This window comes from Salipiger pallidus (genome assembly GCF_014643635.1).
Classification (GTDB): domain Bacteria; phylum Pseudomonadota; class Alphaproteobacteria; order Rhodobacterales; family Rhodobacteraceae; genus Salipiger; species Salipiger pallidus.
The window spans coordinates 561,429-672,061 of sequence record NZ_BMJV01000001.1 but is presented as its reverse complement, the minus strand read 5'-3'; the positions used below and the strand labels follow the sequence as shown (position 1 = coordinate 672,061).

The window sequence follows — 110,633 nt, the reverse complement described above, 5'->3', positions numbered from 1 at the left end:
GACGAGCGCGGTGATGTCGGCAAAGCTGGTGCCGGCACGGGCCAGCTGTGCAGATCCGGCCTTGATCTCGTGATCGCTGATGGCAATCATCTCTTTAATCTCAGCGGCCGAGCTGGATGATTTCTGAGCCAGGGCGTGCACCTCTGCGGCGACCACGGCAAAGCCCTTGCCGGCCTCGCCTGCACGCGCGGCCTCCACTCCGGCATTGAGAGCCAGAAGGTTGGTCTGGAAGGCGATCTGTTCGATCATGTCCGTCACTCTCGAAATGCCAGACGATGATGCGACGATCCGATTCATCCCGGTGATGGCCTCGTCGAGTATGCCGCTCACCAAGCGAATCATTTCGGCCATCTTGGCGGTTTCCGAGCGCGATTCGCGCGCGGCGCCAGCCACCGAGTCCACGGAGGCGGAGAGCTGTTCCAGCGCGGCCGCGCTTCTTTCGAGCGTATTGGCCTGCTCCTCCGTGCGAGCCGACAGATCCTGGGCCGCGTGAGAAATGCTCGCCACTTCGTGGCTGATTGCCTCTGCGCGGCGTCTGACTTCGGACTGCAGCAGGGTTTGTTGGTCGATCAGGGCACGGGTGTTCTCGGCCTGCCGGCGATGGATGTCGGCATCTTTCGTGGCCTTGGCCGACATGTCCGCATTTTGCTCAAGCAGGGAGCGAAACGTCTCGCAGGCCTTCGCGATGGCGCCGATCTCGGTGTCAGAGACATGATGGTCTAGTTTGACGGAGACGTCACCTTTGGCAAGACGTGTGACGGCGTCCGAGATTGCGGTGGCCGGGCGTACGGCGGATATCTCAACCGTCCGCCGCACAAAGAGCGCGAGGCAGAGCAGGGCGACAACGACACCGACAGAGACCAGGAGCGTCATCCGCGCGCCCTGGGCCAACGTGTTCGTGAGGACATGCGCCTCTTGGGCACGGTCGCGGAGAATGCCTAGATCCAGGACCCTCAGAGCAGAGAGGGCAGCGGTATCATCCCATGCCTGCACATCGTCCATGGTCTCGCGGTTCGTGCCTGGGCGGTCCACGTCCCAGGCGCTGGTTGCCGCTGCATCGATGGCAACGAGCAGCTCTGACAGGCTGTCGATTGCTGCGGATTCCTCGGTGGTCAGCGTGTTGGCTTGATAGCGTTCGAGGATGCCTGCGGCGGTGGACAGCTGTTCCCGAAGCGTCTTGAAATCTTCTGACTGCTTACGGATCATGTAATCGAGTGCGCTGTCTATCACACCGCCAATACCCAACGTGCGGCGCAGTTCGATCATCAACAATAGCTTCTGCGTGCTGCCGCGTTCGCCGATCGGGCCGACAACCCGGTCCAGTGCCGCAAGGAGCGGGGCTGGGTCGGTGGCAATGTTCGCGTCGATATCTTCGGGCGGCGTTCGCGCGGCGTGCATGCGCTTGGCACGGGTGGCCATTTTTACGTATGCCTTGATTGAGGTTTCGATGGTGTCGAGGGCCTCTGCGTCGTCTTTCCCCGGCAACTCTGCCCGAAGCTTGTCGAGGATGGTGACAATCGCGCTTTGCCGCCGTTCCAGGCTATCAAGTGTGCTGCGCCCCCCACGCAAGACGTAGGTCTTGAAGTCGTGTATGAAGCCGCCGTAGCCCAGCTCTGCCAGCAATGCGCCCTGCAATTGCAGAACGGGATCGCTGGTCAATCGGTACTGCGCCCATGCTTTCTGGCCCTCGAGGGTGCGTGCATAGCTCAGGGCGGCGAGGCCCGTGAACGCAGTGGCAAGCGCAATGATGACCAGAAGGATCATCCGAGACATCCGCCGGAGAGGGAGCGGCGCGACGGATGAGGGTTTTAGGCGCCGGAGGAGGCTGTCAAGCGGATTCGGTTGCCGGGCAGATGCCGCAGCTTTTCCACGCACCGTATACTCTGGCGAAACGTCGTTTCCTCGCGCGGTCATTAAGCGCCTCCGCATTGGTTATGCGGTACGCTATGGCAGAGCCAGATTAATGACGCCCTAATCCCGGAAGGGCATCCCTGCGAAATTCATCTATAAACCTTGGGGTAAATGGTACCGCCTTCCCGGTTCGAACGGGAGACCTCTTGATCCACAATCTATCCAGATGGGTTCTCTCCTAGGCTCATCCGACGTCACCTAGCTCGCGAATTCTCCAATATTTGTTGACCTTACTTTCTTAATTGGCAACGTTGCGCATCATCTGGCGGCATCTGAATTCACTGCCTTTGTTACCCCAGATGTTACCCGGGAGACCCTTTGATCATGGCGCGAGCTCTCACAACCAAGACTGTCGAAGCCCTGAGGCCAGATCCTGAGCGGCGTCGAGAGATACCCGATCCGGCACTCTCGGGCCTTTATGTCGTGGTACAACCAAGCGGCGCCAAGAGCTGGGCACTGCGGTATCGCTTCGCAGGTAGGCCGCGGAAACTAACTCTCGGTCGATGGCCTATTCTAGGGCTGGCCGCGGCGCGCGCAGCTGCAACTGAGGCGCTGGAGGAGCTGGAGGCGGGAAGGGACCCTAGCGCGGCAAAGCAAGCGGCAAAGGCGAAGACCCTCGAAGCACAGCTCTCAGACCGCGATAAGGTTAAGACGCTCTTTCGGCTCTACAGTGATCGCTACCTTGCGAACCTCAAGTCTGGCGCTACCCCACGGCGTGAGCTTGAGCGGCATGTGGTCAGCCGATGGGGGGATCGTGACATTCATGACATCGCCAAGCGCGACGTGATCGACCTTCTGGACGAGATCGCAGACACCGGACGTGTTGTGAGTGCCAACCGTCTCCGGACTTATCTGAGCGGGTTCATGAACTGGTGCGTGGCTCGCGATGTGATCGACCTTTCGCCGGTCACGGGCGTCAAGGCGATTGCGAAGGAGATTAGCCGTGATCGCGTTCTCAGCGACGATGAAATTCGATGGCTGTGGCAAGCCTGTGACGACATCGGGCAACCGTGGGGGCCGCTCGCCAAGATCTTGCTGCTCACCGGGCAGAGGCTTCGCGAGGTGGCCGAGATGACGAACACAGAGATCTCGGGCGACGCGTGGCACCTACCGGCCAGCCGCACCAAGAATGGCAAGGCTCACGGGGTCCCGATCTCGTCGGAGGTCCACGGCGTTCTGGCGAGCGTCGCGCGGGTCCCAAGTGCGCCAGGCTACCTGTTCACCACGACCGGGACGAGTCCTGTTTCGGGCTACACGAAGGGTCACGCCCGCCTCATTGAGCGGATGGCCGCGATCGCGACCGGGGAGGCAGGCGAACCTTTCGAAATCCCCCGATGGACGTTTCACGATCTGCGGCGCACGGCGGCGACCGGAATGGCGAGGCTTGGCGTTCCGGTGCGGGTCACTGAGGCTGTGCTGAATCATACGTCCGGCACAGGTGGGGGCCTCGTTGGGATCTATCAGAGACACGACTACGGCGAAGAGAAGCGGCGGGCGCTGGAGGCCTGGGCGCGGTTCGTGCTGGATCTGGTGGAGAGCAAGGCGGCGTCCAATGTCGTGCATATCGGAGCACGCCAATGATCCCAGATTTCAGAGATGATCCCGATTACCCTGCCTTCATGGATGCAGTCTGTCGGAACGACATGGACGCTATCGAAGTGCTGGTTGCAAAGCATAGGCAGTCCGCAGAAATCGCGGCTCGGGAGGGCGACTATGAGGAGCTGAAAACGCTCCTGTTGCGCAATAAACCTCTGAACGATGGTGAGCGCGGCTTCCTCGTCGAACTCCTTGAAGGCGGGATGAAGCCTTCGAAGGGCAGACCACCAGCCATAGAGATAACAAAACTGATTGCTGTGGAATTCTACTGGCTCACGAACGTCGACGAGATGACGCGTCAGCAAGCTCTAGGATACCTAGAAGAGCGCGTGGGTCGCAAAGAGCGAACCATCGAGGAACGCTTGAACCGTGCAAAATTCCTCGAAAGCATCAGGTATAGATTGAGCGGCTACGATCTACTGAAAGGCCGTGCGAGCGCGACTGTTCTGGCACATTTTCGGGCGCAAGATCGTGCGGAATTTGACAAACATTTCAGATGACTGCGGGAAAATGAACTGAAATACCCGCAGTAAAGTCCTTTGGACAGATACGCGCATCTGTGACCAATAGATGAGCCACGTTCTAAATCATAGGAGACGTGGCTGATGAACCTGAATGAACCTCATACGCTCTCGATATCGGACGCTGTCCAGCGCATGTTTCGCGATCCGGTCGACCCGCACAAGCTGATGTCGACGGCGAAAGTTACCAAACTTCTAGACGTCTCGGCGTCCTCGATCGACCGGTGGTTGGCTGATCCCGAGATGAAATTCCCGAAGCCGATTGTTCTTTCCCGGAACCGCTATTGGCGAGAAGTTGAAATCAGGACCTGGATCGATGAACGCGCCCAACAGCGACTGAGGGGAGAGTAATGCTTCCTTCTGATCAAAAAGATGCGCTGGGGCGGATCGATGTCCGCCTCAAGCTCGTCGAAGCAGCCCTTGAACGAGCATTTCGGGACGGTGGAGCCGCGGCGTTTGCCGCGGACCTCCGCTTCTCGGGACTGGTCGAAATCACGATCGACGGCTGGCCTCTTGAGGAAATGGGCGAGCGCTTAGCGCGGCAGCTGATGCTTGAGCTGCGGACATTCCGCAATGCACTGGACCGTGCCGCAGTCGAACTCGAGGATGTGGAGGAGAGCTGATGGGGCGGGACAAGAAAAACGAGAAGAGGCGCGAGCACTTCGCTCAGCTCAAGCGCCACATCATGCAAGAGCCCGCATGGCGTGCCCTGCGTCCTGTGGCTCAAGCGCTCTACCCGTGGCTCTTGTTGGAGTGGCATGGCGGTAATGCAAACAACAACGGTGATATCCAGCTCTCGACCCGGCAAGCGGCGGATTGTCTGGGCGTTAACCGCAACACGGCAGCCGGCGCTTTTCATGATCTACAGGCGAAGGGTTTTATCGTTGTGACCAAACCCGCCCAACTCGGGAGCTCCGGTAATGCCAAGTCCCCGAGCTTCGAGCTGACAGAGATCGCATTGCCTACCGCCACCAGCGGCAGACGTCTTTACAAGAACTGGACACAGGGCGCGGACTTCCCGGTCAAAGGGACCAGCTCGAATAATCCGAGAGGTCGGAATGGGAAAGAAAAACCCCGTCATGAAAATCGGGACAGGAACGTCCTAAATTTCGTGACGTCGAACGGTAGGACGTCATGAAATTTAGGACAGCCTGTCACAAATACTGTGCCGTTTTGCGCCTTTTGCAGCCATCGGACGTCCTAAGAATCGTGACATCCTTAATCTACCATATACCCCAGCCCGAATTTGGGACGGAAAACGCGGCGCAGACGTACCGAAATGCGCGGTCGGTCATCGACGGACAAGAGACCGTCCCGATCGAGCGTAGCCGTATGTGGGCGGTGCAATGAGAGAGAGACCACCCCTCGACCGCTGGCGTTTCGATGCGATCACCACCGGCCCTGAAAAGATCTGGGGGCTCGCTGCAATCGCAGGCGCTCTCGGAGTGAGCACCGACAAAGCACGACGTCTGGCTAAGCTCCACGACTGTCCGATCTATCGACCTGATGGTGTGAGCTACTTCGCGCTTCGGTCTGAACTGAACCATTGGCTCCGGAGGAAGTGAAGATGAACGACCTGCACGAAATCCAGGTGACTCAAATGCGCTTGATTCACAGCAAGCCGAACGCCTCAAGGAGAAGGGTCCTCGCTGCATTTGATATGACCTATGCTGGCCTCCGGATCTTCGGCGCAACACTGCTCCAAGATGAGGATGGAGTCGTCTCTGCACATGGCCCCCGAGGAAAAGGGCCCAGTGGCTCTCTTTGTTGCGCAGTGCTGCAAGATGACGCGCTGAAGACGAGGGTGAGGGACGAGGCGGCTCGTGTGTACGAGGGCTTCACAGGGCGGCAGCTTGTGACAGACGTGGAGGCATGAGCGTAGTGGTGTTTTCAGCCCGCCAGCCTGAGAAGAAGGGGTGGCTCTTCGTGGGCGAAATGGTGGACGAAGACGGCTAGATCATCATCATGCATGACGGACGCAGTTACCGCTTTGCACTGGATGCGGCGCGGGAACTCGAAGCTGACGGCGCGGGCGCGGTGATCGATCGGGTGCAGCGCTAGATTGAAAACTGGTAGCAGAGTTCGTAACTTGGAGCCTCTTCGATGAGGTGATCCTAATGAATAGCGATATTCCAACCTACAAAGTAGCGGCCAACCGCTTCAACGGAAGCCCACTCGGAATTTTCGAATGCCGATGTGGCGCAAGGCACAAGCATGGTTTGCCGTCTGAGCTCAACCAGCCAGAGCATCGTGTTGCTCACTGCACAGACAGAAAAATCCATCCTAATGGCTACTACATCCTTTGGCTCGGCGAAGAGGACAGCGTGGCTCCTTACAAAAAGCGGTAGCTACTTCCGGGGGGTGGTCCTGAACTTTGGGGCCGCCCTGGGGACCGGCGCGGGGAGCAACGCGCGATATTTGCCCGAAACTGGATTTTCGCGACACCTGAAAACCCCGGAAAACCTTGCTTTAGCCTGATCTGGCACCCTGCACACGGCGCGGCACCAGTGCGAATCTGGGCGCATGAAGCTGTTCAGACGCAAACCGCCGGTCGAAGAGAAGTCGCTCGCTGAGCCGAGCGATGATCTCTATTCCCTCTTCGGGCTGGTGCCCTCTTCCGCCACCGGAACGCCCGTCACGGCAGAGGTGGCGCTGCGGGTGCCTGCGGTGGGGTCCGCGATCCGCGTTATCTCCGAGGCTGTCGCAACGCTCGACATCGGCGTGAAGCGCATTCAGGCGGACGGCACCGAGATCGCCACGCCGGACCACCCCGTTTTGCCCCTCTTGCGCGATCAAGCGAACGACTGGACAGACGCGTTTTCGTTCATTCGTGATCTGGTGATCGACGCGCTGTCCGATGACCGGGGCGGCATGGCCTACGTCAACCGGGTGGGGGATGGCCGTGTTGCCGAGATCATCCGCTACCGCCAGGGCATGATCGACGTGCAGTTCGACACGGTGACGGGCGAGCCGCGCTACAAGATCAATGGTCGCGCGGTGCCTGCCTCGGACGTCGTCCACCTTCGCAGCCCCTTCGGACGTGCGCCGCTGTCTCTGGCGCGGGAGGCCATCGGGGTAGCCATGGCGCTGGACAGGCACGCGGCCAAGCTGTTTGGGCGTGGTGCCCGTCCTTCCGGTGCCCTGAGCTTCCCCAAGGGCATGGGTGAGGAGAGCGTGAAGAAGGCCCGCGCCGCGTGGCGGGCGACCCACGAGGGCGAGGACGCCTCCGGGCAGACGGCTATCCTGTTCGACGGTGCAGAATTCACGCCCTTCACCTTCAGCTCGACCGACAGCCAGTTCCTCGAAAACCGGAAGTTCCAGATCCTTGAGGTTGCCCGCGCGTTTCGGGTGCCACCTCCGATGCTCTACGACCTTGAGCGGGCGACGTGGAGCAACGGCGAGCAGCAGGGCCGGGAATTTTTGAGCTACACATTGGAAGCGTGGTTGCGGGCGGTGGAGGGCGCACTGCGCCGCGCCCTGTTCACCCCGGAAGAGCGGGCCACCCATGCCATCCGCTTCGACCGTGACGACCTGACCCGCGCTGACCTTTCGACCCGCTCGACCGTCATCAACTCGCTGGTGGCCTCGCGCGTCATCAACCCGAACGAGGGCCGCGCTTGGCTGGGCCTGACCCCCTACGCGGGCGGCGATGAGTTCGCAAACCCCAACATCACCACGCCCGACGCGCGCAATTCTGCGTCCGTCGATGGCGAAGAGGGTGCCCTCAATGTTGAGGAGACCCCGGATGAGGAAAACCCCGATGCAGCTTAACGACATCCGCGCATTCTCTGCCGATCAGGACCGGGGCGTCTGGTTCGAGCTTCTCGACCCGGTGACGCATCAGGCCACGGGCATCCGCCTCAAGGTCGCGGGACCGGACAGCGAGGTGCAGAACCGCGCCCGCCTGCGCCTCTCCGACGACCTGTCCGATGTGGCCGATGCAGAAGGCAAGGTATCGGCGGAAGCGCGCGAACGTGCCCGCCTCGACAGCCTCGCGTCCTGCGTCCTCGCCTGGGAGATCAACGAGGACGGCCAGCCGGTGCCCTTCAGCCATGCCAACATCGTGCGCCTGCTCAAGTCCGCGACATGGGTGCAGGCGCAGATCGACGCCTTTGCGTCCGACCGCGCGGCGTTCCGGAGGGCTGGCTGATGGAGCGCGTCTATCTCGAAACCAAGATCGCCGCCTTCGATGATGGCACGGTTGAGGGTCTGGCGTGGAAGTATGCCGAGGCCGACCGCATCGGGGACATGATCACCAAGGGCGCATTCACGGGGGCGTCGTTCCCGCTGCCGATGCTCTTCGGCCACGACCAGAACGACCCGGTGGGTTCCTGGACCATCGGGCAGGACCGCGACGAGGGCCTGTATCTCAAGGGGCGGCTGCTGGTGGATGACGTAACGCGGGCGCGTGAGGTGCGCGCACTGGTGCGCTCCGGGGCCGTGCGCGGCATTTCCATCGGCTTCCGCACGAAGAAGGCGGCACCTCGCCCGCGCGGTGGCCGGACGGTCTCCGAGCTTGAGCTTCTGGAAGCGAGCCTCGTGACGATCCCGATGCACCCCGGCGCGCGGGTGACTTCAGCCAAGACAGCGGTGCAGGCCCTCAGCCTCGCCGAACAATTGCAACGCGCTGCGGCGCAGCTCGCACGAAAGGATTCCTGATGCGACCCATGAGCAAGACCGAACTGCTTGGCAGCGCGGCCATCACCCTGAAAGACGGCGGCGAAGATGACCCGGCGGACATCGTCACCAAGGCCATCGGCGATCTGACCAAGACCGTCGAAGAGCGGCTGGCCGATATCGAGAAGAAGTCTGATCCGGCCCCCTACATCTCCCGCCTGGACAAGCTCGAGGCCCGGATGAACCGCGCGCCGGGCGATGCCGGTGATGACAAAGATCCGGGTGTCGAAACCAAGGCCTTCATTTCCTACCTGCAAGGCCGCGAGTTCGACCGGAAGGCGCTGACCACGACCGACGACACCACCGTCCACATCCTCGCGCCCGAGGACATGCAGTCGGATTTCATCCGCAATCTGGTGGAGTTCTCGCCGCTGCGCCAACTGGCCGAGGTGCGCTCGACCACATCGGCCGGCGTGATCCTTCCCAAGCGTACCGGCGTGACCAACGCGGTCTGGGTGGATGAGACCCAGACCCGCACCGGCAGCGAGCCCGCATTCGGGCAGGCGAAGATCGCGATCAAGGAAATCGCCACCTACGTCGATATCTCGCTCCAGCTTGCCGAGGACAGCGCCAACGTGCTGAGCGAAGTGAACATGGCGCTGGCAGAGGACTTCGGCCAGAAAGAGGCGCTGGCCTTCGTGGAAGGCGACGGCGTTCTCGAGCCTTCGGGCATCATGCAGGATGCGGACATCGGCTCGTTCGAGGCCGCTGCCGCCACGCTGAACCCGGACGAGCTGATTGCCATGGTCTATTCGCTGCCCGCGACCTACCGGAACTCCGGTAGCTGGGTGATGAACGGCACCACGCTTGGCATCATCCGCACCCTCAAGGATGGTGATGGCCGCTACCTTTGGCAGCCCTCCTATCAGGCAGGTCAGCCCGAGACGATCCTTGGCCGCCCCGTGGTCGAAGCCGTCGATATGCCGGACATCGCCGCCGGGGCCGAGCCGATCATCTTCGGCGACTTCAAGCGCGGCTACCGGATCTATGACCGCCTCGCGCTGTCGATCCTGACGGACCCGTACACCGTGCGCACCAACGGCCTGATCCGCTACCACGCCCGCCGCCGCGTCGGCGCCGGTGTGGTGCGCTCCGAGGCCTTCCGCAAGCTCGAGATGGCCGCGAGTTGATGCCGTCGCGTGGGCCTCGCCTTTGCGGTTGCGGACGCCGGGTTGCCCCCGGTGCCCGCTGCCCGTGCGAGGTCAAGCGCAAGGCAGAGCGCGACAAGCGCCACGATGCCAAGCGCGGCAACAGCAGTCAGCGCGGCTATGGCGGCACATGGGAGCGTACGGCCAAGGCCTTCCTCGCAATGCGGGAACACCGTGTGTGCAGCTGGCCCGGCTGCACGGAGCAGGCCCGGCACGTCGATCACATCATCCCGCACCGGGGCGATCCTGCCCTGCGGGATGACCCGAAGAACTGGCAGGGCCTCTGCGCCCATCACCACAACAGCGCCAAGCAACGTCTGGAGCGGCGCATCTACAAGAGGAACTGACACATGACACTCTACGCAACGGCGGGTGCCAAGCTCTACATCGGCAGCGCCATCACCCTGACCGGCGACGACCTGACCGAGGCCGATTTCACCGGGGAAACCTGGGTGGAGATCAAGCAGCCTGAATCCCTCGGGTCCATCGGTGACACCGCGCAGGAACTCCCCTTCGACGATATCGGCGTGGGACGCACCAAGCGGCTTAAAGGCCAGCGCAGCGCAGGCACCATGGAAGTGGTCTGCGGCATCGACTATGCGGACCCCGGCCAAGTGGCTCTGCACGCGGCTGAGAAGGCTGATGATGACTTTGCTTTCCGGCTGGTCTTCGATGACGCCCCGAGCGGCGGCACCCCGTCTGAGCGCCTGTTCGCTGCCATGGTGGGCGGTGCTTCGGAACAGTTCGACACGGCCAACAACGTGATGAAGCTGAATGCCAGCCTCTGGGTGAATTCCAACGTGGTCCGCGTTGACGCCGCCGGGGCCTAACGTATGGCCGTCGCGACCCTCGACAATCTGAAGGATCAGCTCGCGTTCACCGACGACATCGGGGACGCGGACGATGGCCTTTTGCAACGGAAGCTCGACGCCGCGCAGAACCATGTTGAGCGGCTGCTGGGGTTCCGCATCGAGGCCACCTTCGGGGGCGAGGGGCAAGACGAGGTGCCGCCGGCACTGGTGGAGGCTGTGCTTCAGCTTGCAGCCCACTGGTACGACAACCGCGAGGCCGGTGCCGAGGCGGTGCGCGAGCTTCCCTTCGGGGTGCGCGAGATCGTCACCGAATACCGGGAGTTCACGTTCTGATGGCGGATGATGGCGGCCTCAAGAGCTTCCGCAGCCGGATGCGGGCGATGGTGAAGGCGGGCAAGGATTCCGCCTCGCCTGCGCTGCTACAGGGCGGGTACGAGGTGGCCGATGCCATGGAAGCGCTCGCGCCCGAGGAAGATGGCGACCTCAAGGGGTCCATTGCTGTCACCCCGGCGGGGCAGATGACGCCGCCCTATTCGCAGCCCGGCGGCTCGCATGTCGTGCCCGAGAACCAGGTAGCGATCACGGCGGGCAACAGCGACGTGCGCTATCCGCACCTTCAGGAATACGGCACCCGGCACCACGCCGCGCAGCCGTTCTTCTGGCCGGGCTTCCGCCTCGCTCGCAAGAAGGCCGAGAACCGCATCAAGCGCCAGATCGCCAAAGCTATCCGGGAGGCCCGCTGATGTCCGCAGACCTTGCCGTGCAGATCGCCATCCGTTCGCGCCTCGTGGCAACCGCTGCCGTGACCGACCTTGTGCCGACCACCGCCATCCTCGACCGCAACGCCACGCCTGCGCCGCGCCCGTCCATCGTGATCGGTGATGCCCAGGTGGTGGACGAAGGCACCAGCATCGCGCGGACCCGCGAAAGGATCTTCCACACGATCCATGTCTGGAAAACCGAGCCCTCGCGCGAAGGCGTCAAGCGCATCATGTCCGCGATCCGGGCGGCAATCCGGGCCGAACGCCTCGACCTCGGGGCCGGGTATCATTGCGTGGACTGGCGCATCAGCAGCACGCGGGCGCTTTCCGATCCCGATGGGGAAACCTCGCACGGCATCATGGTCATCGACGTGCTGGCCGAAGAGGTGACGGCATGAGAGCGGGGCGCATGGTGCATGTGATCGAGGTGCAGCAGGCCACGACCACGATCAACGACGCGGGCACGCCCGTGGATAGCTGGGAAAAGCTCTTCACGCTGCGGGCCGAACTGGTGGAGCAAAGCACGGAAGAGTTCCTGCGCGGGGCCGGGGATACGCAGGTCACGGCGCTGGCTTTCCGGACCCGCTACCTTGCGGGCGTGACCACCAAGCACCGGGTGAGCTTCGATGGCGAGGCCTACGATATCGAGGAAATCACCAGCATCGGACGCCGCCGGGGGCTGGAACTGCGCTGCAAGGCGGTGTCGCCATGAGGGGTACGAAACCGCAGATGCAGGCCGATCCCGACGCGCTGAGCGATCTGGCCGCGCCCGTCTGGCTTTCCGGGCATGCACGGGCTGAATGGGAGCGGGTCATGCCGATCCTGACCGAACGCCGCATCCTGACCGATGCGGACCTCGGGCAGCTGGAGAACTACTGCATCGCCATCGGCACCGTGCGCGACATGGAAGCGCATCTCCAGGAACACGGGCACATCCTCACCGACCTTGAGGGCGGCATGAAGCGCAATCCGGCGGTGGGCATCCAGTCCGACGCCATGACCCGCGCCCGCCTGCTGGCCGCTGAGCTGGGGCTGACCCCGGTTTCTCGGTCACGGCCCGCAATCCGCAATGATGACCCGGAGGATGGTGATGACCCGCTCAACCTATCCTGACTGGATATACGATGGCTCCGAGATCCCGGACCCTCAAGGGTTTGGCGAACGGGCGGTCAAGTTCCTCCGGATGCTGCGCCACCCGAAGTCCGGGAAGGCCTTCCAGCTCGACCCTTGGCAGGAACGCATTGTGCGCCGCATCTACGGGCCACGCCATGAGGACGGCAGCCGCATCGTGAAGACGGTGGTAATCCTCGTGCCGCGCGGGAATCGCAAGACCTCGCTGTCCGCCGCTCTGGAAGCGCTTCACACCATCGGGCCGGAAGCGGTGCCGGGCGGGGAGGTCATCACATCGGCCTCGGATCGCAAGCAGGCGCGCATCGCTTATGAGGAACTGCGGGGGCTGATGGGGGCGCATCCCAAGATCGCGCCGCACGTCCGGTTTCTCGACTACCGCAACCGCATCACCTATCCTAGGCTCCGCAGCTTTTGCGAGGCGATCAGCGCCGATGCCGGAACCCAGCACGGGCGCACGCCGGTCTTTGTCCTGGCAGACGAACTTCATGCCTGGAAGAAGCGCGAGCTTTGGGACGTGCTGCGCTCCGGGTTGGTGAAGACACGCGGCTCATTGCTGGTGGTGGCGACCACCGCCGGGCGCGGGCAGGAAAACATCGCCTGGGATATCGTGGACGATGCCCGCAAGGTGGCGCGGGGGGAAGTGGATGACCCGTCCATCCTTCCGGTGCTCTTCGAGGCCGACCGGGATTGCGACTGGCAGAATGAGGAGGTCTGGTTCCGGGTAAACCCCGGCCTGCGCCACGGCTACCCGGATATTGAGGGTTTGCGCCAGCTTGCGCGGGAAGGCTCGCGCCGCATCGGGGACCGGGAAGCGTTCCGCCAGCTGAACCTCAACATATGGCTGGACCACGCCACCGATCCCTTCGTGGACATGCACATCTATGACGATGGCGCGGGGCCGGTCGATCTGGAAGACCTCGAAGCCCGCCAAGCGCCGTGCTGGCTCGGGGTGGACCTGTCTTCGAACTCGGACCTGACCGTCATTGTGGCGTGCTGGCGTGACGGGGAGGACGGCTTCCAGGTGGTGCCGTTCTTCTTCTGCCCATCCGACAACCTGCGGGCGCGGGAAGACCTGAGCGGGGTGCCCTATACCACATGGGCCGATGACGGGCTGATTACCGCGACCGAGGGCAACGTGGTGGACTTCCGGGCAGTGGAGGACGGGGTGCGCGAGCTTTGCGCCCGCTTCAACGTGCAGGAAATCGCCTTCGACCCACACCTTGCCCGGAACATGCTGAACGACCTGCTGGAGGATGGTTTCCCGGCGGTGGAGTTCCGGCAGGGCTGGGTGACGATGGCCCCGGCGGTAAAGGAGCTGGAGCGCGCAATTATCGGGCGACGGTTCCGGCACGGCGGCCACCCGGTGCTGCGCTGGAACTTCGCCAACATCGAGGTGAAGACCGACAGCTCCGGGAACCGCTCATTCCACAAGGGCAAGAGCAAGGACAAGATCGACGGCGCGGTTGCGTCTGCCATGGCCGTGGCTCGCTGCGCCGCAGACGAGGGCGCAATGACCACATCGGCGGACTGGTTCACCGATGACATGTGGACGGCATAGGAGGCCGCAGGATGGACGAAGAACGCCTTATCGTGGCGCTGGAAGCCCGCATCCGGGATTTCGAGAAGAACATGCTCAAGGCCGAGCAACGCGGTACGCAGTCTTACAACCGGCTGCGTACCGGATCGCGTACCGCCACCACGGCGATGGAGGCGGACATGCTCCGGTCCACGAGCCGCATCAACCAGGCGCTCGCGACCACAAGCACCCGCATCGGGGCGTTCGGCAAGGCGTTCGTGGCGGGGGCAGTGGTGGCCGGTATCGGGGCGATCACCACCGGGGCAACGCAGGCCGTGCGCGCCTTGTCCGAGATCCAGCAGCAGGCAGACCGGGCTGGCCTGAGCGTGACCGCGTTCCAGGAACTCAAGTTCGTGTCCGAGCAAAGCCGCATCGACGTGGATGCGATGGTCGATGGCCTGAAAGAGCTTCAGCTTCGGGCCGACGAGTTCATCGTGACCGGCAAGGGCTCCGGGGAAGAGGCGTTCCGCAGGCTCGGGTATAGCGCTGAAGACCTCAAGCGGCGGCTGGAAGAGCCGGAAGAACTGTTCCTCGACCTGATCGACCGCATGGAAGACCTCGACCGCGCGGCGCAGATCCGCGTTGCCGACGAGGTGTTCGGCGGCACGGGTGGGGAGCGCTTCGTTGAACTGCTGCGGCAGGGGGACGATGGCATCCGCCAGATGATGGACCGGGCGCACGAGCTGGGCCTTGTGATCGAAGAGGACACCATTGCCAAGGCGGCGGAACTCGACCGCAAGTTCGGGGAGATCACGGGGCGCATCTCGACGCTCGCCAAGACCATCGTGGTGGATCTGGCCGGGGCGCTGGATGAGGCGCTGACGATCGACGTTGACGACATCTTCGGATCTGCCGAACGCGCGATCGCGATGATGGGCGAGAAGGCCTATCGCGATGCCATGGAGGGGAAGAGCAAGGCGACCGAAGAGGAAGCCGAGGAGCAGATGGACACCCTCCGGATGCTCCGCGATGAGTATGCCCGCCTTGGGGACGAGGCCGTGCGCTTGTTCCCGTCTCTGGATCAGACCATCATTTCCCTGAGCGCCCTGGGCTATTCGGACGCCGCAGACACCTTGCGGGCCGTGCGCGACCAGATGGCCGAACTGGATGACGGCCTGAAGGATGGCACGATCAGCGCTGAGGACTTCGACAGCGGCATGCAGGACGCGATCACCAGCGCCAACGACGCGCTGGCGCAGATCGACGCGATTGACGGGGCGACCTTCTCGAATGTGATCGCTCAGCTGGGCGGCCTCGCGCGGGCGCTCATTGAAACCGCCACCCGCGCCACGCAGCTCCGCAACAGCCTTCCGGGCAATGAGGTTGGGACCACCCCGGCACCCGAGGGGGAGGTTGATTTCCAGCTGCCCCCGACTGAGACCGCGCCCCGGTCTTCGGTGCGCCCGCAGATGCCTGGGGTGAACTTCAGCTTCGGCAGGCCTGAGCCTTCGGCCGGCGGCGGTGGTGGTGGGTCTTCCGGCGGTGGTGGGGGTGGCCGTGCCCGTGCCGAGGTGGATGATTTCCGCCGCGAGGTGGAGCGCACCCGCGAAGAGATCGCACGGCTTGAAGCCGAAGCCGTTGCCCTGGCGGCGGTGGCCGAGACGGGGTTCGAGTATGGCGATGCCGTGGACTACGCCCGCAAGAAGGCCGAACTGCTGTACGAGGCGCAGGCAGCGGGCAAGGAACTCACCCCCGAGATGCGGGCCGAGATCGACCAGCTGGCGCAGGCCTATGCTAAGGCCGGGCAGGCGGCGGACGATGCTGCCGACAAGATGGACAAGGTGCGCGAGAACACCGAGCGCGGGGCGCAAAGCATGTCGGACCTGTTCATGTCCGTCCTCGATGGCTCGAGTTCCGCCGAGCAGGCTTTGTGGAGCCTCGTGCAGCAGCTCATTCAGGTGCAGATCGAGGCGGCGTTCCTCGACCTCGCGAAATCCGGCGGCACGGTCGGGAGCATCTTTGAAGCGATAGGCAGCGCCCTATCCGGCAAGCGGGCAGAGGGCGGGCCGGTGAAGGTGGGCGAGCCCTACCTGGTCAACGAGCGCACCGCGAATTCGGAGATCTTCGTGCCTTCGCAATCTGGCGCGATCCTCAACGTGCCGCAGGCGCAGGCCGCCTTGCGCGAGGCCGTGCTGGGCGGGCGGGGTAAGAGGGGCGGCACGCCGTTGCCGCGGTCTTTGCGCAAGATGGCCGCAGCGTCTTCCGAGCCGGTGATGCCGCGCATCGAGGGCGCGCGGGCGAATGGCGGCTCTGTCATGTCCGGTAAATCTTACCTGACCAATGAGCGCACCAGCCGCGCCGAGGTCTTCACCTCTTCGCAGTCTGGCGCAATCCTGAACGTGCCGCAGGCGCAAGCCGCGCTCCGGGGTGCGTCCGCCGGTCAATCCAAGATCGAGGTGGCCGCGCCCGTGGTGAACATCCCGGTGAATGTCGCCCCGCTTCCAGGCGAAACCGCAGAAGTCACCCGCCAGCCCAATGGCACCATGGATATCCGCATGATCCGCAAGGTTCTGCGCGACGAACTCTCCAGTGGCAGCATGGACGGCGCAATGCGTCGTCGCTACGGCGGCCGCCCTCTCCCGAAAGGATCCTGACATGCCAGCATGGCCCACCAACGTACCATTTTTCACCGAGGCCTCCGGCTTCACCCGCAGTGGCCCGCAGGGGGCTGTGATCCGCACCCAGATGAGCAAAGGCCCGGCCAAGGTCCGGCGGCGCACATCTGCAGTGGTACAGAACGTGCGCGGCGTGACACCGCCCCTGACCCGCAACCAAGTGAGCGCCTTCGAGGCGTTCTTCGCGCAAGAGATCGGGATGGGCGCTCTGTCCTTCACTGCCGTGGTGCCGGACACCCAGAAGGAAGAGAGCCTGCGCTTCGTGGGCAGCTACGAGATCCGGGCTTTGTCGTCCAACCGCTTCGAAGTGTCGGGAACCTTGGAGATCCTGCCATGAGGCTCCAACGCCAGCTTGTTGGGGCGCTGGAAAGGCATCTCGACGGCGGGCGCTCTGTCCCGCCCGAGGGTGGCGGGACGCTCTGGCGGGCCTTCGGTGATCTGTCTCGCGCCCGATCCTGCGGGCCGGTGGGGCCGAACCCGATCAGCTTTCCCGAGATCGAAGCCTATTGCCGCCTGATGCGACTGCCACTTGAGCCGCACCACGTCGAAGCCATCAGGGCCATGGACGCGATGTGGATCGACCGGGCCTATGCCAAGAGCGCTGTGCCGGCAGGAACGAAGACCTTGCCGCAGCGGTCGGAACACGCGCTGACCCCGGCCATGTTCGATCTGTCGATGGGATGAAATAGCTTGGGAAGACCGAGGCCCCGCTTTGCTTGTAATCGCTGTAGCGGGGCCGCCATGTGTGGTCTTGAGGCTCAACGTGCGTGTGTCACACGCGAGCTAACTCTGTTGACATGGCTGTGCATACGCGAAAAGTCAATGATTGGTAGCGCGGCGGCCCCTCGCATCTTGCGATATTTTTAAAGGTTAAGCGCGGCCCGAACACATGCTTGAACTTTCTCAAAGTCATGCGTGGAGAGGAACTTCTCTAGATATGTTCGCCTTCCGGTTTGTCGGTCTCTGGACAGGCGGAACAGATCAACACGTTCAAAGGAAACCGTGGCGATCATATCCGCCTTAACCCAGCATTCCGGCATGGGAAAACCCGGAAGCCCCCCGACATGAACCTTGCAGTGATAGTTCATCTGGGGGGCAGGGGCGCTCGTGCTGAGAGGTACGATAGTGAGCAGGCCTTTTCGGAATCTTGGTCGCTGGCACAGAACGACAGCGGGCCGAATTTTGACCATCTCCGGAGGCTGGAAGCCTCCCTTGGTGTAATCGCAACGAACTACAGCGCCTTGGCCGGGATGAAATTTTATCGCCATGAAACGTTGCATAGATCAACTGCTGCAGTGGATGCCACCCTACAACTCAGCACTGTGAGGTTTATCAGGTTGCATTGATCTCGCTGGGGGCAGGTCTCCCGTCGAGATGCACTGACCTGATGTGACCTGACCTTGGCTGGAAATAGGGGGTGATTGTTCAGGTCCGGCCCGCCACGTCAGAGGTGTGAACGTGGCAGGAAATAAGGGGCTATGTTCAGTTGGACACACAGTCCAACTGAAGCGCCGCCAATGAGAAGGGCGGCGTTGTATGGGCATAAGATCGTTGTTCAAACGTTATTAAAATATGGATTTCCTGGCTCTATCCATGAGAGCGGTCCATATGTGGCGATCACGTTGTAAAGCTCTTTTGTCTCTTCAGTCGTCAAACCAGGGTAGTTTTCGTGAGGTGCCAAGCAGACATTTGGGGCCGCCTGAACGCTGTCTCGCTTCATGAGCGCGTTCCATGCTTTGTCTGGGGAGCAGAAGCGAGCCTCAGTTTGCTGATAGACTGCGTCGAGCGTAACCTTCTTTTCAGAGGAAAGCGTCACAGTGAAATGGTCTTGAATAGTCATAAAATATCTTCCTTTGAATGCTAGAAGCCTGCGGCTTTTGCCGCGGGCGGGAGTTGGCTTGTGAGAGCGGTTCAGGTCGTGCGACCGCCCTCACTAATATAAGCCTACTTTTTGGGGGGCGTTTTCACACCCAGCGCCCAACTTTTTCAAAATTACAGCCCTGAGGTGAATTTAGGCAACATTAGGGTGCGGCACATAAAACCCGTTCCCGGACTCTCAGCTACTTCAGGAAGAGTGACCCTCCCCCAAGGTACCCATCGTCGCCAGTGCAGGCAAACCAGATCGGGCGCACCCATCCATCGGCTGACTTTCTTTCCTCAAACGTCAGCTGGACCTGTCCAAAGCTGTGCTGGCCTTGCTTTGCTGTCGCCCATGTGCAAGATTTTGCGGTGAACAGCCTGATGGAGCCGTTGGCGTTTTCGAGACTGACATTATCGCCGGGCAGCGTAACTGCTGTGTCCTGAATGACCCAGAAGGGTTGCTCCTCGCCTTCGATTTGCAGTGCAATTTGTCTCCATGTGATACCACTACTCACATGGATTTCCCGCGTATGAAAATGTGGTCTGACGAAACTCCATCAGCCACGCCACGCAAAGGCGAAGTGCGGGGCTGCCATCATTGAGGTTTGGCTTGTCTGTGGCGCGGCCGTAATGTGGGACGCCGCCCCGATATCGCTATAAGCGTTTAGGGGATCTTGACCTTATCCGATAACCTGCCTGCAGTCGTGTAAGGGATTTGCCCATGTCTGAACGTATCCGAGCCACTGCAAAAATACGTTTCCTGACTGAAGGAATGCCGCCTAGCACGCTGTCGCTACTCGTGCTGGCTCTCGACCTGCTCGAGCTCAATCAGCACAGCGTGTACAAGAGCATTCAGGACCTCTCGAATATGCCAGCGGCTCCCGGCACCGGTGTGAAGGTGCCGGATGATGAGACGCTCCAGAAGATGCTCCGCTGTATTCCGGCTGAGGAACGGGAGCCTTGGCTGCATGCGATGGCTGATCTTGTGGTCGATGACGACGGTGCGCGCTTCGACCGGCTCATAGAACTGATGCAGGTGCGGGTGGCTAACTGAAGCTGGTCCGGCTTCGACCCGACCTACGACCGCCGCTTAGACATCATCTGGCCCACATCGCCGATAACTACTGATCCCCGGCCTATTCGCGACGAGATCAAAACGTCGATTCGGTAACCTCACGAGCACTTAGACCGAGCGAACCGAGTTGCCATACGGCTTAGGAAGCGGAGTGAAAACGTTACCCGAGCGTTACCCCGATCTCTGAACAGGTTCCAAAATATACAGAAGATTTGGCTAAGCCATTGTTTTAATGGTACCGCCTTCCCGGTTCGAACGGGAGACCTCTTGATCCACAATCAAGCGCTCTAACCTACTGAGCTAAGGCGGCACGTTGCGGGGGAGATAGCGCCCACCCGAACCGAATGCAAGCGGAAATCCGGTAGTTTTTCGATGCGATCCGGCATCACTGCAGGGCCGGGGCAGGCAGGGGCTTGGCCAACCTGATGCTTGCCGTATGTGGGGCGGGTTGCAATGAGTAGTCGCGCGCACTACTTGCCTTGCCGACCAGCGGTAGCGTGAAGAAGGCAGGACAATGGGAATCAATACCGAACGTGACGTCGAGGCGAACCTGCAGATCGGACCCACCGATCACGGGATGATCCGGCTGTTCGTCACCGCAGGCGATCTGGAGATCCCGATGGATTTCGACCCGGAGGAAGCCGAGGAAATCGCCGAGGAGCTTCGTGCCGCCATCGCCGTGGCACGCAAGAACGCCAAGCGCTGAGATCCGGGCCGTGCTCAAATTCCGTCGTATGGAATTTGCCCTCTAGCCGCGACCATCAAGACAAGATCCGGGATCGCGCAGCCCTTGCAGCCTGCGGGCCGCATGCTGCGCGAATTTCCGGATCAGCACATTGCGCCGCGCCCCGGCAAGCTTTGTCTCGGGCGCCATGCGCAGGATTTCAGCATCATAGCCGTCGGCGATGATAAGCCCGGTCCCTTCGGGCAGCAAATCCGTGGGAAACTGCTCATCCACCGCCCAGAAATAGCGGTCGCACCAATCGAGATAGCCCTGCCACTTGCCATCTGACATGAAATCGGCGCGGCTGCTCTTGCATTCGACCACCCAGATCTCGCCCTTGGGGCCGAGCGCCATCACGTCGACGCGCTTGCCCCGTTCAGGCACGAATTCCTCGATCACCGCGAAGCCATGGCCTGCGGCGAGGTGGCGGCATACTCCCCGCGCTATGAGTTGGCCGGGCATGAGGGGCGGCGGAACAATGGGATCGGACAGGCTGTTCATACGCCCATCATATGAACAATGCGTGAACATATGCAACCTTGAGGCCGGTAACCCTTCCTTGAGCGCGCCTAGCGCCTATTTCCTCCTGAATGCATGGTGGGAGAGCATTGATGAGTGAAGACACCGGACCGAACCACGCGAAGGCCCGCGGTGTGCGCCATGCGCGCGAGCTACAGGATCATCTGGGCTGGCTCGAAACCTTCTCGGGCACGGCCCTCGGGGTGCTGTCGGTGGCCTCGGGGATCTACACGTACCTCGGGGTGTCGGGGCTGCTCGAGGACAATGGCTCCATGTCCGTCTTTGCCGCCATCGCCTATTCCGTCGCGGTATCGGTGGGAATTTTCGTGTTCTGGTCCTACCTCATGCGGCTCTTTCCGGCGGTCCGCACGACGCGGGCCCGCATCGGGCTTCTGGGGGCCATGGGCGTGGGGTCGCTGGCCATCGTCGCGATGTCGTCCTGGCTGAACGCCGCCGCCCTCGCAGGCTCGGCGGCAGTCGAGCAGCACCTGGCCACCACCGTTCAGCAATACCAAGGCTCGCTCGAGCGCACGCACGAAATTGCCCTGTCTGCACAATCGCTTGAGCGGGATGTGGCGCGGGTGCGGCAGAGCTTTGAAGATCTATCGGAGCAGGAGGCGCAGGGCACACTGTCGGGGCTTGCGGGACGCGGTGCCGTGTTCCGGGTGCTGCGCCAGAAATCCGCCGAACTCGAAGGGCTCGAACAGCAGATTGCCCAGCAGACCCCTCTGGTGCAGGGCGCGTTCGAGCAGGGCAACGCCATCTTGTCGCGCATGCGCGCCCTCACGGTCGAGCCTGGCCCGGTCGAGCCGCGCTCGGTCGAGTTCTCGGAGGCCGCGGTGCAGCTGCAGGGGCTCATCGCCCAGATGCGCCAGCTGTCCGTGGCTCCGCTGGTGGAACGGGCGGCGCAGGATCTGTCGGCGTCTGTGGTGCTGCCGGAACTCGATGGCAGCACCGAAGAGATCCGCGGCAACCAGACCGCCACGATCAGCTCGGTTCTCGAGGTGCTTGCAAGCCGCGCCGCTACGCTGGAGCAGGCCGCAAGAGACGTCAGCAACATGATCCCGGCACAGGAGGTAACCTACACGCCAGTGTCCTCGGCGGACGCGGTTATCCTCTATGCCCGCAACTTCGTGCCGTCCTGGGCGGGGGCCATCGCCATCGACCTCCTGCCGGCGGTGCTGGTGTTCATTCTCGCCGTCACGCAGGCGGCGATCCGCGAGGGGCGCGATGGCACTTCGGTCGAGGATACCATGACGCTTGCCGAGCTGCGCGGCGCGGTCGCGGCGCTCAGGGACGTGGAAACCGACATGGCCCGGATGCCGCAGAAGCCCGTCGAGCCTGAGCCGGCCGAGCCCGGACCAGCCGAATTGTCCGGCCCACCGGCTCCGGGCCCGGTCAGGGACGCACATGAGCCGTCGGTGACGCCGATCAAGGGCACCTCGGGCTGATGCGCGGTCTCACCGTCCCGCGGGTGCTGACTGGCATTCTCGCCCTGCAGATCGGCATCGGCGGAATGCTGGTCTGGGGAGACATGCGCGGACGCCTGAGCCTGCCGGGGTTCGGCCCGACGGCTCCGCGTTTGTCGGAACCCGTGCGTCCCGGGGACCAGCGCCGGGTCTACAACCCCGATTATGAACGCCCGCCCCTGAACCCGCTGCGCGACCCCGGCGAAATGCCCGAACGGCTCGCCCTGACCGAGGCCGGTGAGCCGGGGCTCTGGCGGTTGGAGGGGGCCATCGCGTCTGGTGACGCAGAGCGTATCATTGACCAGCTGGCCGAGCAGGCCCCTGAGGTCGCCACGCTGATCCTGCAAAGCCCCGGCGGTTCTGTCAGCGACGCGCTCGCGCTTGGCCGCCACTTGCGCGAGCAGGGGATCGGCACGCGGATGCTCAGCGGCGAAGTGTGCTATTCCGCCTGTCCCTACCTCTTTGCCGGGGGGGAGAGCCGCGAGATTGAAGAGGGTGCCTCGATCGGGGTGCACCAGCATTACTTCGGGCAGAACACCTATCTTCCGGCCTTCGTCGCGGTGGAGGACATCCAGCGGGGGCAGGGCGAAGTGATGGTCTACCTCGACGAGATGGGAATCGATCCGCTGGTGATGCAGCACGCGCTGACCACGCCATCGGACGAGATCTACGTGCTGCTGCCCGAGGAGCTGGACCGCTACGGCTTTGCCACCGAAGGCGAGACGGACGCTGAGGCGGCAGGCTGACCTGCCGCTCTGCTGCATTTTGTCAGAAAGATGAAACCGGGGGATTGTCGCCGGGGCGGCGCGGGCCTACATGCGGATCAGGCGGGTTTCTGCGCTTCCCGTGACACGGTTGCATTCCGGTGGCCTTAAGCAATTCCGAGGGAGTTGGCTCTGTCCGGGCCCTGGTCCGGTTACCTGACGCCCACCTGTATATACAGGTCCTCGGGAATGAGATAACCACACGGTTGCCGCGGTTCCCGCCACTTTATTTCCCTGAACATACAAGTGCTTGAATGGCGAAGCTCGCCTTCTCTCAGCCCCTGCGGCGCGGCGACAGCACATCACGGCGGGCGTCAATCGCGGGCGCCGTCACGCGGATGGGCTGCAGGGCCCGCGTCCGTCTGCCGCCCGACGGCGGTGTGTCGTCTTCGGCCATGCGCATGATTGTGATGCCGAATTGCACCCCGGCAAACACCAGCCCGTTGAACAGCCACAGAAGGCCGCCCGCCATCAGTCCGACCGACGATCCGGTGATGAGATAGCGCAGGTTTGCCACGTCTGCCCAGAGCAGGGCGCTCACGAACACGGCCGACAGGCCAAAGCCTACGAGGCATTGCTGGATGTAGAGGCGGATCAGGCGCGGCATGTGCAGGCTCCTTGGCAACTTCTCACATGATCGGCGCTGAAGAGGATATGCGCAAGTCTTATCGTCCGGGCAGTGCGGGGCCGCGTGATCCCGAACTTGTGAAAATTACAAAACCGTTCGGTTTTTAAATCCCTCTTGCATTGTGAAACCGAACGGTTTTAAAAAACTCCAAAATTCGCCGACGGAGGCTGGCCCTTCAAGCGTGCCATACCGGAAAGCCATCTGTTCCGAAGTCGTCCTGAGAGGTTCCATGCCCCGATTTGCCATCGCCCGCCTGGCCAGAGCGGGCCTGATGACTGCTGCTACGGTTGCCATGCTGTCCTGGGGAGGAGAGGGCAAGACTCAGGGGATGCGGGGCGGAGGCCCCACCGAGGTTGGAGTGGTCACGCTGGAATCGGCCCAGGTGCCATTCAGCCAGACCGTCCCGGGGCGGGCCGTCGCCTTTCAGGAGGTGGATATCCGTCCCCGCGTCGGCGGCATGATCTCCGAGGTGGTCTATGAGTACGGGCGCCCGGTCAGCGCCGGGGACGTGCTGTTTCGCATCGAGGACGACACCTATCGCGCCCAGCTGAGCGCGGCACAGGCCGCCGTGGACCTCGCCGAGGCGTCGGTGGCCACCTCGCAAAGCACCATCACCCGCTACGAGCGCCTTCTGGGCACCGGCATCACCGAAGACGAGATGGCCAGCGCCCGGGTTTCGCTGAAACAGGCCGAGGCTGACCTCAGTTCAGCGCAAGCCAATCTCGAGGTGGCCCGGCTCGACCTCGACCGGACCGAGATCCGCAGCCCCATCGACGGCTTCCCCTCGGTGCCCACGGTGTCTGTCGGCACGCTGGTGACCGAGGCGCAGACCGACGCGCTGGCCACGGTCACGCGGCTTGATCCGATCTACGTGGACGTGGTCGAAAGCAGCCGCCGTATCGGCGAGATCCGCAACCGCTTCGACAGCGGATCGCTCACCCGGGGCGACCGGCTGGGCCTTAATCTGCAACTGGAAACCGGGGAGACCCATTCTGGCGAGGGCAGCGTCGTCAGCCCCAGCGCCAGTGTCTCCACCACCACCGGCTCCTCTGAGCTGCGCCTGCAGTTCGACAACCCCGAGCGCCGCATCATGCCCGGCCAGTACCTGAGGGTCGAGATGACGCTAGGGACCACTCAGGCTGTGCTGGTGCCGCAGGGTGCGACCTCGCGTTCCTCCGCCGGTGAGCTGACCGCCTTCGTCGCGGTGAATGGTGCGGCCCATGAACGGGTGCTGACCGAGGATGGTTCCTACCGCAATGACTGGGTGGTGACGGACGGCGTCGAGGACGGCGAGTTGCTTATCGTGGACGGCCTGAGCAACCTTCAGGACGGTGCCGAGGTAAGCACCGTGCCGGTGACCATCTCGGATGATGGGGTGGTCAGCGATGTGGCGCAGGACGGCGCAGACGCCGGTTCAGCCGATAACGCGACCGCCTCCGATGACGGCAATGGGGTAACCTCCGGTGATGGTGCCACCGAGACTGACACCACCACCGACGGCGACGAAGGCTGAAATCATGGGTAGCTTCTTCATCCGTCGCCCGGTCTTTGCCTGGGTGCTAGCCCTGATGGCCGTTCTCGCGGGCATCTGGTCCTATGTATCGTTGCCCGTGGCGCAATATCCCGACATCGCGCCCACGACGGTGCGCGTCTCGGCCAGCTACGGCGGGGCCACCGCTTCAGCCGTGGAAAACTCGGTGACGCGGGTCATCGAGGACAACATGACCGGCCTCGACGGCATGCTCTACATGACTGCGCAAAGCTCCGAAGGGCGCGGCTCGGTGTCGTTGGTGTTCGACGACAGTGTTGATCCGGTGGACGCCCAGAACGAGGTGCAGACGAAGGTCAGCCAGGTTGCAAGCCAGCTGCCCTCAGTGGTTCAGAGCCGGGGGGTAACGGTCACGCGGTCCACGTCGTCGATCCTTATGGTTGGCGCGCTGGTGTCCACCGACGGCGCGCAGAGCACGCTGCAGCTGGGTGATATCCTGTCGGAAACCGTTGAGGGGCCGATCCAGCGCACCGAGGGTGTCGGCAGCATCAACGTCTTCGGCTCGGGCTACGCCATGCGTGTCTGGCTCGACCCGATCGCGCTGGCCCGCTACCAGCTGACCGCCTCGGATGTGGTGACGGCGGTGCAGAACCAGAACACCACCGTCTCGGTCGGCTCGCTCGGGGATCAGCCCACGGTGCAGGGCCAGCAGTTCACTGCCACGGTGACGGCGCAAAGCCAGCTGACCTCTGTTCGCGAGTTTGAACAGATCCTGCTGCGCAGCGATGAAGGCGGCGGGGTGGTGCGCCTTGCAGACGTGGCGGATGTGGAGATCGGGCAGGAAAGCTACGGCTCGGATTCGCGCTTTGATGGGCTCAACGCCGCGGGCTTCGGGGTCAATCTGGCCACCGGCGCCAACGCCGTCGACACCGCCGCCGCCGTTCGCGACACCATGGCCGGGCTCGAGAACGCGCTGCCCGAAGGGGTGGAGTTCCGTGTCGCCTACGACACCTCTCCCTTCGTCGAGCTGTCCATCGAGCAGGTCTACCACACGCTGATCGAGGCGGTGATCCTGGTGACGCTGGTGCTCGTCATCTTTCTGCAAAGCTGGCGTGCGACCCTGATCCCGCTCATCGCTGTTCCGGTGGTGCTCGCGGGGACATTTGCCGTGCTCTACGTGACCGGGTATTCGATCAACACGCTGACCATGTTCGCCATGGTGCTCGCCATCGGCCTGCTGGTCGATGACGCCATCGTCGTGGTCGAGAACATCGAGCGCATCATGGACGAAGAAAAGCTGTCGCCCCTCGCAGCCACGAAGAAAAGCATGAACGAGATCACCTCGGCTCTGCTTGGCATCAACGTGGTGCTGGCGGCGGTGTTCCTGCCCATGGCTTTCTTCGGCGGCTCTACCGGGGTCATCTACCGGCAGTTCTCGATCACCATGGTCGCGGCGATGGCGCTGTCCTTCATCTTTGCGATAATCCTGTCGCCGCCCATGGGGGCGCGCCTGCTGAAGCCCTCGCACGGCGAGCCGAGCTTTGCCCCGGCGCGCTGGTTCAACCACGGCATGGATCGCTGCGTTGCGGGCTACACCTCGGGCGTGAGGGCCAGCCTGCGGGCCCCGGTTCTGGTGCTCGTGGTGCTTGGCGGCGTGCTCGGCGGCGCGTGGTTCGTCTACGAGCGGCTCGAAAACTCGTTCATTCCCACCGAGGATCAGGGCGTGCTGATGACCATGGTGCAGCTGACCGAAGGCTCCACCAGCCAGCAGACCCTCCAGACCGTGCAGGAGGTCGAAGATTACTTGCTGAACGAAGAGGGCGCGACGGTCGAATCCACGTTCGCCGCGCTTGGCTTCGGCTTTGGCGGGTCAGGGCAGAACAACGCCATGGTGTTCGTCAAACTGCGCGATTTCGAGGCGCGTGAGGGCAACGAGGATCTGAGCGCCGCCAGTCTCGCGCAGCGGGCCAACATGCGATTCATGTCGCACCGGGCCGGGCGGGTGATGTTCATGCAGCCTCCGTCTATCCCCGGCATGGGCAACACCGGCGGCTTTTCCATGTATCTCATCGACCAGGCGGGCAACGGGCCCGAAGCGCTGCGCGCCGCCGCGGACGAGCTGGTGGCAAGCGCTTCGGGCAACGAGATGCTGACCAACGTGGATGCGCGCGGGACGGACGAGGAAAGCGCCCTGCGCATCGACATCGATCAGGCCAAGGCGGAGAGCTTCGGCGTCAGCCTGCCGAGCGTCAACGGCCTGCTGTCGACGATCTTCGGCGGCACGGACGTGAACGACTTCATCCTCGGCAATTCGCTGCGCCCGGTCATCGTGCAGGCGGCTGCGGAATACAGAATGCAGCCCGAACATATCCTCGACTGGTACGCGGTGAACACCGATGGCGAGATGGTGCCCTTCGACGCCTTCATGACCACTCAATGGGAACCTGTGTCGCCGACGCTGCAACGCTACGGCGGGACCGCGGCGCTCGAGGTATCGGGCTCGCCGGCGAACGGCATCAGCTCCGGCGCGGCCATGGAGGAGATGGAGCGCCTCGTGGCAGCCATGGATGGCGGTTACGGCACCGCCTGGACCGGCATCAGCTTCCAGGAACGGCAGTCGGGCAGTCAGGCGCCGATGCTCTACGCAATCTCGGCGCTGGTGATCTTTCTCGCGCTGGCCGCGCTATATGAAAGCTGGGCGATCCCGTTCTCGGTGATGCTTGCCGTGCCCGTGGGGGTGCTGGGCGCGATGCTTGCGGCGTGGCTTTTCAGTCAGTCCAACGATGTTTATTTCAAGGTCGGCATGCTCACGACGATTGGCCTTGCGGCACGCAATGCGATCCTTATCGTGGAGTTTGCCGAAAGCCTTCGTGCGAAGGGTATGGGCATCGCGGAGGCGGCCACCGAGGCTGCGCGGCTCCGCCTGCGGCCGATTCTGATGACCGCGTTGTCCTTCATCCTCGGCGTGCTGCCCCTTGCCACGGCCAGCGGGGCGGGCGCTAGCGCGCAAAATGCAATCGGCACAGGAGTCATCGGCGGGATGATCGCGTCGACCTTCATCGGCATCTTCATGGTGCCGGCCTTCTACGTGCTCATCATGCGGCTCGTCCGCCGAACAGATATAAAACCATCGAGGCAATGACAGTGAAACCGCTTCTTCTTCTTTCGACGGCACTGGTGCTTGCAGCCTGCACCGTGGGGCCAAATTATTCGGCACCGTCCGCGACGCTTGCCACCAGTTTCGCCGACGGCGGTCCCGCCCCGATCGGCGAGGCGTCGCAGCAATACTGGTGGCGCGCCTACAACGACGCGATCCTGAACGACCTGGTGCAGCAAGGGCTTGATCAGAACCTCGACATCAAGACCGCGATCGCCCGGGTGAAACAGGCCCAGGCGGCCGCCCGCGCCACCGGGCTTCCGGCACAGATCTCGGGCGGGGTCGGCGGCTCGCGCACGTATTCCGGTGCCGAGGGCGTCGAAGGCACCTTCTCGGACAGCGCCAGCTTCAGCCCGAACTATGTGTTCGATCTCTTCGGTGGGGAGCGCCGGTCGCGCGAAAGCGCGCTGGCCTCGCTGGAATCCGCGGAACTGAGCGTGGGCGAGGCACGGCTGGGCTTCCTGTCGTCGCTGGTGTCCACCTACATCGATCTGCGCTATTTCCAGAACGCCCTTGCGATCACCCGCCAGACCCTTGGCACCCGCCGCGAGACCCTGAGCCTCGTCCAGAGCCAGCGCGAAGCCGGGGCGGCCACAGCGCTTGATGAAGCGCAGGCGCAAGCCGCGCTGGACGAGGCGCTGGCGTCGCTGCCGTCGCTCGAAAGCGGCTTTGCGGCGTCGTCCTATGCCATCGCGACCCTGCTTGCGGTGCCGGCGCAGCAGATCGAGACGCGGCTTCAACGCGGAGCGGCACAGCCCGCTGCCCGTGGCGGCAGCGCGTCTGCCGGCATCCCGGCGGACCTGTTGCGCAACCGTCCCGACGTGCGTGCGGCCGAACGTGACTTTGCCGCTGCCGTGGCGGACGTGGGGGTTGCCGAGGCCGAGCTCTATCCGTCGCTGAGCCTTGGCGGCACGGTGACAGCGGCCAATGCCACCCGCAGCTGGACCTTCGGACCGCAGGTGTCGATCCCGGTGCTGTCGCAGCCGCTGCTGCGCGCCAACCGAGATGCCAAGGTGGCCGCTGCCGAGGCGGCCGAGCTCGAATGGCGCTCGAGCGTGCTGTCGGCAGTTGAGGAGGTGCAGGCGGCTCAGACCGAGTACATCCGCACCCAGCGCGCCGTTGCCGCCTACCGTCGCAGCGTGTCGAGCTACGAGCGCGTCGTGTCCCTGTCGCGCGAGACCTACAACGGCGGCACCACCACGCTGCTCGACCTGCTGGACGTTCAGCGTTCGCTTGCCGGGTCGCGCCTGACGCTGGCGTCCAACCTGCGCGACCTTGCCGCAAGCTGGGCGACGCTGCAGGTCGCTGCCGGCAAGGGGTGGGCACTGCCAGCCGCCACCGTCACCGTGGCCGAGGTCAACTGACCTCGGGACCACCGATCCAGAACGGGTCAGGGAAGGCCGGAGCGGATGACCGCTCCGGCTTTTTTGTTTGGGCCTGCTTCGTTGTGCCTTTCGGTTTTGGGGCACGTCCCTTTTGAGCCCGCCCGGTTGGAGCCTGCTCTTTATGCGCTTGCACACGTTGGGGCAGTCGTCGCCGATGCCATCCCCTACAGACCGTTTCTGGCGCGTCGTGCCGTTGCGGCGTCAGGCCACCCGGACGCTGTTGTCTGTGGGCCGGTTCTCGCGCCGCCAGCGCGGGGCAGGGGTGTCGCTGCCGTCCACCGACAGGCTCAGTTCGGCACCGTCATGACGCGCGCTCAGCCGCAGGCTGCTGCCGGGTTCTGACGGGACTGGCCGATCGAGCAGGAACGCCGTGCGCCCCCAGTGGCCCCCGTTGCCCGCCCCGTTCGAGACGATGATACCGGGCGCCAGCTGCATCTCGAAGAACACCAGCACCGCGTGGATCATGCCATGGGCCGAGCAGGGCAGATCCAGCATGGTGCTGGCGGCGCCGAGCTTGGGGCGCACGAAATCGAAGGAAAACAGCTCGGTCGCCTCGCCCACGGGGGACAGGCCGCAGGCCTCGATGTCGTTGGGGGTAAGCTGCGCCACCTTGGCGAAATGGTGGAACGCCCCGAGATCAAAGCCCTCGGCCTCGCGCGGGCGCCAAAGCTCGAGGATGCGGTCGCTTTCCACCGCCTGCGCCATCAGCCGCCCGCTTTCGGGGATCGCCCGTGCCTCGGGTTTGGCAAGCTTGACCATGGCATGCAGCAGTGTCGCCAGCGCGCCTTCGCCCAGCATCATGGTATCGACAATCTCCGACACCACCACGTCGGCGGGTTCGGGCAGGTCGACACCTACCTCCAGCTGGTGCGAGGGCTTGGAGATCACCGTAATGCGGTCCGACAGCCCGTTGGCGGCAATCACGCGCTTGGCGGTTTCGGCAATCAGGGGCTGCTGTTCGCAGGTGTAGACGTGTTTCGCGCCCGCGCGCGCCGACAGCATCGCCGTGAGCCCCGCACCGCAGCCGATATCGAGCACGACGTCCCCGGGTTTTACCTTGGCGGCGATGGCCTCGGCGTAAGCGCGGTTGCGGTCGGTGTCTGCCATCATCGGGAAATGCCAGCGGGGCACGAACATCTGGTGCAGCCGTTCGAGCAGGATGCGCGCGCGGTGATGCTGGGGATCGAGGTCAAGCGCCTCGGTCAGCAGCTCGGCCGTGCGCAGCCCGCCGTCGGTCAGCGGCTGGGCGATCGCCTTTTCGACGAGGCGATCCGCCTGTGTGATCGTAACGGGCGCTGCCTCCGCCTGTGCATGAAGTTCTGCCATGAAGATATGTCCTCTTTCTAAGGAAAGCCGTGAGAGGACTGGTAGCGGGCGTTGCTCTAAGATGAGGTAAACGCCCGAGGCGCCGGGAAGCGAAAAAGCATAGAAAGGGGCGGCAACGAAAAAGGCGACCCGAAGGCCGCCTTGCAGATCATCGCGTCCGAAGCGCTCAGAAGGAGTCGGGCCGCGCCTCGCGGGCCATGTGGTCCAGCACAGCGCTGACGAACTTGGCCTCGCGCCCCTCGGGGAAGAAGGCACCGGCCACGTCGGTGTATTCCTTGATGATGACCCGGAACGGTGTTTCGCTGTCCACCAGCTCTGCCCCGGCGGCGCGGAACAGGGCGCGCAGGGTGGGGTCGATGCGGGCGATGGGCCACTTGGCCACCAGCGCCCGGTCGGTCATCTGGTCGATCTTGGCCTGCCAGTTCACTGCCGACGAGGTCACCGAAGAGAACAGCGCGATGTCACCGTCCAGCATTTCCACACCATCGTCGATCTCGGCGCCGAAACGGTGGTCGATGAACTCGTTCTGCACCCGCTCCACCGCCGCGTTGGCCGCTTCCATCTGGTACAGCGCCTGCACGGCGTAGAGCCGCGAGGCGGATTTCATCTTGCGCTTCTGGTTGCCGGAAAGCTCGGAAGGGGTGGCGGGGGTGGTCATGCGATGTCGTTTCCTGTCGAGTCACCCGCGACCTTGTACTCGTCACGGGAGGGGACGAATCCCACTCCCTTGCGGGAAGAGCCCCACCTACGGGCGAGCGCGAGCAGATGCAAGGCCGCAGCGGCAGCACCGCCCCCCTTGTTCTGGCCATCCGCTTCGGCGCGGACGGCTGCCTGATCGTAGGTTTCGACTGTAAGGATACCGTTACCGATGCACAGGCCCTGCAGCCCCAGCAGGGTCAGCCCGCGCGAGCTGTCGTTGCAGACGGTGTCGTAATGGGTGGTTTCGCCCCGGATCACGCAGCCAAGCGCCACGTAGGCGTCGAAGCTGGACATGCGCTCGGCGATGCCGATGGCGGTGGGCACCTCGAGCGCACCGGGCACCTCGATGACCTCGTGGAAGCCGCCCACGGCCTCGATCTCGGCCACGGCGCCCTTCACCAGCTGCTCGGCGATCTGCTTGTAGTAGGGCGCGACCACGATCAGCACCTTCACGGGCGCGTCGAACTCGGGGCGGGGCAGGGTGTAGTGTTCTTCGTTCGATGCCATGTCAGGCCGCTCCGATCTTGCGGGTGCCGGTGATCTCGAGCCCGTAGGCATCAAGCCCGACCACCTTGGGGGTGGGCGAATTGGTCAGCAGCTCGAGCCGCGAGAGGCCGAGCGACGACAGGATCTGCGCGCCAAGCCCGTACTGGCGCAGGGTGCGGGGCGCATCGCCCTCGTCCGGGGTAAGCTTCATCGCGGTGTCGCGCAGCAGGACCACGACGCCGCGTCCTTCGTCTGCCACGGCCTTCATCGCGGCGCGGAATTCGTCCGAGCGTCCCGCGTGGCCGGTGCCCACGATGTCGAGCATCGGGTCGAGCACGTGCATCCGCACCAGCACCGGCGCGTCCCCGGACAGATCGCCCTTGGACAGCACGATATGTTCGTCCCCGTGGGTGGTGTCGGAGTAGATCTTCATGTCCCATTCGCCGCCGAACTCGGACGTGACACGCTCCTCGCGTTCGACTTTCACGAGGTTGTCGTGGCGGCGGCGGTAGCTGATGAGATCCGAGATCGTGCCGATCTTCAGCCCGTGCTTCTGGGCAAAGCCCACCAGCTCCGGCAGGCGGGCCATGGAGCCGTCGTCGTTCATGATCTCGCAGATCACGCCCGCCGAATTCAGCCCCGCAAGGCGCGAGATGTCCACGGCGGCCTCGGTGTGTCCGGCGCGCACCAGCACGCCGCCGTTGCGGGCGCGCAGGGGGAAGACGTGGCCGGGCGTGGCGATGTCGGCAGCCCCCTTGGAGGCATCCACCGCCACGGCGATGGTGCGCGCACGGTCGGCGGCGGAAATGCCGGTGGTGACCCCCTCGCGCGCCTCGATGGAGGTGGTGAAGGCGGTTTCGTGGCGCGAGCTGTTGTTGGTCGACATGAGCTCGAGCCCCAGCGCATCGCAGCGCTCGGCGGACATGGACAGGCAGATCAGCCCGCGCCCGTAGGTGGCCATGAAGTTGATGACGTCGGGGGTGGCCCATTGCGCCGGGATCACCAGATCGCCCTCGTTCTCGCGGTCCTCGTGATCGACGAGGATGAACATGCGCCCGTTGCGCGCGTCCTCGAGGATTTCCTCGACAGGCGAGATCGCCGCCTTCCAGTCGGCCTCGACCGGGCCGGGGTTCTCGTAATCCGCCTTCTCGTAATCCGCCATGACGACACCTTCTGCTTGCTACATGCCAGATAAGAGATGCAGCGCTTTTTGGCTAGGGCGCAATTGCCGCAAGGGCGCCGAGGCCGAGGCCGTATGCCCTGGCCTGCGCAGGCCGGGGCAGGGGTCTCAGCGTTGCGAGAATTGCCATTCGGGACTGATCCATGGCTCGCGGTTGTCGGGTGCCAGCGGCGTGCGGCCAAGGATATGGTCGGCGGTCTTCTCGCCCACCATGATCGACGGCGCATTGAGGTTACCGTTGGTGATGCGTGGGAAGATCGAACTGTCCGCCAGCCGCAGCCCATTGACGCCGATGACCCGCGCCTCGGGGTCGACCACCGCCATGGGATCATCGCGCCGGCCCATGCGGGCGGTGCCGCAGGGGTGGTAGGCGCTCTCCACGTGTTCGCGGATGAAGCCGTTCAGCTCGTCGTCGGTCTGGCACTCGGCGCCGGGCTGGATTTCCTTGCGATAGTACGGCTTGAACGCATGCTGGCCGAAAATCTCGCGGGTGAGGCGGATGCAGGTCCGGAAATCGGCCCAGTCCTTTTCGTGGCTCATGTAGTTGAAGAAGATCCGCGGCGCGTCTTTCGGGTCGGCAGAGCGCAGCGTCACTTCCCCCCGCGAGGGCGAGCGCATGGGCCCCACGTGAGCCTGGAAGCCGTGGCCCTCGGCGGCGACCTGACCGTCGTAGCGCACGGCGATGGGCAGGAAATGATACTGGATGTCCGGGTAATCCACCCCAGCCGCGGACCGGATGAACGCCGAGCTTTCGAATTGGTTCGAGGCGCCCGGGCCGGTCTTGGTGAACAGCCAGCGGGCGCCCACGTAGGCCTTGCCCAGAAGGTTCCAGTACTTGAACAGGCTCACCGGCTGGCTTGCCGCCGCCTGGATGTAAAGCTCCAGATGGTCCTGTAGATTCTGGCCGACGCCGCTACGGTCGGCGACCACGTCGATGCCGTGCTCGGCCAAATGCTTGGCTGGACCTATTCCTGACAGCATCAGAAGCTTTGGCGAATTGAGCGAGGACGCGGCAAGGATCACCTCGGCCTCGGCGCGGATCACCTCGATCTTGCCGCCGCGTTCGATCTCGACCCCCACGGCGCGGCCGTTCTCGATCACCACCTTGCGGGCAAGGGCGCGAATCAAATCGCAGTTCTCGCGCTGGAGGGCAGGGCGCAGGTAGGCCTTTGCGGCTGAGAAGCGCTCGCCCTTCCAGACGGTCATGTCGAAGGGGCCGAAGCCCTCCTGCTGCTCGCCGTTGTAATCGCCGGTGACCGGGTAACCCGCCTGCCGGCCCGCCTCGACGAAAGCCTGGGTCAGCGGGTTGTCACGCTTGCCACGGGTGACGTGCAGGGGCCCGTCGGTGCCGCGCCACGCCGGATCGCCGCCATGGCCGCCATCGTGCCAGTTCTCCATGCGCCGGTAATAGGGCGCGACGTCCGCATAGCCCCAGCCATCGGCCCCCTGATCGCGCCAGTGGTCGAAATCACGTGCATGACCGCGCACGTAGATCATCCCGTTGATCGAGGACGACCCGCCGATAACCTTGCCGCGCGGCACGGCGAGGGTGCGCCCGCCAAGATGCGGCTCGGGCTCGGTGCTGTAGCCCCAGTCGTAGCGCTTCATGTTCATCGGGTAGCTGAGCGCGCCGGGCATCTGGATCAGCGGCCCCGCGTCGGAACCGCCATGTTCGATGACCAGCACCCGCTTGCCGGCCTCGGCAAGCCGGTACGCCATGGCGCATCCGGCAGAGCCTGCTCCGACGATGATGTACTCGGCCTGCATCAGAACGCCGCCTCGCAGTCGCCCATGCGGACATAGACGGATTTCAACTGGCTCCAGTGGTCAATCGCTGCCTTGGAGTTTTCGCGGCCCACGCCGGACGCCTTGACGCCGCCGAAGGGCGCCTCGACCGGCGCGTCGTTGTAGGAGTTGATGAAGCACGATCCGGCGTGGAACTGCGCCACCACCCGGTGCGCGCGGGAGATGTCACGGGTGAAGACCCCGGCGGCGAGTCCGTATTCCGTGGCATTGGCGCGGGCGATGGCCTCTTCCTCGGTGTCGAAGTCGAGCACCGACAGGACCGGGCCGAAGATCTCTTCACGGGCGATGGTCATGTCGTCGGTGACATCGGCAAAGACCGTCGGCTCCAGCCAGAAGCCATCCCGCTCGATGCGGTTTCCGCCGGCGACAAGGCGCGCGCCCTCGTCCTTGCCCTTGGCAATATAGCCTTGCACGATCTCCATCTGGCGCTGACTGACCATGGGGCCGAAGTTCGTTGCTTCGTCCAAAGGATCGCCCATCACCGCGCCCTTGAGCCGTTCCGCCAGACGGGCAAGGAACGCCTCCTTGATGCCCTTCTGCACGAAGACGCGGGTGCCGTTCGAACAGACCTGCCCCGAGGAATAGAAGTTGGCGTTGATTGCACCGCTGACCGCGCTGTCGAGATCCGCATCGTCGAAGATCACCAGCGGCGACTTGCCCCCAAGCTCCATGGTGACGTGCTTCATCTGGCTGGCCGCCGAGGCATATACCTTGCGCCCGGTGGGCACCGAGCCGGTGAGCGACACCTTGGCCACACGCGGGTCCGACACCAGCGCGCCGCCAACTTCGCCCATGCCCTGCACAACATTGAACAGGCCCGCGGGCGCGCCTGCCTCGGTCAGGATCTCGGCGACCTTGAGCGCCGACAGGGGCGTGGTTTCGGACGGCTTGAACACCATGGCGTTGCCGCAGGCCAGAGCGGGCGCGGCCTTCCAGCAGGCAATCTGGGTGGGGTAGTTCCACGCGCCGATGCCGACGCAGACGCCCAGCGGCTCGCGCACGGTATAGACCCAGTCCTCGCCCAGCGGGATATGCTCGCCCGTGAGGCCGTTCGCGATGCCGCCGAAATACTCGAGCGCGTCCGAACCGGAGGTGGCATCGGCCACAAGCGTTTCCTGCAGCGGCTTGCCAGTGTCATAGGTTTCCAGAACTGACAGCGCGTGGTTGCGCTCGCGCATGATCTGGGCGGCGCGGGTCAGCACCCGGCCCCGTTCGCGCGGCGACGTGGCGGCCCATTGTGCCTGTGCCCGCTCGGCGGCAGCGATGGCCGCTTCAATCACCTTCGGGGTGGCGGCGTGCACGGTGGCGATACGCTCGCCGGTGGCGGGGTAGATGACGGCGATCTCGTCACCGGCGGTATCCTCAAGATACTCGCCGTTCACGTAGTGGCTTGCGGTCGGCTGCGTTGCGTACTGCATCTGTCCTGTCCTTATTCGCCGCGCGGGAAGCGGGCGTTTTCCTCGACCACGTTCAGGTCCATGTGGTTGCGCATGAAGCGGTCCGAGGCTTTCTGCAGAGGCTGGTAATCCCACGGGTAATAGTGGCCGTTGCGCAGCGCCTCGTAGACGACCCAGCGCTTGGCCTGGGACTTGCGCACATCGGCATCAAAGCGCGCCAGATCCCAGCGTTCCGTGGCCAGCGCATCGAACTGCGCCAGCGTCTCGGCGTAGGCGGGATCTTCGGCGAGGTTGGTCATCTCGTGCGGGTCGGCGTCGAGGTCGAACAATTGGTCGGGATCGAGCGCGCAGCGGTTGAACTTCCACTTGTCCATCCGCAGCGACACCAGCGGCGCATAGGACGCCTCGGCGGCGTATTCCATTGCCACCGGGCCGCGCGCCTCGCCTGCCGCCACGGGCAGCAGTGTCTCGCCAGCGGTCCAGGGCATCACCTCGTCCATGCTGACACCCGCGATGTCGCAAAGCGTGGGGCACACATCGATGTTGCTGACCGGCGTTTCCACCAGCCCCGGTGTCACCCCCGGTGCGCAGAGCATCATCGGCACGCGGGCTGAGCCTTCGTAGAAGCTCATCTTGAACCACAGGCCGCGCTCGCCCAGCATGTCGCCGTGGTCGGACACGAAGAGGATTGCCGCCTCCTGCCGCGTGTCCTCGAGGATGTCGAGGAATTCGCCCACCTTCTCGTCGAGATACGAGATGTTGGCGAAGTAGGCGCGACGCGACCGGCGGATGTTGTCTTCGGTGATGTCGAAGCTGCGCCAGTCGTTGGCGTCAAAGATGCGCTTGGAGTGGTTGTCCTGCTCCTCGTAGGGCAGGGCAGGGACCTCTGGAAGCAGGTGCTCGCAATCCTCGTACATGTCCCAGAACTTCTTGCGCGCCACATAGGGGTCATGCGGGTGGGTGAAGCTGACCGTGAGGCACCACGGGCGGTCGTCCTTGGCGCGGGCAAGGTCATAGAGCTTGGCGCGGGCCATATGTGCGACCTCGTCATCATACTCCATCTGGTTGGAAATCTCGGCGACACCGGCTCCGGTGACCGAGCCCATGTTGTGATACCACCAGTCAATGCGTTCGCCCGGTTTGCGATAGTCCGGGGTCCAGCCGAAATCGGCGGGGTAGATGTCGGTGGTCAGGCGTTCCTCGAACCCGTGCATCTGGTCGGGGCCGACGAAATGCATCTTGCCGCTGAGGCAGGTGTGATAGCCTGCGCGGCGCAGGTGGTGCGCGTAGGTGGGCAGATCCGACGGGAACTCGGCGGCATTGTCATAGACGCCGGTGACCGACGGCAGCTCGCCCGACATGAAGCTTGCGCGGCCGGGTGCACAAAGCGGCGAGGCGGTGTAACAGTTGCGGAACCGGGCGGATTTCGCCGCCAGCCGCTTCATGTTGGGGGCGTGCAGCCAGTCGGCGGGACCGTCGGGAAACAGGGTCCCGTTGAGCTGGTCGACCATGATGACGAGGATATTGGGGCGAGATGTCATGCGAGTGCCTTCAGTTCGTTGTCGAGCGCGGCCATCACGTGGGCCGAGGCCGAGGCTTCGGGTTCATCGGAAGGGAAATGCGCGTAGCGCAGGTAAAGCCCGTCGATCAGCGCCGCGATGCGCCGGGCGATGGGGTCCGCCGCCTCTCCGGCGAGCGGGCGCAGGTTGTGCACGAGGTTCGAATGCAGCCGCCCGTGATAGACGGTAAGCAGGCGCTGCGCTTCGCTCGACCGGTGGGCGAGAACGTAGAAGTTCAGCCACGCCGCGATCACGTCAGAGCGGAAGTTCGCCTCGGAGAAACCGCCTCGGATGATCGATTCGAGTCGTTCGCGCGGGCCGGAACAGCCCCTCAGCGCCGCCCGAACGTCCAATCCGTAGGCGGTCAGGATGTGGCGCATGGCGGCCAGGAACAGGCGGTCCTTGTCGCCGAAGTAGTGAAAGGCCAGCGCCGGCGAAACCCCTGCACGCTTTGCGATCTTTCCAACCGTCACGTCGAGGGAACCCGTGTGACCGATCTCGCTGATCGTGGCATCAATCAGCTGGCGTCTGCGCTGGATCTGGGCCGACATTGGCAGGATTCCCCGAGAAAGTGGTTGCAATACGAAAGTAATCAGGCATTGTTTGACTGGTCAATCAATAAACGCAAACGAACGTACAGGGGAATATCCATGAAACTTGCACATGCCGTTTCGATCATCGCGCTGACCGCTGCCGGTGCCGCGAGTGCAGATTGCGACACGGTCGTCATGTCCGACGTGGGCTGGACCGACATCACCACCACCACCGCCACCGCCAAGCACGTCCTCGAGGGACTGGGCTACGAGGTGGATGTGAAGGTGCTGTCCGTTCCGGTGACCTTCGCCTCGCTGGAAAGCGACGACGTCGACGTGTTCCTCGGCAACTGGATGCCCGCCCAATCCGGCGCCATCGGTCCCTACCTTGAATCGGGTGAGATCGAGAGCGTGAATACCAACCTCGAAGGCACCAAGTACACGCTCGCCGTGCCGACCTACCTTTATGAGAAGGGCCTTCAAAGCTACGCCGACATCCACAAGTTCGCCGACGAACTTGACGAGAAGATCTACGGCATCGAGCCGGGCAACGAGGGCAACGCCTACCTCGTGAGCCTCACCGAGGAGAACAAGTTCGACCTCGAAGGCTTCGACGTGGTGGAAAGCTCCGAGCAGGGCATGCTGGCGCAGGTGCAGCGCTTCTACGAGGACGAGGAAGCGGTTGTCTTCCTCGGCTGGGAGCCGCACCCCATGAACGCCACCTTCGACCTGAGCTACCTGCCGGGCGGAGAGGATTTCTTCGGCGGTGAAGGCATCGTCGATACCGTGACCCGCGCCGGTTACGTCGAAGAGTGCCCGAACGTGGGCAAGCTGCTGCAGAACATGGACTTCTCGCTCGAGATGGAGAACCTCATCATGGGGCAGATCCTGACCGACGGCGCCGACCCGGCGGATGCCACCGAGGCATGGCTGCAGGAGAACCCGGAGGTTCTCGACGCCTGGCTCGAGGGTGTGACCACCATCGACGGTGGGGATGCCATGGCCGCGGTCAAGGAAAAGCTCGGACTGTAAGAGACCATCTCGGGGTCGGCATCAGCCGGCCCCGCTTCGCTTCGGCCTCGCGGCGTTGCCGGGCCAAAGCCGCCGTGACGGGCCATTGCTCTCCAGCGTGACACCGAAAAAGAACAACAGCAAAATGGGGGACCGGGCGCCTTGGACTGGCTGACCGATCACAAGATACCCGTGGGCCGGGCGGCGAGTGCCGTCTTCGACTGGGTCCGCGATGCAGGGGAGATCGTTCTCGATTTCATCTCTGATCACAAGATACCCGTGGGCCGGGCGGCGAGTGCCGTCTTCGACTGGGTCCGTGATCACGGGGAGGTCGTTCTCGATATCATCTCCGATTTCATGGATGCGATGATCGACGCGATCCTGTGGGTCCTGCAGGAGCCATATCCGCTCATCGTCATCGTCGCCTTCGTGGCGATCACATGGATCCTGCAGCGCAACTGGAAGGTCTGTGCCTTCGTTGCCGCCGGGTTCCTGTTCATCCTCAACCAGGATTACTGGGAAGAGACCACCGAAAGCCTGACGCTGGTGCTGTCGGCCTGTCTTGTGTGCATGGCCATCGGGGTGCCCATCGGCATCTTCGCCGCGCACCGCCCCAAGGTCTACACCTGGCTGCGTCCGGTGCTTGACCTGATGCAGACGCTGCCCACCTTCGTCTACCTGATCCCGGCGATCGTGTTCTTCGGCATCGGCATGGTGCCGGGCCTCATCGCCACGGTGATCTTCGTGCTGCCCGCGCCGATCCGCCTGACCTACCTGGGCGTGTCGTCGACCCCGAAGGCGCTGCTCGAGGCGGCCACCGCCTTTGGCGCGACCCCGTGGCAGACCCTCTACAAGGTCGAACTGCCCTACGCGGTGCCGCAGATCATGGCTGGCCTCAACCAGACCATCATGCTGTCGCTCTCCATGGTCGTCGTCGCTGCCCTTGTGGGAGCGAACGGCCTTGGTGTGCCGGTGGTGCGGGCGCTCAACCAGGTGAACACGGCGCTGGGCTTTGAGTCGGGTTTCGTCATCGTGGTGGTCGCCATCATGCTTGACCGCATCCTCAACGTCGGAGGACGCAAATGACCACCGCAGTCAACATCGACAACGTGTCCATCGTCTTTGGCTCGGACCCCAAGCGCGCCCTTCCGCTGATGGACAAGGGTATGGAACGGGCTGAGATCCAGTCGCAGACCGACCAGATCCTTGGCGTGCACAACTGCAATCTCACCGTCAAGCAAGGGCATATCCACGTGCTCATGGGGCTGTCGGGATCCGGCAAGTCGACGCTGCTGCGGGCGGTCAACGGGCTCAACCCCGTGGTGCGCGGCAAAGTCGAGGTGAATGACGGCAAGGGTATGGTGGATGTCACCCACTGCGATGCCGCCACGCTGCGCCGGGTGCGCATGCAGAGCGTCGCCATGGTGTTCCAGCAGTTCGGCCTGCTGCCGTGGCGCACGGTGCGCGAGAACGTCGGCCTTGGTCTCGAGCTTGCGGGCATGAAGAGTGCCGAGGCAAAGGACCGCGTGGACAACCAGCTTGAGCTCGTGGGCCTCGGGGATTGGGGCGATGCCCGCGTCAGTGCTCTGTCGGGCGGCATGCAACAGCGTGTGGGTCTTGCCCGCGCCTTTGCCACCGAAGCGCCGATCCTGCTCATGGACGAGCCGTTCTCGGCCCTCGATCCACTGATCCGTACCAAGCTTCAGGACGAGCTTCTGGAGCTGCAGGAGCGGCTCAAGCGCACCATCCTCTTCGTGAGCCACGATCTTGATGAGGCGTTCAAGCTGGGCAACGAGATTTCCATCATGGAAGGGGGCCGCATCGTCCAGAGTGGCGCCCCGCAGGATATCTTCACCGACCCGCGCAACGACTACGTGGCCGAATTCGTGCAGCACATGAACCCGCTTGGGGTGCTGCGCGTGCGCGACCTCATGCAGCCGGTGGCCGGTACGCCGACGCAGACGGTGGCTGCCGACACGCTGGTACGCGACGTCTTCGCGACGCTGATCGCCTCCGATGCGCCGGTGGGCGTCACCGACGGCGGTCAGTTGATCGGCCAGCTTGGGAAGAACGACGTTCTGAGGGGGCTTGCGCCGCAGCACTAGGGCCTAGTCGAAGATATCCTCGACCGCATCCCACAGACCCTTGGCCAGCTTCTGGCCGAGGGTTTTCTTTTTCTTGCGCTTTTTCTGCTTCTTAGGCTTCGGCGGTCTGGCCTGCGGTGCTTCCGGGTGCGGATGCGGCCTCAGGGGCTTCGCGTCCGGCGTTCGGCGCAGGTTCTTCATCACGTGCAGCGGTGCGCCGCAGCTGGCGCATTGCAGCTCGTGACGCCCCGGCCCGAGGACAAGCGCCGCGCGGGTGCCGCAATAGCAGCAGGTGGCAATCGTGGTGTTCGGCATGAGCGGTAGATGGCCTTCCCGCGGCGAGGCCGCAAGAGCAGAGGCGGTCAGCGCGGCCGCGGATATGGCCAAGGGCGGGGCAGGGGCCGGGCCTCAGGGCTTGGCGGCGTAAAGCGCCACGGCGGCGGCGTTCGACACGTTGAGCGAGCCGAAACCGCCCGCGAAGTCGATGCGCACCAGCCGGTCCACCGTTTCCTTGGTCTTTTGCCGCAAGCCGGGCCCTTCGGCCCCCAGCACCAGCGCCACGGGGCGGTCTCGCAGGCCCTCCACGGCCTCCTCGATGGTGGCGTCCGCCTCGCCGTCGAGGCCAAGCACGAGGTATCCCATGGTCTGCAGGGCCCGGATGGTGTCCGCAAGATTGCGCTCGCGCAGGTAGGGCTGGCGCTCCAGCGCGCCGCTGGCGGTCTTGGCCAACGCGCCGGTTTCAGGGGCGGAATGGTGCAGCGTGCCGATCACCGCATTTGCGCCGAACACCTCGGCCGAGCGCAGGATGGCACCGACGTTGTGCGGGTCGGTCACCCGGTCAAGCAGTACCAGTCGGGCAGGGCGATCGTCCCCGCCGATGGCCACGTCCTCGAGCCGCCCCCAGTTCAGCGGCTTCACTTCGAGCGCGGCGCCCTGGTGCACCGACTGCGGGTCGAGCGGAGCCGAGAACTTGCGCGGGTCCTGCACCTCGGGCGTGATCCCGGCGGCCTCGATAGCATCGGCCAGCTTGGTTTGGGCATTGAGTGTCACCAACAGGCGCAGCTTTTCCCGGGCGGGGTTGAGCAGCGCATCGCGCACCGCGTGCAGGCCGAACAGCCAGACGGTTTCCGCCGCCGCGGCCTTTTTGGCCTGTTCCTTTTCCACCACCCATTTCGGTTTCTTAACCATGCTCACGGCCCCTTCATCTGCGCCTTCGCTCCCTTGCAGGAACGAATGCACATCGCAAGGGATTTTCCTGTTGACGCCCCCCGGAGCCTTCTTTAGAGAGCGCCACACACCGCCGGTGACAACGGGACGGAGCGGCCGATACGGCAGCGACACTCCAGAAGCGCAGGCGGGACACTTTGTCAGGAACACGGGGTAACCCGCTGAAACTGACAGGAAAGTGGGCGACAGGCCGCAAGGTGTGGCAGGGGACTGTAACTCCCTCGCGGAGACGCACGCTTGGTTCGATTCCAAGGTCGCCCACCACTTTCCTCTCCTCCCAGACAGACAATTTGCCGCGTGCCCTCCGGAGAGGTGGATGCCGCCGATCACGCCGTTCGCCAGCAGGTCAGTACTGGTGAGCGACACCGCCGGCGCTGTGAACGACTCGTCACCTTAATGGCTGTTGAATGCGATGATCGGGCGAAGCTCGTGCTCAAAGAGCGCTCCGCAGGGCTTGTGCACGGACATACCGCCCGCAGCTTACGGAGGTCGCGGCGCCGGACCTGCTGCGCTTTTTGCCAAAGGGATGACGCGGCATCCGATCCCCATGAGGCCATCGAACGCCGTGCTTGGCGCATTTGCAATCCAAAGCTGCAGGGGAACCTGCAGGTCGGATCACTCTGCTGTCTGTACCTGCATTTCCTGCCGCAGATCGCCGCTCGCGCGGTCGAAGATCAGGATGCGGTCGTCATTGGTCACCACCGCGTACCAGTCGGAGCCTTGGGTGTAGGCGCTGGCCGTCGCGCCAGAGGGCAGGGTGATCACCTCTGGCAAAGGGGCGCGGGCATTGCGGAACTGGATGACAATCACCGCGAGGATCGTTAGAAGCCCGGCGATCATCACCGCCGTGAGCACCGTGACCAGCACCCGCAGGAATCGCAGGTTCGCCGGTTCCGGCGTGGCCTCGGGTTCTGGAGTTTGGGACATGGAACAGCCTCTGCGCATCGTCATCGCGGAAAATCCGCCTGCGCGCCTTGATAAGGCGCTCGCCCGCGATGTGCCAGAGGCTGCCTCCCTCTCGCGCACGCGTCTCGCAAAGCTCATTGCGGAAGGCGCGGTCATGCGTGGCGGCGAGGCGCTCACCGATCCCAAGGGCAAGGTCGAGGAAGGTGACGAGATCGACATCATGGTCCCCGTCGCCGAGGAAAGCCATATCGGCCCCGAGGACATCCCCCTCAGCATCGTCTACGAGGATGACGACCTCGTGGTGGTGGACAAACCGGCAGGCATGGTGGTGCATCCCGCGCCCGGTTCGCCCTCGGGGACACTGGTGAATGCGCTGCTGCATCATTTCGGCGGCAAGTTGTCGGGTGTGGGGGGCGTTGCGCGCCCCGGCATCGTGCACCGCATCGACAAGGACACCTCGGGGCTGCTGGTAGTGGCCAAATCCGACCGCGCCCACCACGGGCTTGCGGCGCAGTTCGAGGCGCATTCGGCCAACCGCTCCTATCTTGCGGTGGTCTATGGCGTTCCCGATCAGGCGGATCCGCGGCTCATGGGCACCCGCGGCGTGTCGGTCGAGCCGGGCAACGTGCTGCACATCCAGTCCGGCCTTGCCCGTCACCGCACTGACCGCCAGCGGCAGGCAGTGTATTTCGACGGTCACGGCAAGCACGCCATCACCAGGGCGCATGTACTTGAAAGCTTTGGGGCCCCGCCTTCCATGGCGCTGGTGCAATGCCGGCTCGAGACCGGGCGCACCCACCAGATCCGTGTGCACATGGCTCATGCCGGGCACGGGCTCGTGGGCGATCCGGTCTATGGCGGGAAGCGCAAGGCACCCGTGAAGGCCATCGGCGAGGCCGCCGCCGCAGAGGTCACCGGATTCGCCCGTCAGGCGCTGCACGCCGCCGAGCTTGGCTTCGAGCATCCCGCCACCGGAGAACACCTGTCCTTCGAGGCGCCTTTACCGCAGGACATGGTTTTCCTGCTCGCGGCGCTGCGCGGCGAATGATCCTGCATTGTGTGCACTGATGCGCAGACGGGTGGCCGTCTGCGCAGTTTTCACGCCCCACGCACATAGGTTACAAACCTTCCCAAGGTCGTGAGAACGTCACTTTGTCGGATCGGACCGACGGGGTTTCGCGTTATCATCGTAACAACTTCAAGACCGTGCCCCGGCCGATCCGAGGCACGAAACCCTTGAAAAAGGTCCACGGGCTTCCCAAATGGGATGTTAAGCCCAATAACATTGGAGGAACAGGGCACGTGAGCAACTACGCCAATCTCCCGGCGCCGTCCCCGGAAGCGGGGATGAGCCGCTATCTCTCCGAAATCCGCAAGTTCCCGCTGCTGGAGCCGGAAGAAGAGTACATGCTGGCCAAGCGCTGGGTCGAGGATCAGGATTCGGAGGCCGCCCACAAGATGGTCACCAGCCACCTGCGCCTCGCGGCCAAGATCGCCATGGGCTACCGGGGCTACGGTTTGCCGCAGGCCGAGGTCATCTCGGAGGCCAACGTCGGCCTCATGCAGGCGGTCAAGCGTTTCGATCCTGAAAAGGGCTTCCGCCTGGCCACCTATGCCATGTGGTGGATCCGTGCTTCGATCCAGGAATACATCCTGAGGTCTTGGAGCCTCGTGAAGCTTGGCACGACGTCGGCGCAGAAGAAGCTGTTCTTCAACCTGCGCAAGGCCAAGAACCGCATCGGCGCGCTCGAAGAGGGTGATCTGCGTCCCGAGAACGTCAAGCGGATCGCCAACGACCTTGGCGTGACCGAGGCGGAGGTGGTCTCGATGAACCGCCGCATGTCCGGCGGTGATGCGTCGCTGAACGCGACCGTGGGCTCCGAGGACGAGAGCTCCATGCAGTGGCAGGACTGGCTCGAGGACGAGGACGCCGATCAGGCCACCGACTACGCGGAGCGCAACGAACTTGATGCCCGTCGCGCGTTGCTGGTGCAGGCGATGGACGTGCTCAACGAACGCGAGCGCGACATTTTGCAAGAGCGCCGCCTTGCAGAGCAGGCCGTGACCCTCGAGGAGCTGTCGGGTCGCTACGAGGTGAGCCGCGAGCGTATTCGCCAGATCGAAGTCCGCGCCTTCGAAAAGCTGCAAAAGCGCATGCGTGAGCTGGCTGGCCAGCAGGGTATGCTGACGCAGGCCTGATCAGGCCCCCAATGTTCGTATTGATTACAGCGCCTCTCCCTCAGCGGGAGGGGCGTTTTTCATGTCGAGACCATGCGAAGGCCACCGCTTGCATGCGCGTGTCCGGGCGCTACCGTCTTGAACAATAAACATGGGAGACGACACATGACAGGGCATCTGACGGGCCATCTTCGCTGGGGTATCCTCGGGGCGGCAAATTTCGCCCGCAAGACCATGGGCCCCGCCATCCACGCCGCCAGCGGGTGCAGCCTATCGGCCATCGCCACCTCCAACCCCGACAAGGCCGCGCCTTTCGTGGCGTTTGCGCCGGGGCTTCGGGTCTATGACAGCTACGATGCGCTGCTGGCGGATCCCGAGATTGACGCGATCTACATCCCGCTACCCAACGCCATGCACGTGGACTGGTCGCAAAAGGCCGCCGAAGCGGGCAAGCATGTGCTTTGCGAGAAGCCCATCGGCATGAACGTGGCCGAGATCGACCGCCTGATCGACACCCGTGACCGCACCGGCAAGCTCATCGCCGAGGCGTGGATGATCGTCCATCACCCCCAGTTCGCCAAGGCGCGCGCCCTGCTGCAGGGGGGCGCTATCGGCGATCTTGTCCGCGTGTCGTCCAGCCACAGCTTCTTCAACGACGATCTCGAAAACATCCGCAACAGGCCCGACACCGGCGGCGGTGCCACCGGGGATATCGGCGTCTATGCTTTCGGCTCCGTCCGGCTGCTGACCGGGCAGGACCCCGAGAAAATCCTTCACGCCAGTTCGGACATGGTCAACGGCATCGACGCGACCACCCACGTCATGGCGCGCTTCCCGGGCTTTGTTTACTCGGGACACATCTCCATGCGCGCCGCCCCGTGGCAGGAGATCGTGCTGCATGGCACCGATGGTGTCATCCGCATGCCGGTGCCCTACAACGCACAGTCGTTCGGGCAGGCCGAGGTCGAACTGCACCGCCCCGGCTGGCACATCGAGACGTGGCGCTTCCCGATCCAGAACCACTACGTCCTGCAGGTCGAGGCCTTCAACCGCGCGGTGCTCGAAGGGGCGGGCTGGCCGCTTCCGCTCGAGATGTCGCGCAGCGTTCAGGGCTTTGTGGACATGATCCGCGACGCTGCGGCGCAAGGCTGACCGCGCATCCCGGAAGGCGTTCAAACTCTTTTCTTTTTTCTGCGGCTCGCTTAGGCTTTGCTGCAACGCATCATCCCGGGGAGGGCGAACCATGGCAGACCCGAAGAAACCACTGCTCATCAAGCGCTACGCGAGCCGCCGTCTCTACAACACCGAGACATCCGATTACGTCACGCTTGAGGACATCGCAGGGCTGATCCGCGAAGGCCGTGACGTGCAGATCGTGGACCTGAAATCCGGCGACGACCTGACCCGGCAATACCTGCTCCAGATCGTGGCCGAACACGAAAGCCGCGGCGAAAGCGTGCTGCCGATCAACGTTCTGACCGACCTCGTGCGCAGCTACACCACCACGGCGACCTCGGCGGTGCCACAGTTCCTTGCGGCCAGTTTCGAGATGTTCCGCGACAGCCAGGCCAAGTGGGCCGAGGGCATGGGCTCGAACCCGATGATGCCCAAGATTCCCGGACTCGAGGCAATGAAAGCCCAGCAAGAGGCTTTTCTGAAGGCGATGACTGGCGGCATGGGGGCAGCTGGCGGCATGCCCGGCATGGGCAGCCAGTGGTCCGGTCCGTCCCCCGAGGGCGAAGGGGAAGAGGACCTCGACAGCATCAAGAAGCAGCTGGCGGAACTTCAGTCGAAGCTTTCGAAGATGGAGAAGTGATCCGGGCCTGATCTGGCTTTGGGGCGGCCGAGGCCAAGCCGATTGTCGTGCCACTGACAGCCCGGTCAAGGTGGTGTAGGGCCTTGGAGGGCCTTATCCGGAGCGACTTAGGGGACCGGGAATGGACTGCCTCGAGCCTGACCCGCGCTGGTCCGATGAAGGAACGCAAGTCAGACCGGCCCTTGTCATGCGACCGATCCGGACCCTTTGGTCCAAATGAAAAAGGCGCGCCGTCTGGCGCGCCTTTTGGCGTTTCTGGTCGGGGCGTCAGGCGTAGGCGCGCAGCGCGCTGTCTGCCATCACCGCATCGGCAGCCTCGATCAGCGCATCGGCGACGCCGGCGCAATCCTCGAGGCTCAGCCGAGCGGGCAGGCGGGTGTCGCAAGCCCGTTCCAGCATGGCGCGGGTGTTCGGCAGATCCGGCATCTCCGGCAGGAATTCCCAGTTCCAGTAGGCGCGGGCATTGTCGGTGGACAGCCCGAAGACCTGCACCTTCACACCGAGGCCTGCCGCGGTCTCGGCAAAGCGCTTCATTTGCTCGCGGTCCATGCCGCACAGGTTGAACTGCAACGAATCCGGCGCGCGCTCTTCAAGCGCAAGCTTCTCCGGCACTTCGATCCATGGGCTGCGGACAATGCGCGCGGCAACGAAATCGTGGTTGCGCCGGCCATCCGCGACCCGCTTGGCCACATGCGGCAACTGCGGCCGGATCACGGCCGCGGACAGGTTCGACATACGCAGGTTGTAAAGTGGCAGCTTGTTCTGCCAGCGCGCAAAGGCCGCGTCGAGATCGGCCCCGTTGTCGCCGGGGATCATGTGCTTTTTCCAGTTGTGCTCGTAAGCGCCGGACAGGATCACCGCCTGCGCCACGATGTCGGCGTCATCGGTGATGAGGATGCCGCCTTCACCCGCGTTGACCATCTTGTAGCTCTGGAAGCTGAAACAGCCGATGCGCCCGATTGTGCCGATATTGCGTCCGTCCCAGACAGTGCCCAGCGAATGTGCCGCATCCTCGATCACCGGCACGCCAGCGGCATCGCACAGCGCCATGATCGCGTCCATGTCCGAGGTATGCCCGCGCATGTGGCTGACGATGACCGCGCTCACGCCGGGCAGCTTCGCCTCGAAATCGACGATGTCGATGCGGTAATCGTCGCCGACCTCGCACAGCACCGGGATGCAGTCCGCATGCACAATCGACGACGGCACCGCGGCAAAGGTGAAACCGGGGATCATTACACGCGCATCGCGGGGCAGGCCGAGCGCTTTCAGCGACAGGAACAGTGCGGCAGAGCAGCTCGACACGGCCAGCGCGTATTTGCTGCCCATCATCTGCGCGAACTCGCGTTCCAGCAGGGCGACAGGCGCGTCCTGAGGCGCGGTGTAGCGGAAAAGGTCGCCTGATTGCAGCAGGCGGTCGATCTCGGCGCGGGCCTGCTCGGGTATGGGATCCGCGTCGTGCATGTTCGGCAGAGTGCTCATATTTCGATTTCCCGAATATCCATTTCAGGAAAGCTTAAACAACGGGACTGTGACAGCCAAGTGAAAACGGCCCCCGCAAGGGGGCCGAGAGGGCGCAAGGCGTTGCACGATTGCGTCAGGTGCCGAAGGGGCGGGCGCTAGAGACCGATGCGATCGCGCAGCGCGAACCAGGTCATCGCCAGTGTCAGCAGCGGCGTGCGCAAGGCCGGTCCACCGGGGAAGGGCGGGGTGGGCAGGGCGGCCATGGCATCGAACCCCTCCGACTGGCCGCGCACCGTCTCGGCCAGCAGCCGTCCGGCATGGACGGCAGTGCCGACCCCGTGGCCCGAATAGCCCGAGGCGCTGATGACGTTCTCGCCCAGCCGGGCAAGATGGGGCAGGCGCTTCATGGTGATCGCCAGTGTGCCGCCCCAGGCGTAATCCAGCCGCACGTCCCGCAGGCTCGGGAAGATCTCGAGCATTGGTGCGCGCACCTTGGCCTTGAGGTCGCGCGGGAAGCGGTAGCCGTAGCTTTCGCCGCCGCCGAACAGCAGCCGACCATCGTGGCTCAGGCGGAAGTAGTTCACCACATGACGCGAATCCGCCACGGCGATATCCTTGCGAAGCACCTCCCCGGTACGCTCCCCGAGCGGCTCGGTGGCCGCGATGAAGTTGTTGATCGGCATGACGCGCCGCGCCACCTGGGGCTGCAACGGGCCAAGATAGCCGTTGGCCGCCAGCACGAGATGCCCCGCCCGCACGATCCCTTCGCCGGTCCGCACCACCACCTCGGCACCGTCCTCGATGCCGGTCACGTGGGACCGCTCGCAGATCCGCGCCCCCGCAGCCTCGGCGGCGCGCGCAAGACCCTGCGCCAGCCGCAGGGGATGCAGATGCGCCGAGCCCCAGTCAATCACTCCGCCGCAGTAATCGTCCGATGGGCAGACCTCGCGGAATCCCTCGGCGTCCAGCGCCTCGATCTCGTAGCCATAGCGGTCCTGCATGTGGGCGGCATACTCGTGCAGGTGTGCCACTTCCGCGGGACGCGATCCACACCATGCCACGCCGGGCTTCAAGTGGCAGTCGATGCCATGACGGGCCACGAGGTCGCGCACGAGATCCTTGGCCTCTTCCCCCAGAACCCAGTACTTGCGCGCATCCTCGGCCCCCAGCATCTCCTCGAGCGACAGCTGGTCCACGCGTTGCCCGCTTCCGAGCTGCCCGCCATTGCGCCCCGAGGCGCCAAAACCCACCCGGTGCGCCTCGAGTAGGACCACGGATAGCCCGGCCTCGGCCATGTGCAGCGCCGCCGAGAGGCCGGTGTAACCGCCCCCCACGATGCACACATCTGCCCGGACATCACCCCGCAGCGCCTTAAACGAGGGCAACTCCATCCCTGTCGCGGCGTACCAGCTTTCGGGGTATTCGCCCTTGCGGTCATTGGAAAACAGCAGATCCACGCGCCCGCCCTTCTTCTTCTCTTTCAAAATACGCCGGGGGGGGCCGAAGGCGGGGGAGTTGCCAGCGAGGCGCCATCGGTCCGAGCCCGCTGGCGACGCCCCCCTCCGCCCCACCGCGCGGATCAGACGTTGAGCAGCAGGTGCTCGCGCTCCCACGGGCTGATGACCGACAGGAATTCCTCGTACTCGGCCCGCTTCACGATGGAATAGACCCGCGCGAACTCCGGACCCAGCACCTCGTGCAGCGCCGTGGCCTCGTCGAAGATGTCCAGCGCGGACCCGAGTACGCGGGGAATGTCCCCTTCGCCCTCGTAGGCATCGCCGCGAAATTGCTTCGAAGGCCTGCGCTCTTCCATGAGGCCAAGATAGCCGCAGGCCAGGGACGCCGCGATCCCGAGATAGGGATTGCAATCCATCCCAGCGAGCCGGTTCTCGACCCGCCGCGAACCTGGTCCCGACAGCGGAATGCGGATGCCCGTGGTGCGGTTGTCCCGTCCCCATTCAAGATTGATCGGCGCCGCGTGGTCGCGCACGTACCGGCGGTAGGAGTTGACGTATGGTGCCATCACCGCCACCGCCGCGGGCAAATGCGCCTGCAGGCCCCCGATGAAGTGGAAGAACGCATCCGTCTCGCCGCCCTGAGGGCCGGAGAAGATGTTCTTGCCGGTTTCCATGTCCATCACCGAATGATGGATGTGCATGGCCGATCCCGGCTCGTTGGCGATGGGCTTTGCCATGAAGGTGGCAAAGCAGTCGTGCCGCAGCGCCGCCTCACGGATCAGCCGCTTGAAGTAGAACACCTCGTCCGCCAGCTTCACCGGATCACCATGCAGCAGGTTGATCTCGAGCTGACCGGCCCCGCCTTCCTGGGTGATGCCGTCGATCTCGAAGCCCTGCGCTTCGGCGAAATCGTAGATGTCATCGATGACCGGCCCGAACTCGTCCACGGCGGTCATGGAATAGGCCTGCCGCGCGGCGGCGGGGCGGCCAGACCGGCCGATCATCGGCTCGATTTCCTTGGCCGGGTCGAGGTTGCGCGCGACGATGAAAAACTCCATCTCCGGCGCCACGATCGGCTGCCAGCCCTGGTCCTTGTAAAGCTTGCACACCCGCTTGAGCACGTTGCGGGGGGCGTATTCGATGGGCTCGCCCTTGCGGTCAAAGGCATCGTGGATCACCTGCAGCGTCCAGTCCGCCGTCCATGGCGCGGCGCTGGCGGTGTCCATGTCCGGGCGCAGGATCATGTCCCGCTCGATAAAGCCCTCGTCGCCGGCGGCCTCGCCCCATTCGCCGGTGATGGTCTGGTAGAAAATCGAATCCGGCAGGTGAAAATAATCCTGCCGCGCGAATTTTGATGCGGGCACCGCCTTGCCGCGGGCCACGCCCGGCAGGTCGGCGACGACGCATTCCACCTCGTCGAGGCGGCGCCCCTCGAGGTAGGCGGCGGCAGCGGGCGGCAGGTTCGAGATGAGTTCCTTCATGCGATGCGACCCTCCTTGAAGAAACGCGCAAATTGCGCCCCGATCTCGGCACTGTCGAGCGGCTGCTCGAGCATCCCGGACGCCCGCTCCACCAGCGGTGGTGGCACCGCGCCGGAGCGGTGGCGGATCAGCTGCTCCACATAGTCGGCCATGAACTCGGGGTGGGGCTGCACCGTGTAGGCGTGTCCCGGGTAGAGGATCGCGGCATTTTCGCAGACCTCGGACGAAGCGATGCGTTCGGCCCCGGGGGGCAGCTCCGTCACCTGGTCCTGGTGCCAGGCGTTCACCATCTTGATCCCGTCGGGGTAGCTGTAGGCGGTCGGTCCAACCACCCAGCCCTTGTCGGATTTCTCGACTTTGCCCCCCAGCGCCTGAGCGATGATCTGATGGCCGAAGCACACCCCGATCAGCGGCTTGCCGGCGGCATGTATGGCACGGACCAGATCCTCGAGGGGGGCAATCCACGGGTGATCCTCGTAGGCGCCGTGGCGCGAGCCGGTGATAAGCCAGCCGTCGGCATCCTCCGGGCCGGTCGGGAAATCACCGTTAACCACCTTCCAGGTTTCGAACTCGAAGCCGTTTCCTCCCAGCAGGCGATGGAACTGGGTGTCGTAATCGCCCACGGTGTTGAGGATCTCTTCCGGGACAAGGCCCGGCTGCAGGATGCCGATTTTCATGATGTACCAATTGTCGTGACAGGGCCGAGGGTAGTGCTGCCGCCCTTGGGCGGCAACCTCACTCAGACCGTGTCGAGATAGATTTCCGCCTGTTCTGCCGGGGACAGCTCGGCCATGTAATGCTGCTCCTGCCGCTTGGTGGCGCAAAGGTTGCGGATCAGTCCCTGCGGCAGGATGCGCGGCATGATTGGGCTGTTCTCGAAGGCACTCAGCGCCGCCTCCCAGGTGCCGGGGATCAGCGGCAGATCCTGCGCGTAGGCGTTGCCGGTGATGGGCGCGGGCGGCTCTGCCTCGTCCTCGAGCCCGATCAGCGCAGCGCCCAGCAGCGTGGCCAGAAGCAGGTAGGGGTTCACGTCGCCCCCAGCGACCCGGTGTTCGATCCGCCGCGCCTTTGGGCTGCCGCCGGGAATACGGATCGCCGAGGTGCGGTTTTCGTAAGCCCATGAGATGCCGCAGGGCGCGTGCTGCTCAGGCACCAGCCGGTCATAGCTGTTGAGGTGGGGCGCAAAGATCAACGTGCTGTCATGCATCGCGCCCATGAGCCCCGCCACCGCGTGGCGCAGGGCCGGGGTGCCCTTGGGGCCACCATCGTCAAAGATGTTGTTCCCGTCGGAATCCAGCACCGAGAAATGCACGTGCATGCCCGATCCGGCATAATCCTCGTAAGGCTTGGCCATGAAGCTGGCCGCAAATCCGTGCCGCCGCGCCAGCCCGCGCACCAGCATCTTGAACAGCCAGGCGTCGTCCGCGACATGCAGCGCATCGGCCTGGTGCATCAGGTTGATCTCGAACTGTCCAAGGCCCGCCTCGGAGATCGCCTGATCGGCGGGAATGTCCATGTCTTCGCAGGCATCGTAGAGGTCAGTGAAGAAAATGTCGAAGGCATCGAGCGCCCGGATCGACATGACCTCTGCCGCCTTGCGCCGTTTTTGCGACCGGGGCGACAGCGGAACCTGGATCGACTTGCCGCTGTCGTCGATCAGGAAGAATTCCAGCTCGATCGCCACCATGGGCGTCAGGCCGCGGGCCTTGTAGCGTTTGAGAACCTGCGCCAGCGCATGGCGCGGGTCGCCCTCGAAGGGGCGGCCATCCTCGTGGTACATCCAGATCGGCAGCAGGGCGGTGGGCGCCTCGAGCCACGGCATGGGAACAAAGCCGCGCTCGGTCGGACGCAATACGCCGTCACGGTCGCCACTTTCAAAGACGAGAGGACTGTCGTCGATGTCCTCGCCCCAGATGTCGAGGTTCAGGACAGAGAGGGGAAAGCGCGTGCCTTCCTCGACCACCTTGTCGGCGAAACGGGTGGGAACGCGCTTGCCGCGCGGTTGGCCGTTGAGGTCGGAGGCCGCAATCCGGATGGTGCGGACCTGCGGGTTCTTGCGCAGCCAGCTCTTGGGGTCGTGCATATGTCACCGGTAGGGAATTTGATCAAATTGAGGGTAACGCCGCCATTCCGGTGTGGCAAGGAAAGCTTTTACAAAGATGCCGTCTCGCCCGGACCCTGCAATGAGAGAATGAAAAAACCGTGCAGACGCCTTAGCGGATGATCTGCGGCCGGATGCGCAGCCTCGCCCTCCGCGCCTGCGGCAGATGCCGGTTGAGCCGCCGGTTGACGAGCCCGAAAAGGCCGATCACCGCCAGTGTCAGCAGGATGAAATATCCCGCGAGGATCGGGTAGGGGATGAACGGGTTGAAGGTTTTGTCGGCGAAATAGCTCGCGTAATAGAGCGCGTCCCCCCTCTGTTGCCATGCAGGAAAGCCCGAGAAGAACACCAGCGTGGTTGCGTGGAACAGGAAGATTGCCTCGTTGGTATAGGCGGGCCATGCCAGACGCAGCATGGTCGGCCAGACGATCTTGCGAAACCGCGTCCATCCGCTGAAACCGTAGGCATCTGCGGCCTCGGTATCGCCCTTGGGGATCGACAGCAGTGCTCCGTAGAAGATCTCTCCACTATAGGCGGCGGTATTGAGGAACAGCACGATCAGCGCCCCAAGCCAGGCCGAGGTGAACGGATCGAAGACCGGCGAGACCGATTTCAGCGACAAAAAGAGGAAGTAGGCAAAGAAGAACTGGATGAACAGCGGCGATCCCCGGAACACGAAGATCACCCATTCGGCGGGCTTGCGCAGTGCCGGATTGCGCGATGCCTTGCCAAGGGCCAGCACCGTGGCAAGGAAGAACCCCGATGCCAGCGCGACAATGCCGAAATAGATGTTCCAGATCATTCCCGAGCCGATCAGCACCACCTGCGTGCAGATGGAGAAATCGTCCCGCGGCAACAGCCGCTCGCCGATGCCGATGGACCGCAGCCCGTAATCGGCCAGAACCTCCCAGCAGCTCATGCCTGCCCCCCGAAGGCGCCCGGGCCCTTCTTCTCTTTGAAAATACGCAAAACGGCGCGGCGCAGACATCGTGACGACATCGAAGAAACGGGCATAGCCATCAAGCCGCCTTCCTCTGCGCTTCGCCGCCCGCCGTGGCCTGCCCACGGGTCAGCCGCGACATGATCCGCCCCAGCACAACCTCCGACAGTTTGGTGAAGCAAAGGTAGAACACCAGAAGCGCACCGAAATACCACACCCGCCAGTCGCCGTGGGGATAGTCGGTGAACCGCGCGGTCTTGGACCCGCCAAGCTCGCGCGCCCAGTAGACGATGTCCTCGATCCCCAGCAGGAACAGCAGTGGCGTCGCCTTGATCAGCACCATCCACAGATTCGACAGGCCGGGCAGGGCATAGACCCACATCTGCGGCACGAGGATGCGCCAGAAGGTCTGGCGGTGGGTCATGCCGTAGGCTTCGGCGGTCTCCAGCTGGGCACGCGGCACCGCCCGCATGGCACCGTAAAGCACGTTGGCGGCGAAGGCACCGAAGACGATCGAGAAGGTCAGAACCGCGAGCGAGAAGCCGTAGACCTCGTGCCAGATCTGCGGGGCTGTGGACAGCGGCAGCTTGGCCTCGGGGCAGACGACGAAATCATTGCCCTGCCAGATGCTGCCCTCCCAGCCCGGGCATTTCACTTCGTGTCGCAACCATTCAAAGAACTGGTCGAGCGCGATCACGAAGAACAGGAAGAAGGCAATGTCGGGCACGCCGCGCACGATGGCGATATAGGTACGGCCCAGCCAAGACAGCGGCGCGATACGCGAACGGGCCGCCGAGGCTCCGCCAAAGCCGAAGGCCAGCGCCACGGGGGCGGTGATGGCCAACAGCAACAGGACCGTGCCCACCGACCAGTAGATCGACAGGTGCTTGCCCGTGGTGAGATAGCAGGAAAGCCAGCTCAGCCCTTCGAGCGTCGAGGGATCGGTGCAATGTTGGAACATGGAGCAGTGCGCGGATCCGGCGGCAGCCAAAAGCCTCAGCAGGCTTTTGCGAATTCCTTCTCAAAGGAATTTGGCCGCCGCCGGACGGGACCGGATCAGAAGGTCGCGCCGATCTCCCATTTCTCAAGCAGCTCGTTGAGCGAGCCGTCGTCCTTCATGGACTGGATCGCCGCGTCGAAGGTGTCCTTCAGCTCGGTGTCGCTCTGGCGCAGGCCAAGGCCGATGCCGCGCCCGATCAACACGTCGTCACCGAAGAAGACGATATCCGCGCCCTCTGCCACGAAGGGCTCGAGGAAGGCCTTGTCCGCCAGCACCGCGTCGGCTTCACCGCTGCGCACCGCCGCGATGGTCTCGTCGGGGGTGGCGAATTCCACCAGCGTCGCGCCGCTTTCGGCGACCCAGGAGGCCTGGATGGTGTTGGCTTGCGCCGCGATCACGCCGCCCTCGAGGTCCGGCTCCATGCCGTCCAGCGCCACGAAGGCCGACGGGTCGGGCTGGGTGTAGTTCTGGGTGAAGGCGATGACTTCCTCGCGCTCGTCGGTGATCGACATGCCGGCCATGATGGTGTCGTAGTTGCCCGACACGAGGTTGGGGATGATCGAATCCCAGTCGTTGGTGACCCATTCGCAGGTCAGCTCGGCGCGGGTGCACAGCTCGTCGCCAAGCTCGCGCTCGAACCCGTCCACCTCGCCGGAATCATTGAGGAAGTTGTACGGAGGGTAGGCGCCTTCGGTGCCCATGCGCACCACGTCCTGCGCCAAGGCGCCGCCCGTGCCGAGGGCGAGTGCGATGGTGCCGAGAATGAGGGTTTTCATTGGTCTTGCTCCCTTGGTTGGTCTTGTGCGCCCCGCTTCAGGCGTGGGTCGTCGATTTCAGGAACCCCTGCAGGCGTTCCGACTTGGGCGCGCCGAACAGTGTCGCGGGCGGCCCTTCTTCCTCGATGAGGCCCTTGTGCAGGAACACCACGTGATCGCTGACGTCATGGGCCATCTTCATGTCATGGGTGACGATAATCATGGTGCGGCCTTCTTCGGCCAGCGACTTGATCACCTTCACCACTTCCTGTTCCAGTTCGGGATCGAGCGCCGAGGTCGGCTCGTCGAAGAGCAGCGCCTCGGGTTCCATGCACAGACCGCGGGCAATCGCGGCGCGCTGTTGCTGGCCGCCTGACAGCTGCGCCGGGTAGGCATCGCACTTGTCGCCGATGCCCACCTTGGCAAGGTAGCCGCGTGCGGCCTCCTCGACCTCGGCGCGGGGGCGGCCCAGCACGGTCAGCGGCGCCTCCATCACGTTCTGCAGGATCGTCATATGGGCCCAGAGATTGAACTGCTGAAACACCATCGACAGGTTGGTGCGCATGCGCAGAACCTGTTTCGCATCGGCGGGGCGGCGGGCATGGCCCTCGCCCTTCCATCGGACGGGCTCGCCCTTGAACAGGATCTCGCCCTGCTGGCTGTCCTCGAGCAGGTTGCAGCATCGAAGCAGAGTCGACTTGCCCGATCCGGACGATCCGATGAGTGACACCACGTCACCGCGCCTGGCAGTGACATCCACGCCCCTGAGAACCTCGAGGCTGCCATAGGCCTTGTGCAGATTGCGGATCTCGATGACGGGCGTTGTGTCAGCCAAGCGGTACCTCGTGTTGATCGGTCAGTCAGTGTTGCCCCGAAGATGGACGCGGATGGCCGTGATTGGCAATGCTCAAAATGCCGTCAACGCCGGGGTTTGCGCCGCGTCATGCAGCAGATGCCCAATGCCGCGCCGCCGGTCGGGGCGCGGCACAGCGCTCAGAGCGCCTTTTCCGCCCGCTGCCGGGCAAGGGCCGAATCCACGTCGCTCACCCCAAGCAGGTTGGCCACGAGGCGCAGCAGCGCGTCTTCCTCGGCCTCGCGCACGCCGTCGGCAAGCACCACCTGCCACAGCGCCTCGATCACACCGATGCGGTGATCGTAATCCACCGCGTCCTTGATGGCGCGGGTAAAGCGCACGGTGTCCGGGGCCTCGCCCTCGAGCGCCTCGGCATCCTCGCGCAGGCGACCGGCCTCGAGAGGCGACATGCCGTAGCGCGCCGCGACGATGCGGTCGATTCGTGCGCGCTCTTTGGCGTCATAGGTTTCGTCGGAACGCGCGACCCTCACCAGCAGCGCGGTCAGCGCCAGCCGGGCATCGGTGTCGGGCAGGGGGGCGGGGCCTGGCTCAACGAGCCTTCGGAGGAAATCTGCGAACATGGGAAACGATATAGCCCGGTCCGACGCCTGCGCAAAGCGCGCTCTCGCCGGCGTGAGCAAACCGCATCATGCTGGCGGGTCGACGGGTCAGTCCTCTTCGCGTTCCAGCGCTTCGGCGGCACGGTCTGCGGCGGCATCCGCATCTTCGGGGCTGACCCCGAGATGGCCTTCGATCAGCTCAAGAAGCTCGTCTTCGCGCTCGTCGCTGAGGCCGTCGGCAAGGACCACGCGCCACAGTGCCTCGACCGCCAGCAGGCGGTGCTCGTAGTCGACACCGTCGCGGATGCGCTCTGCCATGGTCTCGATGGACGGTGTGGCAAAGGCCAGGCGTTCGCATTCGGCGCGCATCTTGGCGGCTGCGAGGGGCTTCAGCCCGTAGGCTGCCGCAAGGATGCGGTCGATCTGCTCGATCTCCTCGAAGAGATAGGCGCTGTCGACGATGGCAACCTCGACCAGAAGTGCCCCCAGGGCATGGGCGGCGTCCAGCTCGGGGAGCGGTGTGGCGGGGGCTTGCTTGGCGTGGAAGAACTGCTTGAGGCGCTCGAACATGGGCGTGTCTCCTGTATTGCCGCGCCAGTGTGGCAGGGCGGGACCAAACACAACAGGAAAAGCGGGGTCAGCCTGCCTGTCGGGCCGAGGCGAGGTCCTCGGGACACACCCCGAGGACGGTCTGCGCCATGAGGTCCACATGGGGGCGTAGCAGATCGGGCTGTGGCGTCTGTGCCTCGACCGCCTCAAGCAGGCTCAGGGCCATGGCCTGCCGCTGGGCGGGGTCGATGACCTCGTGCAGCAGTTCGGCGAACCACGGGCCGGGCGGGGCGGCGGCCTCCACCCGTTCGCAGGCCTCGCGCATCTCGGCGGCCTCGGCAGTGGTCAGATCATAGCGCCGCGCCAGCACCGCCTCGAGGGGCACGATTCCGCCGATGATCTCGGGGAAGTCACTACGCTGCGCGCGTAAAAGCAGCGCCCCCAGTGCAAGCGGGGTGTCGCCGGGATCGAACGGCGCGGTGCGCGGCGCGCCCAGCCAGAACCTCAGGTTGCGGCCCAAGGCGCCTGTTCCGTAACGGGCCGCCGCAGCGGTGAAAATGGCGTGCCGGGCGCCGCGGGTGCATGGGGCATCGGGGTGTCTTTCATCCGGTGGTGGGGGCAGTCTGGTGCAGGATGTCATCAAGAGCAATCCCGCCGGGGTCGGTGGTGGTGATGGTGACGGCACGGATCGGCACATTGCTCTGCCATCCCAGCGAGATCGTGCCGGTCTGCGCGGCGCGGTCCTCGGAGGCGATCATCCGCCCTTCGCCGTCCCAGAAGCACAGGTGCAGCCCGCCGCGCGGACGGCCCGGGGAGACATGGTCGGAATACAGCCGCAGCGCCAGACGCCACTGCCCGCTATCGAAAAGCAACACAACAGCGCCATCGCCCATGCCCTCGGGAAGGCCGCCCACCGCCCGGGCGCCGCCGTCCTCGCCGCCGAGGGGACCGATGGGCACCAGAGCGTTCGAGCCAAAGCCGGTGTGCCACGTCAGGGCCAAATTGGCGCCGCTCGGCCCGGGCCGCACTGCGAGCGGCATCTCCGGCGCGCCGTTCAGCACATCGAAACGGCCCTCGGGAGTGACCCGTTCGGCAAGGTCCTGCCCGGCAAGACGTTTGCCGATGGTCACCCCGTCAAAGCGCAGATCGCCCTCGACCTGCCCATCCGCGCGGGCGGGGCCGGGCATCTCCTCGAAGGTGACGGCGCGATGGGGATCGGTCTCGACCGCCTCGAAGGAAATCTCGGTGAGCCCATCGGCGCTGAGTGGCCCGGCCGGCAGGGCAGCCAGCAGCAGCGCGGCCAGAACGCCCCGGCCAGGACCGCGCCTGGAAAAGGCCGCGCGGACGTATGGCTGGGCGTCGGCTTCGGCGGTGGGCCTCATCGTCGGGCGCTCCTAGGTGGGGTGGGCCGGCACGATGTCTGGCAGGGTGCCGGGCGGGTCTGGCATTGGTGGTCGAGGGTGGTAGACATGGCCACCGCAGGGCGAACTTCCGGATCGGCCCATCGGTTCCTCTGACGTGCTCCGCGCCGCGTCACCGGCCGCCGCAAGGCGGATGACCGGCTGAGTGCCAGCGTAAGACAGAGTGCCGGCAGCAAGCACGGCAGCAGGAGCGGGGCAGGATGGACCATGCTCCGAACGATACACAAGCCCCGGCAAAAGGCTCAGGCTTTTTTCAACCTCGCGAAGAGTGCATCCAGCCGCGCCGCTTCGTCTTCGAGGCCCCAGGGCGCGTTGACCACGAACATGCCGCTGCCGACCATGCGATGCCCCTGCCGGATCGGAGGAAAGCGCAGTTCGTGACGGAAGCCGTCCTCGAAGGCCTCGGCCAGCGCACGCAGCATGGGAGCGTGCAGGTTCGATGTCAGGATCGGGTACCACAGTGCCAGCACGCCCACGTTCCACTTCTTCGCGACACTGGCAAAGAAGCGGGGGATACGCTCGTAATCCTGTTTCACCTCGTAGGAGGGATCGACCAGCATCAGCCCGCGGCGCGGTTCGGGGGGGCACAGGCTTTGGGCCATTTCAAAGCCATCCTGCCGGTTCACCCGTACGTTCGGCGCATGCAGGTTGCGCCGCAGCGAGGCATGTTCCTGCGGATGCAGTTCCGCAAGGTGCAGCCGGTCGCCCGGGCGCAGCAGGGTCGAGGCGATGATTGGCGAGCCGGGATAGGCGTTGTCTCCGTGCGCCGCGCGGATCCGTCCAAGCGCGTCGAGGTAAGGATGATCCGCCCCCAGCTCCTTCAGCAGGGCGGGGGCCATCACCTCGATGCCGCCTGCGGCCTCGCCGGTACGCCGGGCTTCGTCGCTGGCAAGGTCGTAAAGCCCGCGCCCGGCGTGGGTTTCGATGTAGCTCAGCGGTTTGTCCTTGCGGGTGAGGTAGCCCAGCATCGCCGCCAGCAGGACGTGTTTTTGTACGTCCGCGAGGTTCCCGGCGTGGTAGAGATGTTGATAAGACAGCATGTGTGGCCCGTAACTCGCTGAGATCGCCTGCGCTGATCGCACCCTTTCGGTCTCGTTTCAATGTGCGCGTCGCAGTGTGTTCCTGTCCAGCCTCGCCTTTCGCACGCGGGTCTCTTCAATACGCCACGCGCGTGGGGGATGCGGTGTCTTGATGCAGTCGGATCGTGGTCTTGCCGCTGCATTGCGCGATGGAGCGATGCCTTGCGCTTCCCCGCAAGCATGGCGTTGCCCAAGTCGGCGTGCTGCGGAATTGGTTGCCTCCGGTGTGGGTCCGGCTGCGGCGCCCAAAGACTCCTCTCGGATCCACGGCTGGGACCCACGGCTTGCAGATGTGCTGATCGTTCACGCGTCGAACCGCCCACACGCAACGCGGTTGACGAGCGCAGGGGGGGCTCAGTTTGATGATCGGTGTAGGACGGCGGTCTGCCCCCCCTGGTCCCTGACGTCTCAGGTCACCGTTGGCGCTGGGGCCGGTCGGGCAAGGCGTTGGCCCATCGCTGATGTTCTGCTCGCTTTCGGCCTTTACCTCTGGCCGGTGAAGGAGGAGCAAAGCCCGGACGGGGTCGCGCCTTTGCAGGAATGCAATGCCTGATTCACGCCGAAGGTGTCAGAAACTTCAACTGATTTCGTTGATTTGATGTGATGCTTTGGTACCCTCGATTGTGTGGCCGTCCTACGCTACCTTCCTGATCACGTTGCGATGCCTGATCAGTTTCGCCGCGAAGCTCGACGGGGCTTTGCGGCGTTCTGTTTGCGGCCCTGCAAGGTCAGTTCTTACGACCGCTTTGAACCGTCGGCTCCGCGGCCCCGCCCGCTCTTACCGTAATTCCGAGCCCCGGACTGGCGGGCGGAGATGCCACACCTCCTCGCAAGTCCGGCCTGTGCCTGCAAAATCCGGGTCGCCAGTGGAAGGTTCACGGCGTCTCTTGCTAGCCTGTGTTTTGAGGGTCCAGCCCGATGGCCCGGACATCCTCCACCGCAAAATCGATCAGCGCGCGCACCTTGCGTGGTAGGGTGCGTCCCGCCAGCCAGACGGCGCTGAGCATGTGGGACGGTGTGTCGTAGTCCGAAAGCAGCGGCACCAGACGACCTGTGCCAATGTCATCGCCCAGCACAAAGACCGGGCAGAAGGCGATGCCATTGCCGGCAAGCGCCAGATCCCGCGCCACCTGCGCCGAGTTCACCATGAAGCGCGTGCGCACCTCGATGGTCTGCACCGCGCCACCGCGGCCAAAGCTCCAGGCGGCAGGATCATTGCGGTTGGTATCGACGATGCAGGCGTGTTGCGCCAATTCCTCGGGGCGTTCCGGCGCTGGATGCTGCGCCAGATAATCGGGGCTGGCCACGAGGACCGACCGGATTTCACCCAGTTTGCGCCGTTTGAGCGCGCTGGGGGGCGTGTCGCCCACCCGGAAGGCAAGGTCGATGCCCGCCTCGGCAAGGTCGATGTAGGCGTCGCTGAGCCTCAGGTCGATGACCAGCCGCTCATGCGGAGCGGCAAAGCGGGCGAGCATGTCCTTGACGTATTTCTCGCCGAAGGTCACCGGGGCGGACACCCGCAGGCTGCCTGAGAAGCCCCTGCCATCCTCGGTGACATTCGCCAGCATGGCGTCGAGATCGTCCAAGAGTGCTGGCGCCCGGGCCAGCAGCGTCTCGCCGGGCGCGGTGAGGCCGACCTTGCGCGTGGTGCGCTGCAACAGCCGCGCGCCCAGCCGTTCTTCAAGCTCGGCCACATACTTCGAGGTCAGCCGGTTCGACAGCCCCAGCCGTGCGGCGGCCCCGGTGAAGGAGCCGGTCTCGGCAGTGGCGACAAAGGCGCGCAGACCATCGATCAGGTCCATCGCCGCACCTCAATTAAGAACGTTACGTGGAAAGTCATTCCATACCCTCGCCATTTCATTCCAACACGGCAAGCGTCATCTTCCGTCCATCGCAACCGGCCCTGCAGCGGGCCACCGGCACCGCCAATGATGAGGAAAGGGCGCATGATGAGTATCGCACAACAGTTGCAAAAGCTTAAGGACAGGCTCGCCAGCTCCGACCGGATGCCCGTTGCCTTCCTTGGCCACGGCAGCCCGATGAACGCCATCGAGGACAACGATTATTCCCGCAGCTGGGCGCGGCTCGGCCAGTCCCTGCCGCAGCCGCAGGCGATCCTCGTGGTGTCGGCGCACTGGATGACCAAGGGCTCGACACTGGTAAACGTCACGGCGCGTCCCGAGACGATCCACGATTTTCACGGCTTCCCGCAGGAACTTTTCGCCCAGCAATACCCGGCCCTCGGTGCCCCCGACATCGCTGCCGAGGTGGTGAGCATCCTTGCCAGCCACCACGCGGAAGGGGACGACACATGGGGCCTCGATCATGGCGCGTGGTCGGTACTGAAGTTCCTCTACCCTGATGCGAACGTGCCCGTGTTCCAGCTGTCCATCGACATGAAGGCGGACATGCCCGAGCATATCAAGATCGGCCGTGCCCTGCGCAGCCTGCGTGATCGCGGCGTGCTGATCCTCGGGTCAGGCAACGTGGTGCACAACCTGCGTGCCCTGCGCTGGGGCGGCGGGCCCGCCCATGCCTGGGCAGAGGAGTTCGATGCGCTCTTTGCCGAGCGGCTCGGGGCCGGTGACCTCGATACGCTCGCCGACCGCGGCAAGCTGGGGCGGCTGCTGACCGAGGCGCACCCGTCACTCGACCACTACCTGCCAGCGCTGACCGTCGCGGGGGCAGCGGACGACAAGGACCAGCTGATGTTCATGAACAGCTCTATCGACCTCGGGTCGGTGTCGATGCGCAGCTTCATCTATTACTGACAGATCGTGGCCACCGCCGCAGGAAAGGAGAACCGTGATGCTCGTTGACGGGAAATGGACCGCAGATTGGCAACCGGTGCAGAAGGCTGACGCCATGGGCCGCTTTGTGCGGCAGGTGTCGGGCTTTCGCAACTGGATCACCCCCGACGGCTCTGCCGGGCCAACCGGCGAGGGAGGGTTCAAGGCCGAGGCCGGGCGCTACAGGCTGTATGTGGCCTACATCTGCCCATGGGCGTCGCGCACGCTGATGGCCCGCGCCCTGAAGGGCCTTCAGGACATCATCCCCGTGACCGTGGTGAACCCGGTGCTGGGCGACGAGGGCTGGAGTTTTGGCGGTTATCCCGGCGCGGACGAAGACCCGCTGCACGGCGCGCGCTTCATGCACGAGCTTTACACCCGCGCCGACCCTCACGTGTCGGGCCGCGCCACGGTGCCGGTGCTGTGGGACGAGCAGCGCGATGTCATGGTCAGCAATGAAAGCGCCGATATCCTGCGCATGGTTGACACCGCTTTCGAGGGGCTGGTGCCGTCGGATCTACGCCTCTACCCCGAGGCGCTCGGCCCCGAGATCGACGCGCTCAATGCCGAGATTTACGACCTGCTCAACAACGGCGTCTACAAGGCCGGCTTCGCCTCGAGCCAGGAGGCCTATGACGAGGCGGTGGATGGCGTGTTTGACATGCTCGACCGGCTCGAGGACCGGCTGGATGGGGGCTATCTCTTCGGCGATGCGCTGACCGAAACCGATATCCGCACCTTCGTGACCCTTATCCGCTTTGATGCGGCCTACCACGGGATCTTCAAGTGCAACCGGCGCCAGCTGATCGCCTACCCGAAGCTGTCGTCCTACATGGAGCGCATCCTCGCACTGCCGGGCGTCCGGGGAACGGTGAACATGGATCACATCACCCGCGGGTACTATTCGATCAAGGCGCTGAACCCCGGCGGTATCCGCCCCGAGGGGCCGGCGCATATCGCGGCACTGCTGGGCTGATGACCCCCCGCCGGGCGGCACCCCTACAGGGGCCGGCCGTTACGATCCGCCATCGGGCACCACATAGGTACAGCGCCGTCCGCCCGCGACGATACGCTCGTCACGCTCAATCCGCACATCGGGACTGATGGCATGATGGAACACTGCCTTCTCGGTCCGGCAGACTCTCTGGCGCAAAGTGGGGGCAGCGCGGTTCGGGCAGTGGTTCTCCACCAGCCGCAAGACGCCATCCGCGTCTTTCTCGACACCGGCCATGTAGCCTTCGGCGCTGCGCAGCTTCGCCAGCTTATCGAGACGGGCATGGGGTAGTGTCGCTGCCGGCCATGGCCGCGCGGTACCGGGGCAGCGTCGCGATCACCCGGTCGAGCGCCTCGCTGCCGAGCACGTCAGAGATGCTGTGCAGAGTGTCCACGGTCAGTGCGGCACGGGTGTCAGGAAACCGCGACTGGCCCTTCTCCGGGGGGGGTGCCAGTAGGTCACGGGCGGGCCCCGTCAGGCGCTGCTTCACTCCTCCTCCACCAGAGCCTCCTCAAGCAGGCACAGCAGCTTCTGGCGTGCTGCCCCGCCGGTGAGGCCCTGCTTGCCTTTGGCCGAGGCAGGGGAACCGTGCATTTTCAGCGTCATCAGGACCCGTTGCAATGGCGTCGACTTGCTGACCATCGAAGAAGGCACCGCGCTGCTGGGGCTCGATGTGTGGGAACACAGCTACGAGGTCGATTTCCGCAACTGCCGCCCGGATCAAGGGGCCAGTTTTCTCGACTACTTTCCCGACTACGAGTTCGCCGAAGCCAACCTTGGCTGAACCGCGTGGTCTGGCCCTGCTGCATGCGCGTCGGGGCCGGGTGGCCCAAAACGACAACCGGCGGCGTGCAAGGGCCGGCGCTGGCCGGAAACACAGGACCTCGGCGACACCGAAAACGGCACCGCCTGCAAGTACATGGATTGCGTGGAGGGCCTGCCAAGCGGGCTGCTTCCAGCAGGGCGATACCTGCGGGTGATCCATCCCAAATAAGACGTCGACTGCGCTGCCTGCGAGCTTAAGTGCCCGATCACTGTTGGGGCCGAGGCCGCGGCGAGCAATGCTTCCTCGGGTCGGTTCTCCCACGTGACGCTGGCCGAAGGACAGGGCAAGGTGGCCAATGCCTTTGCGGTCCGGCTGGCGAGAAAGACCGCTTTGCCGGCGGGAGCTGGACGGAATAGACCCTATGGGCGGCCGGAATTGCCCGGCACTGTCGCAGCATGGACTGCGAGGTCTTGCGCGCCGTCGAGGCCGCTGGCCATGTGCTTTTCGTCGGACAAGTGTGTGCATTGGCCGCCAGCAAGGCCGGGTGCCGTTTATCGGGTATGTCCGGCGTGGTCATGCGGTCCAGCGGCCCAAGGCGTCAGGCGTGCCTGCATCGGCTTCCGGCAAAGGAACGGCAGAGTGATAACATCCCGTCCCTGACGCCGCCTCTTGGTAATGCGGCTGGCCGCGTTCTTCGTGCATGGCGATACGCTACACATCTTCGCGACAGCTGGGTCTATCCGAACTGGTTCCATTGCCTCACCGGTCTCACGGGCTGGGCTGCGGCGGTGCTGATCGCGCGAAAGCGCAGCCGGGTGATTGGCAGTCTTCTCGGGGCATCGGTGATGACGGCCGCCGCGGTCTTCGTCCTGTGCACGGTGAATAAACCCGCCGGTCATCGGTCTGGGCGCCGGGCTGGTGGCTAGGACTGGCCCGGTGTCTGAGCCTGGCCCCACCTCGTCTTTGCGGCGACCATGCGCGGCGCAGGCGGGGCCGGCATGTGATCGCGCCGGTCCGGATGGGTCGGTTGGCGCGTTCGTGAGGGGCGCTGTCCCCGTCTCCTGCGGAGACTCCCCCGGGGAAATGTCTGGCAAGAGGATGCCCGGGGCGGCGGCTCAGGCGGTGGCGGTCTGCGGCAGCACGAAGGGGGTGCCCGGAGGCGGCGCGCTGCCCACGCGCAGGGTGCAGCCGTAGGCTTTCCCTAGGGTGTCCGAGGTCATGACATCGGCAGTGGTGCCGCTGGCAAGAGGGCGGCCACCGGCCATGAGCGTTACGCTGTCTGCGAACATCGCCGTTAGATTGAGGTCGTGCATCACGGCGACCACGCCACCCCCCGCATCGGCGAAGTCGCGGGCGATCTGCATGACCTGCAGCTGGTGCGCGATGTCGAGGGCCGAGACCGGCTCATCCAGCAGCAGCCAGCGGGGGCTGTCAGGGCCGACCGGGCTGCCCACCTGCGCCAGAACACGGGCCAGGTGGGCGCGTTGCTGCTGCCCGCCCGAGAGGGTGTTCACCGGACGCTCCGCGTGATGGGCGAGGCCGGTGCGCGCCAGGGCGCGCAGGGCAGCGCCTTCCGCTGGCGCGCGGGCGTGCGACAGGCCGATCTCGACGAGTTCCAGCGTGGTGAAGGGGAAGGCCAGCTGAGACGCCTGAGGCAGCACGCCGCGCCGGGCGGCGAGCTGCCACGGTTCCAGGGTGGAGATATCTTCGCCGTTCAGGGTGACTCGGCCACCGTGGGGCAGATCGCCCGAAAGACAGCGCAGCAGGCTGGTCTTGCCCGATCCGTTGGGGCCGCAGATGGCCGTGACCTCGCCGGGGGCAGCATCGAAGCAGGTGTCGTGCAGCACCGTGTTGTGCCCGAGAGTGAGGGTGATGTTGCGGGCGCTCAGCATGCGTCGGCTCCATGGCGTTTGAGCAGGATCCAGAGGAACACCGGTGCGCCCAGCACCGCGGTGACGATGCCGATGGGCAGTTCTGACGGAGAGACGATGCTGCGCGCCACCATGTCCGCCGCCACCAGCAGCGTCGCCCCCAGCAGACCGGCGTTGATCAGCAGCGCCCGGTGATCCGGCCCCGAGGCAAGGCGGAGCAGGTGCGGCACAACGATGCCTATAAAGCCGATGCCCCCAGACACCGCCACCGCCGCCCCTGTGGCCCCGGCGACGCACAGGATGGCACGGCGCTTGGCGCTCTGGACCGGAATGCCGATATGGGCCGCCGTTGCCTCGCCCAGCGACAGCGCGTTGAGGGCGCGCCCGAGGGTGCTTGCGGCGGCGAGCGCCACGAAGATGATCGGCGCAGAGGCGGCAAGGCGGCTCCAGCTGGCCCCCGAGAGCGAGCCGAGACCCCAGAAGGTGAGATCCCGCAGTTGGTTGTCGTCGGCGAGGTAGACCATCACCCCCGACAGTGCCCCGGTAAGCGCCCCGAGCGCGATGCCCGCCAGCAGCATGGTCGACACCGACGTGCGCCCCTGCCGCGTGGCGATGCGGTAGAGCGCCCAGGTGCTCGCCAATGCCCCGGCGAAGGCGGCAAGCGCCACAAGGTGCGGCCCCGCCAGCACCGCGAGCCCGGCGGGCAGGGCGCCGCCCAGCACGATGGCCGAGATCGCCCCGAGCCCCGCCCCTGCGCTGACCCCGACGATGCCAGGATCGGCCAGCGGGTTGCGGAACAGCCCCTGCATCAGCGCGCCCGAGACCGCCAGTGCCGCCCCCACCAGAAGCCCCATCGCCAGCCGCGGCAGGCGGATGTCGAGCAGCACCACCGCCTCGGTCCGCTCCAGCGGCAGGCCGCGTGCTAGCCGCCAAAGCGCTGCCAGCGGGTCGACGCCGGTGGCCCCGGCACCAAGGCTCAGCGCTCCGATGACGACCATCAGCAGCGCCAGCCACAGGTGCAGCCGCCGCGCCCGCGCAAGGCGGCTGCGGGGGGCGGGGGCGACGTCAATGAGGCTGGCCATGGTTCAGGCCCCGTGCAGAGCGGCGGACAGCTCCGTCACCGCGTCGGCGGTGCGGGGGCCGAAGCCAAGCATCTTCAGCCCGTCCATGGTGACCAGCCGCTTGCCGCTGGCGGCGGGGGTGACCGCCAGCGCGGGCATGGCAAAGAGGTCGTCAGGGGCGATGGCGTGATCGCCGCCCCGGTCCATCATGAGGATGACCTCGGGGCCGGCGGCAGCGGCAGCCTCGTCCGAGAGCGGCTTGTAGCCTGTCATCCCCGACATTACATTGCGCCCGCCTGACATGCGGATCATCGCGTCGGCGGCGGTGCCTGTGCCGGCGGCCATCAGCCGCCCGCCCATGGCCGACAGTACGAACATCACCTTGGGCCGGTCGTCATGGGCCGAGGCCTCGGCGACGGCGGTCTTGATCTGCGCCTCGGTGTTGGAGGCAAAGCCCTCGGCATCGACCTCCAGTGCTGCCCCGACGGCACGGATCTTGGCGGCGACGGCGGCAGCGTCGAACCCCTCGGGGACGGTGACGAAGGGGATCGCCGCCTCCTCGAGCACGGCGATGGTCTCGGGCGGGCCCGCGCCTTCCTCGGAGAGGATGAGCGACGGGCGCACCGACAGCACGCCCTCGGGTGAGAGCTGGCGCATGTAGCCCACGTCGGGCAGATCACGGGCCAGGGCCGGGTAGGTCGAGGTGCTGTCGCGGGCGACCAGCCGGTCACCTTGCCCGAGGGCATAGACGATCTCGGTCACCGAGCCCCCGATGGACAACACGTCCGCCCCTGGTGCGGCGATGGAGGCGCGGGGCAGGGTCAGCGGCAGCGCCGCCGCCCCCAGCAGGGAACAGAAGGCGCGCCGTTTCATGCCGCCGCCTCCTGTGCGCCGGGCAGCGCCTCGACGATGCGGCCCCACGCGGGGCGGTGGTCATTGCCCACCTTGCCGACGCCGAAGCACTGGAAGATGAGGCCGCCCTCGGCGTCGAAGGCCTCGACCGAGATCGCCGGGCCGCGCTGGGTGGGTTTCTCGACCGCCCAGACCTCGGCCACCTTGTCGCGGCGCAGGTGCAGGTTGAACCCGGGGTCCATGATGTTCTGCCACGGGCCCATGGGCCGGAGGTTCTGCACCGCGCCGGAGTGGATCTGGATGCAGCCGCGGTTGCCCACGAAAAGCATGATCTCGGTCCCGGTGTCGCGCACCTGTTCCAGCATCATGTCCACCGCAGCGGGATCGAGCTGGCGCACGAAGGGCGCCCCGGCGATGCGGTAGGCACCAAGGCGGTTCATCTTCAGCTTGGAGCACAGGCGCAGGAACTGGTGGGTGTCGGTCAGACGCGCCCATTCCTTGCGCAGGATGTCGAGCTTGGCAGGGTCGGATTTGGCCGCCTCGGTGGGCTCGCGCGGGGTGGTTTCGAGCGTGTCCGAGCTCTCGCCCGTGGCAAGACCGGCCACCACCTCATCCCAGAGATCGTGGTTCGAGGCATCGCGCAGGTGGATCTTGTGGATCGCATCGCCCGCCGCATCGAACACCTGCAGGCTGCGGCGCACCCCGTGTTCGGTTTGCCGCGCCTCGGCAAAGCCGTGCACCCAGTGGCGCGGGAAGATGCGCAGGTCGATCTCGTCATTGAGCACCATCGAGGCATGGGGGCCGGGGTGGTAGTTGGCGTAATGGCCGACCTTTTCATGCACTGCGGCCTCGACCCGGGTGAGCGCCATGACCTCGCCTAGCCGTTCGGCGGCGGCCATCACCGCGTCGGGGTGGGCGTTGATGCGGGTGACGTCATGGCCGGTGCGGGCGGCGAGCAGATGCGCCTCGGTCAGTCCGAGGCTGGCGGCAAGGTCGCGGGCGCGCGTGCTTGTGTTTTCGGCAGCGGCGGCGCGGATGTCGTGGGGCGATAGCTGAGAGGTCAGGGTCTGGCTCACGGGGTCCGATCCTTTGTCATGAGGGAAGACAGGTATCGGCTGGCACGGGTGAGCTGGCGATATGATTTTCCCGAGTGTTTTACTCAGGTTGGTTCCGGGCCGCAAGGGAAGATGCGGCCCGAAGGGTCATTGCGCCTCGATACGGATCGAGAAGCTGGTCTGCGCCCCGGCAGGTGGCGCGGGGAAGGGCGCGGCCCGCTGGATCACGCGCAGCGCCGCCTGGTCGAGCCGGGCGCTGCCCGAGCTACGGGCGATAGACGCCCCGGCAAGCCCGCCGCTGCCCGCGATGCGGAATGACACCACGGCAGCACCGCGGCTGTTCATGCGCGGACGGGGCACGCGGGCAAGGCGGCTCATCACCTGGCCGGGATAGTTGCTGGCGGCGGCGTTGCCCTGTTGCGAGGACCGCCCGCCAGATCCGCTCGAGGCCGATTGCGCACCCTGCCGGCCCGAGGCCTGCCCGGTGCGGGCGTTGCGGTCCGCGTTGCCCTGCGGCTGACGCTGGGGCGCTTCGGCCTGGCGCTGCGGTTCGGGCTGACGCTGGCGCTGCGGTTGCGGCTCTGGCTGGCGCTGCGCGCGCTGCGGTGGCTCGGGCACCTCGAGCGTCTCGGGGCGCTGCATCGGGCGGCGCGACACCGCGACCGCCTCATCCGAGCTGTCGTCCGCTTCGGGCTCCGCCTCGATGGTCTCGGGCTCTTCGGGCTCGGCTTCGGCGGTCTCTTCCGGAGTGGGGGCGGGGGCCTCTTCGGGCGGCTCGGCGGCCTCGATCTCCTCGGGGGGGATCGCGGCGATCACGTCGGTTTCGGTCGACGGGGTGAGAGCCTCGACAGTGTCCACCGGCTCGGCCTGAACCGGGGCGGGGGCCTCCGGCTGTACCGCCTGCGGCGGCTCGGGCCGGGTGACCTCCTGCGGGGGCTCCGCCTCGACCGGCGCGGGGGGCTCGGCCTCGGTTACGTCTTCGGGCGGCTCGGCGCTGAGCGTACCCGCGGCCATGTCCGCAAAGCTGGACCCCAGCGCAGCCTCGCCCCCGGAGGCGCCTTCCATCTGCGGCGCAGGATTGGGCTGCATCAGTGCCACGGCCACGGCGCCATGGGCGGTGGCGGCCAGCAGAGCGGCCACGAACTTGGCCCCACGCGAGCTGCGGATCATCGAGGTGATCTTCATTCCAGCCCCCTTTCGGACACGAGGCGCACGCTTTCGGCACCGCCGCGCCGCAGGGCGCGGGCCAGGGCCACGAGGTCTTCAGCAGGCAGGTCGCGGTCAGGCACGAGGCGCACGGCGGTGATGTCCTCGCCAAGGCCCTCGAGGAAGTCCTCAGTGCTGGCCACCGGCGCGCCGTTGCTGCTCAGGCTGCCGTCCGGGGACACCACCAGCGCGTCGCTGGGCGGCGGCGTGCCGTCGAGGTCGGCGGTGCTGACCAGCCGCAGCTCGGGGTCCAGCGGCTGCGCCACCTGTCCCGCCACGAGGAAGAAGATCAGCATCAGGAAGACCACGTTGATGAGCGCGATCGTCGGCTCGGACCGGGACTTGTTGCGCTTGCAGCCAATCATCAGGCACCTCCCAGGATGGTCGGGGTAAAGCCGGGCAGGCCGCGCAGCACCACCAGCAGGTCGGTGAGCCGCTGGGCGCTGACCTCGGGACGCAGGGCAACCAGCAGCGGGCGCGGCGCGCCGCCGTCCTCGGGGGCCTCGGCCGCCAGCGCCTCGGCCAGTGCCTCCAGCTCAAGATCCCCGGCATTCAGCGTCACCGTCTCCGGCCCCAGCCGCAGGAACAGCGGGCGCGCGTCCGAGGACGGCTGCGCCACGCCGGCACCGGCGGCCATCAGCTCGACCTCCGAGAACTTCGAGAAGGTCGAGGTGAGCATGAAGAACAGCAGCAGCAGGAAGATCACGTCGATAAGCGAGGTCATCGACAACCTGTTGCGGCGGCGGCGCTTACGCATGGACGGCCTGCCCTGCGGGGGCGTCGGCAGCAGGGCGGGCGCCCGAGGGCGATTCCACGCTGCGCACTGCTTGGCCTGCCAGCACCCGTTCCGCGTCGATCCGGGCCTCGAGCCAGCTCAGCACCACCTGCGTCGGCATCGCGACCGCAAGGCCTACGGCGGTGGTCAGCAGCGCCACCCAGATACCGCCCGCCAGCAGTGACGGGTCCACCGCGCTGCCCGCATCCTGCAGCGCCTGGAAGGCGGCGATCATGCCCAGCACGGTCCCGAAAAGGCCCACCAGAGGCGACAGCTGCGCCACGCCGTCAAGGAAGCGGAAGCCGCGTTCCAGCCGGGCAAAGCGTGTTTCCGCCTCGGCATCGAGCCGCGCACTGTCTACGCCACCCTGCATGGCCAGCGCCACCACCGGCCGCAGGTAGCTGCGCGACCGCTCGAGCGCCGCATGCGCGCCGCCCCGGTCGCCGTGATCCCAGGCCTCGACCGCTTCGCGCAGCGCCTTGTGACGCCCCACGCCGGCGGCGCGGAACTGCCAGAGCTTGTAGAGCACCACCGAGAGGGTCGCTATGGAGACGGCACCAAGGAACAGCACCACCGGACCACCAAGGTCGTAGATCTCGAGGATCAGCTCGCGGATCATCGTTACAGGCGACATGTTCATCCCATCATCTCCACGTCGGTGCGGCTCGAAAGACTGAGCCCCTCGGTGCAGGTGGCGGCGCCTGCCTCGGCCTCGCAGGTGGCGGCGCCGTTGATCAGCACCTGGCCAAGCGCGTCGCATTGCAGCCCGGGCACCACGAACTGGCGCAGGCGTGGCTTGTTCGCGGGCAGCGCGCCGAAATCAAACAGCGTCAGCCGGTCGACCTGTCCCGCGTCATCGAAGAGCACGGTTTCGAACACCGCGGCAGAGATCGCATCGCCGGTGTTGTTGCGCGCAAGAAAGCTCAGCTTGCAGCCATTCTCCTGCTGCTCCTGCGCGTTGAGCTCGATGCTGAGCGCAGGGGCGTCGGGGGCATCCTGCGCAATGGCGGGCGCCGCGAGGGCAAGAAAGACGGACGGAAACGTCAACAGGGGGAGGCGGAAGGCACGGGTCACCGGCAGCTCCTCGGACTGGGATTTCGGAAGGAGGGCTGGCGCTTGGTGAGCGTTGGCTATGTTCGCCCAAGGACACATCACAGATCGCGGAGGGGTTCAATACCTTATAAATGCAATCAGGTATTCGTATGGATGGGCCTTTGGCGATGCCCGAAGGTGCCTGCACGGACGGTTCTGCCTGCGCAGGAGGCGTCTGCGCTTTGATGGGGGCGGGCCAGGCCTCGTGTGGATGCCTTCGTCCGGGAGCCCGCCTTCAGGTGCCACACAAGGTTGCCTGAATGGCCAATTCAGTCACCGCGCGGCAACGGGGTCCGGTTGATCCGGTTCGTCCCCAAGTCGTTTCTACCGTTGCGCCTTTTGTGCGTCTGACCCCGACAGGTTCGTGGGCTGCGGGTGTTCCCGCAGCCTGGGCGGTTGACCCGGCAGGCGCTGATATGTCAGGCACGGCCCTTTGATATTCCCCCCATCGGCGCGGGCGCGCCGGGACCAGCCGAAGGAAGGATCCATGGCTCTTACTCTCCGCCGCAACCGCGAGCGTGATCTCGAACCCCTGGCGGCGATGCTGCCGGACGAAGAGATCCCCCTGCTCAATCCCAATGCGAAGGTGCCTTTCGACGAGATGGAGTGGCACCGCAACTGGCTCGGGGACAGGGGTGACGTGTCTTTCTACCTTCAGGACGACGCTGGCCGAGACGTGGGGTTCTTCGCCCTGCGCGAGGGGATTGGGCCCGAGGTTCGGCACCTCACCTACGTCTATCTCGCCCATGAGGCGCGGGGCGGCGCCGCGGCAGAGCTGAACGAGCGGGTTGAAGAGGCAGCAGTGGACCTCGGTGCGCTGAGCCTCACGCTGAAGGTGGAGGTCGATAACGCGCCGGCCCACAACGCCTATATTTCAGCGGGTTACGAGGAGTTGTCGCGCCGGCAGGGCATGGCCACCATGCGTCTGGACCTGGAAGATCGCCAGGCGGCCTGACGCGGTTGCCTCGTTGAGGCTCGCACTGACACGGCGGGGCGATCCGAGGCACCCCGCCGAACGGGTGTGGGGTGGCGCTGTCGGCGAAGTGGTTGGAGCAGGGCATTGCGACACGGCTTGTGCAAGCCCGAGCGTGACGTCTGGACAAGAGGACGTGCAATCGGGTTCTTACGGGGAGCCGTGTTGGTGGTCAGTCTCGGTCTGGAAGAATTGGAGCGGGCGAGGCGATTCGAACGCCCGACCCTTACCTTGGCAAGGTAATGCTCTACCCCTGAGCTACGCCCGCTCGGCGTGGTGGACTACCACCATCTTTCGGTCTGGAGCGGGCGAGGCGATTCGAACGCCCGACCCTTACCTTGGCAAGGTAATGCTCTACCCCTGAGCTACGCCCGCACTTCAGACCGATGCCGGGAAACCCGGCCGGGTATTTGACCAACTGGAGCGGGCGAGGCGATTCGAACGCCCGACCCTTACCTTGGCAAGGTAATGCTCTACCCCTGAGCTACGCCCGCTTACCGGTTGGTGCGGGCGATTTAGAGTCTCCTGCGTCTGGCCGCAAGAGGAAAATGTCATCTTTCCCGAGAATAGTTTTGGGCGGATGCCTGAAGCGGTGTGTTTCATGGACAAGGCTGCCCACGGTTCTGCCTGTCGCGCCCCCGGGAATATGCGTCAAACTCCGGTTAAATTTCATGAAACCCTGCCGAACAGGTATATCACCCGTTTCTAACGGGCCTTTTCGTTGCGGCCCTCGTCTTCGACATCTCGCTGTTCTTCCATCGGAACGGACCACGGGCTGCACGACATTCACGAATGGCGGTCGATGCCGCTGTAGAAGACTTGGCGCCCGATGCGTAGCGACATGCGCAAACCGGTCTTCGCCATCATCACCGCTTCGCCTGGTGGCCGTCTGCTGCCGTCGTGTTGCCGGCATACGGCGGCACCTAAGGGCAGGGCGGGAGCCCGCCACGGTTTGCCGCCGCCGGATTGATGCTAAAGTGATCGGCTTCCTTTCGACCGTTCCGGATGCTTCTGCCGCCTCTCTCAGCTCGGGGCGAGGGGCCTCGCCGTCATCGTGCCGGATCTGAGCCTCTCGGAGATCGCCGCCACGTGGCGCCCCGGGACGAACGCGGTCTAAAGGGGGCTCATCCAGCGCGAACCACAAGAGGTCAGCGCCCTCCCGGCTCCGGTGGCTGGACTTCGGGCGCCCCTTGTCTGACACCTTAGTCCAGAAAAACTGCCACGAGCCCACGCCCGCGAAAAAAGGGCGGTCCGCCAGACACGGACCGCCCCTTCTTCTCTTTCAAAATACGCCGGGGGGAATTGGCGTAGCCAAGGGGGGCAGAGCCCCCATCCCCCCGCGTCACCAGGCGCAAGGCCGGGCGGTCACTCGAACTCGATCAGCAGGTCCTTGGCGTCGATCTGGCCGCCGGGCGTCACGTGCACCGCCTTCACGGTGGCGTCGCGTTCCGCATGCAGGCCGGTTTCCATCTTCATCGCCTCGATGGTCAGCAGCAGATCGCCCTCCTTGACCTTCGATCCCGCCTGAACGGCGACCGAGGCCACCACGCCGGGCATCGGCGCGCCCACGTGATTGAGGTTGCCGGTCTCGGCCTTGGGCCGCGCCGCCGAGGTCGCCTTGGCCTTGCGGTTCGGCACCCGCACCGCGCGCGGCTGGCCGTTGAGCTCGAAGAACACCCGCACCTCGCCATCGTCCTGGGTTTCCCCGACGGTGATGAGGCGGATCTCGAGGGTCTTGCCCGGGTCGATCTCGGCGGTGATCTCGTCGCCCGGCTCCATGCCGTAGAAATAGGTCAGCGTGGGCAGAACCCGCACCGGGCCGTATTCCTCGTGCCGTGCCGCGTAGTCGGTGAAGACCTTGGGGTACATCAGGTAGCCGTTGAAATCCTCGTCGTCGAATTCGACATCCGGGAACTTCGCCGCCAGTTCGGCCCGCAGTGCATCTAGGTCGGCGGGCGCAAGGTGCGCGCCGGGGCGATCCGTGTTGGGCTTCTCGCCCTTGAGCACCTTCTTGACGATGGTATCGGGGAAGCCGCCCGGCGGCTGGCCGAGGTTGCCCTTCATCATGTCGATGACAGAATCAGGGAAGCTCACGTCGGTCTTGGGATCCTCGACCTGATCGCGGGTCAGACCCTGGCTGACCATCATAAGCGCCATGTCGCCCACGACCTTGGACGAGGGTGTCACCTTGACGATGTCACCGAACATCTTGTTCACGTCCGCATAGGTCTGGGCGACCTCGTGCCAGCGCTCTTCCAGCCCCATGGAGCGCGCCTGCGCCTTGAGGTTGGTGAACTGCCCGCCGGGCATCTCGTGAAGATAGACCTCCGATGCAGGCGCCTGAAGGCCGGATTCGAACGCGGTGTACTGCCCGCGCACCGCTTCCCAGTAGTTCGACAGCTCGCGGATGGTGCCCACGTCCAGCAGCGTGTCACGGTCGGTGTGGCGCAGCGCCTCGACGATCGACCCCAGAGTGGGCTGCGAGGTGTTGCCCGACAGCGCGTCCATCGCCGCATCGACCGCATCCACGCCCGCGCGTGCCGCTTCCAGCACGGTGGCGATGGAAGCGCCCGAGGTGTCGTGGGTGTGGAAGTGGATCGGTAGGCCGACCTCTTCCTTCAGCGCCTTGACCAGAGCCCCGGCGGAGTTGGCCTTGAGCAGGCCGGCCATGTCCTTGAGGCCCAGCACATGCGCACCGGCGGCCTTCAGCGCCTTGCCCATGTCGACATAGTACTGAAGGTTGTACTTCGCCCGGTCCGGATCGAGGATGTCGCCGGTGTAGCAGATGGTGCCTTCGCAGACCTTGCCGCTCTCGATCACCGCGTCCATCGCGACGCGCATGTTCTCGACCCAGTTCAGCGAATCGAAGACGCGGAACACGTCGACGCCGCTCTCCGCCGCCTGCGCCACGAAGCTCTGCACCACGTTGTCGGGGTAGTTGGTGTACCCCACACCGTTGGAGGCGCGCAGCAGCATCTGCGTCATGATGTTGGGCATCTTCGAGCGAATGTCACGCAGCCGCTGCCACGGGCATTCCTGCAAGAAGCGGTAGGCCACGTCGAAGGTCGCCCCGCCCCAGCATTCCACCGAGAACAGGTCCGACATGTTCGCGGCATAGGTCGGCGCGACTTTGACCATGTCGATGGACCGCATCCGCGTCGCCAGAAGCGACTGGTGGCCGTCGCGCATGGTGGTGTCGGTGATCAGCAGGCGCTTTTGCTCGGACATCCAGTCCGCCACCGCCTGCGCACCCTTCTCCTCGAGCAGGGTGCGGGTGCCTGCGGGGGGCACTTCGTGCATCGGGGCGGGGGCCTTGGCGGGCTTGAGATCCGCCGCGGGGCGTGGCCGCCCCTGGACCTCGGGATGACCGTTCACGGTGATGTCCGCGATGTAGGTCAGCACCTTGGTGCCCCGGTCCCGGCGCTTCTTGAAGTCGAAAAGCTCGGGCGTCGTGTCGATGAACTTGGTGGTGTACTGGTTATTGAGGAAGGTCGGGTGGCGCAGCAGGTTGATCACGAAGTCGATGTTCGTGCTCACGCCGCGGATGCGGAATTCGCGCAGAGCGCGGTCCATGCGGCGAATGGCAGCCTCGGGGGTGGGGGCCTTGGCGGTCACCTTCACCAGCAGCGAATCGTAGAACCGGGTGATGACGCCGCCCGCGTATGCGGTGCCGCCATCAAGCCGGATGCCCATGCCGGTAGCGCTGCGGTAGGCGGTGATGCGGCCGTAATCGGGGATGAAGTTGTTGGTGGGATCCTCGGTGGTGATCCGGGTCTGCAGCGCGTGACCCATCAGCTTCACGTCGTATTGCGACGCCTTGCCCGTGGCCTCGGCCAGCGACTTGCCTTCCGCGATGAGGATCTGCGCCTGCACGATGTCGATGCCGGTCACTTCCTCGGTGACGGTGTGTTCGACCTGCACGCGGGGGTTCACCTCGATAAAGTAGAACTTGCCCGTCTCCATATCCATCAGGAACTCGACGGTGCCGGCGCATTCGTAGTTCACGTGCTGGCAGATCTTGCGGCCAAGCTCGCAGATCTCTTCGCGCTGCGCTTCGCTGAGATAGGGCGCGGGGGCGCGTTCCACGACCTTCTGGTTGCGGCGCTGGACCGAGCAGTCCCGTTCATAAAGGTGGTAGATGTTGCCGGCCTTGTCGCCGAGGATCTGCACCTCGACGTGGCGGGCGCGCAGGATCATCTTCTCCAGATACCCCTCGCCATTGCCAAAGGCGGCTTCCGCCTCGCGGCGTCCTTCGAGCACCTTTTCCTTCAGCTCTTTCGAGTTCTCGATGGGCCGCATGCCGCGGCCGCCGCCGCCCCAGGAGGCCTTGAGCATCAGCGGATAGCCGATTTCCTCGGCTTCCTTGGTGATGGCCTTGAAGTCGTCGCCCAGCACCTCCGTGGCGGGGATGACCGGCACGCCGGCCTCGACGGCGACCTTGCGGGCGGATGCCTTGTCGCCAAGGGCGCGCATGGTGGCCGCCTTGGGGCCGATGAAGGTGATCCCGGCGGCGTCACAGGCATCGACGAACTCGGGGTTCTCGGACAGCAGGCCATATCCGGGGTGGATCGCGTCCGCGCCGGACTCCTTCGCCACGCGGATGATCTCGGGGATGCTCAGGTAGGCCGCGACAGGCCCGAGGCCCTCACCGATCCGGTAGGCCTCGTCCGCCTTGAAGCGGTGCAGGCCCAGCTTGTCCTCCTCGGCGAAGACGGCGACCGTCTTCTTCCCCATCTCGTTCGCCGCCCGCATGATGCGGATGGCGATCTCGCCCCTGTTCGCAATGAGAATCTTCTGAAACTCGGCCATCGCGTGATATTCCTCCGTCCTCGGCCGCTATGTTACGGCCATCCGGAGCGGAGTGAACGCGATGCCGCAGCGCGGCGCAAGGTGGTTTGCAAAGTTAGCGAAGATTTGCCTGATATTTGCAAATAATTCCCGCTGCGGACGAGTATTTACTTATGTTACCGCTCACATCGCCTCCCGTTGACCGTTTCGCGCGATTTGCTGCACCAAGCCTATGGTGCGCGCAGCGATGCTTCCGCTACCATAAGGTGAAAGTGGTGCGAGATGAGGCGGCCCGTAGAGCCGCGCGGAGGGAGACTGCACCGGCGCAGGGCGAAATGTCGTCGCCGTGAATTTGCCGTGTCGATTTCCGGAACGTATGGGGAACGACGTCTTTCCTTCGGACGCCATGGACGCTAGATTGGGGCCATGAGCACATTCGACGACATGGACGCCTTCGAGGGCGCATCGCTGTCCGCCCGGGCCATGGCCGCGCGGCCCATGCCCTATCTCGACGATCTCAACCCGGCGCAGCGCGAGGCTGTGGAACGGCTCGACGGTCCGGTGTTGATGCTTGCCGGGGCAGGGACAGGCAAGACAAAGGCGCTGACCAGCCGGATCGTGCATCTTCTGATGACAGGCCGCGCCCGTCCGAACGAGATCCTGTCGGTGACCTTCACCAACAAGGCCGCGCGCGAGATGAAGACCCGTGTGGGTCGGCTGCTTGGCCAGCAGATCGAGGGGATGCCGTGGCTCGGCACCTTCCACAGCATCTGCGTCAAGCTGCTGCGCCGCCATGCGGAACTGGTGGGTCTGAAGTCGAACTTCACCATCCTCGACACGGATGACCAGATCCGGCTGCTCAAACAGCTCATCAACGCCGCCGGGATCGACGAGAAACGCTGGCCCGCGCGCCAGCTTGCGGGGCTGATCGACCACTGGAAGAACCGCGCCTGGGTGCCCTCCAAGGTCCCCTCCGCCGAGGCCGGGGCCTACAACCACCGCGGCACCGAACTTTACGCCCAGTACCAGACCCGCCTGCGCGAACTGAACGCCTGCGATTTTGGTGACCTGCTGCTGCACATGGTGACGATCTTTCAGGAACATCCCGATGTGCTGGAGCAATACCAGCGCTGGTTCCGCTACATCCTCGTGGACGAATACCAGGATACCAACGTGGCCCAGTACCTGTGGCTGCGGCTGTTGGCGGGCGGGCACAAGAACATCTGCTGCGTGGGCGACGACGACCAGTCGATCTATGGCTGGCGCGGCGCCGAGGTGGGCAATATCCTGCGGTTCGAAAAGGATTTTCCCGGCGCGCATGTGGTGCGACTGGAACAGAACTACCGTTCGACCGAACATATCCTCGCCGCCGCCGGCGGGGTGATCCGCGGCAACGAAGGGCGCCTTGGCAAGGAACTCTGGACCGATGCCAAGGGCGGTGAGAAGGTGCGCCTCATCGGCCACTGGGACGGCGAGGAAGAGGCCCGCTGGATCGGTGACGAGATCGAGGCACTGCAGAAGGGCTCGCGCGGGATCGAGGCGCAATCGCTTGATGACATGGCGATCCTCGTGCGGGCCTCGCACCAGATGCGTGCCTTCGAGGACCGGTTCCTCACCATCGGCCTGAACTACAGGGTGATTGGTGGCCCGCGCTTCTACGAGCGCATGGAGATCCGCGATGCCATGGCCTATTTCCGGCTGGTGGTGTCCCCCGAGGACGACCTGGCCTTCGAGCGCATCGTCAACACCCCCAAGCGCGGCCTTGGTGACAAGGCGCAGCAGCTGATCCAGGCCACGGCGCGTGAGTTCGGCGTGACGCTGATCGAGGGCGCGCGCATCGCGGTGGATGAGGGCCGGATCAAGGGCAAGGGTGGTGGCCAGCTGCGCCAGCTGTGCGAGGGGCTGGCCCGCTGGCGCGAACAGATGCTGGGGCCCGTGGTGCACGCGTCCGATATCATCGATGACGCGGGCGACGAGGTCATCGATGACGAGGCCCCCTTCGTGGTGGGCGAGACCCGGCGCGGCCCGCCGGAGATGAGCCACATGGAGCTTGCCGAAGTCATCCTCGATGAAAGCGGCTACACCGGCATGTGGCAGAACGACAAGACACCCGAGGCGCCGGGGCGGCTCGAGAACCTCAAGGAACTGGTGAAGGCGCTCGAGCAGTTCGAGAACCTTCAGGGCTTCCTCGAACACGTGTCGCTGATCATGGACAACGAAAGCGACGAAGCCGGTGAGAAAGTGTCGATCATGACACTCCACGCGGCCAAGGGGCTGGAGTTCCCGGTGGTCTTCCTGCCGGGCTGGGAGGACGGGCTGTTCCCGTCGCAGCGCTCCATGGACGAAAGCGGCCAGAAGGGCCTCGAAGAGGAACGGCGGCTGGCCTACGTGGGCATCACGCGGGCCGAGCGGCTGTGCACGATTTCCTTTGCGGGCAACCGGCGGGTGTTCGGGCAATGGCAGTCGGCGTTGCCCTCGCGCTTCATCGACGAGCTGCCCGAAGAACATGTGGATGTGCTGACACCGCCGGGCCTATACGGCGGCGGCTATGGCGCGGCGGCACAATACGGCCAGTCGGGTCTGGAAAGCCGCGCGTCGGAGGCCAATGTCTACAACTCGCCGGGCTGGAAACGTCTGCAGGCGCGGTCGGGCCAGAGGGGCATGAGCCAGCCGAAGGAAAGCCGCAACACGGTGATCGACCTGCAGGCCGTCTCGGCCTTTGAGACCGGTCAGCGGGTGTTCCACCAGAAGTTCGGCTACGGCACGATCCGGGCCATCGAGGGCGACAAGCTCGAGGTGGATTTCGAAAAGGCCGGATCGAAGAAGGTGGTGGCCAGCTACGTCCACGCCGAGGACGACGTCCCGTTCTGAGGCAAGGCGGCCGGGCAAATTCCTTTGAAAGGAATTTGCTCTTGGCTCATCCGCTGGGCATCCGCAGGACGATGCTGCGCCCGCTCTTGACCAGCTGAAGTTGCGTATCTCCGATCGCGGCGACCCGACCGCCATCAAGCCTGTCACCGACCTTCACGTTCTGCAGACGTCCGTTGGACATGCGGACGAGGGCGCGCCGCGCGCCGTCCGTCCCGAAAACCCCGATCAGGTTCATCTGTCGCAGGTTCAGCTGGTTGCTGACCGTGGCCTGCTGGGCGACGTTTGCGTTCTGCGGGATGCGCAGGGCCGGCTGGCGTGGGGCCGCGCTGGCGGTCTGGACCTCGGCGCGTTCGACCCGGCGTGCCATGTCACCGGGGCGCAGCTGCGGTGCAACCGACTGGGCCACCGCCTGGGCCGTGCCGCTCGGTACAGCGGGCTCGGCTTCGGCAGCTTCGGGCTCGGCCGTTTCGATGGTCTCGCCCTGAGCCACATCGGTTTCTTCAGGAAGCTCGATATCGTTTTCTGTCGCCGCTGCCTGTCCCTGAACGCTTTCTGGACGGAGCACCGGCCTCAGCAGCGCAAGCTCGGCGATGGAGTTGCCGCGCAGGGTCACTCGTTCGCTTTGTTCGACCAGATCCTCGGGGCGTGCGTTCGGGCGCGCCTCATCGGCCGGTGGTTCGGCATTGGCCGCATCCGTCTCGGCGGGCCCGGTGTCTTCGGTGGTCGCGGCGTCATCCTCGGAAGGGGTGCGCGCCGGGGGGACTTGTGGCGGCGGCCCGGAGAAGATCCGCACGCCGTCCGGTGACACGGTGCCCTCCGGGCTTGCCCGGACGAGGCCGCGATCATCGAGGTCGAAGCGAACGTCAGGCCCCGGCGGGAGCCGCACCGGCTCCACGCCAAGATCATGCGCTCCGGCCATGGGCGGCAGGGCGATCGGGTCGAACTGTTCGACAGTGGGGTCGACAGAGGCCACGTAGAGGTCGTCGAGGGTGCTTCCTGAAAGCTGGCGCGGCGCGGCGGGGGCCTGCTGCCAGATCCCCGTGGCAGCGTATCGTGCGGCCAGTTCCTCGGGGCTCAGGTCCGGTGTGTTCAGGGCAGGCGTGCTCGTGTCAGCTGTGCTCGGGGCGGGGGCTGCCGGCTCAGGCGGGCTTTGCGCCGCCACGTCTTCGACAGGGGCGTCTGGCTCGGTCACTGCTGCAGCAGAGGGACTGTCTTCCGGAATTTGCTCCACGGCCACTTCCGCCACGGGCGGATCCACCCGGTCGAACAGGCCCGAGATCCCCTCGTCGAGGAACACCGAAGCCCATGCCGCGACCGCGGCGATCAGGGCGATCAAGACAACCGTCATGGTGAGCCCGAGGAACCGCGGCTTCCCGCCGACCGGTGCGTTGCGGGCACCGAATACGGTCAGACGCTCGCGCTCTTGCGCGGCGCGTGTGGCGGCTGCCGACTTTTCCACGGTGGAGGCGGAGGGTCGCGCCGCCTGGCTCTTGCGACGTGCGAAAAGCGCGGCAAGGCTGCGGTCATTGCCCTTGCGTCCGGAAGGGTGAGCCGCGTCCTTTGTCGCAGGAGGCTCGTCCGCTAGGCTGGCCGGCTTGCGCAGGCTGCCGGCATGGGACAGCGCGGCGGCGATCCCGGCAGAGGGATCGGCCTCAGCCCGCTGCGGCGATGCCACGGGCGGAGCCTTTGCCGTTGGTGTCTCCGTGGAGATTTGCGATCCTGTCCCCGAGGCTTCGGGCTGCGACCGCGAGGCGCGTAAATTCTCAGCTTTGCCCGACGGCCGGGGCGCGGGCGTGGTGGCAGACACCACTGGCGCCGCCTTGGTCGAAGCGTGGGCCGGGATGCCGCTGGAGGATGCCGAGGCAGATCGCGACAGGTGCGAACGGTCAGCCGCCAGCTTTGACTCGCCCGCGGTCGCGGGCTGACCCGACGGACCGGAGGGCTTGTCCAGAGCGGTGGGCGTGGCCACGTCTGCCGCCGGCGGGGTGTCCGCGCGGGCATTGCCTCCGGGACCGAAGATGCCGCGCGTGAAGCTCACGCGATCTTCTGGGCCGGGCAAGGGCGCAGGCTCCGCCTCGGGTGCCGGTCCGATGGGCAGTTTGGATGCGATCGGGGCCGAGGCCGCGCCGGCAACGGCTGCCTTTGCAGCGTCCCCTTTTGCGGTGGCCTCGTCCTGCCCGGTCTGCGGATCTTGTTGCGTGACCTCATCCGCCGTGACCGTGGGGCCTGTCCGGAGGGGCGCGAGCGGAAGGTCCGCCTGTGCCTCGGTGCTGTCGGACCTGTCTGACGCACCGGGTGCGGCAGGACGCGCCGTGCCGGCAGAGGGTTTATCGTCCTTGCCCAAGACGGATTGTGGCCCGGTCGACGAAGCGGGCGCCTTTGCGGTGGTTTCGGGCCTGGGGGCAGGGGCTTCGCCCTGATCCGTTTGGGGAACCGATCGGTTCGGAACCTCAGAAGCAGGGGCGCTATCCGGCTCGACCTCCTCGATCGCAGGGACAATCTCGATCAGCGGCTCATGCGCGGACCCGGCCTGTGCCCTCGGCATGGCCTGAGCTTCCGGGACAGACGTGTTTTCCGTCTCCGGCACAGGAGCACTTCCGGCTTCCGGCGCAGGCGCAGACTGCCTGCCGGGCACCGCCGCGCTTTGAGCTTCCGAAGCGTTGCCGTGCTCTGGCGATGGTGCGGCCTGCGCCTCGGCTGCGGGGGCATCGGTCAGCTGCACGGGTTGGGTGAGGCGGGCCGGGGGCGTGCCGGTCCAGCTAGTGGCCGGTCCGAAGAATGGCGCCGTGGGGAACAGGCTATGCGGCGGCATGGCGGTGAAACCCACCGGTGCAAACCCTTGGGCGGACAGGAAGCTTTCTGCCTCGTCCAGCGTCTCACGCGCGACGGCGGCGATGTGGATGTCGCTTCCGTCGCGATGCCAATCCACAACAAGCTCGTCGATGGCATAGGGGGTCGCCCCTTCAAGCGCCGCATTGACTGCGTCAAGTTCGTCCTTTGGGCCGCCGGCGGGCGAGGCGATACAATCATAGCGGATCTGCTCGTCCGGAAGGATCAGCATCACCTCGGTGCCGCGCGGACCTTCGGCGCGGGCAGCATCGAGCAGGCCGGCCAGCGCAAGCTCGGGGCTGTCGCCGGTCAGGGCGGCTTCGTGCACTGGCGCCCATCCTGCCGGATTGCGGCGGAGCAGGACGATCCCGTCGAAGGAAAGAGAAAGCGCGTAGTTGGGTACCATAGCTGGTCTTTATCACTCGGCGATCGCAGGCGGGAGTCCCGTCGGACCCCGTGGGCAGTCTAGAGCAGGCTTCCGCCGACGTGAAGAACTTCGACTTGCCAGCCTCTTGAAGCCGCAGCCTAAGGGGGAAATGTTAAGCGTGTTATAACCATGTTGAAAGGTGCTGTCATGAGCCCCCGAACCCGCGCAGCGATGCGTCCCCTCACACTTGCGCTACTGTGCGGCCTTGCCCTGCCGCTGCTGTCCGGGGCGGCCTCGGCGCAGGAAACACAGCCGCGCCTGACCGTCACCGGAGAAGGGCAGGCCTCGGCCACCCCGGACATGGCCACGGTGACCATCGGCGTCAGCGCAACGGCCCCCGAAGCGGGGCCAGCCATGGATGCGGCCTCGGAATCGGCCCGCGCCATTCTCGACCGGCTCGACAGCCTCGGGATCGACCCGCGCGACCGCCAGACCTCGGACCTGTCGCTGCAGCCGATCTGGAGCGATGGTGGTCCCGGCGTGGCCCCCGCGGTCACAGGATATGAGGCTGGCAACATGCTGACGGTCCGGGTGCGCGCGCTTGACAGTCTCGGTGATGTGCTGGGGGCGGTGACCAGTGATGGTGCCAACCGCCTGTCTGGCCTGACCTTCGGCCTGCAGGATCCCGACCCGGTGATGGAAGAGGCGCGCCGCGACGCGGTGGCCGATGCCATGGCCCGCGCGCAGGTGCTGGCAGATGCCGCTGGTGTTACCCTCGGCCCGGTGATCGAGATGTCCGAACAGGGCGGAGGCTATGCGCCTAAGCCTATGATGGAGATGCGCGCGGCCTCTGCACCGCCAATCGCCAGTGGTGAAGCCACCATGTCGGCACGTGTCAACATGGTCTTCGGCCTTGGTGGCGAGGCCGCCGAGTGAACTGGCCGGTGCTGCCCTCAAGGGCAGCACCGGAACGAGTCAGCCTGCCGCTGTAAGCGCCTGATCGAGATCGGCAATCAGATCCTCGGGGTCTTCGGTCCCGATCGAGATCCGAACCACGTTGGGCGCGGCCCCGGCGGCGATCTGCTGTTCTTCGGACAATTGCCGGTGGGTGGTTGAGGCCGAGTGAATGACAAGGCTTCGGGTGTCACCAAGGTTGGCCACGTGGCTGAAAATCTGCAGCCCGTCCACGAACTTCATGCAGGCGTCGTAGCCACCCTTGAGCGCCACGGTGAACAGCCCGCCCGCCCCGTTGGGGCAAATCCGCGCCACACGGTCGCTGTAGGGCGATGAGGGCAGGCCTGCGTAGGTCACGCCTGCGACCGCCGGATGGTTTTCCAGCCACGAGGCCACGCGCCCGGCGTTCTCCACGTGCTTTTGCATCCGTAGGCTCAGGGTCTCGATCCCCATGAGGGTGTAATGCGCCGCCTGCGGGTTCAGGGTCATGCCAAGGTCGCGCAGGCCGATCGCGATGGAATGGAATGTGAAGGCAAGGCTGCCGAAGGTCTCGTGGAACTTGAGGCCATGATAGGCAGGCTCGGGCGCCGAGAGGGACGGGAACTTGTCAGACGCGGACCAGTCGAACTTGCCGCTGTCGACCACGCAGCCCCCGGTGACGGTACCGTTGCCGGTGAGGTACTTGGTCATCGAATGCACCACCAGCGTGGCGCCATGTTCGATGGGCCGACACAGGTAGGGCGTGGCCGAGGTATTGTCGACGATCAGCGGCAGCCCCGCCTTGTCGGCAATGGCCGACACCGCATCGAGGTCGGTGACATAGCCGCCGGGATTGGCGATGCTTTCGCAGAAGATGGCACGGGTGTTGTCGTCGATGGCGGCCTCGATGGCCTCGGGGTCATCGAAATCGACGAACCGGGCGGACCAGCCGAAGCGTTTGATGGTCTGGCTGAACTGCGTGATCGTGCCGCCGTAGGCGCGCGTCGAGGCGACGATGTTGAGCCCCGGCCCCATGAGCGGGAACAGCGCCATGATCTGCGCCGCGTGCCCGGACGAGCAGCACACCGCCCCGGCGCCCCCTTCCAGTGTCGCCATGCGTTCCTGCAGGGCGGCGACGGTGGGGTTGGTGAGGCGGGAATAGATGTAGCCCACCTCTTGCAGGTTGAAGAGCGCCGCCGCGTGGTCCGCATCGCGGAAGACATAGGCGGTGGTCTGGTAGATCGGCGTCTGCCGCGCGCCGGTGGCCGGATCGGGCCGTGCCCCTGCATGGATCTGAAGCGTGTCAAAGCCGTGGGTCATCTGTTTCCTCCCCTTGGAAATCCCGTGGTAAAAGTGCTCGGGAGCAAGGCTTAGGGGATCGCGCTGCGTGGGACAACAGGTCTGTCGTGGGGGCCGGGGTGTCACCGGTGGCGCGGAGCAAGGCTGCTTCGATGCGCCGCGGGCGCTCTGACGCGCTGCGGACAGGGCTGGCAGGCTGCGGATTGGTCTGACGTGCAGCGGGCACGCGCGCCGCCCCCGGCAGCCAAGGGCCCGCGCGCCGCGCTCAGGGCTTCCAAGTCTTGTCCAGCACCCGCATCCAGTTGCGCCAGCACAGCTTCTCCATCATCTCGGTGCCGATCCCATGGTCCGCCATGGCGCTGCGCAGCGCCCCGAGGCCGGCGACATCCCCGATGCCTTCGGGCACCACCGCCCCGTCGAAGTCAGAGCCAAAGCCCACGCGATCCTCGCCGAGGATGCCCACGAGGTGGTCGAGATGGCGCATCATCGGCTCCAGCGTCATGTCAGCGCCCATGCGCCCGTCCTCGCGCAGGAAGGCGGAGGCAAAGTTGATACCCACCATGCCGTCGCTGTCGGCGATCATGTGCAGCTGCCGGTCGGTGAGGTTGCGCGCGTGCTTCGTCACCTCCCATGCGTTGGAATGGGTGGCCACCAGCGGCGCGTCGCTGATCGCGGCCACGTCGTTGAAGCCGGCCTCGTTGAGGTGGCTCAGATCCACCATGATGCCCAGCCGGTTGCATTCGGCGATCAGGCGCTTGCCGTCCTCGGTCAGGCCCGGCCCGGTGTCCGGCGTGCCGGGGAAGCGGAAGGGCACCCCATGGGCCCAGATCGTGGGCCGTGACCACACCGGCCCGACCGAGCGCAGCCCGCGGGTGTAAAGCTCGCCCAGCAGCTCGAGATCGCGGTCGATGGCCTCGGCGCCCTCGATATGCATGATCGCGGCCATGGAAGGGCCGTGGATGGCGCGTTCCAGCTCGGGGACGCTGCGGCAGATGGTGACGGTGCCCTGTGCCGCGAGCGTCTCGAGCGCCTCGGCCCCGCGCAGCACCACGTCCAGCGCCCCGGGCTGGTCCAGCATCGGCGGCAGGGCAAGGTCGTAGCTGGGGTCGGCCATCTGCTCCATGTCGCCGGGGGCGAGGGGCGAGGGCACGAAGATGGCGAAGAAGCCACCCGCGAGGCCGCCGATCTTTGCGCGCGGCAGGTCGATATGGCCGCTGTCCATCCCGGCGTGGACATCCTCGGGGCGGATGCTGCCGGTGACGATGCGCAGCAGAAGGTCGTTGTGGCCGTCGAAGATCGGCGGCGTGATGGGGTGGGCGGTCATGGGAAGGTCGTCTCGTGGTCAGGTGTTGCCACCCGAGACTGACCCTCCTGCCGTTTGCATGCAAGCGCAGCGAAGGCTGCTCAGCCGATCACGAAGGCGTAAAGAAGCACCCAAAGCGGTATCACCACCAGAAGTGCCAGCATGTAGCCGCCGTTCCAGCGCACCCCCACGTGGTGGGCGCTGACCCCGCCGAAGCTGCCGGTGAGCATGGTGGTCGCGGTGAACGGAGAGCTGATGCCCCCCAGCGCCCAGCCCCCGGTGATCGCGGTGACCATTGCGGCGGGGGTGATGCCCAGCACATCGGGCGAGGGCAGCAGCGGCGCGATCAGCGTCACCGCAAGGATGGGATTCATGGCGATCTGGCCGCAAAGCGGGATGATCCACACCAGCGCCGCGAGCACCAGCCACGTGGGCAGATCCTCGGGGTGGAAGCCGCTGGCCTTCACCAGCGGTGCCAGCAGCGGCGCGCCGATGGTGCCGATGTAGCCCGCCATGGTCAGCAGCAGCACCTCGGAGCGGTAACCCGGCAGGTCGTGGAAGACGAACCGTCCCATGCGCGCCGACACTGCCGCGCCGCCGCCGCGTGCCTGAAGCACCGTCCAGCCAAGCGCCATCGCCGGCACGATCAGCAGCACCAGGCCCACCACGCGCACATCCACCACACGGCCCAGCACGAAGACGCTGCAGACCAGCAGGCCGAGCAGAAACAGGAGCGGTGTCAGCAAGGCCCAGGATCCTTCGGGCTTTGTGCGGGTGGGCGGGGGCTGCGACAGGCGCGGCTTGAAGGCGGTATCAAGGCCCCAGCCGATCAGCGTCATCAGCAGGGCGGTGACGATGCAGGGCACCAGCGCCGCGGACCAGCTGGCCCCGGGAATGAGCGCGGTGCTGATGGCGATGGCGAAGGACAGCGGCGACCACGGCAGCGATGACACAAAGCCCCGCTGGATCGCCAGCAGCATGCGGCGGCGGCGATGCTCGCGGATCTCGGGGTCGGGCTCGGACCGCGCGGCGGCGGTGGCAAGGCTGCCCAGAAGCGCGATGGCGCCGTAGTTGAGCAGCAGTGCAAACGCGCTGCCGCCCACGGTCAGCGCAAGGTAGCGCCGCCCCGGCGGCTGCTGGGCAAGGAAATCACCGCTGCGGCGGATCGTCTCGGATGGCTCGGCAGCGCTGCGCAACGTCGCGAGGGCCGAGAAGAAGGCAGCGATGAAGGACGCCTGCGCCACGCCGCGCGCCAACACCGACTGCCAGTCGTCCAAGCGCAGGATCAGCGCGGCGGTCAGCAGCGCCGCCACCACCACGAAGGCCTTTCGTCCCGGGCGCACCTGCACGAAAAGCGCCGCGGTCAACGCCGCCATCAGCGCCGCGAGCACGGGCTCCTGCCATTGGCTGTCCAGCCATTCTCGGCAGATCACCAGCAGCGTGATCACTGCAAGCAGGCTTCCGGTGATCCGGTTCAGCATGGTGGGGGAAGAGGGGCCGTCAGGTGTGGGAGCACGTTCCATGCCATGCTCTAACCACCATTCCCCGCAATTGACAATTGCACGCGCCACCCTTCCCGGCGCGGTGTGCTGTCACGGAAAGTTAATGGTCCCGTCGTGGAACCGACACGGGGCCGTCACGCAGTTGACAAGCCTGCCCGGGTATCACGCCGCAACGAATGGACGTGGGGACAGGATGCTCGCAGTAGAACAGCTGACACGGCGCTTCGGGGCCAACGTGGCCGTGGACAACGCCAGTTTCACCGTGGATCGGCCGATGATGATCGGGGTGATCGGACGGTCCGGAGCCGGCAAGTCAACGCTCCTGCGCATGGTGAACCGCCTGACCGATGCCAGCGCCGGGCGCATCCTCTTCAACGGTGAGGACGTGCTGGGCTATCGCGGTGCCGCGAAGCGCCGCTGGCAGTCGCAATGCGCCATGATTTTCCAGCAGTTCAACCTCGTGCCCCGCATGGACGTGGTGACCAACGTGCTGCACGGCACGCTCAACCGCCGGTCCACCGCCGCGACGCTGTTCAACCTCTGGCCCGAAGATGACATCCACCGCGCCATTGAGATCCTCGACCGTCTCGGCATCGCCGAGCAGGCACCGAAACGGGCAGAGGCGCTGTCGGGCGGCCAACAGCAGCGCGTCGCCATCGCGCGGGCGCTGATGCAGGACCCGGCGATGATCCTTGCGGACGAGCCTATCGCAAGCCTCGACCCGATGAACGCGCAGGTGGTGATGCAGGCCCTGCGCCGCATCCACGAGGAAGATGGTCGCATGGTCATCGCCAACCTGCACACGCTCGACACCGCGCGGCGCTATTGCGACCGGGTGATCGGGATGCGCGATGGGCGCATCGTCTTTGACGGCACGCCTGCGCAGCTGACGACCGGTGTGGCCCGCGACATCTACGGCGCCGATGCGTCCTTCTCGGAGGCCGCCACATCGACCGAGATCGGGGCGCTGGAGCGGCACCCCGTGCACGCCTGACAGACCTCACGACCGAAACAGCGCGCCGGGCAGGGACCCTGCGCCGACAACCCATCCAAACGGAGAGATCCCATGAAGACCATCATCGCGGCCGTTCTGGCCACCACCGCCCTGACCTCGGCCGTTTCGGCTCAGGAGATCACCGAATTCCGCCTCGGCATCCTTGGCGGCGAGAACGCGCAGGACCGTCTGGCCAACCAGCAGTGCTATGCCGACAAGATTTCGGAGGCGCTCGGTGTCGAGGTCAAGATCTTCACCCCCGCGGATTACAACGGCGTGATGCAGGGCCTGCTGGGCGGCACCATCGACGCCGCATGGATGGGCGCGTCGTCCTATGCCGGCACCTACATCGCCGACCCCGAAGCGGTCGAGCCGGTACTGGTCAAGCAGAACCTCGACGGCTCCATCGGCTACTACTCGATCGGCTTTGCCCGCAAGGACAGCGGTGTGACCGAGCTTGCGAACCTCGAAGGCAAGAAATTTGGCTTCGGCGATCCCAACTCCACCTCCGGCTACCTGATCCCGTCGGTGGAAATCGACGCGGCGGGCTACCCGATGGAGCCGGGCGAGTTCTTCGGCGATGTGGTCTTCACCGGCGGCCATGAGCAGACCATCGTTGCCGTGAACAACGGTGACGTGGACGCGGGCGTGACCTGGGCCGACGGCCTTGGCAACTGGGAAGATGGCTACAACTCGGGCGCCCTGCGCCGGGCCGTGGACGCGGGCCTTGTGGACATGAACGACCTCGTGCAGATCTGGCAGTCGAACATCATCCCCGAAGGCCCGTTCGTGCTGCGTACCGCGCTGCCTGAGGACGTCAAGAATGCTGTCACCGAGCTGACCGCCAACCTCTGGGAAGAAGACCCCGATTGCGCCTACGGCGTGGCCGCGGGCGACGCGCAGGATTTCATCCCGGTGACCCACGCCGAGTACGAAAGCATCGTCGCGGCCCGCCGCGCGGTCATCAACTGATCAAGCCCGATCCCGAGGGGGCCTGCCACAGCGCGGGCCCCCTTTGCATTTGCCCGGAGCCACCCTATGCCCGACATTGAAATCATCCACGACCGCTACATGGAGCACACCCGCCGCAAGCGCCTTTACGGCGGCATGTTGCTGGCGGTGTTCGTGGCCCTGATGGCGGGCGGTTTCATGACCGCCGACGCCCGCAACGCGGGCGGCTTCTGGGACGGGCTTGGCGCGATCTTCGACTTTCCCGCCGGGGTGATCTCGGAGGCGGTGGAAAAAGCGCACACATTGCCGGCCACCATGCTCGAATACCTGCCCGCGCTGGTCGAGACGGTGAACATCGCCGCCGTCGCCACGCTGATCGGGGCAGGGGGCGGCATCGTGCTGTCGATGCTGGCCACCCGCGGGCTTGCCCGCTGGCCCCGTGCCATTCCCCTGTTCCGCCGCATCATGGACGTAATGCGCGCGGTGCCCGAGATCGTCATCGCGCTGGTGCTGATCTTCGTGCTGGGCGGCGGGCCGGTGCCCGCGATGATCGCGATCGCCTTCCACACCATCGGCGCGCTGGGCAAACTGTTCTCGGAAGTAAACGAGAACGCGTCGCTGAAGCCGGTCGAGGGGCTGGAATCCGTTGGTGCCAGATGGGCTCAGCGCATGGTGCTGGGCGTCATGCCACAGGTCGCGCCGAACTACCTCAGCTACGCGCTGCTGCGATTTGAGATCAACATCCGCGCCTCGGCCATCCTTGGCTTCGTGGGCGCTGGCGGCATCGGCTACGAGCTCAAGAACGCCATCGCCTGGGGCATCGGCCGCTATGATCAGGCCGCCGCCATCTTCATCCTGCTGTTCCTGACCATCGTCGTGGTGGACCAGTTGTCGAGCCACCTGCGCGACCTGCTCACCCATGGCCGCAAGAAGGAGATGCTGGCATGACCCTTGCCGCCGATCCCGCCGCCCTCGACCTGCGCACGCAGGCCACCGCCCTCATGCGCCGCAAGCGCATCGGCTCCATGATGCTGCCTGTGGGCGTGCTGGTCTATCTGGTCTACGCGCTGATTTCCTTCGACGTCCTTGGCTTGCTGGGGCGCGCCAGCACCGAGAACGCGGCTACGCTGCTTTCGGACACCTGGAGCTACAAAACCCATGTCACCCGCGACAACCGCAGCGGCGCGGTCAGCTATGCGGTCGAGGGCGAGCGCAAGGGTGAATACCCCGAAGGGATGCACCCCGATTTCGTCACCGAAGACGGCGAGACCACGATCACGGACCTTGGGGATGGGCACATCGTGACCTTTTCGCCCGATGGGGTCAGCTACGACATCCCCGGCTATGGCCTTGTGACCGCCAATCCCGGCCGGTCCGGCGTTCAGGCGACGTTCCCCGAGGGCGATTTGCCCGACTGGATCAACGCATCGGGCAACCGCGTGGCGATCACCACCGACGCGGGCCGCCTGACCATCACCCGCAACCGGTCCGAGGTGTTTCACTATTCCGCCGGGTGGGAGTTGTTCTTCTTCACTCTCGACAGCCCCTACCACGGCATGGGAGTGGCCGACCTTGCCAGCCGCGCGATGGGTGGCGAGACGTCACAGATCTTCGATGATTTCTGGAACAACACCATGTGGCGCCACGGCGACGTGGCATGGGCGCTGGTCGAGACGGTTCTCATGGCCTTCCTCGGCACCTTCGGGGCGGCCATCGTGGCCCTGCCGTTGGCCTTCCTCGCGGCGCGCAACTTTACCCCGCTCAAGGTGGTGCGCTTCGGCTTCCGCCGGGTGTTCGACTTCCTGCGCGGCACCGATGCGCTGATCTGGACGGTGGTGCTGTCCCGTGCCTTCGGTCCCGGTCCGCTGACCGGCGCGCTGGCGATCCTGCTGACCGACACGGGCAGCTTCGGCAAGATGTTCTCGGAAGCGCTCGAGAACACCGACGGCAAGCAGATCGAGGGCATCGCCTCCACCGGTGCCAAGCCCGTGCAGCGCTACCGCTTCGGGGTGATCCCGCAGGTGACGCCTGTGTTCCTGAGCCAGATCCTCTATTTCTTCGAAAGCAACACCCGCAGCGCGACCATCATCGGTGCCATCACCGGGGGCGGCATCGGCCTGCTGCTGACGCAAGCGATGATCACCCAGAAGGACTGGGAAGAGGTAAGCTACTATATCATCCTCGTGATCGCGCTGGTCTTTGCCATGGACAGCTTTTCGGGCTGGCTGCGGCGCAAGCTCATCAAGGGGGACTGATGCCGCGTCTTTCCGAAGAGCCGTTCATTCACCCCGGCTGCGAGATCGTGGCGGCCACCCTTGGCCGCTACACCGAACTGGGGCAGGGCACGCGGCTGCTGCACTCGGCGCTTGGTGATTACAGCTACACCGACCGCTATGCGGACGTGGCCAACACCACCGTTGGCAAATTCGCCAACATCGCCAGCTTTGCCCGCATCGGCCCCACGGATCACCCGATGCAGCAACCGTCGTTGCATCATTTCCTGTATCGCTCGAGCGATTACTGGGACGATGCGGGGCGGGACGAGGATTTCTTTGCCCACCGGCTGTCGCGCCGCGCCCATGTGGGCCATGACACCTGGATCGGCCACGGCGCGGTGGTACGCCCCGAGGTCACCATCGGCCATGGCGCGGTGGTCGCGGCGGGCGCCGTTGTGACGAGGGACGTCGCCCCGTACATGATCGTCGCCGGGGTGCCCGCGGTGCCGCTGCGCGAACGTTTCGCGCCGCCCATCGCCGAGCGGCTGTTGAGGCTGGCGTGGTGGGACTGGTCCCACGATCTGCTGCGCGAGCGGCTTCAGGATTTCCGCACGATGCAGATCGAGGCGTTTCTCGAGGCATACGAATAGTTGCGCCGGGGCGGCAGTGGTCGCCTCGGTGGCGGTATGTTAAGCCGGTGCGACTCCTCCTTTGGATGAAGGACCGCTGCCATGACCCGCCTTACACCGGAAGGCCTGCGCCTCGTGTCCGAGATCGCCGCTTGCCACGCGGTATCCCCGGACGCCGCCGAAACCCTGCTGGTCGCTCTGGCGGCAGGTCAGGGCACGCAGGCGCAGTTCAACCACCCCGAACTGGGCGGCATGGGCCAGTGGTCGCAGGGCGGCATGACCATGGTGGGCGACATGTTCAACAATGCGCTCAAGGCGCAGGTGGACGGGCTGTGCCGCGAGCTATCGCAGGCGATGGTGGCGAACCAGCTTTTCGCCGCTGCGCCGAGCGCGCCGCAAGGGAGGCAGAGCCAGTCGCAATCCCCAAGCGCAAGCCTCTTCGTGCCCTACGGCTCGGTCGGCGGGCACGGCTGGCCGGGCGAGCTGGGGCAGCCCTCCTCGACCGGTTCGCAGAATAACCTGCGCTATGCCGTGTTCCCGCAGACCCGCCGGCTCGCCATCGATTTCGGCGGCCGGATCGAGGTTTACGACACCGGAGACCATCGGATCTTCGGCGTGTCGCAGCAACAGCACGGAGACCAGTCTCTGAGCTTCACCAGCCAGCACGGGCTTGTCCTGCTGTCGTCGCTGACGCGCGTGGGGGGCGAGGTGCCTGGGGAGGACGGACAGACTGTCACGGACGCGGTGCCAGCGCGTGAAATACAAAGCACGTTTGCCCCGGGTGACGTCGCCGCCGAGGCTCCGGTTTCGCAAGACGCCCCCGGGATTGGATCATCGAATGAGGGCGCTGGGGACTTCAATTCGGCTCCTCGCGAGGAGAAGGGCAGCAATACGCCAGCCGCCGGACAAGAGGGCCGCACCGCCCCCGAACCAGCCGAGCCGCTCGCCCCCGAAACCGTTGAGATGGCCGGAGCGAAGCCCGTTCAGGCCGTTCCACGGTCCACGCCCGCGGTGAGCGTGGCGGCTGGTGCCGGGGACGCGGAGCAGATCATTGGCCTGATCCGCAAGCTTGCCGATCTGCGCGATGGCGGCCTCCTCAGCGAGGCGGAATTCGAGGCCAAGAAGACCGAGCTTCTGTCACGGCTCTGACCGGGCTTGTGGATGCGGGCTGCATGAGAGCAAAGGGACGGCCAAAGATCTCTTTCAGCCGATGAAGTCGGCACTGCTTCCCCGTTGTTTGCGAGTGCCCCTTGCGTGGGCGGTCTCAGCGGCACTGCATCGTACCTGTTGGCCAGCTGCCCACAGGTTCGAGAGGTGGGTGCGGGCGCTGCTCCTGCTGCGTCCGCCATGCGAATGCGGCGCCTCCGCCGAAGGCAGGCTGACTGGCGGCTGCCACGGCGTCCAGCGCCGGGCTGGCAAAGAAAGAGGCGCTTTGTGCTATTCCGCCGCCAGCCGCTCGCCTGCCATGGCGCCCAGGAGCCGCGCGCCGGCCTCTCCGGCAAGATAGGTGAGGCGGCCTCCGCAGATGGTGGCCTCGATCTCGCGGCTGTCCTCGTTGACGACGACCACGTCGGCCCGCTTGCCATGATCGAGCGTGCCGCGGTCGGCCAGTCCCATGATTCCGGCCGGGCCCTTGCTGACCAGCGCCCAGGCGGTGGGCAGATCGCACAGCCCGCGGTCCACCAGCGTCCATGCGGCGCGGGCAAGGCAGGGGTAGTGATAGTCGGACACCAGCGCATCGCACAGGCCCTGCGCGATCAGCGTATTGGCCGACACGTTGCCCGCCTGGCTGCCGCCGCGTACGACGTTGGGTGCGCCCATCAGCACCGGATCGTTGCAGGCCCGCGCCAGTTTCGCCGCCGACAGGGTGGTGGGAAACTCGGCGATGCGGGCCCCGAGGATGCGGTAGTATTCCCGCGTTTCGCCATCGGGGTCGTCATGACTGCCATAGCGGATGTCCATGGCGTCGAAGGCCTCGGCCAGCGCGCACAGATGGCGCGGCACCTCGCGCCCCAGCGCCTTGGCGCGCTCCAGCACCACGAGGAATTCATTCAGCGTCATGCCGCCGCGTTCGGCCCAGCCCGCCACCTTGTGAGGGTTGGTCTGCGCCAGCTCGAAGGTTTCGGGCAGGTGGTTGTTGAACACCACATAGTCGACCCCGAAGCGGCGGATGGCTGCAAGCATGCGCGCCTGCGTGTCGGGCATGTGCGTCTCGCAGCGCAGCTGGAGGCGCAGGTCGGTGAGCATCCGGGGCCGGTAATCGGCCATGGCCTGCATCACCTCGATGGCGAAATCAGGGCCGCGCATGCCGCCCTCCCAGCTCCAGCACTGCGCGAGCCAGGCGGTGGTGACCCCGTGGCTTGCGGCCTCGCGGTCGGTCCAGCGCAGACCCGCCTCGATGGGAAAATGCGCCGAGGGGCGGGGGGCAATGTGACGCTCGAACGCGTCGCCGTGCAGGTCGATAATGCCGGGCAGCAGCAGGTACCCCGACAGGTCCACCGGCGGCAGCGGCCCCTTGGAGATCAGCCCGTTCTCGATCACGAGTGAGCGTTTCTGAAGCGCGTCGCCGCGCAGGATCGTGGCGCCGACCAGTCGGAGGGGGGGAAGCAGGGCCATGTCACCGCTCGGGGTTCGCGTTGCGTTTTGACCCGTTCTAGGGGGTCGACGTGTCAGGCGCATGACGCCCGCCCGCCTCGGTTGCGGAAATCGTCAGGGTCACCCGGTCGCCTGCAAACCATGTCAGACCGTACTCCACCGGGGTGCCGTCCGGCCCGTGGTTGACACTTTCGCTGCGCAGCAGGGGCTGGCCTTCGCGCATGGTCAGGTGCAGCGCCTGCACTGGCGTCGCGGCTTCGGCAGTGAGGCGGGTCTGGGCGCGAGTGTAATCGGGAACGCCAACCGCGCGCAGGGCCTCGGTCACGGTGCCGTGCGCTTCTATGGCCTGTCTCAGCCCCGGCAGGCGGGGTTCAGGAAAGACGCTGAAGAAATGTGCGATGGCAGTGCCGCCCGCCAGTGAAAGCCCCTCGTAGACCAGCACCGGGCTGCCCTCGGACAGGGCAAGCGCCTTGGCTTCGGTGGCATCGCAGGGGCGGGTCTCCAGCCGCAGAGTGCGCTTTTCCGGGGTGCGCCCTGAGGCGCGGGCATTTTGCGAGAACCGCACCCGCTCCCCGATGGGATAGTCGAAGGGTGCGGCCTTCACGAACACCCCCGCGCCGCGCCGCGCATGGACAACATCGCGCTCGGCCATGTCCGCCAGTGCCCGCCGCGCCGTGTGCCGGTTGACGCCGAAACGGCGCGACAACTCTGCCTCGGTGGGCAGCTTGTCACCGGGGGCATAATGGCCACGGGCGATGTCGCCCTCAAGCTCGGTGACGATGGATTTCCAGATCGGGCTGCGGGTCACGTCTGCCCCTTTGTCGCAGAAGTTTCATGGAATGGGGCTTGCGCGGATCGATCGCTTGGCCCTATGATTTGTCTAGTTGTATAGAAATATAGACAGGTCGGCAAGGTTGTCCAGATGAACCAGACAGACATCGACACCAGCGCCCGGAAGGGCTGGATGGGGCTTCTGGCCCGGTCCCCCGCGCCGCGGCTTCAGGCGCTGATGGAGGCGGCAGGCCCGCGCCCCGAGGCCAGCTGGCTGCGCCCCCCAGAGGTGGGCGGCGTCATGGTGCGTGGCCGCATGGGCGGCACCGGGGCAGCCTTCAACATGGGTGAGATGACTGTGACCCGCTGCGCGCTGCGCCTTGCCTCGGGCGAGGTTGGCCATGCCTGTGTACAGGGGCGCGACAAGGCCCACGCCGAACGCGCCGCGCTAGTGGATGCGCTGATGCAGGGAGCCTCCGCGCCGCAGCTGCGCGAGACGGTGCTCGAGCCGCTGGAGCGCGAGGAAACCGCCCGCCGAGAGGCTCGTGCCGCGAAGGCCGCCGCCACGAAGGTGGATTTCTTCACCATGGTTCGGGGAGACTGACGATGCAGCCAGATGTTCTGACCGGGGGCTTTGCCGACCCCGCGCCACAATCGGCCCGCGCCTTCCGTGCGGCGCTTCAAGCGATGGCGATGCCGGGCACCATCCACGAGGTATCCGGCGCGTCAGCCCCCGCGCCGCTCAGCGCGGCGGCGGCGGTGCTGCTGCTGACGCTGTGCGACCGGGAAACGCTGCTTCACCTTGCGCCGGGCCATGACGTGCAGGGCGTGCGCGACTGGGTCGCCTTCCACATCGGCGCGCCCATCGTGCCCGCCGGGGAGGCGATGTTCGCCCTTGGCACATGGGAGGCGCTAGCCTCCCATGACGCATACGCCATCGGCACGCCCGAGTATCCCGACCGAGCGGCCACGCTGATCGTCGAGGTCGCCAGCCTCGACGGTAAGGGCGCGCGGCTTACGGGGCCGGGCATCAGGGACGAGGCGTTCCTGCCTGTGCCGGATGTTGCTGCCTTCAGGGCCAACGCCCGCCGCTTCCCGCTTGGTTGGGATGCGATGCTGACCTGCGGGCCGCGCCTTGCGGCGATCCCCCGAAGCACGACAGTGGAGGACATCACATGTATGTCGCAGTAAAGGGCGGTGAGCGCGCCATCGACGCCGCGCACGAGTGGCTGGCCCATGAACGCCGGGGCGACCGTGCGGTGCCCGAGCTGTCGGTCGCCCAGATCCGCGAGCAGATGAGCCTTGCGGTGAACCGGGTGATGGCCGAGGGCTCGCTCTACGATCCCGATCTTGCGGCGCTGGCGATCAAGCAGGCGCGGGGCGATCTGATCGAGGCGGTGTTCCTGCTGCGCGCCTATCGCACAACACTGCCGCGTATCGGCACGTCACGCCCCGTGGATACCGGCACCATGCGCTGCGACCGTCGGGTGAGCGCGACCTTCAAGGACGCGCCGGGCGGGCAGGTGCTTGGGCCCACGTTCGATTACACCCACCGGCTGCTTGATTTCAAACTCGCCGCCGAGGGTGAAGTGCCGCAGCCGCCGAGCGGCACCCCGGACACCACTCCGAAGCCGCATATCACCGGTTTCCTTGGCCGTGATGATCTGATCCAGGACGAGCCGGCCTCGGACGAGGTGCCGCCGGACCTCACGCGCGAGCCGCTGGAATTTCCGGCAGGCCGCGCCCTGCGCCTTCAGGCGCTGACGCGGGGGGACGAGGGCTTTGTGCTCGGCATGGCCTATTCCACCCAGCGCGGCTACGGGCGCAACCACGCCTTTGTGGGCGAGCTGCGCATCGGTACCGTCGAGGTCGAGATGGAGATCCCCGAGCTGGGCTTTGACATCTGCATCGGCGAGGTGGTCCTGACCGAATGCGAGACGGTGAACCAGTTCAAAGGCTCCAAGGTCGAGCCGCCGCAGTTTACCCGGGGCTACGGCCTCGTCTTCGGCCAGACCGAGCGCAAGGCGATCTCCATGGCGCTGGTGGACCGTGCGCTGCGGGCAGAAGAGCTGGGCGAGGAAAACACCGGCGCCCCGGCGCAGGACGAGGAATTCGTGCTGGCCCACAGTGACAACATCCAGGCCACGGGGTTCCTCGAGCATATCAAGCTGCCCCATTACGTCGATTTCCAGTCCGAGATGGAGCTGGTGCGCCGGATGCGCCGGGAGGCGGCAGCGCAAGGTGACGTGGTGGCAGGCCAGAAGGAGGCGGCGGAATGAGTGTTCAGACGGCCATGGATGAGGCCCAAGTGGATCAGGCCCAAGCGGATCGGGCAAGCACCGATCAGGCAGGCACCGGCAGGCATGACCCTGCCTACAACTTCGCCTATCTCGACGAGCAGACCAAGCGGATGATCCGTCGTGCGTTGCTGAAGGCGCTTGCGATCCCCGGATACCAGGTGCCCTTTGCGAGCCGCGAAATGCCCATGCCCTATGGCTGGGGCACCGGGGGCGTGCAGGTGACGGCGGCCTGCCTTGAGCCTGATGACGTGCTCAAGGTCATCGACCAGGGGGCGGACGACACGACAAACGCGGTGTCCATCCGCAAGTTCTTCCAGCGCACCGCCGGGGTGGCGGTGACCGAGGCGACGGGCGAGGCCAGCCTCATCCAGACCCGCCACCGCATCCCCGAGACGCCCCTGACCGAAGGCCAGATCCTTGTCTACCAGGTGCCGATCCCGGAGCCCTTGCGGTTTCTGGAGCCGCGCGAGACTGAGACGCGCAAGATGCATGCGCTTGAGGAATACGGCCTCATGCATGTGAAGCTTTACGAGGATATTGCCCACAACGGCGCGATCTCCACCGCCTACGCCTACCCGGTGAAGGTCGAGGGGCGCTATGTCATGGACCCTTCGCCGATCCCGAAGTTCGACAACCCGAGGCTGGAAAGCCCGGCGATCCAGCTGTTCGGCGCGGGCCGCGAACAGCGGATCTATGCGTTGCCGCCATACTGCCGGGTCGAGAGCCTTGATTTCGAGGATCACCCGTTCGAGGCCTCCAAGGCGGATCACGACTGTGATCTGTGCGGCTGCGGGGACAGCTATCTCGACGAGGTGATCGTCGATGACGAGGGCGGGCGGATGTTTGTCTGCTCGGACACGGATTTCTGCGCCACGCGGCGGGCTTTGGGCCATGCGGGGCGTCTTTCGGGGGAGGCTTTGGCATGACGCCCTTGTTGCAGGTAGACGGTCTGACCAAGCGCTATGGCGCGCGGCTGGGCTGCGGGGATGTGTCGTTCGACCTTTACCCCGGCGAGGTCATGGGCATCGTGGGGGAAAGCGGGTCGGGCAAGTCGACGCTGCTGAGCTGCCTTGCGGGGCATCTTGCGCCCGATGCGGGGCGCGTGGTGTTCGACACCCGCGCCGAGGGGGCGCGCGATGTGCTGACCATGTCCGAGCCCGAGCGGCGGATGCTGGGCCGCACCGACTGGGCCTTCGTGCACCAGCATGCGCGCGACGGTCTGCGCATGGGGGTGAGCGCCGGGGCCAACGTGGGCGAGCGGCTCATGGCCGTGGGCGCGCGCCATTACGGTGACATCCGCGAGCAGGCGGTGGACTGGCTTGGTAGGGTGGAGATCCCGGCGGACCGGGTGGATGACCGGCCAAGGGCGTTTTCCGGCGGCATGCAGCAGCGGCTGCAGATCGCGCGCAACCTCGTCACCGGGCCGAGGCTGGTGTTCATGGACGAGCCCACGGGTGGGCTTGACGTGAGCGTGCAGGCGCGGCTGCTTGACCTGCTGCGCGGCCTTGTGCGCGAGATGGGGCTGTCGGCGATCATTGTCACGCATGATCTGGCGGTGGTGCGGCTGCTCGCGGACCGGCTGATGGTGATGAAGGATGGCCGGGTCGTGGAAGCGGGCCTGACCGATCAGGTGCTGGACGATCCGCAGCATGGGTATACGCAGCTGCTCGTGTCGAGCGTATTGCTGGTGTGATGCGTCGCGCGGGGAAGGCGGGGGACGGTGGCGTCCCCCGCGCCCCCACCACCGGGGGCGTGCCGCCCCCGGACCCCCTGAGCGCCGGACGGTACCGTGCCGCCCGGACCCGCCCGTTAGCTGGAGGGCAGTCTGCCCCCCAGCCCCCCTGAGCGTATTTGGAAAGAGAAGAAGCCATGATCGCCTTGTCTGACGTTTCGAAGGATTTCGTGCTGCACAACCAGGGCGGGGCCGTGATCCCCGTCATGGCGGGCGCCTCGCTGGAGGTGGCGCCGGGAGAATGCGTGGCGCTGGTGGGAAACTCCGGGGCCGGGAAATCCACGCTCATGCGGATGATCTACGGCAACTACCTGTGCGGGGCAGGGTCGATCATGGTCGGTGGGCTGGATGTGGCGCGGGCAGCGCCGCGTGAGGTGATTGCGCTGCGCCGCGAGGTGCTGGGCTACGTCAGCCAGTTCCTGCGGGTGGTGCCCCGGGTGCCGACGCTTGATGTGGTGGCCGAGCCGGTGTGGGCCGCGGGCGGCAGCCGTTCGGAAGGCGAGGCGCGGGCGCGGGATCTGCTGGCGCGGCTCAACCTGCCCGAGCGGCTTTGGTCCCTGTCGCCCACCACCTTCTCTGGCGGTGAGCAGCAGCGGGTGAACATCGCGCGTGGCTTTGCGCGCAGCTTTCCCGCGATGCTGCTGGACGAGCCGACGGCGTCGCTCGATGCGACCAACCGGGAGGTGGTGCTCGATCTCATCCGCGAGGCCAAGGCCGGGGGCGCGGCGATCCTCGGGATCTTCCATGACGAGGCGGCGCGCGAGGCGATCTGCGACCGGGAGCTGGACGTGAGCGGCTTTGCGCCTCGGGTTGCATCGTGAACGGCATCATGAGCGGGCGGCTGTATGCGGTCGTGGGGCCATCGGGGGTAGGCAAGGACACTCTCATGGCCGAGGTCGCCTCGCGATTGCCCGTGCGGCTTGTGCGCCGGGTCATCACGCGGCCTGCATCCGCCGGGGGCGAGGATTTCGACGGTGTGAGCGAAGCGCGGTTCGCGGAGATGTCTTCGGGCGGGGCCTTTGCGCTGGAGTGGCGCGCTCATGGGCTGCGTTACGGCGTGCCAGCGGGCGTGGAGGCGCAGCTTGGCGCGGGCGAGGTGCTGCTGTGCAACCTCAGCCGCGCGGTGCTGCCGCAGGCGGCGGCGCGGTTCCCCGGGCTTGAAGTGCTGCACATCACCGCTCGCCCCGAGGTGCTGGCCGAGCGGCTGGCCGGGCGCGGACGCGAGAGCGAAGGCGAGATCGCCGGGCGGCTGGCGCGGGCGGGCTTTGCGCTGCCCGAAGTGGACGCCCCTGTGCATGAGATCGACAATTCCGGCCCCGTGGAGGACGCCGTGGCGGCCATCGCGGCGCTGGTTCAGCCAGTGAGCCTGTAACGGTGGAGCAAATGAAAGCGACCATCTATGGCCTCGCCGAAGAGGCACAGGGAGGTCAGCGCGAAGGGCTGGGGCAACAGCGGTGCAAGCTGCGGCTCGAGCACCTTGGCCACCTCTTCGGCCATGCCGTGGGGCAGGCGGCCCGAGAGGGTGAGGTGGAACTGGAATGCTTCCATCACGTAAGGATAGCCCCATTGCACGAGGTTCGCCTCTTGCGCGGGGCTGAGCCGGGCCTTGCGGCGGCGCGCCAGTTCGGCCTCTGTGGCCGGGGTGCGGTGGGCGTCGAGACCGCGTACGATCTCGGCCGCCGTTTCGGCGAGCGTAGAGGTGTCGCCGGTGGGCGTGAGGGCAAGGAAGCTTCCGATGCGCTCGAGCTCCAGCGGTCCGGTCTCCACCGGTGCCAGCCGGGCCGCCAGCGCGGCAAGATCCGCCTCGAGCGCGGGCCGGCCTCGCGTGGGCACGAAAGGCGGCTTCAGGGTTCCGTGAAAGCCGTACTTGCGGGGCGTGCGGGTGATTTCCTCGACGGGCAGCGGCAGGCCCGGCAGATCAGGGTGCGGCACCTGGGTTCCGGCGGTGGCATCCCAGCCGAGCCAGCTTGCGCAGAAGGCGGCAAACAGGCCGGGATCGGGCGCGTAGTAGACGGCGTAACGGGTGAATTCGGGCATTTGATGTTCCGGCATGACGGCGGCTTTATCCCCGTCATGTCACAGGGCAATGACGACAGAAAGGGCAGAGCATGGACGACATGAACGTGGGCCACGCGGTGGCAACGGGTGAGACGGCGCTGGGCAATGCCCGCATCGTGCTGGAGGGTGACGTGGTGCAGGGCAGCCTGCTGATCCGGGATGGGCGCATTGCGTCGGTCGATACCGGAACGGCGCCGAAAGGCGCGGTGGATTGCGATGGCGACCTGCTGATCCCCGGCCTCATCGAGCTGCACACCGACAACCTTGAGCGGCACATCCAGCCCCGCCCCAAGGTGGACTGGCCGCACATGGCGGCGATCCTTGCCCATGACGGCGAGCTGGCCTCCTGCGGGATCACCACCGTCTTCGACGCGATCCGCGTGGGCTCGGTGGTGTCGGACGGGCGCACGGATTACCGCAAGTATGCGCGGCCCGTGGCGTCCGAGATCCTCGAGGCGCGGGCGCGGGGAATGCTCAAGATCAGCCACTTCCTGCACCTGCGGGCGGAGGTCTGCTCCGAAACCCTGATCGAGGAGCTGGACGAATTCACCGAAGCCGACCGGGTGGGCGTGCTGTCGATCATGGATCACACGCCGGGACAGCGGCAATTCCGCGATCTGGAAAAGCTGAAGGAATATGTCTGCGGCAAGCATGGCCTCAACGACGCGCAGTTCGAGGACCACGTGGCGGGGCTCAGGGCGATCCACGCGCGGCTTGGGAACCAGCACGAGGCCGGGGCGGTCGCGGCGGCGCGCAGGCTTGGCGCGGTGCTGGCGAGCCATGACGACACCCTGCCCGAACACGTGGCAACAAGCGCAGATCACGGTGTGCGGCTGGCCGAATTCCCCACCACCGCCGAAGCCGCCGAGGCCTGCCACGCGCATGGCATCGCGGTGATGATGGGGGCGCCGAACCTGATCCGGGGCGGCTCGCATTCCGGTAACGTGGCGGCGGCGGAGCTGGCCGAGAAGGGCCTGCTGAACATCCTCAGTTCTGACTACGTGCCGTCGTCGCTGATGACCGCCGCCTTCCGGCTGGCTGACATCTGGGATGATCTGCCGCGTGCCATCGCCACGGTCAGCGCCGGGCCCGCGCAGGCGGCGGGGCTGACCGACCGCGGGCGGATTGCGCCGGGGCTTTTGGGTGACGTGGTGCGGGTACGCATGAACGAGGGCACACCGGTGATCCGTGGCGTCTGGAGCCACGGCAGGCAAGTGGGCTGACCCGCGCGGCCCACTCCGGCCTGCTTCGGCATTGCGGAGCGTCGGGGCGGGCAGGCGCCATCTCGACACTGGCCGCCGGTATCGGCCGCGCGGCAGATCTCATGATGCTCGGCGCGCGGGCACCCGGTCGGCTCTGAGCGCGGGTCGGCTGGGGCGGCGCTGCGGGGGAGCCTGTCAAAAGGGCCGCGAACGCTGTGTCCGTCAGGGTGTTCGGTGCGCGATCGCACGATTGGGTATGCGCGGACCGGCTGTACTTTTCGTACAAGACGGGTCGCCAGGCCGTGCCCCCCCAACCGACGCCCGGCACAATCTTCCGCAGCACCCAAAGGTTATCACGTACCCGTGATCGCAGGAATTGAAACCTTCCAATGCGCCCAGCCGTGGCTTCGGGCACATCCGGTTCAACCGAGCCGGTGCAGGATAACTGGAGGAGAGTCCTTATGACCCGTTTCAACACCGCACTTACCACCGCAGCCCTTGCCCTCGGCCTTGCCGCTCCGGCCTTCGCGCAGGACAACCCGATGGTTGGCGGCGCGCCGATGTACGCCGACAAGACCATTGTCGAGAACGCGGTGAATTCCGCCGATCACGAAACCCTTGTCGCCGCAGTCAAGCAGGCCGGCCTCGTGGACACGCTGAACTCGGAAGGCCCGTTCACCGTCTTCGCACCCACCGATGCGGCCTTCGACAAGATTTCGGATGAGAGCCTGTCGCAGCTGATGATGGATGAGAACAAGGACCAGCTGGCCAAGATCCTGACCTGCCACGTGGTTTCGGCCAACGCCATGTCGGGTGCCATCGCCCAGATGATCGCCGATGACGGCGGCATGCACCCGGTGCCCACCGTGGGCGGCTGCACCCTGCAGGCCAAGATGGAAGGCCAGGACATCGTTCTGACCGACGAACAGGGCCGCAGCGCCACCGTGACCATCGCGGACGTGAAGCAATCGAACGGCGTGATCCACGTCATCGACCGCGTGCTCCTGCCCGCCATGTGATCCACTCGCGGATCGGCGCGGGCTGGACCGATCCTGCCCGCGCCCCCATATCAAGGGCAGCGCCGCCCCATGAGGACCGGCGCTGCCGAACCCAAGCCAGAGGAGTTGCGACAGATGATGAGACGGAGTTTTCTTGCCGGGACCGCCAGCGTCGCGGGCCTTGCCGGTCACCGCGCCGTTGCTGCCCAAGGGTACGAGGTCACCCGGACCGAGGCCGAATGGCGCGCCATGCTGACTGATCTGGAATACAGCGTAATGCGCGAGGAGGCGACCGAGCGCGCCTACACCTCGCCGCTCAATGACGAGAAACGGGCAGGCACCTTCCTGTGTAAGGGCTGCGAGCAGCCTGTCTATTCCTCGGAGACCAAGTTCGACAGCGGCACCGGCTGGCCATCCTTCACGTCGGCGATCGAGGGCGGGATCGGTACCAAGCAAGACCGGTCGTTCTTCATGACCCGGACCGAATGTCACTGCAGCCGCTGTGGGTCGCACCTTGGCCATATCTTCGATGACGGTCCGGAACCGACGGGCATGCGCCACTGCATCAACGGCGTCAGCATGACCTTCGCCCCCGCCTGAGCCTGCTTCGGTTGGTCCACCCGCCATGATTGGCCGGGACGGGGCCCAAGGCGCGTGAGAGCGCAGCGAAGAGGTGGGCTCAGATCGGCCAGTTTGGCCGACGGCGACTGCAGGTCGAAGCGCTCTGACGGGTGCGCCCGCAGCGCATGAAACAGGGGCTGCACCAGTATTGGTGTGGCCCCTGTTTCATGCGCATCCCCCCACGGACAGAATGGGCGCTGCGTCATCCGCTGGGCGCTGGCAGGCCGCTGACAAAGCCGGAGTGGGGGGCAGTGCCTCTCTCGCCAGCCCGTGGCGCGGTCAGCCCCACTTGCTCGGAAACAGAGCCCGATGGTGATGTCCCGTCAGGGCAAATGCCTATGTTCGGAGGTTTCCGGTCGTCTGCCGCGTGGGACGACAAAAGCCGGGCAGGTCACGATAATCACGCGTAACGCCTCGGCCACGCCCCAGCCTATGGCCGGGCTTTGTCCCTCAGCGCAAACGGGGCACGCGCGTGTCTTTGGTGAGCGTGTTCGGTGAGTGTCGGCGCCGGGAAGGGCCGCAACTCATGGCTCATGAGGTTCGGGCAGGATGACGCCCTTTCCGGCGCAGGAATGAAAGAAAGGGCCGCGAGGGCCCCTTCGTGTCGGTCCGAGCCAGCGGGCGGGGTCAGCTGAAGTTGCGGCTGTCCTTCATCTGGTCCCAGGCCCAGACGACCTCCTGCAGCTGCTCTTCCTGGCTGCGGTCGCCGCCGTTCATGTCCGGGTGCAGGACTTTGATAAGCGCCTTGTAGGCCTTGCGGATGTCAGCCTTCGTTTCCGCCTTCTCCACATCGAGGATCTCGAGCGCCTTTCTCTCGGTCGCGGGCAGGCGGCGGCCGGCGTTGGCGCTGCCGCCAGTGCGGCCGGGGTTGCGCGTGGCGTTGTCGCCCAGCACCTGGTGCGGGTCCTCGATGCCAAGCCGCGCCCAGGCGCGGGCCTCGGGGTCGCGGTAATCCTTGGTGCGGCGTTCCCACACCTTGTCGGAGCTTTGCTGGGCGTTCATCTCGGCTTCAGTCTTGCCGTCGAAGAAGCTCCACTTCTGATTGTAATCGCGCACGTGCTCCTTGCAGAACCAGAAGAAGTCATCCAGCACGTCCGGCGCCTTGGGGGCGCGGAACTTGCCGGGCTCCTGACAGCCCTCGTGGTCACAGACGCGGGTTGATGTTTCCTGTTCGCCCGACATGCCACGGCGTCCGCGGGGGTTCTTCTTCTTCGAAGACTTCACCGACATATCGAAACCGAAGGGGTCACTGCTGCTCATGGTCTCACCTTTCCGACTCGGACGAGGGAGTTTAGACAATCCCTCACAGGATTGAAGAGGTCAGGAGACGAAATTTGAAACGATCGGCGGAAATCGAGACACGGATTCGGCAGGCATTTGCCGTGAGCGAACTGGAGGTGCGCAACGACAGCGCGCGACATTCGGGCCATGCGGGCGACGACGGAAGCGGGGAAAGCCATTTCCACGTAAGGTTGCGCGCGCCCGAGCTGAAAGGGCAGAACCGCGTGGCGCAGCACCGCATGGTGCACAAGGCACTGGGTGATCTGACGACCGAGATCCACGCCTTGTCGCTGGACGTGGCGGGCTGAGACCACTGGCTTCGCGCTGCGGAAGAGACCCGTGGCGCGAGGCGACGGACGGCTCGCGCGATGAGGCTCTCAGGTCAGGCGGCCGGCTAAGGCCCGCAGGCCCGCCGCGGGCCAAGGTCCACGGCCATGTTGCGGGTTGGTGCCAGTGGGCCATCCAGCGGCTTTTCACCGCGTAGTGGCCTGCTGGACGGTATGATCAGCAGACGTTCGCCGGGCATGGGCGGGCCGAGGGGCGTTGGGCAGAGGCGGCGATTTTCGGCGCCTTTGCCACATGTAACTCGGTGCCGCGACCGAGTTACTTGCGGTTCGTGAGGACCGACGAAGGCGTTTCGGAGGACGCGTCACCGTCATCCGTGTCATCGCCGGGTGCAGACAGCACAATCGATTCTCCATCGGTCGTCGTGACCTCGGCTGAGGGCGACTTCGCCTCGCGCTCGGGGGCGGCCACCGCCGGAGCACCGGCAGACGCCGCCGCTAGCTCCGGTGCGGAGGCAAGCCTGCGACCGCTCAGGCCCTCGTCGGTCCGGTCCGGCCTGGGGGCCGGAGCAGGGGCCGCGGCGGGCGCCTGCGTGGTCGCGGGGCCCGAGGCCGTTTCGGGAGCCGCCACGGAAGGCGCCGGGGCAGGGACTGCGGCCGGGGCCACCATCTCGCGACGGAACACCAGAAGGTTGCGCCAGATGGTCTGGGTCGAGGCCAGGCCGCTGCGTTCCTCGCTGGGCAGCGTCTCAGCGCGAAGGTATTCCCAGCCGGCCTGCGCCATTTCGTTCATCAGCCGCTCGATGGAATGGGCGAACCGTCCTTCGGGGCCCTTGACCGCCTTGGCCTTCTCGCCCTTGGCTGGGGCGGGCAGGACCTTGTATTCGTAACGCTGCATGACGTGATTTTCCCTTATCCTTCGCGCCACCGTACCAGCGCCTCCGGGCGGCGTCACCCGTCAAAGCCCCTGCGGCCTGACCGACGGCGGG

110 protein-coding genes, 5 tRNA genes and 1 other RNA gene (1 of these 116 only partly in view) are annotated in these 110,633 nt (G+C 65.5%); 59 read left to right on the top strand and 57 right to left on the bottom strand.

Annotation, left to right across the window (positions count from 1 at the left end; translation table 11 throughout):
* On the bottom strand, positions 1–1,764 hold the 5' portion of the coding sequence (locus tag IEX41_RS03265) for a methyl-accepting chemotaxis protein (RefSeq protein WP_188788724.1). Its footprint begins 243 nt before the window's first position; 1,764 of the gene's 2,007 nt are visible here — the first part of the coding sequence; its start codon is at positions 1,762–1,764; its stop codon lies off the left edge, out of view.
* 471 nt (positions 1,765–2,235) lie between these two features.
* Between IEX41_RS03265 and IEX41_RS03260 the strand changes: the two genes are divergently transcribed.
* The 20 genes from IEX41_RS03260 to IEX41_RS03165 all read left to right on the top strand — a co-directional run bounded on the left by IEX41_RS03260 (position 2,236) and on the right by IEX41_RS03165 (position 17,432).
* Positions 2,236–3,492 (top strand): tyrosine-type recombinase/integrase, encoded by a 1,257-nt coding sequence (locus tag IEX41_RS03260; RefSeq protein WP_188788723.1) that lies wholly within the window; start codon positions 2,236–2,238, stop codon positions 3,490–3,492.
* The gene (locus tag IEX41_RS03255; protein WP_188788721.1) at positions 3,489–4,007 is read left to right on the top strand and encodes a hypothetical protein; all 519 of its coding nucleotides are present in this window, start codon (positions 3,489–3,491) and stop codon (positions 4,005–4,007) included. The genes IEX41_RS03260 and IEX41_RS03255 overlap by 4 nt, the downstream gene beginning before the upstream one ends.
* Before the next feature lie 105 nt (positions 4,008–4,112).
* On the top strand, positions 4,113–4,379 hold the full coding sequence (locus IEX41_RS03250) for a helix-turn-helix transcriptional regulator (protein ID WP_188788719.1): 267 nt from the start codon (positions 4,113–4,115) through the stop codon (positions 4,377–4,379).
* Entirely contained in the window at positions 4,379–4,651 is a 273-nt protein-coding gene (locus IEX41_RS03245; RefSeq protein ID WP_188788717.1) for a hypothetical protein, read from the top strand. Before IEX41_RS03250 ends, IEX41_RS03245 begins: the two co-directional genes overlap by 1 nt.
* Positions 4,651–5,166, top strand: a complete 516-nt coding sequence (locus IEX41_RS03240) for a GntR family transcriptional regulator (RefSeq protein WP_188788714.1) — start codon at positions 4,651–4,653, stop codon at positions 5,164–5,166. Before IEX41_RS03245 ends, IEX41_RS03240 begins: the two co-directional genes overlap by 1 nt.
* 1,385 nt (positions 5,167–6,551) lie before the next feature.
* Entirely contained in the window at positions 6,552–7,799 is a 1,248-nt protein-coding gene (locus IEX41_RS03235) for a phage portal protein (protein WP_188788712.1), read from the top strand.
* Positions 7,774–8,178 carry a phage-derived protein YdaY family protein gene (locus IEX41_RS03230; RefSeq protein WP_229672907.1) on the top strand — a complete coding sequence of 135 codons (405 nt, stop codon included), beginning with the start codon at positions 7,774–7,776 and terminating at the stop codon, positions 8,176–8,178. The genes IEX41_RS03235 and IEX41_RS03230 overlap by 26 nt, the downstream gene beginning before the upstream one ends.
* Complete coding sequence (locus tag IEX41_RS03225) at positions 8,178–8,687, top strand: HK97 family phage prohead protease (protein ID WP_188788709.1); 510 nt, start codon at positions 8,178–8,180, stop codon at positions 8,685–8,687. Before IEX41_RS03230 ends, IEX41_RS03225 begins: the two co-directional genes overlap by 1 nt.
* Before the next feature lie 8 nt (positions 8,688–8,695).
* Positions 8,696–9,835: a phage major capsid protein gene (locus IEX41_RS03220; protein ID WP_229672906.1), complete on the top strand. Its 1,140-nt coding sequence runs from the start codon at positions 8,696–8,698 to the stop codon at positions 9,833–9,835.
* The gene (locus tag IEX41_RS03215) at positions 9,835–10,200 is read left to right on the top strand and encodes an HNH endonuclease signature motif containing protein (RefSeq protein WP_188788705.1); all 366 of its coding nucleotides are present in this window, start codon (positions 9,835–9,837) and stop codon (positions 10,198–10,200) included. The genes IEX41_RS03220 and IEX41_RS03215 overlap by 1 nt, the downstream gene beginning before the upstream one ends.
* A gap of 3 nt (positions 10,201–10,203) precedes the next feature.
* Positions 10,204–10,683 (top strand): hypothetical protein, encoded by a 480-nt coding sequence (locus tag IEX41_RS03210; RefSeq protein WP_188788703.1) that lies wholly within the window; start codon positions 10,204–10,206, stop codon positions 10,681–10,683.
* 3 nt (positions 10,684–10,686) lie between these two features.
* Positions 10,687–10,998, top strand: coding sequence for a head-tail connector protein (locus IEX41_RS03205; protein ID WP_188788701.1), 312 nt, complete (start codon positions 10,687–10,689; stop codon positions 10,996–10,998).
* The gene (locus IEX41_RS03200; RefSeq protein WP_188788699.1) at positions 10,998–11,408 is read left to right on the top strand and encodes an HK97-gp10 family putative phage morphogenesis protein; all 411 of its coding nucleotides are present in this window, start codon (positions 10,998–11,000) and stop codon (positions 11,406–11,408) included. The genes IEX41_RS03205 and IEX41_RS03200 overlap by 1 nt, the downstream gene beginning before the upstream one ends.
* Positions 11,408–11,824, top strand: coding sequence for a DUF3168 domain-containing protein (locus IEX41_RS03195; protein WP_188788697.1), 417 nt, complete (start codon positions 11,408–11,410; stop codon positions 11,822–11,824). The genes IEX41_RS03200 and IEX41_RS03195 overlap by 1 nt, the downstream gene beginning before the upstream one ends.
* Positions 11,821–12,138, top strand: a complete 318-nt coding sequence (locus IEX41_RS03190) for a phage head closure protein (protein WP_188788696.1) — start codon at positions 11,821–11,823, stop codon at positions 12,136–12,138. The genes IEX41_RS03195 and IEX41_RS03190 overlap by 4 nt, the downstream gene beginning before the upstream one ends.
* Positions 12,135–12,539, top strand: a complete 405-nt coding sequence (locus tag IEX41_RS03185) for a phage terminase small subunit P27 family (protein ID WP_188788694.1) — start codon at positions 12,135–12,137, stop codon at positions 12,537–12,539. The genes IEX41_RS03190 and IEX41_RS03185 overlap by 4 nt, the downstream gene beginning before the upstream one ends.
* On the top strand, positions 12,517–14,115 hold the full coding sequence (locus IEX41_RS03180) for a terminase large subunit (protein ID WP_188788692.1): 1,599 nt from the start codon (positions 12,517–12,519) through the stop codon (positions 14,113–14,115). The genes IEX41_RS03185 and IEX41_RS03180 overlap by 23 nt, the downstream gene beginning before the upstream one ends.
* A gap of 11 nt (positions 14,116–14,126) precedes the next feature.
* Complete coding sequence (locus IEX41_RS03175) at positions 14,127–16,727, top strand: hypothetical protein (RefSeq protein WP_188788690.1); 2,601 nt, start codon at positions 14,127–14,129, stop codon at positions 16,725–16,727.
* A gap of 1 nt (position 16,728) precedes the next feature.
* Positions 16,729–17,085 (top strand): hypothetical protein, encoded by a 357-nt coding sequence (locus IEX41_RS03170; protein ID WP_188788688.1) that lies wholly within the window; start codon positions 16,729–16,731, stop codon positions 17,083–17,085.
* Complete coding sequence (locus IEX41_RS03165; protein ID WP_188788686.1) at positions 17,082–17,432, top strand: phage tail assembly chaperone; 351 nt, start codon at positions 17,082–17,084, stop codon at positions 17,430–17,432. Before IEX41_RS03170 ends, IEX41_RS03165 begins: the two co-directional genes overlap by 4 nt.
* Positions 17,433–17,611: 179 nt before the next feature.
* Here the strand turns inward: IEX41_RS03165 and IEX41_RS21815 are convergent, their stop codons facing one another.
* The 3 genes from IEX41_RS21815 to IEX41_RS03150 all read right to left on the bottom strand — a co-directional run bounded on the left by IEX41_RS21815 (position 17,612) and on the right by IEX41_RS03150 (position 19,123).
* Complete coding sequence (locus IEX41_RS21815) at positions 17,612–18,016, bottom strand: type II toxin-antitoxin system PemK/MazF family toxin (protein ID WP_188789238.1); 405 nt, start codon at positions 18,014–18,016, stop codon at positions 17,612–17,614.
* A 287-nt stretch (positions 18,017–18,303) separates the two neighbouring features.
* Positions 18,304–18,588 (bottom strand): hypothetical protein, encoded by a 285-nt coding sequence (locus IEX41_RS03155; protein ID WP_188788683.1) that lies wholly within the window; start codon positions 18,586–18,588, stop codon positions 18,304–18,306.
* 220 nt (positions 18,589–18,808) lie between these two features.
* On the bottom strand, positions 18,809–19,123 hold the full coding sequence (locus IEX41_RS03150) for a hypothetical protein (RefSeq protein WP_188788681.1): 315 nt from the start codon (positions 19,121–19,123) through the stop codon (positions 18,809–18,811).
* 206 nt (positions 19,124–19,329) lie between these two features.
* Between IEX41_RS03150 and IEX41_RS03145 the strand changes: the two genes are divergently transcribed.
* Positions 19,330–19,662, top strand: coding sequence for a hypothetical protein (locus IEX41_RS03145; protein WP_188788679.1), 333 nt, complete (start codon positions 19,330–19,332; stop codon positions 19,660–19,662).
* 254 nt (positions 19,663–19,916) lie between these two features.
* On the opposite strand, the gene IEX41_RS03140 is transcribed toward IEX41_RS03145, so the two are convergent.
* Positions 19,917–19,993: transfer RNA gene (locus tag IEX41_RS03140), tRNA-His, on the bottom strand.
* Positions 19,994–20,197: 204 nt separating this feature from the next.
* On the opposite strand from IEX41_RS03140, the gene IEX41_RS03135 reads away from it, so the two are divergent.
* Positions 20,198–20,389, top strand: a complete 192-nt coding sequence (locus IEX41_RS03135; protein WP_188788677.1) for a DUF6324 family protein — start codon at positions 20,198–20,200, stop codon at positions 20,387–20,389.
* Between the two features lie 42 nt (positions 20,390–20,431).
* Here the strand turns inward: IEX41_RS03135 and IEX41_RS03130 are convergent, their stop codons facing one another.
* Positions 20,432–20,908 carry an MmcB family DNA repair protein gene (locus tag IEX41_RS03130; RefSeq protein ID WP_188788675.1) on the bottom strand — a complete coding sequence of 159 codons (477 nt, stop codon included), beginning with the start codon at positions 20,906–20,908 and terminating at the stop codon, positions 20,432–20,434.
* Between the two features lie 110 nt (positions 20,909–21,018).
* Between IEX41_RS03130 and IEX41_RS03125 the strand changes: the two genes are divergently transcribed.
* The 3 genes from IEX41_RS03125 to ssrS all read left to right on the top strand — a co-directional run bounded on the left by IEX41_RS03125 (position 21,019) and on the right by ssrS (position 23,381).
* Entirely contained in the window at positions 21,019–22,377 is a 1,359-nt protein-coding gene (locus IEX41_RS03125; RefSeq protein ID WP_188788674.1) for a hypothetical protein, read from the top strand.
* Positions 22,377–23,141: a COG3904 family protein gene (locus tag IEX41_RS03120; protein ID WP_188788671.1), complete on the top strand. Its 765-nt coding sequence runs from the start codon at positions 22,377–22,379 to the stop codon at positions 23,139–23,141. Before IEX41_RS03125 ends, IEX41_RS03120 begins: the two co-directional genes overlap by 1 nt.
* Before the next feature lie 83 nt (positions 23,142–23,224).
* A non-coding RNA gene (gene ssrS, locus IEX41_RS22020) (6S RNA) lies at positions 23,225–23,381 on the top strand.
* A gap of 52 nt (positions 23,382–23,433) precedes the next feature.
* Here ssrS and IEX41_RS03115 read toward each other — a convergent pair.
* Positions 23,434–23,766, bottom strand: coding sequence for a hypothetical protein (locus IEX41_RS03115; RefSeq protein ID WP_188788670.1), 333 nt, complete (start codon positions 23,764–23,766; stop codon positions 23,434–23,436).
* Between the two features lie 250 nt (positions 23,767–24,016).
* Here IEX41_RS03115 and IEX41_RS03110 point away from each other — a divergent pair, with 250 nt between their 5' ends.
* From IEX41_RS03110 to IEX41_RS03100, 3 genes are read left to right on the top strand one after another with little or no spacing between them, the layout of a single operon-like run.
* Positions 24,017–25,300: an efflux RND transporter periplasmic adaptor subunit gene (locus IEX41_RS03110; RefSeq protein ID WP_229672903.1), complete on the top strand. Its 1,284-nt coding sequence runs from the start codon at positions 24,017–24,019 to the stop codon at positions 25,298–25,300.
* A gap of 4 nt (positions 25,301–25,304) precedes the next feature.
* Positions 25,305–28,418 (top strand): efflux RND transporter permease subunit, encoded by a 3,114-nt coding sequence (locus IEX41_RS03105; protein WP_188788668.1) that lies wholly within the window; start codon positions 25,305–25,307, stop codon positions 28,416–28,418.
* 2 nt (positions 28,419–28,420) lie between these two features.
* A complete protein-coding gene (locus IEX41_RS03100; protein ID WP_229672902.1) occupies positions 28,421–29,797 on the top strand; it encodes an efflux transporter outer membrane subunit in 1,377 nt (458 codons plus the stop codon).
* Positions 29,798–30,019: 222 nt separating this feature from the next.
* On the opposite strand, the gene IEX41_RS03095 is transcribed toward IEX41_RS03100, so the two are convergent.
* The 8 genes from IEX41_RS03095 to betI form a co-directional block, all read right to left on the bottom strand.
* Positions 30,020–31,144 carry a class I SAM-dependent methyltransferase gene (locus IEX41_RS03095; RefSeq protein WP_188788664.1) on the bottom strand — a complete coding sequence of 375 codons (1,125 nt, stop codon included), beginning with the start codon at positions 31,142–31,144 and terminating at the stop codon, positions 30,020–30,022.
* Positions 31,145–31,310: 166 nt separating this feature from the next.
* Complete coding sequence (nusB, locus tag IEX41_RS03090; protein ID WP_188788662.1) at positions 31,311–31,802, bottom strand: transcription antitermination factor NusB; 492 nt, start codon at positions 31,800–31,802, stop codon at positions 31,311–31,313.
* Positions 31,799–32,350: a 6,7-dimethyl-8-ribityllumazine synthase gene (locus IEX41_RS03085; RefSeq protein ID WP_188788660.1), complete on the bottom strand. Its 552-nt coding sequence runs from the start codon at positions 32,348–32,350 to the stop codon at positions 31,799–31,801. Before IEX41_RS03085 ends, nusB begins: the two co-directional genes overlap by 4 nt.
* A 1-nt stretch (position 32,351) precedes the next feature.
* The gene (gene ribB, locus IEX41_RS03080) at positions 32,352–33,491 is read right to left on the bottom strand and encodes a 3,4-dihydroxy-2-butanone-4-phosphate synthase (RefSeq protein ID WP_188788658.1); all 1,140 of its coding nucleotides are present in this window, start codon (positions 33,489–33,491) and stop codon (positions 32,352–32,354) included.
* A gap of 126 nt (positions 33,492–33,617) precedes the next feature.
* Positions 33,618–35,276 (bottom strand): choline dehydrogenase, encoded by a 1,659-nt coding sequence (betA, locus tag IEX41_RS03075; protein ID WP_188788656.1) that lies wholly within the window; start codon positions 35,274–35,276, stop codon positions 33,618–33,620.
* Positions 35,276–36,733 (bottom strand): betaine-aldehyde dehydrogenase, encoded by a 1,458-nt coding sequence (gene betB / locus IEX41_RS03070; protein WP_188788654.1) that lies wholly within the window; start codon positions 36,731–36,733, stop codon positions 35,276–35,278. Before betB ends, betA begins: the two co-directional genes overlap by 1 nt.
* Before the next feature lie 11 nt (positions 36,734–36,744).
* Positions 36,745–38,253 (bottom strand): choline-sulfatase, encoded by a 1,509-nt coding sequence (gene betC, locus IEX41_RS03065; protein WP_188788653.1) that lies wholly within the window; start codon positions 38,251–38,253, stop codon positions 36,745–36,747.
* On the bottom strand, positions 38,250–38,822 hold the full coding sequence (gene betI / locus IEX41_RS03060; protein ID WP_188788651.1) for a transcriptional regulator BetI: 573 nt from the start codon (positions 38,820–38,822) through the stop codon (positions 38,250–38,252). The genes betC and betI overlap by 4 nt, the downstream gene beginning before the upstream one ends.
* A gap of 99 nt (positions 38,823–38,921) precedes the next feature.
* On the opposite strand from betI, the gene choX reads away from it, so the two are divergent.
* The 3 genes from choX to choV all read left to right on the top strand — a co-directional run bounded on the left by choX (position 38,922) and on the right by choV (position 41,920).
* The gene (choX, locus tag IEX41_RS03055; RefSeq protein ID WP_188788649.1) at positions 38,922–39,836 is read left to right on the top strand and encodes a choline ABC transporter substrate-binding protein; all 915 of its coding nucleotides are present in this window, start codon (positions 38,922–38,924) and stop codon (positions 39,834–39,836) included.
* Positions 39,837–40,073: 237 nt separating this feature from the next.
* On the top strand, positions 40,074–40,901 hold the full coding sequence (gene choW / locus IEX41_RS03050) for a choline ABC transporter permease subunit (protein ID WP_373285610.1): 828 nt from the start codon (positions 40,074–40,076) through the stop codon (positions 40,899–40,901).
* The gene (gene choV, locus IEX41_RS03045) at positions 40,898–41,920 is read left to right on the top strand and encodes a choline ABC transporter ATP-binding protein (RefSeq protein WP_188788648.1); all 1,023 of its coding nucleotides are present in this window, start codon (positions 40,898–40,900) and stop codon (positions 41,918–41,920) included. Before choW ends, choV begins: the two co-directional genes overlap by 4 nt.
* A 3-nt stretch (positions 41,921–41,923) precedes the next feature.
* Here the strand turns inward: choV and IEX41_RS03040 are convergent, their stop codons facing one another.
* Together IEX41_RS03040 and rlmB are read right to left on the bottom strand one after the other, a co-directional pair.
* Positions 41,924–42,214, bottom strand: coding sequence for a hypothetical protein (locus tag IEX41_RS03040; protein ID WP_188788647.1), 291 nt, complete (start codon positions 42,212–42,214; stop codon positions 41,924–41,926).
* A 93-nt stretch (positions 42,215–42,307) separates the two neighbouring features.
* A complete protein-coding gene (gene rlmB / locus IEX41_RS03035; RefSeq protein WP_188788646.1) occupies positions 42,308–43,087 on the bottom strand; it encodes a 23S rRNA (guanosine(2251)-2'-O)-methyltransferase RlmB in 780 nt (259 codons plus the stop codon).
* 219 nt (positions 43,088–43,306) lie between these two features.
* Here rlmB and IEX41_RS03030 point away from each other — a divergent pair.
* Positions 43,307–43,390: transfer RNA gene (locus IEX41_RS03030), tRNA-Tyr, on the top strand.
* A gap of 351 nt (positions 43,391–43,741) precedes the next feature.
* On the opposite strand, the gene IEX41_RS03025 is transcribed toward IEX41_RS03030, so the two are convergent.
* Positions 43,742–44,053 (bottom strand): DUF6476 family protein, encoded by a 312-nt coding sequence (locus IEX41_RS03025; protein ID WP_188788645.1) that lies wholly within the window; start codon positions 44,051–44,053, stop codon positions 43,742–43,744.
* Here IEX41_RS03025 and IEX41_RS03020 point away from each other — a divergent pair.
* The 4 genes from IEX41_RS03020 to phaR all read left to right on the top strand — a co-directional run bounded on the left by IEX41_RS03020 (position 44,052) and on the right by phaR (position 48,026).
* Positions 44,052–45,080: an RluA family pseudouridine synthase gene (locus IEX41_RS03020; RefSeq protein WP_188788644.1), complete on the top strand. Its 1,029-nt coding sequence runs from the start codon at positions 44,052–44,054 to the stop codon at positions 45,078–45,080. The two genes, IEX41_RS03025 and IEX41_RS03020, sit on opposite strands and share 2 nt — an antisense overlap.
* A 254-nt stretch (positions 45,081–45,334) precedes the next feature.
* Positions 45,335–46,231 carry an RNA polymerase sigma factor RpoH gene (gene rpoH / locus IEX41_RS03015; protein ID WP_188788643.1) on the top strand — a complete coding sequence of 299 codons (897 nt, stop codon included), beginning with the start codon at positions 45,335–45,337 and terminating at the stop codon, positions 46,229–46,231.
* A 144-nt stretch (positions 46,232–46,375) separates the two neighbouring features.
* Positions 46,376–47,362, top strand: a complete 987-nt coding sequence (locus IEX41_RS03010; protein ID WP_229672901.1) for a Gfo/Idh/MocA family protein — start codon at positions 46,376–46,378, stop codon at positions 47,360–47,362.
* 91 nt (positions 47,363–47,453) lie between these two features.
* Positions 47,454–48,026 carry a polyhydroxyalkanoate synthesis repressor PhaR gene (phaR, locus tag IEX41_RS03005; protein WP_188788642.1) on the top strand — a complete coding sequence of 191 codons (573 nt, stop codon included), beginning with the start codon at positions 47,454–47,456 and terminating at the stop codon, positions 48,024–48,026.
* 267 nt (positions 48,027–48,293) lie between these two features.
* Here phaR and IEX41_RS03000 read toward each other — a convergent pair whose 3' ends face one another.
* The 15 genes from IEX41_RS03000 to IEX41_RS02930 all read right to left on the bottom strand — a co-directional run bounded on the left by IEX41_RS03000 (position 48,294) and on the right by IEX41_RS02930 (position 63,488).
* Complete coding sequence (locus IEX41_RS03000) at positions 48,294–49,508, bottom strand: DegT/DnrJ/EryC1/StrS family aminotransferase (protein ID WP_188788641.1); 1,215 nt, start codon at positions 49,506–49,508, stop codon at positions 48,294–48,296.
* Positions 49,509–49,645: 137 nt separating this feature from the next.
* Positions 49,646–50,947 carry an NAD(P)/FAD-dependent oxidoreductase gene (locus IEX41_RS02995; protein ID WP_188788640.1) on the bottom strand — a complete coding sequence of 434 codons (1,302 nt, stop codon included), beginning with the start codon at positions 50,945–50,947 and terminating at the stop codon, positions 49,646–49,648.
* A gap of 122 nt (positions 50,948–51,069) precedes the next feature.
* Positions 51,070–52,428, bottom strand: a complete 1,359-nt coding sequence (locus IEX41_RS02990) for a glutamine synthetase family protein (RefSeq protein WP_188788639.1) — start codon at positions 52,426–52,428, stop codon at positions 51,070–51,072.
* Positions 52,425–53,105, bottom strand: a complete 681-nt coding sequence (locus tag IEX41_RS02985; RefSeq protein ID WP_188788638.1) for a type 1 glutamine amidotransferase — start codon at positions 53,103–53,105, stop codon at positions 52,425–52,427. Before IEX41_RS02985 ends, IEX41_RS02990 begins: the two co-directional genes overlap by 4 nt.
* Before the next feature lie 62 nt (positions 53,106–53,167).
* Positions 53,168–54,511: a glutamine synthetase family protein gene (locus IEX41_RS02980; protein WP_188788637.1), complete on the bottom strand. Its 1,344-nt coding sequence runs from the start codon at positions 54,509–54,511 to the stop codon at positions 53,168–53,170.
* A gap of 130 nt (positions 54,512–54,641) precedes the next feature.
* A complete protein-coding gene (locus IEX41_RS02975; RefSeq protein WP_188788636.1) occupies positions 54,642–55,448 on the bottom strand; it encodes an ABC transporter permease in 807 nt (268 codons plus the stop codon).
* A 100-nt stretch (positions 55,449–55,548) separates the two neighbouring features.
* Positions 55,549–56,430 carry an ABC transporter permease gene (locus IEX41_RS02970; RefSeq protein ID WP_188788635.1) on the bottom strand — a complete coding sequence of 294 codons (882 nt, stop codon included), beginning with the start codon at positions 56,428–56,430 and terminating at the stop codon, positions 55,549–55,551.
* A gap of 95 nt (positions 56,431–56,525) precedes the next feature.
* The gene (locus IEX41_RS02965; RefSeq protein WP_188788634.1) at positions 56,526–57,245 is read right to left on the bottom strand and encodes a transporter substrate-binding domain-containing protein; all 720 of its coding nucleotides are present in this window, start codon (positions 57,243–57,245) and stop codon (positions 56,526–56,528) included.
* A 37-nt stretch (positions 57,246–57,282) separates the two neighbouring features.
* Positions 57,283–58,059 (bottom strand): ABC transporter ATP-binding protein, encoded by a 777-nt coding sequence (locus IEX41_RS02960; RefSeq protein WP_188788633.1) that lies wholly within the window; start codon positions 58,057–58,059, stop codon positions 57,283–57,285.
* Positions 58,060–58,217: 158 nt separating this feature from the next.
* Positions 58,218–58,658 carry a tellurite resistance TerB family protein gene (locus IEX41_RS02955; RefSeq protein ID WP_188788632.1) on the bottom strand — a complete coding sequence of 147 codons (441 nt, stop codon included), beginning with the start codon at positions 58,656–58,658 and terminating at the stop codon, positions 58,218–58,220.
* Positions 58,659–58,745: 87 nt separating this feature from the next.
* On the bottom strand, positions 58,746–59,207 hold the full coding sequence (locus IEX41_RS02950; protein WP_188788631.1) for a tellurite resistance TerB family protein: 462 nt from the start codon (positions 59,205–59,207) through the stop codon (positions 58,746–58,748).
* Positions 59,208–59,274: 67 nt separating this feature from the next.
* Complete coding sequence (locus IEX41_RS02945) at positions 59,275–59,706, bottom strand: tellurite resistance TerB family protein (RefSeq protein ID WP_188788630.1); 432 nt, start codon at positions 59,704–59,706, stop codon at positions 59,275–59,277.
* Positions 59,707–59,788: 82 nt separating this feature from the next.
* On the bottom strand, positions 59,789–60,568 hold the full coding sequence (locus tag IEX41_RS02940) for a hypothetical protein (RefSeq protein ID WP_188788628.1): 780 nt from the start codon (positions 60,566–60,568) through the stop codon (positions 59,789–59,791).
* A 281-nt stretch (positions 60,569–60,849) separates the two neighbouring features.
* A complete protein-coding gene (locus tag IEX41_RS02935) occupies positions 60,850–61,647 on the bottom strand; it encodes a 23S rRNA (adenine(2030)-N(6))-methyltransferase RlmJ (RefSeq protein ID WP_188788626.1) in 798 nt (265 codons plus the stop codon).
* A gap of 929 nt (positions 61,648–62,576) precedes the next feature.
* Positions 62,577–63,488: a LysR family transcriptional regulator gene (locus tag IEX41_RS02930; protein ID WP_188788624.1), complete on the bottom strand. Its 912-nt coding sequence runs from the start codon at positions 63,486–63,488 to the stop codon at positions 62,577–62,579.
* A 147-nt stretch (positions 63,489–63,635) separates the two neighbouring features.
* On the opposite strand from IEX41_RS02930, the gene ygiD reads away from it, so the two are divergent.
* Positions 63,636–64,457 carry a 4,5-DOPA-extradiol-dioxygenase gene (ygiD, locus tag IEX41_RS02925; protein ID WP_188789234.1) on the top strand — a complete coding sequence of 274 codons (822 nt, stop codon included), beginning with the start codon at positions 63,636–63,638 and terminating at the stop codon, positions 64,455–64,457.
* Positions 64,458–64,494: 37 nt separating this feature from the next.
* The gene (locus IEX41_RS02920; RefSeq protein ID WP_188788622.1) at positions 64,495–65,451 is read left to right on the top strand and encodes a glutathione S-transferase family protein; all 957 of its coding nucleotides are present in this window, start codon (positions 64,495–64,497) and stop codon (positions 65,449–65,451) included.
* Between the two features lie 39 nt (positions 65,452–65,490).
* Here IEX41_RS02920 and IEX41_RS02915 read toward each other — a convergent pair whose 3' ends face one another.
* The gene (locus IEX41_RS02915; RefSeq protein ID WP_188788620.1) at positions 65,491–65,706 is read right to left on the bottom strand and encodes a helix-turn-helix domain-containing protein; all 216 of its coding nucleotides are present in this window, start codon (positions 65,704–65,706) and stop codon (positions 65,491–65,493) included.
* A 249-nt stretch (positions 65,707–65,955) separates the two neighbouring features.
* A complete protein-coding gene (locus IEX41_RS21410; RefSeq protein ID WP_229672899.1) occupies positions 65,956–66,111 on the bottom strand; it encodes a hypothetical protein in 156 nt (51 codons plus the stop codon).
* On the opposite strand from IEX41_RS21410, the gene IEX41_RS21405 reads away from it, so the two are divergent.
* Positions 66,101–66,253 carry a Fe-Mn family superoxide dismutase gene (locus IEX41_RS21405; protein WP_229672898.1) on the top strand — a complete coding sequence of 51 codons (153 nt, stop codon included), beginning with the start codon at positions 66,101–66,103 and terminating at the stop codon, positions 66,251–66,253. The genes IEX41_RS21410 and IEX41_RS21405 overlap by 11 nt on opposite strands.
* 1,097 nt (positions 66,254–67,350) lie before the next feature.
* Here the strand turns inward: IEX41_RS21405 and IEX41_RS02905 are convergent.
* The 9 genes from IEX41_RS02905 to IEX41_RS02865 form a co-directional block, all read right to left on the bottom strand.
* Entirely contained in the window at positions 67,351–68,127 is a 777-nt protein-coding gene (locus IEX41_RS02905; protein ID WP_188788618.1) for a heme ABC transporter ATP-binding protein, read from the bottom strand.
* Complete coding sequence (locus IEX41_RS02900; protein WP_188788615.1) at positions 68,121–69,188, bottom strand: FecCD family ABC transporter permease; 1,068 nt, start codon at positions 69,186–69,188, stop codon at positions 68,121–68,123. The genes IEX41_RS02905 and IEX41_RS02900 overlap by 7 nt, the downstream gene beginning before the upstream one ends.
* Positions 69,189–69,191: 3 nt before the next feature.
* Positions 69,192–70,040 carry a heme/hemin ABC transporter substrate-binding protein gene (locus tag IEX41_RS02895; protein WP_188788613.1) on the bottom strand — a complete coding sequence of 283 codons (849 nt, stop codon included), beginning with the start codon at positions 70,038–70,040 and terminating at the stop codon, positions 69,192–69,194.
* Complete coding sequence (locus tag IEX41_RS02890) at positions 70,037–71,095, bottom strand: hemin-degrading factor (RefSeq protein WP_188788611.1); 1,059 nt, start codon at positions 71,093–71,095, stop codon at positions 70,037–70,039. The genes IEX41_RS02895 and IEX41_RS02890 overlap by 4 nt, the downstream gene beginning before the upstream one ends.
* 126 nt (positions 71,096–71,221) lie before the next feature.
* A complete protein-coding gene (locus IEX41_RS02885) occupies positions 71,222–72,259 on the bottom strand; it encodes an energy transducer TonB family protein (protein WP_229672897.1) in 1,038 nt (345 codons plus the stop codon).
* Positions 72,256–72,645, bottom strand: a complete 390-nt coding sequence (locus IEX41_RS02880) for an ExbD/TolR family protein (protein ID WP_188788609.1) — start codon at positions 72,643–72,645, stop codon at positions 72,256–72,258. The genes IEX41_RS02885 and IEX41_RS02880 overlap by 4 nt, the downstream gene beginning before the upstream one ends.
* A complete protein-coding gene (locus IEX41_RS02875) occupies positions 72,645–73,037 on the bottom strand; it encodes a biopolymer transporter ExbD (protein ID WP_188788607.1) in 393 nt (130 codons plus the stop codon). The genes IEX41_RS02880 and IEX41_RS02875 overlap by 1 nt, the downstream gene beginning before the upstream one ends.
* Positions 73,030–73,695: a MotA/TolQ/ExbB proton channel family protein gene (locus tag IEX41_RS02870; protein ID WP_229672896.1), complete on the bottom strand. Its 666-nt coding sequence runs from the start codon at positions 73,693–73,695 to the stop codon at positions 73,030–73,032. The genes IEX41_RS02875 and IEX41_RS02870 overlap by 8 nt, the downstream gene beginning before the upstream one ends.
* Complete coding sequence (locus IEX41_RS02865; protein ID WP_229672895.1) at positions 73,692–74,129, bottom strand: hypothetical protein; 438 nt, start codon at positions 74,127–74,129, stop codon at positions 73,692–73,694. The genes IEX41_RS02870 and IEX41_RS02865 overlap by 4 nt, the downstream gene beginning before the upstream one ends.
* Before the next feature lie 505 nt (positions 74,130–74,634).
* On the opposite strand from IEX41_RS02865, the gene IEX41_RS02860 reads away from it, so the two are divergent.
* The gene (locus tag IEX41_RS02860; protein WP_188788605.1) at positions 74,635–75,102 is read left to right on the top strand and encodes a GNAT family N-acetyltransferase; all 468 of its coding nucleotides are present in this window, start codon (positions 74,635–74,637) and stop codon (positions 75,100–75,102) included.
* A 211-nt stretch (positions 75,103–75,313) separates the two neighbouring features.
* Here IEX41_RS02860 and IEX41_RS02855 read toward each other — a convergent pair.
* The 4 genes from IEX41_RS02855 to IEX41_RS02840 all read right to left on the bottom strand — a co-directional run bounded on the left by IEX41_RS02855 (position 75,314) and on the right by IEX41_RS02840 (position 79,929).
* Positions 75,314–75,388 (bottom strand) — tRNA-Gly (locus tag IEX41_RS02855).
* 32 nt (positions 75,389–75,420) lie between these two features.
* A tRNA-Gly gene (locus tag IEX41_RS02850) sits at positions 75,421–75,495 on the bottom strand.
* A gap of 44 nt (positions 75,496–75,539) precedes the next feature.
* Positions 75,540–75,614, bottom strand: a tRNA-Gly gene (locus tag IEX41_RS02845).
* Between the two features lie 871 nt (positions 75,615–76,485).
* Positions 76,486–79,929 (bottom strand): pyruvate carboxylase, encoded by a 3,444-nt coding sequence (locus IEX41_RS02840; RefSeq protein WP_188788604.1) that lies wholly within the window; start codon positions 79,927–79,929, stop codon positions 76,486–76,488.
* Between the two features lie 405 nt (positions 79,930–80,334).
* Here IEX41_RS02840 and IEX41_RS02835 point away from each other — a divergent pair, with 405 nt between their 5' ends.
* A complete protein-coding gene (locus tag IEX41_RS02835) occupies positions 80,335–82,779 on the top strand; it encodes an ATP-dependent helicase (protein ID WP_188788602.1) in 2,445 nt (814 codons plus the stop codon).
* Positions 82,780–82,825: 46 nt separating this feature from the next.
* On the opposite strand, the gene IEX41_RS02830 is transcribed toward IEX41_RS02835, so the two are convergent.
* A complete protein-coding gene (locus IEX41_RS02830; RefSeq protein WP_188788600.1) occupies positions 82,826–85,936 on the bottom strand; it encodes a hypothetical protein in 3,111 nt (1,036 codons plus the stop codon).
* A 246-nt stretch (positions 85,937–86,182) separates the two neighbouring features.
* Here IEX41_RS02830 and IEX41_RS02825 point away from each other — a divergent pair, with 246 nt between their 5' ends.
* A complete protein-coding gene (locus tag IEX41_RS02825) occupies positions 86,183–86,911 on the top strand; it encodes an SIMPL domain-containing protein (protein ID WP_229672893.1) in 729 nt (242 codons plus the stop codon).
* 39 nt (positions 86,912–86,950) lie between these two features.
* On the opposite strand, the gene IEX41_RS02820 is transcribed toward IEX41_RS02825, so the two are convergent.
* The 3 genes from IEX41_RS02820 to IEX41_RS02810 form a co-directional block, all read right to left on the bottom strand.
* Positions 86,951–88,228 carry an O-acetylhomoserine aminocarboxypropyltransferase/cysteine synthase family protein gene (locus tag IEX41_RS02820; RefSeq protein WP_188788598.1) on the bottom strand — a complete coding sequence of 426 codons (1,278 nt, stop codon included), beginning with the start codon at positions 88,226–88,228 and terminating at the stop codon, positions 86,951–86,953.
* A gap of 244 nt (positions 88,229–88,472) precedes the next feature.
* Positions 88,473–89,531, bottom strand: a complete 1,059-nt coding sequence (locus IEX41_RS02815) for a dipeptidase (protein WP_188788596.1) — start codon at positions 89,529–89,531, stop codon at positions 88,473–88,475.
* 80 nt (positions 89,532–89,611) lie between these two features.
* The gene (locus tag IEX41_RS02810; RefSeq protein WP_229672892.1) at positions 89,612–91,033 is read right to left on the bottom strand and encodes a hypothetical protein; all 1,422 of its coding nucleotides are present in this window, start codon (positions 91,031–91,033) and stop codon (positions 89,612–89,614) included.
* Positions 91,034–91,205: 172 nt separating this feature from the next.
* Here IEX41_RS02810 and phnC point away from each other — a divergent pair, with 172 nt between their 5' ends.
* The 6 genes from phnC to IEX41_RS02780 all read left to right on the top strand — a co-directional run bounded on the left by phnC (position 91,206) and on the right by IEX41_RS02780 (position 96,951).
* Positions 91,206–92,006: a phosphonate ABC transporter ATP-binding protein gene (gene phnC, locus IEX41_RS02805; RefSeq protein WP_188788594.1), complete on the top strand. Its 801-nt coding sequence runs from the start codon at positions 91,206–91,208 to the stop codon at positions 92,004–92,006.
* 72 nt (positions 92,007–92,078) lie between these two features.
* A complete protein-coding gene (gene phnD, locus IEX41_RS02800) occupies positions 92,079–92,978 on the top strand; it encodes a phosphonate ABC transporter substrate-binding protein (RefSeq protein WP_188788592.1) in 900 nt (299 codons plus the stop codon).
* Positions 92,979–93,044: 66 nt separating this feature from the next.
* Entirely contained in the window at positions 93,045–93,905 is an 861-nt protein-coding gene (gene phnE, locus IEX41_RS02795; protein ID WP_188788590.1) for a phosphonate ABC transporter, permease protein PhnE, read from the top strand.
* A complete protein-coding gene (phnE, locus tag IEX41_RS02790; protein ID WP_188788587.1) occupies positions 93,902–95,212 on the top strand; it encodes a phosphonate ABC transporter, permease protein PhnE in 1,311 nt (436 codons plus the stop codon). The genes phnE (IEX41_RS02795) and phnE (IEX41_RS02790) overlap by 4 nt, the downstream gene beginning before the upstream one ends.
* Positions 95,212–95,823: an LbetaH domain-containing protein gene (locus tag IEX41_RS02785; RefSeq protein WP_188788584.1), complete on the top strand. Its 612-nt coding sequence runs from the start codon at positions 95,212–95,214 to the stop codon at positions 95,821–95,823. Before phnE (IEX41_RS02790) ends, IEX41_RS02785 begins: the two co-directional genes overlap by 1 nt.
* Before the next feature lie 81 nt (positions 95,824–95,904).
* Positions 95,905–96,951, top strand: coding sequence for an SHOCT domain-containing protein (locus tag IEX41_RS02780; protein ID WP_188788582.1), 1,047 nt, complete (start codon positions 95,905–95,907; stop codon positions 96,949–96,951).
* A 288-nt stretch (positions 96,952–97,239) separates the two neighbouring features.
* Here IEX41_RS02780 and IEX41_RS02775 read toward each other — a convergent pair whose 3' ends face one another.
* Both IEX41_RS02775 and phnF read right to left on the bottom strand, forming a co-directional pair.
* Positions 97,240–98,418 (bottom strand): alpha-D-ribose 1-methylphosphonate 5-triphosphate diphosphatase, encoded by a 1,179-nt coding sequence (locus IEX41_RS02775; RefSeq protein ID WP_188788580.1) that lies wholly within the window; start codon positions 98,416–98,418, stop codon positions 97,240–97,242.
* Positions 98,419–98,455: 37 nt separating this feature from the next.
* Positions 98,456–99,205, bottom strand: a complete 750-nt coding sequence (gene phnF / locus IEX41_RS02770) for a phosphonate metabolism transcriptional regulator PhnF (protein WP_188788578.1) — start codon at positions 99,203–99,205, stop codon at positions 98,456–98,458.
* 114 nt (positions 99,206–99,319) lie between these two features.
* Between phnF and phnG the strand changes: the two genes are divergently transcribed.
* The 7 genes from phnG to phnN all read left to right on the top strand — a co-directional run bounded on the left by phnG (position 99,320) and on the right by phnN (position 104,572).
* Positions 99,320–99,772, top strand: coding sequence for a phosphonate C-P lyase system protein PhnG (gene phnG, locus IEX41_RS02765; protein WP_188788577.1), 453 nt, complete (start codon positions 99,320–99,322; stop codon positions 99,770–99,772).
* Between the two features lie 2 nt (positions 99,773–99,774).
* Entirely contained in the window at positions 99,775–100,359 is a 585-nt protein-coding gene (gene phnH / locus IEX41_RS02760) for a phosphonate C-P lyase system protein PhnH (protein WP_188788575.1), read from the top strand.
* On the top strand, positions 100,344–101,447 hold the full coding sequence (locus tag IEX41_RS02755) for a carbon-phosphorus lyase complex subunit (protein WP_188788572.1): 1,104 nt from the start codon (positions 100,344–100,346) through the stop codon (positions 101,445–101,447). Before phnH ends, IEX41_RS02755 begins: the two co-directional genes overlap by 16 nt.
* Complete coding sequence (locus IEX41_RS02750) at positions 101,444–102,394, top strand: alpha-D-ribose 1-methylphosphonate 5-phosphate C-P-lyase PhnJ (RefSeq protein WP_277874159.1); 951 nt, start codon at positions 101,444–101,446, stop codon at positions 102,392–102,394. Before IEX41_RS02755 ends, IEX41_RS02750 begins: the two co-directional genes overlap by 4 nt.
* A complete protein-coding gene (phnK, locus tag IEX41_RS02745) occupies positions 102,391–103,161 on the top strand; it encodes a phosphonate C-P lyase system protein PhnK (protein ID WP_188788570.1) in 771 nt (256 codons plus the stop codon). Before IEX41_RS02750 ends, phnK begins: the two co-directional genes overlap by 4 nt.
* Before the next feature lie 176 nt (positions 103,162–103,337).
* Positions 103,338–104,021, top strand: a complete 684-nt coding sequence (gene phnL, locus IEX41_RS02740; RefSeq protein WP_188788568.1) for a phosphonate C-P lyase system protein PhnL — start codon at positions 103,338–103,340, stop codon at positions 104,019–104,021.
* Positions 104,022–104,029: 8 nt separating this feature from the next.
* Positions 104,030–104,572, top strand: coding sequence for a phosphonate metabolism protein/1,5-bisphosphokinase (PRPP-forming) PhnN (gene phnN / locus IEX41_RS02735; protein WP_188788566.1), 543 nt, complete (start codon positions 104,030–104,032; stop codon positions 104,570–104,572).
* Here the strand turns inward: phnN and IEX41_RS02730 are convergent.
* The gene (locus tag IEX41_RS02730) at positions 104,554–105,237 is read right to left on the bottom strand and encodes a DUF1045 domain-containing protein (RefSeq protein ID WP_188788564.1); all 684 of its coding nucleotides are present in this window, start codon (positions 105,235–105,237) and stop codon (positions 104,554–104,556) included. The two genes, phnN and IEX41_RS02730, sit on opposite strands and share 19 nt — an antisense overlap.
* A 71-nt stretch (positions 105,238–105,308) precedes the next feature.
* Here IEX41_RS02730 and IEX41_RS02725 point away from each other — a divergent pair, with 71 nt between their 5' ends.
* The 3 genes from IEX41_RS02725 to msrB all read left to right on the top strand — a co-directional run bounded on the left by IEX41_RS02725 (position 105,309) and on the right by msrB (position 108,058).
* Positions 105,309–106,481 (top strand): alpha-D-ribose 1-methylphosphonate 5-triphosphate diphosphatase, encoded by a 1,173-nt coding sequence (locus tag IEX41_RS02725; protein ID WP_188788562.1) that lies wholly within the window; start codon positions 105,309–105,311, stop codon positions 106,479–106,481.
* 440 nt (positions 106,482–106,921) lie between these two features.
* Positions 106,922–107,479: a fasciclin domain-containing protein gene (locus IEX41_RS02720; protein ID WP_188788560.1), complete on the top strand. Its 558-nt coding sequence runs from the start codon at positions 106,922–106,924 to the stop codon at positions 107,477–107,479.
* A gap of 114 nt (positions 107,480–107,593) precedes the next feature.
* A complete protein-coding gene (gene msrB / locus IEX41_RS02715; protein ID WP_188788558.1) occupies positions 107,594–108,058 on the top strand; it encodes a peptide-methionine (R)-S-oxide reductase MsrB in 465 nt (154 codons plus the stop codon).
* 648 nt (positions 108,059–108,706) lie between these two features.
* Here the strand turns inward: msrB and IEX41_RS02710 are convergent.
* Positions 108,707–109,339, bottom strand: coding sequence for a DnaJ domain-containing protein (locus IEX41_RS02710; RefSeq protein ID WP_188788556.1), 633 nt, complete (start codon positions 109,337–109,339; stop codon positions 108,707–108,709).
* 74 nt (positions 109,340–109,413) lie between these two features.
* Between IEX41_RS02710 and IEX41_RS02705 the strand changes: the two genes are divergently transcribed.
* Positions 109,414–109,668: a BolA family protein gene (locus IEX41_RS02705; protein WP_188788554.1), complete on the top strand. Its 255-nt coding sequence runs from the start codon at positions 109,414–109,416 to the stop codon at positions 109,666–109,668.
* A gap of 295 nt (positions 109,669–109,963) precedes the next feature.
* Here the strand turns inward: IEX41_RS02705 and IEX41_RS02700 are convergent, their stop codons facing one another.
* The gene (locus IEX41_RS02700) at positions 109,964–110,542 is read right to left on the bottom strand and encodes a DUF4177 domain-containing protein (RefSeq protein WP_188788552.1); all 579 of its coding nucleotides are present in this window, start codon (positions 110,540–110,542) and stop codon (positions 109,964–109,966) included.
* Positions 110,543–110,633 lie beyond the last annotated feature (91 nt).

Excerpts from the sequence above, each read along its gene's own strand:
- IEX41_RS03260 (WP_188788723.1), top strand. The coding sequence starts at position 2,236 with ATGGCGCGAGCTCTCACAACCAAGACTGTCGAAGCCCTGAGGCCAGAT.
- IEX41_RS03255 (WP_188788721.1), top strand. The coding sequence starts at position 3,489 with ATGATCCCAGATTTCAGAGATGATCCCGATTACCCTGCCTTCATGGAT.
- IEX41_RS03250 (WP_188788719.1), top strand. The coding sequence starts at position 4,113 with ATGAACCTGAATGAACCTCATACGCTCTCGATATCGGACGCTGTCCAG.
- IEX41_RS03245 (WP_188788717.1), top strand. The coding sequence starts at position 4,379 with ATGCTTCCTTCTGATCAAAAAGATGCGCTGGGGCGGATCGATGTCCGC.
- IEX41_RS03240 (WP_188788714.1), top strand. The coding sequence starts at position 4,651 with ATGGGGCGGGACAAGAAAAACGAGAAGAGGCGCGAGCACTTCGCTCAG.
- IEX41_RS03235 (WP_188788712.1), top strand. The coding sequence starts at position 6,552 with ATGAAGCTGTTCAGACGCAAACCGCCGGTCGAAGAGAAGTCGCTCGCT.
- IEX41_RS03230 (WP_229672907.1), top strand. The coding sequence starts at position 7,774 with ATGAGGAAAACCCCGATGCAGCTTAACGACATCCGCGCATTCTCTGCC.
- IEX41_RS03225 (WP_188788709.1), top strand. The coding sequence starts at position 8,178 with ATGGAGCGCGTCTATCTCGAAACCAAGATCGCCGCCTTCGATGATGGC.
- IEX41_RS03220 (WP_229672906.1), top strand. The coding sequence starts at position 8,696 with ATGAGCAAGACCGAACTGCTTGGCAGCGCGGCCATCACCCTGAAAGAC.
- IEX41_RS03215 (WP_188788705.1), top strand. The coding sequence starts at position 9,835 with ATGCCGTCGCGTGGGCCTCGCCTTTGCGGTTGCGGACGCCGGGTTGCC.
- IEX41_RS03210 (WP_188788703.1), top strand. The coding sequence starts at position 10,204 with ATGACACTCTACGCAACGGCGGGTGCCAAGCTCTACATCGGCAGCGCC.
- IEX41_RS03205 (WP_188788701.1), top strand. The coding sequence starts at position 10,687 with ATGGCCGTCGCGACCCTCGACAATCTGAAGGATCAGCTCGCGTTCACC.
- IEX41_RS03200 (WP_188788699.1), top strand. The coding sequence starts at position 10,998 with ATGGCGGATGATGGCGGCCTCAAGAGCTTCCGCAGCCGGATGCGGGCG.
- IEX41_RS03195 (WP_188788697.1), top strand. The coding sequence starts at position 11,408 with ATGTCCGCAGACCTTGCCGTGCAGATCGCCATCCGTTCGCGCCTCGTG.
- IEX41_RS03190 (WP_188788696.1), top strand. The coding sequence starts at position 11,821 with ATGAGAGCGGGGCGCATGGTGCATGTGATCGAGGTGCAGCAGGCCACG.
- IEX41_RS03185 (WP_188788694.1), top strand. The coding sequence starts at position 12,135 with ATGAGGGGTACGAAACCGCAGATGCAGGCCGATCCCGACGCGCTGAGC.
- IEX41_RS03180 (WP_188788692.1), top strand. The coding sequence starts at position 12,517 with ATGACCCGCTCAACCTATCCTGACTGGATATACGATGGCTCCGAGATC.
- IEX41_RS03175 (WP_188788690.1), top strand. The coding sequence starts at position 14,127 with ATGGACGAAGAACGCCTTATCGTGGCGCTGGAAGCCCGCATCCGGGAT.
- IEX41_RS03170 (WP_188788688.1), top strand. The coding sequence starts at position 16,729 with ATGCCAGCATGGCCCACCAACGTACCATTTTTCACCGAGGCCTCCGGC.
- IEX41_RS03165 (WP_188788686.1), top strand. The coding sequence starts at position 17,082 with ATGAGGCTCCAACGCCAGCTTGTTGGGGCGCTGGAAAGGCATCTCGAC.
- IEX41_RS21815 (WP_188789238.1), bottom strand. The coding sequence starts at position 18,016 with ATGGCGATAAAATTTCATCCCGGCCAAGGCGCTGTAGTTCGTTGCGAT.
- IEX41_RS03155 (WP_188788683.1), bottom strand. The coding sequence starts at position 18,588 with ATGACTATTCAAGACCATTTCACTGTGACGCTTTCCTCTGAAAAGAAG.
- IEX41_RS03145 (WP_188788679.1), top strand. The coding sequence starts at position 19,330 with ATGTCTGAACGTATCCGAGCCACTGCAAAAATACGTTTCCTGACTGAA.
- IEX41_RS03135 (WP_188788677.1), top strand. The coding sequence starts at position 20,198 with ATGGGAATCAATACCGAACGTGACGTCGAGGCGAACCTGCAGATCGGA.
- IEX41_RS03130 (WP_188788675.1), bottom strand. The coding sequence starts at position 20,908 with ATGAACAGCCTGTCCGATCCCATTGTTCCGCCGCCCCTCATGCCCGGC.
- IEX41_RS03125 (WP_188788674.1), top strand. The coding sequence starts at position 21,019 with ATGAGTGAAGACACCGGACCGAACCACGCGAAGGCCCGCGGTGTGCGC.
- IEX41_RS03120 (WP_188788671.1), top strand. The coding sequence starts at position 22,377 with ATGCGCGGTCTCACCGTCCCGCGGGTGCTGACTGGCATTCTCGCCCTG.
- IEX41_RS03115 (WP_188788670.1), bottom strand. The coding sequence starts at position 23,766 with ATGCCGCGCCTGATCCGCCTCTACATCCAGCAATGCCTCGTAGGCTTT.
- IEX41_RS03110 (WP_229672903.1), top strand. The coding sequence starts at position 24,017 with ATGCCCCGATTTGCCATCGCCCGCCTGGCCAGAGCGGGCCTGATGACT.
- IEX41_RS03105 (WP_188788668.1), top strand. The coding sequence starts at position 25,305 with ATGGGTAGCTTCTTCATCCGTCGCCCGGTCTTTGCCTGGGTGCTAGCC.
- IEX41_RS03095 (WP_188788664.1), bottom strand. The coding sequence starts at position 31,144 with ATGGCAGAACTTCATGCACAGGCGGAGGCAGCGCCCGTTACGATCACA.
- nusB (WP_188788662.1), bottom strand. The coding sequence starts at position 31,802 with ATGACCACCCCCGCCACCCCTTCCGAGCTTTCCGGCAACCAGAAGCGC.
- IEX41_RS03085 (WP_188788660.1), bottom strand. The coding sequence starts at position 32,350 with ATGGCATCGAACGAAGAACACTACACCCTGCCCCGCCCCGAGTTCGAC.
- ribB (WP_188788658.1), bottom strand. The coding sequence starts at position 33,491 with ATGGCGGATTACGAGAAGGCGGATTACGAGAACCCCGGCCCGGTCGAG.
- betA (WP_188788656.1), bottom strand. The coding sequence starts at position 35,276 with ATGCAGGCCGAGTACATCATCGTCGGAGCAGGCTCTGCCGGATGCGCC.
- betB (WP_188788654.1), bottom strand. The coding sequence starts at position 36,733 with ATGCAGTACGCAACGCAGCCGACCGCAAGCCACTACGTGAACGGCGAG.
- betC (WP_188788653.1), bottom strand. The coding sequence starts at position 38,253 with ATGACATCTCGCCCCAATATCCTCGTCATCATGGTCGACCAGCTCAAC.
- betI (WP_188788651.1), bottom strand. The coding sequence starts at position 38,822 with ATGTCGGCCCAGATCCAGCGCAGACGCCAGCTGATTGATGCCACGATC.
- choX (WP_188788649.1), top strand. The coding sequence starts at position 38,922 with ATGAAACTTGCACATGCCGTTTCGATCATCGCGCTGACCGCTGCCGGT.
- choV (WP_188788648.1), top strand. The coding sequence starts at position 40,898 with ATGACCACCGCAGTCAACATCGACAACGTGTCCATCGTCTTTGGCTCG.
- IEX41_RS03040 (WP_188788647.1), bottom strand. The coding sequence starts at position 42,214 with ATGCCGAACACCACGATTGCCACCTGCTGCTATTGCGGCACCCGCGCG.
- rlmB (WP_188788646.1), bottom strand. The coding sequence starts at position 43,087 with ATGGTTAAGAAACCGAAATGGGTGGTGGAAAAGGAACAGGCCAAAAAG.
- IEX41_RS03020 (WP_188788644.1), top strand. The coding sequence starts at position 44,052 with ATGGAACAGCCTCTGCGCATCGTCATCGCGGAAAATCCGCCTGCGCGC.
- IEX41_RS03025 (WP_188788645.1), bottom strand. The coding sequence starts at position 44,053 with ATGTCCCAAACTCCAGAACCCGAGGCCACGCCGGAACCGGCGAACCTG.
- IEX41_RS03010 (WP_229672901.1), top strand. The coding sequence starts at position 46,376 with ATGACAGGGCATCTGACGGGCCATCTTCGCTGGGGTATCCTCGGGGCG.
- phaR (WP_188788642.1), top strand. The coding sequence starts at position 47,454 with ATGGCAGACCCGAAGAAACCACTGCTCATCAAGCGCTACGCGAGCCGC.
- IEX41_RS03000 (WP_188788641.1), bottom strand. The coding sequence starts at position 49,508 with ATGAGCACTCTGCCGAACATGCACGACGCGGATCCCATACCCGAGCAG.
- IEX41_RS02990 (WP_188788639.1), bottom strand. The coding sequence starts at position 52,428 with ATGAAGGAACTCATCTCGAACCTGCCGCCCGCTGCCGCCGCCTACCTC.
- IEX41_RS02985 (WP_188788638.1), bottom strand. The coding sequence starts at position 53,105 with ATGAAAATCGGCATCCTGCAGCCGGGCCTTGTCCCGGAAGAGATCCTC.
- IEX41_RS02980 (WP_188788637.1), bottom strand. The coding sequence starts at position 54,511 with ATGCACGACCCCAAGAGCTGGCTGCGCAAGAACCCGCAGGTCCGCACC.
- IEX41_RS02975 (WP_188788636.1), bottom strand. The coding sequence starts at position 55,448 with ATGAGCTGCTGGGAGGTTCTGGCCGATTACGGGCTGCGGTCCATCGGC.
- IEX41_RS02970 (WP_188788635.1), bottom strand. The coding sequence starts at position 56,430 with ATGTTCCAACATTGCACCGATCCCTCGACGCTCGAAGGGCTGAGCTGG.
- IEX41_RS02965 (WP_188788634.1), bottom strand. The coding sequence starts at position 57,245 with ATGAAAACCCTCATTCTCGGCACCATCGCACTCGCCCTCGGCACGGGC.
- IEX41_RS02955 (WP_188788632.1), bottom strand. The coding sequence starts at position 58,658 with ATGTTCGCAGATTTCCTCCGAAGGCTCGTTGAGCCAGGCCCCGCCCCC.
- IEX41_RS02950 (WP_188788631.1), bottom strand. The coding sequence starts at position 59,207 with ATGTTCGAGCGCCTCAAGCAGTTCTTCCACGCCAAGCAAGCCCCCGCC.
- IEX41_RS02940 (WP_188788628.1), bottom strand. The coding sequence starts at position 60,568 with ATGAGGCCCACCGCCGAAGCCGACGCCCAGCCATACGTCCGCGCGGCC.
- IEX41_RS02935 (WP_188788626.1), bottom strand. The coding sequence starts at position 61,647 with ATGCTGTCTTATCAACATCTCTACCACGCCGGGAACCTCGCGGACGTA.
- IEX41_RS02930 (WP_188788624.1), bottom strand. The coding sequence starts at position 63,488 with ATGGACCTGATCGATGGTCTGCGCGCCTTTGTCGCCACTGCCGAGACC.
- ygiD (WP_188789234.1), top strand. The coding sequence starts at position 63,636 with ATGAGTATCGCACAACAGTTGCAAAAGCTTAAGGACAGGCTCGCCAGC.
- IEX41_RS02920 (WP_188788622.1), top strand. The coding sequence starts at position 64,495 with ATGCTCGTTGACGGGAAATGGACCGCAGATTGGCAACCGGTGCAGAAG.
- IEX41_RS02915 (WP_188788620.1), bottom strand. The coding sequence starts at position 65,706 with ATGGCCGGTGTCGAGAAAGACGCGGATGGCGTCTTGCGGCTGGTGGAG.
- IEX41_RS21410 (WP_229672899.1), bottom strand. The coding sequence starts at position 66,111 with ATGGTCAGCAAGTCGACGCCATTGCAACGGGTCCTGATGACGCTGAAA.
- IEX41_RS02905 (WP_188788618.1), bottom strand. The coding sequence starts at position 68,127 with ATGCTGAGCGCCCGCAACATCACCCTCACTCTCGGGCACAACACGGTG.
- IEX41_RS02900 (WP_188788615.1), bottom strand. The coding sequence starts at position 69,188 with ATGGCCAGCCTCATTGACGTCGCCCCCGCCCCCCGCAGCCGCCTTGCG.
- IEX41_RS02895 (WP_188788613.1), bottom strand. The coding sequence starts at position 70,040 with ATGAAACGGCGCGCCTTCTGTTCCCTGCTGGGGGCGGCGGCGCTGCCG.
- IEX41_RS02885 (WP_229672897.1), bottom strand. The coding sequence starts at position 72,259 with ATGAAGATCACCTCGATGATCCGCAGCTCGCGTGGGGCCAAGTTCGTG.
- IEX41_RS02880 (WP_188788609.1), bottom strand. The coding sequence starts at position 72,645 with ATGATTGGCTGCAAGCGCAACAAGTCCCGGTCCGAGCCGACGATCGCG.
- IEX41_RS02875 (WP_188788607.1), bottom strand. The coding sequence starts at position 73,037 with ATGCGTAAGCGCCGCCGCCGCAACAGGTTGTCGATGACCTCGCTTATC.
- IEX41_RS02870 (WP_229672896.1), bottom strand. The coding sequence starts at position 73,695 with ATGAACATGTCGCCTGTAACGATGATCCGCGAGCTGATCCTCGAGATC.
- IEX41_RS02860 (WP_188788605.1), top strand. The coding sequence starts at position 74,635 with ATGGCTCTTACTCTCCGCCGCAACCGCGAGCGTGATCTCGAACCCCTG.
- IEX41_RS02840 (WP_188788604.1), bottom strand. The coding sequence starts at position 79,929 with ATGGCCGAGTTTCAGAAGATTCTCATTGCGAACAGGGGCGAGATCGCC.
- IEX41_RS02835 (WP_188788602.1), top strand. The coding sequence starts at position 80,335 with ATGAGCACATTCGACGACATGGACGCCTTCGAGGGCGCATCGCTGTCC.
- IEX41_RS02825 (WP_229672893.1), top strand. The coding sequence starts at position 86,183 with ATGAGCCCCCGAACCCGCGCAGCGATGCGTCCCCTCACACTTGCGCTA.
- IEX41_RS02820 (WP_188788598.1), bottom strand. The coding sequence starts at position 88,228 with ATGACCCACGGCTTTGACACGCTTCAGATCCATGCAGGGGCACGGCCC.
- IEX41_RS02815 (WP_188788596.1), bottom strand. The coding sequence starts at position 89,531 with ATGACCGCCCACCCCATCACGCCGCCGATCTTCGACGGCCACAACGAC.
- IEX41_RS02810 (WP_229672892.1), bottom strand. The coding sequence starts at position 91,033 with ATGGAACGTGCTCCCACACCTGACGGCCCCTCTTCCCCCACCATGCTG.
- phnC (WP_188788594.1), top strand. The coding sequence starts at position 91,206 with ATGCTCGCAGTAGAACAGCTGACACGGCGCTTCGGGGCCAACGTGGCC.
- phnD (WP_188788592.1), top strand. The coding sequence starts at position 92,079 with ATGAAGACCATCATCGCGGCCGTTCTGGCCACCACCGCCCTGACCTCG.
- phnE (WP_188788590.1), top strand. The coding sequence starts at position 93,045 with ATGCCCGACATTGAAATCATCCACGACCGCTACATGGAGCACACCCGC.
- phnE (WP_188788587.1), top strand. The coding sequence starts at position 93,902 with ATGACCCTTGCCGCCGATCCCGCCGCCCTCGACCTGCGCACGCAGGCC.
- IEX41_RS02785 (WP_188788584.1), top strand. The coding sequence starts at position 95,212 with ATGCCGCGTCTTTCCGAAGAGCCGTTCATTCACCCCGGCTGCGAGATC.
- IEX41_RS02780 (WP_188788582.1), top strand. The coding sequence starts at position 95,905 with ATGACCCGCCTTACACCGGAAGGCCTGCGCCTCGTGTCCGAGATCGCC.
- IEX41_RS02775 (WP_188788580.1), bottom strand. The coding sequence starts at position 98,418 with ATGGCCCTGCTTCCCCCCCTCCGACTGGTCGGCGCCACGATCCTGCGC.
- phnG (WP_188788577.1), top strand. The coding sequence starts at position 99,320 with ATGAACCAGACAGACATCGACACCAGCGCCCGGAAGGGCTGGATGGGG.
- phnH (WP_188788575.1), top strand. The coding sequence starts at position 99,775 with ATGCAGCCAGATGTTCTGACCGGGGGCTTTGCCGACCCCGCGCCACAA.
- IEX41_RS02755 (WP_188788572.1), top strand. The coding sequence starts at position 100,344 with ATGTATGTCGCAGTAAAGGGCGGTGAGCGCGCCATCGACGCCGCGCAC.
- IEX41_RS02750 (WP_277874159.1), top strand. The coding sequence starts at position 101,444 with ATGAGTGTTCAGACGGCCATGGATGAGGCCCAAGTGGATCAGGCCCAA.
- phnK (WP_188788570.1), top strand. The coding sequence starts at position 102,391 with ATGACGCCCTTGTTGCAGGTAGACGGTCTGACCAAGCGCTATGGCGCG.
- phnL (WP_188788568.1), top strand. The coding sequence starts at position 103,338 with ATGATCGCCTTGTCTGACGTTTCGAAGGATTTCGTGCTGCACAACCAG.
- phnN (WP_188788566.1), top strand. The coding sequence starts at position 104,030 with ATGAGCGGGCGGCTGTATGCGGTCGTGGGGCCATCGGGGGTAGGCAAG.
- IEX41_RS02730 (WP_188788564.1), bottom strand. The coding sequence starts at position 105,237 with ATGCCCGAATTCACCCGTTACGCCGTCTACTACGCGCCCGATCCCGGC.
- IEX41_RS02725 (WP_188788562.1), top strand. The coding sequence starts at position 105,309 with ATGGACGACATGAACGTGGGCCACGCGGTGGCAACGGGTGAGACGGCG.
- IEX41_RS02720 (WP_188788560.1), top strand. The coding sequence starts at position 106,922 with ATGACCCGTTTCAACACCGCACTTACCACCGCAGCCCTTGCCCTCGGC.
- msrB (WP_188788558.1), top strand. The coding sequence starts at position 107,594 with ATGATGAGACGGAGTTTTCTTGCCGGGACCGCCAGCGTCGCGGGCCTT.
- IEX41_RS02710 (WP_188788556.1), bottom strand. The coding sequence starts at position 109,339 with ATGAGCAGCAGTGACCCCTTCGGTTTCGATATGTCGGTGAAGTCTTCG.
- IEX41_RS02700 (WP_188788552.1), bottom strand. The coding sequence starts at position 110,542 with ATGCAGCGTTACGAATACAAGGTCCTGCCCGCCCCAGCCAAGGGCGAG.